Annotated in this window: 114 protein-coding genes and 3 pseudogenes (1 of these 117 running past the window's edge); 47 read left to right on the top strand and 70 right to left on the bottom strand. The window is 41.7% G+C overall.

Features of this window, described 5'->3' with window-relative positions; genetic code table 11:
- The 4 genes from P2W73_RS12945 to P2W73_RS12930 form a co-directional block, all read right to left on the bottom strand.
- Window positions 1-269, bottom strand: partial view of a DoxX family protein gene (locus P2W73_RS12945; protein ID WP_276502470.1) — the 5' portion only. Its footprint begins 175 nt before the window's first position; 269 of the gene's 444 nt are visible here — the first part of the coding sequence; the start codon lies at window positions 267-269; its stop codon lies beyond the left edge, outside the window.
- A 156-nt stretch (window positions 270-425) separates the two neighbouring features.
- The gene (locus tag P2W73_RS12940) at window positions 426-1157 is read right to left on the bottom strand and encodes a hypothetical protein (RefSeq protein WP_276502469.1); all 732 of its coding nucleotides are present in this window, start codon (window positions 1155-1157) and stop codon (window positions 426-428) included.
- Window positions 1158-1390: 233 nt separating this feature from the next.
- On the bottom strand, window positions 1391-2971 hold the full coding sequence (locus P2W73_RS12935; RefSeq protein ID WP_276502468.1) for a serine hydrolase domain-containing protein: 1581 nt from the start codon (window positions 2969-2971) through the stop codon (window positions 1391-1393).
- A gap of 402 nt (window positions 2972-3373) precedes the next feature.
- Window positions 3374-5134: an ELWxxDGT repeat protein gene (locus P2W73_RS12930; RefSeq protein WP_276502467.1), complete on the bottom strand. Its 1761-nt coding sequence runs from the start codon at window positions 5132-5134 to the stop codon at window positions 3374-3376.
- Between the two features lie 283 nt (window positions 5135-5417).
- Between P2W73_RS12930 and uvrB the strand changes: the two genes are divergently transcribed.
- From uvrB to P2W73_RS12905, 5 genes are all read left to right on the top strand, one after another.
- Window positions 5418-7457 carry an excinuclease ABC subunit UvrB gene (gene uvrB, locus P2W73_RS12925; RefSeq protein ID WP_276502466.1) on the top strand — a complete coding sequence of 680 codons (2040 nt, stop codon included), beginning with the start codon at window positions 5418-5420 and terminating at the stop codon, window positions 7455-7457.
- A 149-nt stretch (window positions 7458-7606) separates the two neighbouring features.
- On the top strand, window positions 7607-7804 hold the full coding sequence (locus tag P2W73_RS12920) for a hypothetical protein (protein ID WP_276502465.1): 198 nt from the start codon (window positions 7607-7609) through the stop codon (window positions 7802-7804).
- A gap of 156 nt (window positions 7805-7960) precedes the next feature.
- Window positions 7961-10816, top strand: a complete 2856-nt coding sequence (gene polA, locus P2W73_RS12915; RefSeq protein ID WP_276502464.1) for a DNA polymerase I — start codon at window positions 7961-7963, stop codon at window positions 10814-10816.
- Window positions 10817-10870: 54 nt separating this feature from the next.
- Window positions 10871-13069, top strand: coding sequence for a PAS domain-containing sensor histidine kinase (locus P2W73_RS12910; RefSeq protein ID WP_276502463.1), 2199 nt, complete (start codon window positions 10871-10873; stop codon window positions 13067-13069).
- Window positions 13070-13173: 104 nt separating this feature from the next.
- On the top strand, window positions 13174-13836 hold the full coding sequence (locus P2W73_RS12905) for a DUF1579 domain-containing protein (RefSeq protein WP_276502462.1): 663 nt from the start codon (window positions 13174-13176) through the stop codon (window positions 13834-13836).
- Between the two features lie 131 nt (window positions 13837-13967).
- Here the strand turns inward: P2W73_RS12905 and P2W73_RS12900 are convergent, their stop codons facing one another.
- The 8 genes from P2W73_RS12900 to P2W73_RS12865 form a co-directional block, all read right to left on the bottom strand.
- Window positions 13968-14396 (bottom strand): LIC_13387 family protein, encoded by a 429-nt coding sequence (locus P2W73_RS12900; RefSeq protein ID WP_276502461.1) that lies wholly within the window; start codon window positions 14394-14396, stop codon window positions 13968-13970.
- Between the two features lie 22 nt (window positions 14397-14418).
- Window positions 14419-14943, bottom strand: a complete 525-nt coding sequence (locus P2W73_RS12895; protein ID WP_276502460.1) for a DinB family protein — start codon at window positions 14941-14943, stop codon at window positions 14419-14421.
- Between the two features lie 6 nt (window positions 14944-14949).
- Window positions 14950-15315 (bottom strand): TfoX/Sxy family protein, encoded by a 366-nt coding sequence (locus tag P2W73_RS12890; RefSeq protein ID WP_276502459.1) that lies wholly within the window; start codon window positions 15313-15315, stop codon window positions 14950-14952.
- A 248-nt stretch (window positions 15316-15563) separates the two neighbouring features.
- Window positions 15564-16070, bottom strand: a complete 507-nt coding sequence (locus tag P2W73_RS12885; protein ID WP_276502458.1) for an SRPBCC family protein — start codon at window positions 16068-16070, stop codon at window positions 15564-15566.
- 11 nt (window positions 16071-16081) lie between these two features.
- Window positions 16082-16639, bottom strand: coding sequence for a GNAT family N-acetyltransferase (locus P2W73_RS12880; protein ID WP_276502457.1), 558 nt, complete (start codon window positions 16637-16639; stop codon window positions 16082-16084).
- Window positions 16640-16648: 9 nt separating this feature from the next.
- Window positions 16649-17035 carry a VOC family protein gene (locus P2W73_RS12875; protein WP_276502456.1) on the bottom strand — a complete coding sequence of 129 codons (387 nt, stop codon included), beginning with the start codon at window positions 17033-17035 and terminating at the stop codon, window positions 16649-16651.
- Between the two features lie 53 nt (window positions 17036-17088).
- Window positions 17089-17607, bottom strand: a complete 519-nt coding sequence (locus P2W73_RS12870) for a hypothetical protein (protein ID WP_276502455.1) — start codon at window positions 17605-17607, stop codon at window positions 17089-17091.
- A 57-nt stretch (window positions 17608-17664) separates the two neighbouring features.
- Window positions 17665-18093 (bottom strand): DUF1761 domain-containing protein, encoded by a 429-nt coding sequence (locus P2W73_RS12865; RefSeq protein ID WP_276502454.1) that lies wholly within the window; start codon window positions 18091-18093, stop codon window positions 17665-17667.
- Between the two features lie 105 nt (window positions 18094-18198).
- On the opposite strand from P2W73_RS12865, the gene P2W73_RS12860 reads away from it, so the two are divergent.
- A complete protein-coding gene (locus P2W73_RS12860) occupies window positions 18199-19257 on the top strand; it encodes a sensor histidine kinase (protein ID WP_276502453.1) in 1059 nt (352 codons plus the stop codon).
- Window positions 19258-19272: 15 nt separating this feature from the next.
- Entirely contained in the window at window positions 19273-20028 is a 756-nt protein-coding gene (locus P2W73_RS12855; RefSeq protein ID WP_276502452.1) for a LytR/AlgR family response regulator transcription factor, read from the top strand.
- Between the two features lie 69 nt (window positions 20029-20097).
- Here P2W73_RS12855 and P2W73_RS12850 read toward each other — a convergent pair whose 3' ends face one another.
- The 5 genes from P2W73_RS12850 to P2W73_RS12830 are packed head-to-tail and all read right to left on the bottom strand — an operon-like array spanning window position 20098 to window position 24911.
- On the bottom strand, window positions 20098-20493 hold the full coding sequence (locus tag P2W73_RS12850; RefSeq protein WP_276502451.1) for a DUF4890 domain-containing protein: 396 nt from the start codon (window positions 20491-20493) through the stop codon (window positions 20098-20100).
- A gap of 33 nt (window positions 20494-20526) precedes the next feature.
- The gene (locus tag P2W73_RS12845; protein WP_276502450.1) at window positions 20527-21039 is read right to left on the bottom strand and encodes a Spy/CpxP family protein refolding chaperone; all 513 of its coding nucleotides are present in this window, start codon (window positions 21037-21039) and stop codon (window positions 20527-20529) included.
- Entirely contained in the window at window positions 21036-21386 is a 351-nt protein-coding gene (locus P2W73_RS12840; RefSeq protein WP_276502449.1) for a hypothetical protein, read from the bottom strand. Before P2W73_RS12840 ends, P2W73_RS12845 begins: the two co-directional genes overlap by 4 nt.
- Window positions 21387-21431: 45 nt before the next feature.
- Window positions 21432-22004: an RNA polymerase sigma factor gene (locus P2W73_RS12835; protein WP_276502448.1), complete on the bottom strand. Its 573-nt coding sequence runs from the start codon at window positions 22002-22004 to the stop codon at window positions 21432-21434.
- Between the two features lie 30 nt (window positions 22005-22034).
- Complete coding sequence (locus P2W73_RS12830; RefSeq protein WP_276502447.1) at window positions 22035-24911, bottom strand: outer membrane beta-barrel protein; 2877 nt, start codon at window positions 24909-24911, stop codon at window positions 22035-22037.
- Between the two features lie 127 nt (window positions 24912-25038).
- Between P2W73_RS12830 and P2W73_RS12825 the strand changes: the two genes are divergently transcribed.
- Both P2W73_RS12825 and P2W73_RS12820 read left to right on the top strand, forming a co-directional pair.
- Window positions 25039-25653: a DUF5606 family protein gene (locus P2W73_RS12825; RefSeq protein ID WP_276502446.1), complete on the top strand. Its 615-nt coding sequence runs from the start codon at window positions 25039-25041 to the stop codon at window positions 25651-25653.
- A 69-nt stretch (window positions 25654-25722) separates the two neighbouring features.
- Window positions 25723-27453 carry a M3 family oligoendopeptidase gene (locus P2W73_RS12820; protein ID WP_276502445.1) on the top strand — a complete coding sequence of 577 codons (1731 nt, stop codon included), beginning with the start codon at window positions 25723-25725 and terminating at the stop codon, window positions 27451-27453.
- A gap of 533 nt (window positions 27454-27986) precedes the next feature.
- Here P2W73_RS12820 and P2W73_RS12815 read toward each other — a convergent pair.
- A complete protein-coding gene (locus P2W73_RS12815; protein ID WP_276502444.1) occupies window positions 27987-28400 on the bottom strand; it encodes a Fur family transcriptional regulator in 414 nt (137 codons plus the stop codon).
- Window positions 28401-28408: 8 nt separating this feature from the next.
- Complete coding sequence (locus P2W73_RS12810) at window positions 28409-28999, bottom strand: SCO family protein (RefSeq protein WP_276502443.1); 591 nt, start codon at window positions 28997-28999, stop codon at window positions 28409-28411.
- A gap of 146 nt (window positions 29000-29145) precedes the next feature.
- On the opposite strand from P2W73_RS12810, the gene P2W73_RS12805 reads away from it, so the two are divergent.
- From P2W73_RS12805 to P2W73_RS12795, 3 genes are all read left to right on the top strand, one after another.
- Complete coding sequence (locus tag P2W73_RS12805) at window positions 29146-29538, top strand: MerC domain-containing protein (protein ID WP_276502442.1); 393 nt, start codon at window positions 29146-29148, stop codon at window positions 29536-29538.
- 102 nt (window positions 29539-29640) lie between these two features.
- Window positions 29641-30087 carry a YybH family protein gene (locus P2W73_RS12800; RefSeq protein WP_276502441.1) on the top strand — a complete coding sequence of 149 codons (447 nt, stop codon included), beginning with the start codon at window positions 29641-29643 and terminating at the stop codon, window positions 30085-30087.
- Window positions 30088-30180: 93 nt separating this feature from the next.
- Window positions 30181-30981, top strand: coding sequence for a hypothetical protein (locus P2W73_RS12795; RefSeq protein WP_276502440.1), 801 nt, complete (start codon window positions 30181-30183; stop codon window positions 30979-30981).
- Between the two features lie 52 nt (window positions 30982-31033).
- On the opposite strand, the gene P2W73_RS12790 is transcribed toward P2W73_RS12795, so the two are convergent.
- The 5 genes from P2W73_RS12790 to P2W73_RS12770 all read right to left on the bottom strand — a co-directional run bounded on the left by P2W73_RS12790 (window position 31034) and on the right by P2W73_RS12770 (window position 34492).
- Window positions 31034-31252, bottom strand: coding sequence for a hypothetical protein (locus P2W73_RS12790; protein WP_276502439.1), 219 nt, complete (start codon window positions 31250-31252; stop codon window positions 31034-31036).
- A 65-nt stretch (window positions 31253-31317) separates the two neighbouring features.
- Window positions 31318-32088 carry a glycoside hydrolase family 25 protein gene (locus P2W73_RS12785; protein ID WP_276502438.1) on the bottom strand — a complete coding sequence of 257 codons (771 nt, stop codon included), beginning with the start codon at window positions 32086-32088 and terminating at the stop codon, window positions 31318-31320.
- Between the two features lie 89 nt (window positions 32089-32177).
- On the bottom strand, window positions 32178-33014 hold the full coding sequence (locus P2W73_RS12780) for a hypothetical protein (RefSeq protein ID WP_276502437.1): 837 nt from the start codon (window positions 33012-33014) through the stop codon (window positions 32178-32180).
- Window positions 33015-33072: 58 nt separating this feature from the next.
- The gene (locus P2W73_RS12775) at window positions 33073-33702 is read right to left on the bottom strand and encodes a hypothetical protein (RefSeq protein ID WP_276502436.1); all 630 of its coding nucleotides are present in this window, start codon (window positions 33700-33702) and stop codon (window positions 33073-33075) included.
- Between the two features lie 169 nt (window positions 33703-33871).
- Window positions 33872-34492, bottom strand: a complete 621-nt coding sequence (locus P2W73_RS12770) for a transposase (RefSeq protein WP_276502435.1) — start codon at window positions 34490-34492, stop codon at window positions 33872-33874.
- A 295-nt stretch (window positions 34493-34787) separates the two neighbouring features.
- Here P2W73_RS12770 and P2W73_RS12765 point away from each other — a divergent pair, with 295 nt between their 5' ends.
- Window positions 34788-34994: a hypothetical protein gene (locus tag P2W73_RS12765; protein WP_276502434.1), complete on the top strand. Its 207-nt coding sequence runs from the start codon at window positions 34788-34790 to the stop codon at window positions 34992-34994.
- A pseudogene (locus P2W73_RS12760) lies at window positions 34984-35369 on the top strand (LytR/AlgR family response regulator transcription factor). Before P2W73_RS12765 ends, P2W73_RS12760 begins: the two are co-directional and overlap by 11 nt.
- Before the next feature lie 64 nt (window positions 35370-35433).
- Here the strand turns inward: P2W73_RS12760 and P2W73_RS12755 are convergent.
- The 4 genes from P2W73_RS12755 to P2W73_RS12740 all read right to left on the bottom strand — a co-directional run bounded on the left by P2W73_RS12755 (window position 35434) and on the right by P2W73_RS12740 (window position 46355).
- A complete protein-coding gene (locus tag P2W73_RS12755; RefSeq protein WP_276502432.1) occupies window positions 35434-40902 on the bottom strand; it encodes an AAA domain-containing protein in 5469 nt (1822 codons plus the stop codon).
- Window positions 40903-40953: 51 nt separating this feature from the next.
- A complete protein-coding gene (locus P2W73_RS12750; RefSeq protein WP_276502431.1) occupies window positions 40954-42168 on the bottom strand; it encodes a M48 family metalloprotease in 1215 nt (404 codons plus the stop codon).
- Between the two features lie 144 nt (window positions 42169-42312).
- The gene (locus tag P2W73_RS12745; RefSeq protein WP_276502430.1) at window positions 42313-44670 is read right to left on the bottom strand and encodes an ATP-dependent helicase; all 2358 of its coding nucleotides are present in this window, start codon (window positions 44668-44670) and stop codon (window positions 42313-42315) included.
- Between the two features lie 125 nt (window positions 44671-44795).
- The gene (locus tag P2W73_RS12740) at window positions 44796-46355 is read right to left on the bottom strand and encodes a hypothetical protein (RefSeq protein WP_276502429.1); all 1560 of its coding nucleotides are present in this window, start codon (window positions 46353-46355) and stop codon (window positions 44796-44798) included.
- A 445-nt stretch (window positions 46356-46800) separates the two neighbouring features.
- Between P2W73_RS12740 and P2W73_RS12735 the strand changes: the two genes are divergently transcribed.
- Complete coding sequence (locus tag P2W73_RS12735; RefSeq protein WP_276502428.1) at window positions 46801-47679, top strand: helix-turn-helix domain-containing protein; 879 nt, start codon at window positions 46801-46803, stop codon at window positions 47677-47679.
- 71 nt (window positions 47680-47750) lie between these two features.
- Here P2W73_RS12735 and P2W73_RS12730 read toward each other — a convergent pair whose 3' ends face one another.
- The 3 genes from P2W73_RS12730 to P2W73_RS12720 all read right to left on the bottom strand — a co-directional run bounded on the left by P2W73_RS12730 (window position 47751) and on the right by P2W73_RS12720 (window position 53011).
- Complete coding sequence (locus tag P2W73_RS12730; protein WP_276502427.1) at window positions 47751-50207, bottom strand: outer membrane beta-barrel protein; 2457 nt, start codon at window positions 50205-50207, stop codon at window positions 47751-47753.
- A 150-nt stretch (window positions 50208-50357) separates the two neighbouring features.
- Entirely contained in the window at window positions 50358-52010 is a 1653-nt protein-coding gene (locus P2W73_RS12725; protein WP_276502426.1) for a M28 family metallopeptidase, read from the bottom strand.
- Between the two features lie 128 nt (window positions 52011-52138).
- On the bottom strand, window positions 52139-53011 hold the full coding sequence (locus tag P2W73_RS12720) for an OmpA family protein (protein ID WP_276502425.1): 873 nt from the start codon (window positions 53009-53011) through the stop codon (window positions 52139-52141).
- A 325-nt stretch (window positions 53012-53336) separates the two neighbouring features.
- Here P2W73_RS12720 and P2W73_RS12715 point away from each other — a divergent pair, with 325 nt between their 5' ends.
- The gene (locus tag P2W73_RS12715) at window positions 53337-54572 is read left to right on the top strand and encodes a TCR/Tet family MFS transporter (protein WP_276502424.1); all 1236 of its coding nucleotides are present in this window, start codon (window positions 53337-53339) and stop codon (window positions 54570-54572) included.
- Window positions 54573-54575: 3 nt separating this feature from the next.
- Here the strand turns inward: P2W73_RS12715 and P2W73_RS12710 are convergent, their stop codons facing one another.
- Entirely contained in the window at window positions 54576-54929 is a 354-nt protein-coding gene (locus P2W73_RS12710) for an arsenate reductase family protein (RefSeq protein ID WP_276502423.1), read from the bottom strand.
- A 138-nt stretch (window positions 54930-55067) separates the two neighbouring features.
- Between P2W73_RS12710 and P2W73_RS12705 the strand changes: the two genes are divergently transcribed.
- On the top strand, window positions 55068-55667 hold the full coding sequence (locus tag P2W73_RS12705; protein WP_276502422.1) for a NifU family protein: 600 nt from the start codon (window positions 55068-55070) through the stop codon (window positions 55665-55667).
- 79 nt (window positions 55668-55746) lie between these two features.
- On the opposite strand, the gene P2W73_RS12700 is transcribed toward P2W73_RS12705, so the two are convergent.
- From P2W73_RS12700 to allB, 7 genes are all read right to left on the bottom strand, one after another.
- On the bottom strand, window positions 55747-56874 hold the full coding sequence (locus tag P2W73_RS12700) for a saccharopine dehydrogenase family protein (RefSeq protein WP_276502421.1): 1128 nt from the start codon (window positions 56872-56874) through the stop codon (window positions 55747-55749).
- A gap of 109 nt (window positions 56875-56983) precedes the next feature.
- Window positions 56984-58432 (bottom strand): DUF6986 family protein, encoded by a 1449-nt coding sequence (locus P2W73_RS12695; RefSeq protein ID WP_276502420.1) that lies wholly within the window; start codon window positions 58430-58432, stop codon window positions 56984-56986.
- Window positions 58433-58666: 234 nt separating this feature from the next.
- Window positions 58667-59005, bottom strand: a complete 339-nt coding sequence (gene uraH / locus P2W73_RS12690) for a hydroxyisourate hydrolase (protein ID WP_276502419.1) — start codon at window positions 59003-59005, stop codon at window positions 58667-58669.
- The gene (gene uraD, locus P2W73_RS12685; RefSeq protein ID WP_276502418.1) at window positions 59002-59505 is read right to left on the bottom strand and encodes a 2-oxo-4-hydroxy-4-carboxy-5-ureidoimidazoline decarboxylase; all 504 of its coding nucleotides are present in this window, start codon (window positions 59503-59505) and stop codon (window positions 59002-59004) included. Before uraD ends, uraH begins: the two co-directional genes overlap by 4 nt.
- Window positions 59506-59583: 78 nt before the next feature.
- Window positions 59584-60330 carry a (S)-ureidoglycine aminohydrolase gene (allE, locus tag P2W73_RS12680; RefSeq protein ID WP_276502417.1) on the bottom strand — a complete coding sequence of 249 codons (747 nt, stop codon included), beginning with the start codon at window positions 60328-60330 and terminating at the stop codon, window positions 59584-59586.
- A 14-nt stretch (window positions 60331-60344) separates the two neighbouring features.
- Complete coding sequence (locus P2W73_RS12675) at window positions 60345-61586, bottom strand: M20 family metallo-hydrolase (RefSeq protein WP_276502416.1); 1242 nt, start codon at window positions 61584-61586, stop codon at window positions 60345-60347.
- A gap of 90 nt (window positions 61587-61676) precedes the next feature.
- On the bottom strand, window positions 61677-63083 hold the full coding sequence (gene allB, locus P2W73_RS12670; RefSeq protein WP_276502415.1) for an allantoinase AllB: 1407 nt from the start codon (window positions 63081-63083) through the stop codon (window positions 61677-61679).
- Window positions 63084-63258: 175 nt separating this feature from the next.
- Between allB and P2W73_RS12665 the strand changes: the two genes are divergently transcribed.
- The 4 genes from P2W73_RS12665 to P2W73_RS12650 all read left to right on the top strand — a co-directional run bounded on the left by P2W73_RS12665 (window position 63259) and on the right by P2W73_RS12650 (window position 67878).
- A complete protein-coding gene (locus tag P2W73_RS12665) occupies window positions 63259-64650 on the top strand; it encodes a urate hydroxylase PuuD (protein WP_276502414.1) in 1392 nt (463 codons plus the stop codon).
- Window positions 64651-64843: 193 nt separating this feature from the next.
- Window positions 64844-66736 carry a gamma-glutamyltransferase family protein gene (locus tag P2W73_RS12660; RefSeq protein WP_276502413.1) on the top strand — a complete coding sequence of 631 codons (1893 nt, stop codon included), beginning with the start codon at window positions 64844-64846 and terminating at the stop codon, window positions 66734-66736.
- 87 nt (window positions 66737-66823) lie between these two features.
- Window positions 66824-67291 carry a mobile mystery protein A gene (locus P2W73_RS12655; protein WP_276502412.1) on the top strand — a complete coding sequence of 156 codons (468 nt, stop codon included), beginning with the start codon at window positions 66824-66826 and terminating at the stop codon, window positions 67289-67291.
- Complete coding sequence (locus P2W73_RS12650) at window positions 67282-67878, top strand: mobile mystery protein B (protein WP_276502411.1); 597 nt, start codon at window positions 67282-67284, stop codon at window positions 67876-67878. The genes P2W73_RS12655 and P2W73_RS12650 overlap by 10 nt, the downstream gene beginning before the upstream one ends.
- A gap of 327 nt (window positions 67879-68205) precedes the next feature.
- Here the strand turns inward: P2W73_RS12650 and P2W73_RS12645 are convergent, their stop codons facing one another.
- Complete coding sequence (locus P2W73_RS12645) at window positions 68206-68847, bottom strand: 3-keto-disaccharide hydrolase (RefSeq protein ID WP_276502410.1); 642 nt, start codon at window positions 68845-68847, stop codon at window positions 68206-68208.
- Window positions 68848-69029: 182 nt separating this feature from the next.
- On the opposite strand from P2W73_RS12645, the gene P2W73_RS12640 reads away from it, so the two are divergent.
- Window positions 69030-69797 (top strand): rhomboid family intramembrane serine protease, encoded by a 768-nt coding sequence (locus P2W73_RS12640; protein WP_276502409.1) that lies wholly within the window; start codon window positions 69030-69032, stop codon window positions 69795-69797.
- 266 nt (window positions 69798-70063) lie between these two features.
- Here P2W73_RS12640 and P2W73_RS12635 read toward each other — a convergent pair whose 3' ends face one another.
- The 3 genes from P2W73_RS12635 to P2W73_RS12625 all read right to left on the bottom strand — a co-directional run bounded on the left by P2W73_RS12635 (window position 70064) and on the right by P2W73_RS12625 (window position 72439).
- The gene (locus P2W73_RS12635; RefSeq protein ID WP_276502408.1) at window positions 70064-70453 is read right to left on the bottom strand and encodes a hypothetical protein; all 390 of its coding nucleotides are present in this window, start codon (window positions 70451-70453) and stop codon (window positions 70064-70066) included.
- A 373-nt stretch (window positions 70454-70826) separates the two neighbouring features.
- Window positions 70827-71996: a hypothetical protein gene (locus P2W73_RS12630; protein WP_276502407.1), complete on the bottom strand. Its 1170-nt coding sequence runs from the start codon at window positions 71994-71996 to the stop codon at window positions 70827-70829.
- 122 nt (window positions 71997-72118) lie between these two features.
- The gene (locus P2W73_RS12625; RefSeq protein ID WP_276502406.1) at window positions 72119-72439 is read right to left on the bottom strand and encodes a hypothetical protein; all 321 of its coding nucleotides are present in this window, start codon (window positions 72437-72439) and stop codon (window positions 72119-72121) included.
- A gap of 67 nt (window positions 72440-72506) precedes the next feature.
- Between P2W73_RS12625 and P2W73_RS12620 the strand changes: the two genes are divergently transcribed.
- Together P2W73_RS12620 and P2W73_RS12615 are read left to right on the top strand one after the other, a co-directional pair.
- Window positions 72507-72728 (top strand): helix-turn-helix domain-containing protein, encoded by a 222-nt coding sequence (locus tag P2W73_RS12620; RefSeq protein WP_276502405.1) that lies wholly within the window; start codon window positions 72507-72509, stop codon window positions 72726-72728.
- Window positions 72725-74761: a DUF2075 domain-containing protein gene (locus tag P2W73_RS12615; RefSeq protein ID WP_276502404.1), complete on the top strand. Its 2037-nt coding sequence runs from the start codon at window positions 72725-72727 to the stop codon at window positions 74759-74761. Before P2W73_RS12620 ends, P2W73_RS12615 begins: the two co-directional genes overlap by 4 nt.
- Window positions 74762-75290: 529 nt before the next feature.
- Here the strand turns inward: P2W73_RS12615 and P2W73_RS12610 are convergent.
- Window positions 75291-75659: an ORF6N domain-containing protein gene (locus P2W73_RS12610; protein ID WP_439145492.1), complete on the bottom strand. Its 369-nt coding sequence runs from the start codon at window positions 75657-75659 to the stop codon at window positions 75291-75293.
- Window positions 75660-75663: 4 nt separating this feature from the next.
- Window positions 75664-75756 (bottom strand): annotated as a pseudogene (locus tag P2W73_RS26645) (hypothetical protein); the annotation flags it as partial.
- 132 nt (window positions 75757-75888) lie between these two features.
- On the opposite strand from P2W73_RS26645, the gene P2W73_RS12605 reads away from it, so the two are divergent.
- Window positions 75889-76341, top strand: coding sequence for a c-type cytochrome (locus tag P2W73_RS12605; protein WP_276502402.1), 453 nt, complete (start codon window positions 75889-75891; stop codon window positions 76339-76341).
- Window positions 76342-76514: 173 nt separating this feature from the next.
- Here the strand turns inward: P2W73_RS12605 and P2W73_RS12600 are convergent, their stop codons facing one another.
- Window positions 76515-76703, bottom strand: coding sequence for a hypothetical protein (locus P2W73_RS12600; RefSeq protein WP_276502401.1), 189 nt, complete (start codon window positions 76701-76703; stop codon window positions 76515-76517).
- Between the two features lie 69 nt (window positions 76704-76772).
- Window positions 76773-77078: an ORF6N domain-containing protein gene (locus tag P2W73_RS12595; RefSeq protein ID WP_276502400.1), complete on the bottom strand. Its 306-nt coding sequence runs from the start codon at window positions 77076-77078 to the stop codon at window positions 76773-76775.
- A 455-nt stretch (window positions 77079-77533) separates the two neighbouring features.
- On the opposite strand from P2W73_RS12595, the gene P2W73_RS12590 reads away from it, so the two are divergent.
- Together P2W73_RS12590 and P2W73_RS12585 are read left to right on the top strand one after the other, a co-directional pair.
- Complete coding sequence (locus P2W73_RS12590) at window positions 77534-77749, top strand: hypothetical protein (RefSeq protein WP_276502399.1); 216 nt, start codon at window positions 77534-77536, stop codon at window positions 77747-77749.
- Entirely contained in the window at window positions 77743-78033 is a 291-nt protein-coding gene (locus P2W73_RS12585; protein ID WP_276502398.1) for a type II toxin-antitoxin system RelE/ParE family toxin, read from the top strand. The genes P2W73_RS12590 and P2W73_RS12585 overlap by 7 nt, the downstream gene beginning before the upstream one ends.
- A gap of 36 nt (window positions 78034-78069) precedes the next feature.
- Here the strand turns inward: P2W73_RS12585 and P2W73_RS12580 are convergent, their stop codons facing one another.
- The 10 genes and pseudogenes from P2W73_RS12580 to P2W73_RS12535 form a co-directional block, all read right to left on the bottom strand.
- Complete coding sequence (locus P2W73_RS12580) at window positions 78070-78225, bottom strand: hypothetical protein (protein ID WP_276502397.1); 156 nt, start codon at window positions 78223-78225, stop codon at window positions 78070-78072.
- Window positions 78226-78258: 33 nt separating this feature from the next.
- Window positions 78259-78513: a very short patch repair endonuclease gene (locus P2W73_RS12575; protein ID WP_276502396.1), complete on the bottom strand. Its 255-nt coding sequence runs from the start codon at window positions 78511-78513 to the stop codon at window positions 78259-78261.
- A gap of 52 nt (window positions 78514-78565) precedes the next feature.
- On the bottom strand, window positions 78566-78949 hold the full coding sequence (locus tag P2W73_RS12570) for an ORF6N domain-containing protein (protein WP_276502582.1): 384 nt from the start codon (window positions 78947-78949) through the stop codon (window positions 78566-78568).
- 45 nt (window positions 78950-78994) lie between these two features.
- The gene (locus P2W73_RS12565; RefSeq protein ID WP_276502395.1) at window positions 78995-79477 is read right to left on the bottom strand and encodes a DUF6169 family protein; all 483 of its coding nucleotides are present in this window, start codon (window positions 79475-79477) and stop codon (window positions 78995-78997) included.
- Window positions 79446-79619: a hypothetical protein gene (locus tag P2W73_RS12560; RefSeq protein ID WP_276502394.1), complete on the bottom strand. Its 174-nt coding sequence runs from the start codon at window positions 79617-79619 to the stop codon at window positions 79446-79448. The genes P2W73_RS12565 and P2W73_RS12560 overlap by 32 nt, the downstream gene beginning before the upstream one ends.
- Before the next feature lie 24 nt (window positions 79620-79643).
- A pseudogene (locus P2W73_RS12555) lies at window positions 79644-80072 on the bottom strand (very short patch repair endonuclease).
- A 52-nt stretch (window positions 80073-80124) separates the two neighbouring features.
- Window positions 80125-80664 (bottom strand): ORF6N domain-containing protein, encoded by a 540-nt coding sequence (locus tag P2W73_RS12550; RefSeq protein WP_276502393.1) that lies wholly within the window; start codon window positions 80662-80664, stop codon window positions 80125-80127.
- 102 nt (window positions 80665-80766) lie between these two features.
- The gene (locus tag P2W73_RS12545) at window positions 80767-81183 is read right to left on the bottom strand and encodes a very short patch repair endonuclease (RefSeq protein ID WP_276502392.1); all 417 of its coding nucleotides are present in this window, start codon (window positions 81181-81183) and stop codon (window positions 80767-80769) included.
- Window positions 81184-81333: 150 nt separating this feature from the next.
- Window positions 81334-82473, bottom strand: coding sequence for a YncE family protein (locus tag P2W73_RS12540; protein WP_276502391.1), 1140 nt, complete (start codon window positions 82471-82473; stop codon window positions 81334-81336).
- Window positions 82474-82604: 131 nt separating this feature from the next.
- Window positions 82605-83144 carry a nuclear transport factor 2-like protein gene (locus P2W73_RS12535; protein WP_276502390.1) on the bottom strand — a complete coding sequence of 180 codons (540 nt, stop codon included), beginning with the start codon at window positions 83142-83144 and terminating at the stop codon, window positions 82605-82607.
- A 339-nt stretch (window positions 83145-83483) separates the two neighbouring features.
- Between P2W73_RS12535 and P2W73_RS12530 the strand changes: the two genes are divergently transcribed.
- Together P2W73_RS12530 and P2W73_RS12525 are read left to right on the top strand one after the other, a co-directional pair.
- Window positions 83484-83774, top strand: a complete 291-nt coding sequence (locus P2W73_RS12530; protein ID WP_276502389.1) for a nucleotidyltransferase family protein — start codon at window positions 83484-83486, stop codon at window positions 83772-83774.
- Window positions 83767-84123 carry a HepT-like ribonuclease domain-containing protein gene (locus P2W73_RS12525; RefSeq protein ID WP_276502388.1) on the top strand — a complete coding sequence of 119 codons (357 nt, stop codon included), beginning with the start codon at window positions 83767-83769 and terminating at the stop codon, window positions 84121-84123. Before P2W73_RS12530 ends, P2W73_RS12525 begins: the two co-directional genes overlap by 8 nt.
- A 135-nt stretch (window positions 84124-84258) precedes the next feature.
- Here P2W73_RS12525 and P2W73_RS12520 read toward each other — a convergent pair whose 3' ends face one another.
- Window positions 84259-84696, bottom strand: a complete 438-nt coding sequence (locus tag P2W73_RS12520) for an SRPBCC family protein (protein WP_276502387.1) — start codon at window positions 84694-84696, stop codon at window positions 84259-84261.
- A 291-nt stretch (window positions 84697-84987) separates the two neighbouring features.
- On the opposite strand from P2W73_RS12520, the gene P2W73_RS12515 reads away from it, so the two are divergent.
- Genes P2W73_RS12515 through P2W73_RS12505 form a run of 3 tightly spaced genes read left to right on the top strand, consistent with a single transcriptional unit; the run spans window position 84988 to window position 89568 of the window.
- A complete protein-coding gene (locus P2W73_RS12515; protein ID WP_276502386.1) occupies window positions 84988-86523 on the top strand; it encodes an FAD binding domain-containing protein in 1536 nt (511 codons plus the stop codon).
- A 60-nt stretch (window positions 86524-86583) separates the two neighbouring features.
- Window positions 86584-88992 carry a xanthine dehydrogenase molybdopterin binding subunit gene (locus P2W73_RS12510; protein WP_276502385.1) on the top strand — a complete coding sequence of 803 codons (2409 nt, stop codon included), beginning with the start codon at window positions 86584-86586 and terminating at the stop codon, window positions 88990-88992.
- A gap of 3 nt (window positions 88993-88995) precedes the next feature.
- Window positions 88996-89568, top strand: coding sequence for a hypothetical protein (locus P2W73_RS12505; RefSeq protein WP_276502384.1), 573 nt, complete (start codon window positions 88996-88998; stop codon window positions 89566-89568).
- A 56-nt stretch (window positions 89569-89624) separates the two neighbouring features.
- On the opposite strand, the gene P2W73_RS12500 is transcribed toward P2W73_RS12505, so the two are convergent.
- Window positions 89625-90569 carry an NADP-dependent oxidoreductase gene (locus P2W73_RS12500; RefSeq protein ID WP_276502383.1) on the bottom strand — a complete coding sequence of 315 codons (945 nt, stop codon included), beginning with the start codon at window positions 90567-90569 and terminating at the stop codon, window positions 89625-89627.
- Window positions 90570-90798: 229 nt separating this feature from the next.
- Here P2W73_RS12500 and P2W73_RS12495 point away from each other — a divergent pair, with 229 nt between their 5' ends.
- On the top strand, window positions 90799-91800 hold the full coding sequence (locus P2W73_RS12495) for an XdhC family protein (RefSeq protein WP_276502382.1): 1002 nt from the start codon (window positions 90799-90801) through the stop codon (window positions 91798-91800).
- 64 nt (window positions 91801-91864) lie between these two features.
- On the opposite strand, the gene P2W73_RS12490 is transcribed toward P2W73_RS12495, so the two are convergent.
- Both P2W73_RS12490 and P2W73_RS12485 read right to left on the bottom strand, forming a co-directional pair.
- A complete protein-coding gene (locus P2W73_RS12490; protein WP_276502381.1) occupies window positions 91865-92221 on the bottom strand; it encodes a helix-turn-helix domain-containing protein in 357 nt (118 codons plus the stop codon).
- 30 nt (window positions 92222-92251) lie between these two features.
- Window positions 92252-92479, bottom strand: a complete 228-nt coding sequence (locus P2W73_RS12485) for a type II toxin-antitoxin system HigB family toxin (protein ID WP_276502581.1) — start codon at window positions 92477-92479, stop codon at window positions 92252-92254.
- A gap of 328 nt (window positions 92480-92807) precedes the next feature.
- Between P2W73_RS12485 and P2W73_RS12480 the strand changes: the two genes are divergently transcribed.
- The 3 genes from P2W73_RS12480 to pnuC all read left to right on the top strand — a co-directional run bounded on the left by P2W73_RS12480 (window position 92808) and on the right by pnuC (window position 94911).
- Window positions 92808-93323 (top strand): SRPBCC family protein, encoded by a 516-nt coding sequence (locus P2W73_RS12480; protein WP_276502380.1) that lies wholly within the window; start codon window positions 92808-92810, stop codon window positions 93321-93323.
- A gap of 99 nt (window positions 93324-93422) precedes the next feature.
- Entirely contained in the window at window positions 93423-94025 is a 603-nt protein-coding gene (locus P2W73_RS12475) for a M23 family metallopeptidase (RefSeq protein ID WP_276502379.1), read from the top strand.
- 229 nt (window positions 94026-94254) lie between these two features.
- Entirely contained in the window at window positions 94255-94911 is a 657-nt protein-coding gene (pnuC, locus tag P2W73_RS12470; RefSeq protein WP_276502378.1) for a nicotinamide riboside transporter PnuC, read from the top strand.
- 126 nt (window positions 94912-95037) lie between these two features.
- On the opposite strand, the gene P2W73_RS12465 is transcribed toward pnuC, so the two are convergent.
- Entirely contained in the window at window positions 95038-95436 is a 399-nt protein-coding gene (locus P2W73_RS12465) for an Hsp20/alpha crystallin family protein (RefSeq protein ID WP_276502377.1), read from the bottom strand.
- A 109-nt stretch (window positions 95437-95545) separates the two neighbouring features.
- Here P2W73_RS12465 and P2W73_RS12460 point away from each other — a divergent pair, with 109 nt between their 5' ends.
- Window positions 95546-96178, top strand: a complete 633-nt coding sequence (locus P2W73_RS12460; RefSeq protein ID WP_276502376.1) for an AAA family ATPase — start codon at window positions 95546-95548, stop codon at window positions 96176-96178.
- Window positions 96179-96213: 35 nt separating this feature from the next.
- On the opposite strand, the gene mtgA is transcribed toward P2W73_RS12460, so the two are convergent.
- From mtgA to P2W73_RS12435, 5 genes are all read right to left on the bottom strand, one after another.
- Window positions 96214-96933, bottom strand: a complete 720-nt coding sequence (gene mtgA / locus P2W73_RS12455; RefSeq protein WP_276502375.1) for a monofunctional biosynthetic peptidoglycan transglycosylase — start codon at window positions 96931-96933, stop codon at window positions 96214-96216.
- A gap of 43 nt (window positions 96934-96976) precedes the next feature.
- The gene (locus tag P2W73_RS12450) at window positions 96977-97486 is read right to left on the bottom strand and encodes a hypothetical protein (RefSeq protein ID WP_276502374.1); all 510 of its coding nucleotides are present in this window, start codon (window positions 97484-97486) and stop codon (window positions 96977-96979) included.
- A gap of 116 nt (window positions 97487-97602) precedes the next feature.
- Complete coding sequence (locus P2W73_RS12445) at window positions 97603-98235, bottom strand: LysE family translocator (protein WP_276502373.1); 633 nt, start codon at window positions 98233-98235, stop codon at window positions 97603-97605.
- Between the two features lie 135 nt (window positions 98236-98370).
- Complete coding sequence (locus tag P2W73_RS12440) at window positions 98371-99903, bottom strand: GH3 family acyl-acid amido synthetase (RefSeq protein ID WP_276502372.1); 1533 nt, start codon at window positions 99901-99903, stop codon at window positions 98371-98373.
- Between the two features lie 152 nt (window positions 99904-100055).
- Window positions 100056-102020, bottom strand: a complete 1965-nt coding sequence (locus P2W73_RS12435; RefSeq protein WP_276502371.1) for a glycosyltransferase family 2 protein — start codon at window positions 102018-102020, stop codon at window positions 100056-100058.
- Between the two features lie 125 nt (window positions 102021-102145).
- Here P2W73_RS12435 and P2W73_RS12430 point away from each other — a divergent pair, with 125 nt between their 5' ends.
- The 3 genes from P2W73_RS12430 to P2W73_RS12420 are packed head-to-tail and all read left to right on the top strand — an operon-like array spanning window position 102146 to window position 105525.
- Window positions 102146-102925, top strand: a complete 780-nt coding sequence (locus P2W73_RS12430) for an inositol monophosphatase family protein (RefSeq protein WP_276502370.1) — start codon at window positions 102146-102148, stop codon at window positions 102923-102925.
- On the top strand, window positions 102922-103953 hold the full coding sequence (gene thiL / locus P2W73_RS12425) for a thiamine-phosphate kinase (protein WP_276502369.1): 1032 nt from the start codon (window positions 102922-102924) through the stop codon (window positions 103951-103953). The genes P2W73_RS12430 and thiL overlap by 4 nt, the downstream gene beginning before the upstream one ends.
- Before the next feature lie 33 nt (window positions 103954-103986).
- Window positions 103987-105525 (top strand): S41 family peptidase, encoded by a 1539-nt coding sequence (locus P2W73_RS12420; protein WP_276502368.1) that lies wholly within the window; start codon window positions 103987-103989, stop codon window positions 105523-105525.
- Between the two features lie 306 nt (window positions 105526-105831).
- On the opposite strand, the gene P2W73_RS12415 is transcribed toward P2W73_RS12420, so the two are convergent.
- The gene (locus P2W73_RS12415; RefSeq protein WP_276502367.1) at window positions 105832-106662 is read right to left on the bottom strand and encodes an amidohydrolase; all 831 of its coding nucleotides are present in this window, start codon (window positions 106660-106662) and stop codon (window positions 105832-105834) included.
- A gap of 174 nt (window positions 106663-106836) precedes the next feature.
- On the opposite strand from P2W73_RS12415, the gene P2W73_RS12410 reads away from it, so the two are divergent.
- The gene (locus tag P2W73_RS12410) at window positions 106837-108510 is read left to right on the top strand and encodes a PQQ-dependent sugar dehydrogenase (protein ID WP_276502366.1); all 1674 of its coding nucleotides are present in this window, start codon (window positions 106837-106839) and stop codon (window positions 108508-108510) included.
- Window positions 108511-108580: 70 nt separating this feature from the next.
- Here the strand turns inward: P2W73_RS12410 and P2W73_RS12405 are convergent, their stop codons facing one another.
- Window positions 108581-109051 (bottom strand): regulatory protein RecX, encoded by a 471-nt coding sequence (locus P2W73_RS12405; protein WP_276502365.1) that lies wholly within the window; start codon window positions 109049-109051, stop codon window positions 108581-108583.
- 147 nt (window positions 109052-109198) lie between these two features.
- Between P2W73_RS12405 and dnaN the strand changes: the two genes are divergently transcribed.
- The 5 genes from dnaN to P2W73_RS12380 all read left to right on the top strand — a co-directional run bounded on the left by dnaN (window position 109199) and on the right by P2W73_RS12380 (window position 114201).
- Window positions 109199-110314, top strand: a complete 1116-nt coding sequence (gene dnaN, locus P2W73_RS12400) for a DNA polymerase III subunit beta (protein ID WP_276502364.1) — start codon at window positions 109199-109201, stop codon at window positions 110312-110314.
- Between the two features lie 83 nt (window positions 110315-110397).
- Complete coding sequence (locus P2W73_RS12395; protein ID WP_276502363.1) at window positions 110398-110637, top strand: putative signal transducing protein; 240 nt, start codon at window positions 110398-110400, stop codon at window positions 110635-110637.
- Between the two features lie 117 nt (window positions 110638-110754).
- Window positions 110755-111579 (top strand): sterol desaturase family protein, encoded by an 825-nt coding sequence (locus P2W73_RS12390; protein WP_276502362.1) that lies wholly within the window; start codon window positions 110755-110757, stop codon window positions 111577-111579.
- A gap of 28 nt (window positions 111580-111607) precedes the next feature.
- Window positions 111608-112324, top strand: coding sequence for a 3-deoxy-manno-octulosonate cytidylyltransferase (kdsB, locus tag P2W73_RS12385; RefSeq protein WP_276502361.1), 717 nt, complete (start codon window positions 111608-111610; stop codon window positions 112322-112324).
- 92 nt (window positions 112325-112416) lie between these two features.
- The gene (locus P2W73_RS12380; protein WP_276502360.1) at window positions 112417-114201 is read left to right on the top strand and encodes a chloride channel protein; all 1785 of its coding nucleotides are present in this window, start codon (window positions 112417-112419) and stop codon (window positions 114199-114201) included.
- Window positions 114202-114254: 53 nt separating this feature from the next.
- Here the strand turns inward: P2W73_RS12380 and P2W73_RS12375 are convergent, their stop codons facing one another.
- Window positions 114255-114890: a YihY/virulence factor BrkB family protein gene (locus P2W73_RS12375; RefSeq protein WP_276502580.1), complete on the bottom strand. Its 636-nt coding sequence runs from the start codon at window positions 114888-114890 to the stop codon at window positions 114255-114257.
- Window positions 114891-114994: 104 nt separating this feature from the next.
- Here P2W73_RS12375 and P2W73_RS12370 point away from each other — a divergent pair.
- Window positions 114995-115343, top strand: a 349-nt coding sequence (locus P2W73_RS12370) for a hypothetical protein (protein ID WP_276502359.1), incomplete at its 3' end; no start/stop codon positions are given.

Below are 115343 nucleotides of genomic sequence, written 5' to 3'. Positions count from 1 at the left end.
TGGATGAGACAGGCAAAACGGGTCAACACGCCCAGCACCAGGAAAATGCCTCCCAGTATGTGAGCAAAAACGATGATGTGACCAATTAAGATATAAGCGAAAGAACCAAAAGAAGTTTTGATGGACATTAAGCTAACCAGGTCGCTCATGTTGTAGAGAAAGTCGATGCCCTTATAAACAAGAAATATACCCAAAGCAATACGTATGATATCCATCCATCTCGGGTGATGCCTTTCACCCCAATATTCAAGGCGGTGCAGGAGATCCATATAGCATAGTTTTTAGGTAATGAAAAAGAACTGGTTTAAAGTTACAGCTATTCCCTGATTTCATCAATGACGGAATTTCTCTCCTTTGTTTATTACTTGTACTTTCTGCTTTCCCGCTGCTACGTCAAAAAAGGGGTCATTGCTGACCCCCTGATTTCATTTTGAACTAAGATCGGGCCGGTAGACCCTGAGATAAGTCTCTGCTTTCTCAACACAATCATAATAGGCCTTTAAGTGAATATCCCATTCATCGGCCGAATAGGCCTTGGTTAATACATCTTTTAGTGGAGTATAGAAGCCGGGCTCCATTTCTTTCCAGCCGTTTCTATACCGGGAGACCAGGATCACCTGTGCATCTGTACCTGCAAACAATTTTGTATAAATGGTGTAATTGCGCGGATCATTTGAATTGTCAAAGGCAAGTTTGAATTTTCTTAAACGGGCAAGCCATGCATCTGTTTTTCCTGGTTTGATATGCCAGATCGTAACCTGTGTTTTGGGAATGGTCCAGTCATTATCTCCATGTGAAAGTGAGTCGACTCTTCTTGAAAATATCATCCCGTCGTTTTCCTGTAGCAGGGATTGGATACTCGTTTGGACATCCTGATCGTGTGCAGGATTAGGCTTGTGATTATCCATTTCCGCCCAGGATGTGGGTGGCCAGGCAACCTGGTAATAACCCATTTTTTCGCCGGTAATAATTTGAAATACAAAAACCTTATCATTTGCACCATGAAACTTTTGATTGTGTGTTTTCATGGTATTTTCAAATTGCAAAGCCTGGCCGGCTTTAGGCTTTAACATGATTGAATGCACCAATGTTTTTTCCTGGCCTGGTGCGAAATAGTAACCTGCAATGAGCAAGCATAAAAAAATTGTCTTTCTCATGGTTTAGTGTTTAGTAGTTAAGAAAAGTAGCTCCCCGGGCAGGGTTTTCAAGTGCGGAGAAAGAAAAAAATGGTAGATGCGAAAAAGTGCAGAACGAATTTGTTTGTTAAGCTACAACAAAGTTAGAACACAGACCAAATAAAAAATAGCTTTAGCTATCACGAAAGAATGATGATCAGCCAAAGCTAGCATCCGGTCTTTATTATTACGACAGCAGATAAACAACAGGTGATTTATTTCTTTGAAACCGGTATTTCCCTCATCCGGTATTCCTGTATCAACGGTGGATTTTCCGGTGATAAGGTGAAATAGATTTCAATATTTGTTTTCTCTCCTTCGATTATAAAAGAGCCCCGTAGTTGATTCTCCGGCTTCATTTCTTTTACCGAAACGATCTTACCTGCTTTGGCAAACAATTCCTTCGATTGTTTCTTTAAACTATCAGTGGGGTAATCAGGAAAAAAATTTTCTGCAAAAATGCCGCTTTGCTCTACGTTGCTCCAATCCGGCAACAGTTTTACAAGCTCATTTTTTCTTTTTTCTAAGATGGCAGAAGGCGGAAGTTGCATGGGTTGCAGACCAGCTATTTTTATCAGCGTATCCAACACCTGAATATTCACCCCACCTATACCGGCATAGGTCCTGTTAGCAAATGCTACCACGCCAATGCCATAATCCGGCATTATCCGCCATTGGCTGCCGAAACCGGGTAAGCCCCCGCTATGCGCTATGAATACACGTCCTTCACAATCTTTCGTCCAACCCAGACCGTAGGCATAAGCGGAAACAATAGGGCATGTTCTTCCATCGGGATATTTATAATTAGCATTAAAGCCATTGAAACGCCAGGGATGATGCATTTCACGAATTGAACTTCTTTTTGCCGGACCTTTATCTGTTGAATTATTGGGTGGCCATGCTGCCAAATGCAGAGCCATATAATTGGCAAATTCATCAATCGAGCTGATCATGCTGCCCATTGCACCCCATGAACCATCAGGTGTGTCATGCAATAGCTCTTCCTCATTCCATCGTTCATTCAACCAGCGATAACCATGCGCCAGTTTATTGGGAGCAATATTTCCATATTCCCATTCGGTTGTGTTCATGCCCAAAGGCCTCCAGATATTTTCACGGATATAATCCTGGTAACGCTGGCCTGAAACTTTGGTTACAATTTTTCCCAAGAGAGCAAAACCAAGATTGCTGTATTCGTATGCAATACCCGGTGCATTGGAAAAAGAAGGTTGCTTGTTTAAAAACTCCAGCAGCTCCTTATCAGTATCTGCCAATTGCCGGTCACCCCAGGGATTGTCCTCGGGGAAGCCAGCACCGTGAGTAAGCAGGTGGCGGATAGTGATGGGTGGTGCGTCAGCGGTGAGGTATTTTAAATTTTTCAATTCCGGAATATACAGGTGAGCGGGATCGTCCAGGTTTAGCTTGCCTTCGTCACGTAGCTTGAGGATAGCCATTGCCGTAAAACTTTTACTCATCGATGCAATGCGAAACAATGAAGAGGAACTGACCGAGATTTTCTTTTTGATATCCGCGTAGCCATAACTCCCTTTGTACACCAATTTGCCATCTGCAATGATGCCAAAGGCAATACCGGGAAAATGATTGGCTATTGCATGCTTTCTATAAATGCTGTCGATAACAGTAAAAGCATTTTTTATTTTCTCCAGCCTGTTTGGATCGGCAAATACAGCCGGCTTATAAGATGCATCATATAAAATATTTTCCTGAGTAAAAGCGGGATCAATAAAATAACAAACAGCAAAAAATAAGATGATAAAGGAAGATGGTTTCCTCATAGCCTGGCAAATTTAATTCGGTTAAACTTACGTAAATAATGTTGAAGGCCGGGGGATATAAAGAGTCGGTCTAATTCATATTTTGAGATGCCCGGCTGACCAAAAACCTTATTTTATTTTTTTGTCTTACCGAGGGCAAAACCACCAACCTTAGTAGAAAAATGATTCATAAACAGCCAACCTTATTAGATTATTTTAATCTGATCTGCTCTCTAAAGGACTATGCAAATTTTAATTCTCCTCTTTCGTCCAATAAGGTAATAAGGTTCAATCATTCAAGTGGCTTTTTTCTAAGGTGTACTTGATGCAAATCGTGTGGCCCCCGGAAGCTTATCGTACATGGGCGATAAAAAAGCCCGGCGAAATTGCCAGGCTATATTTTGCAAACATTTATTTATTTTATTATTGCTTCACAAATTGAAATCTTTCTGAAAGCGAATGGCTGTTGAGTTTCAGGTAATAGACCCCGGCGGGAAGCCTCTTAATATCTAAGGACAACTGATTGCTTCCGGCATTTAATTGTTTTGAATCCATCATCACTGTTCTTCCGATATTGTCAAATACTATACAGCCCAATTTTTCCTTTCGTGGTGATGACACCAGCAAGTTTATACTATTAATGGCGGGATTGGGATAAAGTGCAATTTTACCGCTACTGCTCAAGACCAGGGAAACTACTTTTGAATAAGCAAACCTACCGTTGAGGTCCACTTGCTTTAAGCGGTAATAAAGTATTGTTGTTTGTAATGCGGCCACATTCACATCGGTAAAATGATAGGTTTGTGTACCAGCATTGTTTGCGGCTTCGGTTTTTCCTACTACGCCAAAATCGCTGCCATTAAAACTTCTTTCCACAATAAACTCCTTTGTGTTGACTTCATTAGCCGTTTTCCAATCGAGCATGGCATCGGCTTTTACAAGACTGGCTTTAAAATCAATAAACTCCAACGGAAGAACAGAAGTATAACTAATGGCCCAAAGCTCACGCCCCAGGTCTGACTGACGGATACCTGCATAGATATTGTTGTCTGTTTCGACAGACTCCTGCATATCGCCATTGCCGGGGTTACCAACACCTGTCACTATCTGTGTTCCCGCATCAGATCCATCACTCTCCCAGGTCTTATAACCGGTTACTCCATCATTGCCGGTAAAAATCAGTTTATTGATAATCTTAGAAAAATTCCCGAGTGTTCCACTTTCTGTTCCAGGCCAAACATCTTTTACTAATACAGTTCCGGCAGAGGTACCGTCGGTCTTCCACAGCTCTGCCCCCTTAGTACCATTATTCGCTGAAAAGAATAAAGTACCGTTTACATTTTTTAGTCCGAACGGATAACTTTCTGATGAGCCTGTCCAGATATCTTTTACCATTACAGTACCTGACGCAGTGCCATCACTTTTCCAAAGCTCTGTTCCCTTGGAACCATTATTGGCTGAAAAAAACAACGTACCATTCACGTCAGTGATCTCAAACGGGTAGCCACCGCCTGTTCCAGTCAAAATATCTTTCACCAATACCGTTCCTGCTGCAGTGCCATCACTTTTCCAAAGCTCCATGCCTTTGCTTCCATTGTCGGCAGCAAAATATAAGATGCCGCCTACGTTGGCTAAAGATTGCGGATAGCTGCTGGCTGAAAAAGGGTTAATATCTTTCACCATATAGGTGCCTGCCGCAGTACCATCACTTCTCCACAGCTCTACGCCATTTACACCATCATCTGCAGCAAAATATAACACTCCACCTACGCTTGCCAAAGCTGAAGGATTGCTTCCCATTGATCCGGATCTGATATCTTTTATCATCATGGTTCCATCGGTAGTGCCATCGCTTTTCCAAAGTTCAGTACCTGCGGTGCCATTATTCGCTACAAAAAAAACAAAACTATTTACCTGGGTCAGGTAGCCGATGCTGCTACTCGCCGATCCGGCGTTAATATCCTTCACGATTGTTGTGCCTGCTGATGTTCCGTTGCTCTTCCAAAGTTCCATACCATAAATACCGTCATTGGCAGCAAAGAATAAGTTATTATTGACGTCAGTCAGGTAACACACATTGCTGCTGGCAGGCCCAGGATTAATATCTTTTAGTAAGGTAAAGCCTTGCGATTTGGCAATAAATGAAATGCCTGCAAGAAAGATGGCTAGTAGTGGTTGTTTCATCTGTACTGGATATTGGATGGTGGATTTGGTCTCCGGGCAACCAAAAATCACCCTTAAAAGTGACCCTATTTTCTGGTTTTCGGAGCTATAACAAACTACTTATTTTATCAGATTAATTTCAAGAAATCAGGGACATATTTTCAAAAATTGGGTACTAACACACACCTCTTAAAAGGAAAATTATGAAGTAGATTTACTAGCAGCCCTTATTATTAATTTTTATTATAATAGAAAGGCTGCAATTCCTTTTTAAGCCGGCAATGATATTTCTTTAACTTGCAAAATGGCTTTTAAACTTCATAGTCCCTTCCCTCCGGCGGGAGACCAACCCGAAGCGATCCGACAATTAACAGAGGGAATATTAGATGGTGAGAGATATCAAACACTACTGGGTGTAACAGGAAGCGGAAAAACCTACACGGTTGCAAATGTTATTCAAAATGTTCAGCGCCCAACTTTGGTATTGACGCATAACAAAACATTGGTGGCACAATTGTATGGTGAGTTTCGCCAGTTTTTCCCGGACAATGCAGTGGAGTATTTCGTTTCGTATTACGACTACTATCAGCCCGAAGCGTATATGCCGGTAAGCGGTGTGTATATTGAAAAAGATCTGAGTATAAATGATGAGTTAGACAAACTCCGGTTAAGGGCGACATCCAGTTTGCTCAGCGGACGGAGGGATATCATTGTTGTAGCTTCTGTAAGCTGCATTTATGGTATGGGAAATCCTACTGATTATGAAAATGGCATCATCCGCATTGACAAAGGACAGGTTATTTCCAGGCAGGCTTTTCTTCATTCATTGGTTAACTCTTTATACAATCGGACAACACTGGAATTTAACCGCGGTACATTCCGGGTAAAAGGGGATACAGTGGATATTAATTTGCCTTATGTAGACTATGGTTATCGCATTACTTTTTTTGGTGACGAAATTGAAGAAATTGAAAGCATTGAAGTGGTAACAGGAAAACGCATTGCGAAACTGGAAAATGCGGCGATTTTTCCTGCCAATCTTTATGTGGCACCAAAGGATATTATGCAACAGGTGATCTATGAAATACAGGATGAACTGCAGGCACAGGTTGAGTACTTTAAAAACACCGGCAAGGTAATAGAAGCCCAACGCTTAAAAGAACGGGTGGAGTACGACCTGGAGATGATAAAAGAGCTGGGTTACTGTAGTGGGATTGAAAACTATTCCAGGTTTTTTGACCGGCGGGTACCTGGCACCCGACCATTCTGTTTACTGGATTATTTTCCAAAAGATTTCCTGATGGTAATTGACGAAAGCCATCAAACCATTCCACAGGTGAGTGGTATGTATGGCGGTGACCGAAGCAGGAAGCTGATATTGGTTGACTATGGTTTTCGTTTGCCTTCGGCATTAGATAACCGGCCGTTAAATTTCCATGAATTTGAATCGCTGATAAACCAGGCCATTTTTGTTTCAGCCACACCGGATGATTTTGAACTTGAAAAAACAGGTGGCGTTGTAGTAGAGCAGGTAGTGCGACCCACTGGCTTATTGGATCCGCCAATTGAAATACGGCCCAGTGTGAATCAAATCGATGATCTGTTAGATGAAATTGATAAACGGGTAACCAAAGGTGATAGAGTGCTTGTAACAACGCTAACCAAGCGAATGGCAGAAGAAATGGATAAGTACCTGCATCGGATCAATATCAAATCAAAATACATCCATAGTGAAGTCGATACGTTGGAAAGAGTTGAAATCCTGCGCCAGCTACGGTTGGGTGAAATAGACGTATTGGTAGGTGTCAACCTGCTTCGTGAAGGACTCGATCTGCCTGAAGTGTCATTGGTAGCCATTTTGGATGCAGACAAGGAAGGCTTTTTGCGCAATGAAAAATCATTGACCCAAACAGCTGGCCGGGCCGCCCGTAATGTAGACGGGCTTGTTATTTTCTATGCGGATAAGATGACGGAAAGCATGCAAAAGACCATTGATGAAACTATCCGGCGCAGGGAAAAACAAATTGCCTTCAATATTGAACACGATATTACACCCAGGACCGTTGTAAAATCGAAGCAGCAGGTCTTTGCTCAAACTTCTGTATTAGATATTAAAGGTTACGACCCCGCTAATCCTTATGCTATTGCCCCGGATGAAGACCTCGTTACTGTGGCAGCAGAAGACCAGCAGGAATATAAAACCATTCCACAGATGGAAAAGGCAATCAATAAGATCAAGAAAGAAATGGAAAAAGCCGCAAGGGATCTTGACTTTATGGAAGCAGCAAGGCTAAGAGATGAGATGTATTTGCTACAGAAGAAGTTGGTGGAAATGAAAAAGTAATTCGTAGAACTACGAATAGGGCCTAAGTGAATATGCTTAATTTTCATAACTAAGCCGTCCATTAGTTTGGAGATATTTTGTGTTGGTATATTTTAGCAGACAAAACCAGTCATCCAATAGAAGAACCGATTAAAATCCATCTCTTAGTTATGAAAAAACGTGTCCGTCGAATTGCAAATTTTTTTGCATTCAACCTGCTCTTTTTTGCATTGTACCTGAATTTTATTCACAAGGACAATCAAACATCTGCCAATGCAGACCTTACTGTTCAACAATCATCAGCCGCTGCTTTTAGCGGTACTGTCCTGGTAGAGCATCCCGAAAAGTATCTTGTACAAAAGCAATAATGAATAATTCATTATAAATCATTGCTACGGCAGAATTCTTTTCATTAATTAAACCCAAAAATTAGATCTGAAAGCCCGCCACTTGTTAAAGTGTAGCGGGCATTTCTGTTTTTTTGAACTTCAGGCTGCGATAGCTGAAATAATTAACTTAGCGGCATGACAAAAAAAGTTTTCCTGCTGGATGCCTATGCGTTGATTTTCCGTGCCTACTATGCGCTCATTCGCAGTCCCAGGCTTACCTCTAAAGGCAAAAACACGAATGCCCAGTTTGGCTTTACCAACACGTTGATCGAACTGATCACCAAGCAAAAGCCATCGCATTTAGCCGTATGCTTTGACACGGCGGCACCTACCGAGCGTCATACGGATTTTGTGAATTATAAGGCTAACAGGCAGGAAACACCCGAAGATATTTCTGCTGCTGTTCCCGATATCAGGAAAATTATCAAAGGCTTCAATATCCCCATTATGGAATTGGATGGATATGAAGCGGATGATGTTATCGGCACATTAAGCAAACAAGCCGCAAAGGCCGGCTATGAGGTTTTTATGGTAACCCCGGATAAAGATTATGGGCAGTTGGTGTCGGATAAGATCAAAATTTACAAGCCGGGTTATCAGGGTGGCGATGTAGAAATATTGGGGCCTGAAGAAGTTTGCACTAAATGGAATATTAAAGATGTTTCTCAGGTGATCGATATCCTTGGACTAATGGGTGATGCAGTCGATAATATCCCGGGCATCGCGGGTGTAGGAGAAAAAACAGCCGCTAAACTGTTAGGTGAATACGGCACACTGGAAAATATCTTATCTAATGCTGACACGATAAAAGGAGCATTGGGTGAAAAAATAAGAAAAGGAAAGGAAGACGCCATTCTCTCCAAAAAATTGGCTACGATTATTACTTCCGTTCCGGTAGAATTTCATGAAGAAGATTTCAAACTAAAAGACTGGGATAAAGAAAAATTAAAAGAAGTATTTGCGGAGCTGGAATTTAAAACGCTTGGCAAAAGAATTTTGGGTGAAGATTTTTCAGTGACATCTCCCGGTAAAAGCATTATTGAAAAAGAAATACCGCAGGGTGTACAAACAGACCTTTTTGGGAATGTTGTAGAAGAAGCACCCAAACAGGAAATCAATGCAAAGAAAACATCTGACGACGGAGAAGAAGCTGGTGATGGATTGGCCGATAAAAACATCAATAACACAGCTCACGTTTATGAGGCAGTTGAAGGTGATGATGCACTAAAAAAAATGGTGGCCAAACTTAGTCAGTACAATGAAATTTGTTTTGATACTGAAACCACCGGTATTGATGCAAACGATGCTGAACTGGTTGGCCTTAGTTTTTCTGTTGTTCCGGGCGAAGCCTACTATATTCCTTGTCCCGCCGACCAGCAAAGGACAAAAGAGATTCTGGCAATTTTTCAACCCCTTTTTTCGGACAAAAGCAAAACATGGATCGGCCAAAATATAAAATACGATCTGCTGGTGCTGAAATGGTATGATGCCACTCTGGAAGGCCCTTTGTTTGACACCATGCTTGCACATTATGTTATTGAACCCGATGGCAAGAGAGGCATGGATATTTTAAGTGCTAAATACCTGGGTTATGAACCGGTTCATATCGAGGAGTTGATCGGAAAAAAGGGGAAAACACAGGGCACCATGCGTGATGTGGAATTGGAAAAAATAAAAGACTACGCAGCGGAGGATGCAGACATCACCCTTCAATTAAAAAATATTTTTACGCCTTTATTAAAAGAAAAAGAAGTCGAAAAAGTTTTTAACGAGGTAGAGGGACCATTGGTAAAGGTGTTGACGGATATGGAATACGAGGGTGTAAAAATCGACACAGACTTCCTGAATGAGTATTCAAAACAACTGGAGAAGGAGGCAAAGACGGCGGAAGAAAATGTTTATAAACAGGCGGGTGTTCGTTTCAACCTCGCCTCACCAAAGCAATTAGGTGAAGTGCTGTTTGACAAATTAAAATTAGACCCTTCGGCAAAGAAGACCAAAACAGGGCAATATCAAACTGGCGAAGATGTATTGTTGAAGCTAGCTGCAAAAGGCAATCCAATCGTCGATGATATTCTTGCTTTTCGGGAATTAACCAAGTTAAAATCGACTTATGTTGACTCCTTGCCGCTGCTGATCAACAAAAAAACGGGAAGAGTCCACACTACTTACGGTCAGGCAGTTGCCGTTACCGGAAGGCTCGCCAGCAATAACCCCAATCTGCAGAATATTCCGGTGAGAACAGACAGGGGTAAGGAAATCAGGAAGGCATTTATTCCACGAGATGGTGATCACATTTTGTTATCAGCCGATTACTCGCAGATCGAATTACGGATCGTGGCAGGTATCAGCGGCGATGTAAATATGTGTGCGGCCTTCCGGAATGGAACCGATATTCATACAGCAACTGCCGCCAAAGTTTATTCGGTTGCCGAAGCTGATGTGACAAAAGAAATGCGTTATAAAGCAAAAAGCGTAAACTTTGGTATCATTTATGGGCAGGGAGCCTTTGGTTTGGCGGACAACCTTGGCATCTCCCGTACAGAAGCCAAAGAGATTATTGATAATTATAAAAAGCAATTTCCGGGAATTCAGAAGTACATGGACGACACTATCAATTTTGCCAGGGAACATGGCTATGTGCAAACGTTGATGGGAAGGAAACGATGGCTAAGGGACATCAACTCGTCTAATTTTACGGTTCGGGGGTTTGCAGAAAGAAATGCCATCAACTCGCCTATACAGGGAACTGCGGCAGACATGATCAAACTAGCTATGCGAAAAGTACACGACGCCATGAAAAAAGAAAAAATGCAAAGCCGGATGATCATGCAGGTACATGATGAGTTGGTATTCGATGCCATGAAAGATGAGGTAAAAGAACTGAAGCCCCTGATCCTGGAAAATATGCAGCAGGCTATGATTTTACCGAATGCTGTGCCCATTATTGCCGAGTGTGGCGAAGGTGAGAACTGGCTGGAAGCACATTGATAATTTATCCCGCATCCTCTATGAAAACAGCAATTTAAAAATCCCTTTTTTCCAATGAATAAATCTTCATTAGTAAAGGTTCTTGATTTTGATAATTCTGTTTTGATCAACTTGGCAGATCAGCTTTCCGATGCGATCATCGTGACCAATGATCAGTTTGCCATAGAACAATGGAATCAGGCTGCTGCCGGTCTTTTTGGTTTTTCATCATCAGAAGCATTCGGCAAGGTTTTTTTTCAGCTGCTGGAGTGCGACACTCATGAAGTAGAAGAAGTGGTCGCCGCCATCCCCGACGATGCTGGTAAATTTTCGGCACATGTAAACTGCTTTAAAAAGACAGGAGAAAAATGTTGGGTGGGTTTAACTATTTCCAGGTTGAAATATGGTGAGGGTCCAGGTAAAGTCGTCTTCATTTGCCGGGAAAAGGTAATGGCCGAAAAGGAAGGTCTATTTCTCTCCGAACAAAAATGGAGATCAGTATTAAACAACAGTAGGGGAGCTTTTTATATTCTCGATAACAATTACCGGATTCTTCTTGTCAATGAACAGGCAAAAAAATTATCATGGTTATCCCCCAATAATTCATCCTTCGGGGAAGGCGACTACTTTCCTGATATACTTCCCGAAGCAAGAAAGAAATCGGTAAAGGAAATCCTGGACCGGGTGATAAAAGGAGAAAAAATAGAGTACGAAATTTTTTATCCCAACGAAAAAAATAAGGGTATTTGGTTAGCAGTCGGGTTTACACCCATACAGAATGAGCTGGGAGCCGTTAGCCAGATTTGTGTGACTAGCTATGATATTACAGTCTTTAAAGAAAATGAAAAGGCGCTAACAAGGAGTGAACAACGATGGAAATTTGCTCTTGATGGCGCTGGCGATGGAGTGTGGGATTATAATTTTCAAACAAAAGAAATCTATTACTCGCCCCTTTACAAAAAAATGCTGGGTTACGCTGATGATGAGTTTCATGATGAGGCGTATGAGTGGCAATCAAGAGTTCACCCGGATGATTACTATAAAATTATAGATATCGATAGTCTTTACGAAGATCATAGCATACAAAATCATTCCATTGAATACCGGATAAAGAGTAAATCCGGCGACTATGTATGGGTGCTTGACCGTGGAATGTTGTTGGAGAGAACTCCGGATGGCAAGCCACTGAATTTGATCGGCACGCATACCAATATTACCGAAAGAAAGATTGCCGAGCAAAGGCTGATGCAGTCGGAACATCGCTTTAGTTCATTTATGGATAACTCTCCGACGCTTGCATGGATCGTTGATGAAAACACTGTTTTCCGTTATTTAAACAATGCCTTTTTGAAAACCTTTGGTCTAACAAAAGATGCCATTGGAAAAAAGATGGATGATATTTTTTCCAAAGAGGTCAGCGATCAATTTTTAAAAAACAATAAACAGGTTTTCGATAACCAAATAGCTATTGAAGTGACGGAAACTACAAAAAGTCCTGATGGCAAAAAGATAATATACCACTCTTATAAATTTCCACTCGATGCAGAAGATGGCATCAGGCTGTTAGGTGGTATAGCCCTGGATATTACCAAAAGGACCGAGATGGAATTGCAGCTGGCGGCTGATGAGGCATCCAAAAAGAAAGAGATCATCCAGGCAATTATCAATGCACAGGAAAAGGAAAGAAAAGAGCTGGCTTATGAACTGCATGATAATGTCAACCAGATACTTTCATCATGTAAGTTGATGTTGCAGGTAGCTACTGAAAAACCTGAATTGTGTCAACAGTTTACCATCCGTGCTATGACCTACCTGCAGGAGGCTATCAATGAGATCCGGAAGATCAGCCACAACCTGACGCCTGCTTCGCTTCGTGATATAAGCCTGGAAGCCGCAGTGGAAGAAGTCATTCAAAATATTAACGCAACGGGTATTCTCAGGATCATCTATCACAACCAGAGTGAAACCTTAAAAGATAAATTAAAACCTGAAACGCAGTTAGCCATTCTTCGCATTATCCAGGAGCAGTTTAGCAATATCCTGAAGCATGCACATGCTACTGAAGCAACTATTTCTTTGACGGAGGGTAATCATAAACTAATGCTTGAAATAGAAGATAATGGCCGGGGGTTTGATCCTGTTACAACAAAAAGAGGTTTAGGCCTGAATAATATGTTTAACAGGGTAGAATATTACCAGGGATCTATCGAAATTCATTCAACGCAGGGAAAAGGATGTAGATTATTGATTGCGATTCCGTTTGATTGCAAATAATGCGATCATTCCTTCATCGGGCTAATTTCCCGTTTCGTCTTTCGGGTGTTTTTATCGTTGGCAGGTTATTTTATTTTTCATACCTTAAAATAAAACTTGCTATTATGAAACGTATCTTCTTAACTATTTGCGCCACCGCAGGTCTCCTCTACGCCTGTAACAACGAAAAGAAAACAGAAGAAGTAAAAGACAGTAGCGCCAGCACAAGCGATACCGCTACAGCTAAAGAAAAAGAAGAAGCATGGGTGCCCGTTGACTCTGCAACGGCCATGAAAGCCTGGATGGAATACGCCACTCCTGGTGAACCACATAAACTGCTGGCCAAATCGAACGGTGTTTGGATCGGTGAAGTTACCATGTGGATGTCGCCTGATGCTCCTCCACAAACCGACAAGTCAACGATGACCAATAAAATGATAATGGATGGTCGCTACCAGCTATCGGAGTATAAAGGAGATTTTATGGGCATGCCTTTTACGGGAATGAGCACTACCGGCTACGACAATGCCAAGAAAGTTTTTACAAGTAGCTGGATTGATAATATGGGCACCGGCATCATGAAAATGGAGGGACCATGGGATGAGGCAACCAAAACAATAACGATGACAGGCAAGATGATAGATCCATCAACCGGAAGAGAATGCACTATGAGAGAAACACTAAAAATAATTGATGATGATAACCAACTAATGGAAATGTACGGGCCCGATCCTAAAACAGGAAAGGAGTTTAAGTCAATGACCATTAAGCTTACCCGGAAGAAATAATAAAATTGTCTTTGACAAAAATCCCCGGCCAAAATAACCGGGGATTTTTTATTTCGACAAATACCGGAGCTTATTCTGTTTTCCAATCGTCAGAAGCCTTCCTTCTTTTTTTCGTTTCATACTTCAGATGTTTATGGCCACTGATAAATAAAATAAGCCCCAATCAAAAAAATAAAAACCAACCCGGTCAAAATGATTGGCGGCAGGAAAGTAAATCTAACCTGTAATAAAAAAACGATCCCATAAACGATGAGTTGTATCAATAGCAATCCTTTCCACAGTTCATGATTAAGGTTCGATTTTAAAAAATACCAGTTCAGGCTTGCGCCCAAAATAAAAATGAGCGTAAAGCAAGAACTGACCCCGATAAATAAGCTGTAAAAACTTCTTTTAATACCGGCGCCCATATCCAATTTGTAATTAGTGGTTATATCCACCAATTGCTTTTCCATATCGTTCCGGGGTTTGGCCGGAGCAATAAAACTCAGGGAGTGAAAAAAAGCACTTAACAGTTGGGTAATGATAATGCCCCAAATCCAGAATGAAAAATTGGAAAGCATGCAGTTGGTTTTGGATAATTGATTAATAATTCATGATCCGGAAGAATTCAACCCATGGACCTATTTCTTCTTTATACTGTTTTGCCATCACTCTCGATATCTGGGCTATATGTGTCAGATCATGTACGACCCAGGTACTGAGTAATTGCCGGAGCGTAACAGTTCCCAATGATGGGTGAACTCCTTTTTTATCAAAATCTTCATTCGAAAGTTGCAACGATGCCAGCCACTGCAGATTCACCGATCTCAATTTATCAAATTCATCCAGCAGTTGTTGTAATGATTTGCCCCTGCTTTCTTCGAACTGTGCAAACCTGTCATAAGGTACAAACGTTTTAGATTCACCAAATTTCATTATCATCTCCGTTCTATCCCGCCAATCTGTTTTTTCACCATGTATCAGGTGACCTATTACATCATAAGGAGAAAATGTTTCCGGGCCCTCGTTATTCACTATCCAACCTTCATCCAATCCTTGCAGCAAGACTTTTAAAACTGCCGGAGTACGTTGCAGTATCTCCACTGATTTGTCAAGATCGAATTTCATGAAGTTTTATTTTTTTGTTGCCTTTTTAGTAGTTGGCTTCTTCGATGATTTGGCAATCTTATTAAATTCAAGTCCGAGCTGTACCCAATAATCCAGTTGTTTTTTTGTACTTAAAACCCTCTCTTCTACAAACACAAACCCTTTCATAGGCTTACCGGTGAAATCCATCGGACTGCAACCTTCCTTTTCAATTACCTTGTCATAAACAGCGGGATCCAACCGGACCATGATTTTATCCTCATGTACTCCGATGCACATTTTATCATTCACCATAAAACATAAACCCGAAAACATCTTTTTCTCCACCACCTGTTTATGCGTTACAGCGATGATTTCCCTTATCCGGTCGGCCAGCTTTTCGTTATAAGCCATAGAAACAGTTTTTAAAGGCCTCACCTCCCCGAGCTATGCTCCCAACTTTCGCTTCGCTCAGTTGCCTCTCCCAAAGAGAGGAGGCAGTGCTCCATTGCAAATCCAAACTGCATAACTCCCAAATCAATATCATATCTCTACTCATCATTTTCGAAGTCGCGGATTATGTACAGAGTTTGCGAAAAGCGAGGGGCTGTGTGTTGCAAGTCTTCCGCCAATTGGCGGAGAGATTTAGAGGGGGCCTTGCCTTATGAATTTAATACCTGCTGCAGTTTTTCATTTTTATTCCTGAGATCAATTCCTCCTTCATATAAGCTTTTCATGTTGGCCAGGTAAAAGGTCCAGCCCGTTTTGCATCCCAGGTGCCAGTAATGCATACCCTGTTCATCAGTTGGTATATTATCCTGCACCAGTTCTACAATGGTTTCCCGTTCTTCTTTTTTTATAGTCACAGCACAATTGCCCGCCTTTCCAAAACTGAACTTAAAAAAGTCTTTTCCATTGCAATCTAAAACAATTCCATGCTCCACTGTTTCGTCGGGCCAGCCATGCCAAAGCCATTTATAAGTATCTCCTTTTTCAACAAACTCATTGTTGCCACGCAGTGCTCCATCCGCTCTTTTATATTCCGATAAGCGAAGGAACCAGTATTCTATTCCTTTGCGGGTAGCCCATGCATGGTATAACTTATCAGCCGGCGCATTTACATTTATCCGAACTACAAACCGGCTCCAGTCATAAATGCTTGTTGACATAATAAACCGTTTTATTTTTTATAAAATCTCATAACAGGTCTTGTCTCACTTCTCCGTTCCACTTCTTTAAAACCCGCTTTTTGAAAAGTTGCGGCGATTCCCGTCCATACAAAGGCGTCCGCTATCCGGCCATTTGCCGGATCTGTTGGATATCCTTCCACTATGGCTGCTCCTTTTGCTATGGCAAAATCTACAGCCGCTTTGAGCAGCGAAACACTCAGCCCTTTTCTCCTGAATTCTTTCGCAATAAAAAAACAACTGACACTCCACACTTTCTCATCATCAACAGGTTTTAATATCCTTGAAGTTTCCAGTCTTTTATATTCTTCTCTCGGGGCTACGGCGCACCAACCCACAGCTTTGTTTTCTGCATAGGCAATGATGCCCGGTGATGTCTTTTTCAGTAATTTTTTCAATGCCAGTTTATTGCCATCACCTTTCTGCTTGTTATAATCTGCCGCCTTCAACCGCCAGTACATACACCAGCAACCGCCGCATGCGCCTTTGTCACCAAATAATTCAACAAGATCATCCCAGGTGGCAACCGTCAATGGTAGAAAAGTGAACATCAAAATATTTTATATTGCCGGAATACTATGCAATCCTATCCGGTTGCCTTCTGTATCAACGATGACAGCCATAAAGCCATACTCTGGTGATATTTCAGTTTTTGGCACCACGATGGATCCGCCTGCAGCCTCTACTTTATCCAAAACGTTTTGCACATCCGGGTTCCCATTCAGGTAGATCAACGGGCCGTCCGAAGCCGATGGCTTGTGAAACCCACCACTGTCCACGACAGCTCCGCCAATACCTGTCAAGGGATCATCTATCGGGAACATCCGCATTTTTATATTGGGCAAATCCATTGGTATGAGTGATATACTAAAAATTGCTTCATAAAATTTGGTTGCCCTCTCAAGGTTGGTTGACGGAATTTCAAACCAACTGATTGCGTTTGTCATTTGTAATTTTTTAAATGTGAAAAATTATAAGGCTTGCTGGTTGATGCTACCATTCATTCTTTCTTACGCCTGTATTCCAGGTCATACTCTGTTGTCCATGTCAGCTCATTATCCTTTGAAATTTCGCCTAATTGCCGCACAGTATTTTTTTCCTTGTCAAAAAAAGTTAACCGGCGAACAGCCATCGTATCTTTTGCAAGAGGAAATGGGTTTGTTTTAAAAATGATCTTGTTATTCTCATACCTGCCTTGTAGGTATTCAGTACTGCCGCCAACATTGTCTACCCAGGTTTGTTGCCATTGCTTAGTAACAGCATTGTAGGTATTAAAACTTTTGCCGGCATAACGAACGCCCTTACCGACTGAGGCACTTGTCCATTCTTCAAGAATAATACAACTATCCAATACCAGGCTGATCTTACTGTCGCCGGCTTTTTTCCCATTTTTTCCAAACACTTCCCATTCGCCTATCCAAAAGTCGAACTGGCGATATTGTGGAGCACTGCAAGGCATTTGTGCCGTCGCCAACAAAGCCATGCTAAAAAATATCAGTAGCGAAAGTAATTTTTTCATAATCGCTTTTACAAAAGACAGCATCGATAACTATAATGCTGATTCACTTATCCCTGTTTATCGCCACAGGCCAATGATTGCTCCCATTAATACTAACGATACAATGCTATAGAATCCGTTGATGAGAATAAGCCGCCAGGGTTTTTGCTCAAAAAGACTATGAATGGCAATAGCGCAAAATGTCCAGATACCAGCCAGGAAACCTGCAGTAGCTCCCCAGCTTATATCTGTTTTTACGACGCAATTCGCAGGACAATCCGCCGGTGCATCAGCGAGAAACATGCCCAGGTTGGCCGCCATTAACAGTGAAAAAATAAAGGTCCAACCAAATATCTTCCCTTTGTTTCCCTTCCTGATACTCTCTTCGGTAAAATTGTTATCCTTCATCCAGGCCTTACCAAATAAGCCCGGGGAATACCAGATGCCGCCAACAACAAATGATGAAATGCCGGCGACTAATACGGCCAGCCAATTAATGCTTCCCATATCCATAATACAAAAATTTAGGTGGTTGAATAAAGTGGTTTATCGAATCTATTTTCTAAATTTTACATTGCAAATGAAAACCGAACAAGGGTGGAAAAAGAGGTGATGAATATAAAAAAGCAACAGACCAATCAAAAAGGTTCATATGTAAACGATATTGGTTTCCGGCTGATATTGATCCCTGCTTTTGGTATCGTTATTCCTTTAATAACGGGAATGATCAATTCCTTCAATTTTTCAAACTGGCAGGTAAAACTCAGCTTTCTATATACGATCGGTATTGCCGCCATCGTGTGGCAGGGCAATCGTTACCTGCACTATACCCTGCGAAGCTATTTTGACTGGTACAATAAGCCGCTTCAAAAAATACTGGTACTGTTGTTTAGCATTATTTTTTATACCATTCCTGTCAGCGTATTGCTATTGGTCGGATGGTATAATTTTTTTGGCAATCGCCAAATTGACTGGAACGTAGTAGGGCAGTCAACACTGATCATCCTGATTGCCGTTGTTTTTATTACACATGTTTATGAAACTGTTTTCCTGGTAAAGGAAACAGAAAGTGAAATGATAAAAAATGAACAGCTGGAAAGAACGAAAGCTGAAGCGGAACTGGAAGCTTTAAAAAATCAAATCGACCCGCATTTTATCTTTAATTCATTGAATACGCTTAGCCACCTGATTGAAGAAAAACCTGCCAAGGCCAAATTATTCAACGATAACCTGGCCGATGTCTATCGCTATATTTTACAAAACAAAGCCCGTGATCTTGTTTTATTAAAAGAAGAGGTGCTCTTCTTACAAAATTATTTTTCATTACTAAATATCCGTTTCGACAACGCTGTTCAAATGAAACTGGGTATTGAAGAAATGGCCCTGCAACGCTATCTTGTTCCGCCGATATCGCTTCAGGTGCTGGCAGAAAATGCTATTAAGCATAACGAGTTTTCAGCAACGCAGCCATTAGTTTTTACTATTCAATTGCAAAATGATGAACTATGGGTAAGCAACCCCGTACGCAAAAAAACCTTACGAAAACCTTCCTCCAAAATTGGTTTGCAAAACCTGCTGGAAAGATATAAGCTCACAACCCGTAAAGAGATTATTGTAAGCGAAGAGGAAAACCTGTTTATTGTTATATTACCGGTATTAAAAATTTTATAACCAACTGGGTAAACAATGAAAGTCATAATCATTGAAGACGAAAAACCGGCTGCAGAAAAATTGATAAAAGCCATTCAAAAGATAGATCCTTCCATTGATGTGGTGGCTGTGTTGAATAGTGTACAGTCTTCTATAACCTGGTTGCAGCAGAACCCGCAACCCGAATTGCTTTTTATGGATATTGAGTTGGGCGATGGGTCATCCTTTAAAATATTTGACGCAGTAAACATCAAAAGCCCGGTTATTTTCTGCACTGCTTATGATGAATACTGGCAGGAGGCGTTTGAACATAACAGCATTGATTATCTCTTAAAACCTGTAAAGCAGGAAAAGCTGGAGATTGCCTTAAATAAGTATGATAAACTAAAACAGCATTTTACTACCAACTTCCAACACCTGCAGCAATGGCATCGTCACCCGGCAGATCATGGCTACAAAAAGAGATTTTTAGTAAAGCGAGGTATGGATTATGTGAGTATAAAAACAGATGATATTGCTTACTTCTACGCTACGCACAAACTAGTTTGCATGGTGGATAATAAGAACCAGAAATATATACTGGACCAATCACTGTCAGAAATAGAAAAACAGCTGGACCCCACCTTTTTTTATCGCATCAACCGGAAATATTTTGTGAATCAAAATGCGATCAAAAAAATAAAGTCATATCCAAAGAGCAAACTTCAACTGGAGCTGGAACCCGCTATCAGCGATGAAATAATTATCAGCCAGGAAAACGTAGCAGCTTTTAAAGAATGGATGGGACAGTAAAAAAACCCGGGAACTTTGTTTTACCATTGCACCCGGGCTTGAGAAACTACCATTAACCCAAAAAAACTATCATTGCCTGTTGCCACCGCCACCACCGCGACGCTGCATCATTGAAGGTTCAATTTCTTCTTTCCATTTTTTAAACTGGTCTTCCGACAGAATTGCTTTCAACTCTTTGTCCCTTGCTTCGATCATCGGCTGCATTTTTTCCCGCATTGCCTGGAAATCTGGTCTTTCACCGCCACTTCTCATTTCTTCTCTTAACTTATCCTGTTGCCTGTAATAGTTCGCAAATACGGTATCTGCTTTTGCCTGCTTGTCTGCATCCAATTTAAACACACTGTCCATCTTTTCATGCACCGCTTTTACTCTTTCTTCAACAGTACGACGAAAGCCGCCCTGGGCATTGACTGAAACAGAAGTTGTTATTATAAGAGCTAGTACAAAAACATGTTTAAATTTCATATGTCTATTTTTATTTTCAAAAAGAGTTTCGAATTACTTATCCTGTTTTTCTTTTTTATCTGTATCGCCGTGTCGTTGGGGACGACCCATTTTGCTAAACATCTTTATTACCATCGAATCATATTTCGCCTGCTGTTCGGGAGTGCATAAGGTCCGAACCCTTTTAAAATGATTAAAGGTTTGCAGATCGAGGGCTTTCTGCCTTTGCGCTATAATATCGGCGGCTTTACTCACCAAAGAGTCGCTGGTTTCAGGATAACTCAATAACCTGAACAAACTGTCTTTAGCCCTGCGCATATCATCGAACATGGGCCTGATGGTCTCCTTCTGTTTTTCCTTAAACGCTTTGTATTTCGTTATTTGCTCTTCATTAAAACCTACTTCTTTCTGCAGCATTTCCGCTACGCCCGTCCTATCCTTTGCTTGTTCTGCTGGTTTAGCCGACACCGACTTGTTATCATTTAAAAAATAAACCAGCATGGCAACATTGGTGATCAATAATACACCAATAATGATCAGTAAATTTCTATTGGTGGGTGTACTCATGGCTGTAAAAGGGTTTCGTAATCAAAACTGCTGCTACTCGCAATCAATGATTCACTGTCCATAGACTGATCAGCCTGGGCGGAAAAAAAAGTCGCTGTATTTTCTTTTTGCTGGTTATTAAAAACCAGGAAAACATTTACCATCAAAATAAAACAAAGCCCCGCAATAGCTATGGCAGGTTTCCCCAAAAAGCCGCCTACTGCACCCCAAACCGTTCTATCTTCCTCCTCCGCCAACCGTTTTTTAATTCGGGAAAAAAGCCAGGGTTGAGGCATAGCCCGCTGAATACCATCCAGGCTGTTCAGCGTCTCTTCCACTCTTTTTTCTATGTCATTTCTTTGCTTCATATCTGTATAATTTGACGTTTGTTGGTCAAAAAACTTTTGCTTTGGCTAGGTTTTGCTTTTATAATGCTCTTCCAGACCTTTTCGAAGATTGGTTTTGGCCCTGTGCATCAGGGACTCCACGGATGAAAGGGTCGTTTTCATGATGTCACTCACCTCCTGGTAACTGAGCCCTTCCAGTTTGTGAAGCGTAAAAGCAATCCGCTGGTTTTCCGGAAGACGATTAATCACTTTAAAAAGAGTGGCAGCGTCTTCTTTTTTATCCAACATCACACCGGGGTGATTAAAATCCGGCGGATTAATCACCACCTCGCTGTCTTCGCCAAACAAGCTACGGACAAATGCAAATCGCTTTTTCCTTTTTTTTCTTCTCTCATGATCCAGCGATTTGGTGACGGCGATCCGGTAAAGCCAGGTAGAAAATTTTGAATCTCCTTTAAAAGAACTGATCGATTGGTACACCTGTACAAAAACTTCCTGGGTTATATCTTCAGCGTCTTCGGCATTTTGAACGATGCCCAAAGCGGTATTATAAACCATGTTTTCCCAGGTATCAACAATAGTCTTAAAGGCAGCCTCATCCCCTTGTTTTAGCTGTTCTATAAGTGTCCACTCATTCATTACAAAGCCAAACTATGGTTTACAGCGATATTACGGAAAAAATCCTTCAGGCCTGTCGCCTCTTCTCTGCATATCCATTCGGGAGTTTCGGCCCTTACCAAAATTTTTCAGGTTGTAGGTAAAAGTGAGCATAAAATACTGCTGCAATACCCTGCTTTGCGAATCCTCAATATAGTTGGCTTCAACTGTTCTGCTGATGCTTTGATTTTGCTTTAACAGATCGAAAACGGACAGTTTCAATTCTGCCGCCCGGTTTTTCAGGAATTTCTTTCCTATACCGGCATTCCACAGCCAGTAGCTTTGATTAAAGCCATCCGACATACCTGTATAGGTTTGATTGCTGATATCATTTTGTAAAAACCACCCACTCTTTGCCAGGAAATTGGTTTGAATGCCCGCAGACTGGTTTATATATTTCGTGTTGGCAGAAACAGAACTTTTGGCGTTGTTGAAGTTAGCATTGTATGACAGGTTGAAGTCAATGTATTCGCTGATATTGCTTGATAAACCAATACCGGCTGAATAAGTATAATTATCTGTCATAGATTTTACATTATTAATCAAACCCGGGAGTTTGGAATAAGAAAAACCAGAACTCAGGTTAAGATTGGACTTGATAAATTTAACCGGCTGACTAAACGTAAAGAAAGAGCGGAAGCTTTTATACCCATCCATGTTTACAGGTTTGGTCAATTGTGCTCCTTTTTTCAGAATACTGCCAGCTTGTATTACTGAATCCTGTTGAGCTATATAAGTGGCGTTGGTGATGTAGTCTTGCTGTGCCTGTAAAAAGATATTGGCGAAAAAGCTTTGTCCTTTGATCGTATTGGTAAATGTATAACGGCCGGACAGAAAATGATTATACGATTGCTTCAGGTCAGGATTACCCATACTTTTACGAAGCTCATTTGTGTTATTCACGACGTCCTGCAATTGAGTTACGCTGGGAAAATTAGTACTGGCCCGATAGAAAACACGAACATTACTTTTCGCAGCAAGCTTTTTACTCCACATCAGGTTAGGCAAGATGGTGGTAAAAGATTGATCTACGTTTGTTACTGTTGGAAATATCCTGTCACTCTCCAGTTTGGAATATTGTAAGCTCAATCCAACGGCAAACTGGTTATCGCGGCTGTTTCCCAATCTATACGTTATTCCGCCATTGTGGGTGGTGGTAGTATTGTCAAACTTATTAGAAAGTGCTTCCTTGAAAGTCGTGTACTTACCGCCCAGTTGATCATATTCAAAAGTTTGTTGGTCGGCACTATTTTTTGAATACGAAGGTGAATAGTTGAACTGTAATTGACTTTTTGCAGTCAATGGCTCCGTGTAATTAATATTGCCCGAAAGAGTATAACCATTTGTGGGATTGTCGGTAAACTGATTTTGCAAAGAATCTCTTACCCCCGCATCTTCAAAAAACCGATAGTGAGCGGTACTGTACGTTTCACCATCGTTTTTATTAAACGTGGTATTAAAGCTGGCGGAAAAAGTTCTTCCCCTTTTTCGAAATGAGTGACGATAAAGAATATTATTCCGCAGGTTATAACCTTCCCGCTGCACACTTCTGTCACTGGTAGAAGTATTGAGAGTGTCATCCAGTCCATACAATGAATTTTCATAGGACGAGGACAAAGATCTGTTCTTCTGAAAATTTAAACTCGGCATAATCATAATAGAGTTGGCTGAATCTATTTTGTACTCCAGGCGCATATTGATACGATGGTTGTAATTTTTGCTTTGTGATAAGGAGCTTTGGTTATTAAACAAAGATCTTCCGTCATCGAGCTTCGTTTCTGTCCGGGCTAAATTATCATTTGCGTTATTGCTATTATTAAAGAAATAACTTCCGCTCACATCTACCTTTTTACCCCATTTGTCAGAATAGTTTAAGCCAATTGCATTGGTTTTACTGATACCACTTTGCTGACCCACCTGGAAGTTTTCACTCCCGCCAAAGCCGCCACCGCCCCGGCCACCGCGATTACCGCCACCACCACGGCCACCAAAGTTCCCTCCGCCACGATTACCGCCACCACTGCTGGTTATACCCAGTAAATCCTGCGAACCAAAATTTTGTTGATTAATGTTATTAAAATTGCCAACTAATGACAGCCTGCGGTCACCGGTAAATGTGCTTACATTTCCACCGCCTGCATAGCGGCCATCAGTACCAACACCTGCATACACACGGCCAAACTGACCATTTTTAATACCCGATTTAGTAACAATATTCAAAGCCTTGACAGAATTGCCATCATCAATACCGGTAAACTGTGCCTGGTCACTAAGCCTGTCAAATACCTGGATTTTGTCAACGATATCAGAAGGCAGATTACGCAGCGCTGCAGAAGCATCATCGCCAAAAAAATCTTTTCCATCGATAGTGACCTTTTTTACCTGTTCACCCTGCGCAGTGACGGTTCCGTCTTTATCAACGGTAATGCCGGGCATTTTTTTAATTAAATCTTCAGTAGTTGCATCAGGATTCACTTTGAATTGACCGGCACTGAACTGAGTTGTATCCCCTTTTTGAATAACCGGAGCAGCTTTAGCGGTTACGGTAACGCCACCCAACTGTACGGTCGACTTGGGTACAAAAATGGTTTTAAGATCAATATCACGGATAGAATCATTGATAGCGACGATTTGTTTATACTCTTCATAACCGATAAAACTCACGTTTAGGAAAAAAGAGTCTAATGAAAGTCCCTGGAAAGCAAATACACCTGTTGGATCAGAAACGGCTTTTTTCACCTGGCTGGAACCTTTTACAGGTGTCAATGTCAATGTAGCCCCTGCAAGTGGTTTATTGTCCACCAGATCCAGCAGTTTACCTTTAATGCTCTGAGAATGAGCCGATGCTGAAAAACCCAAGACAATGAATAAAAGTCGAATTTGCTTCATAAATAAATGTTACTCAACATAGGACGTTGAATCAGTCAATAACCTTCGTTTTTCCATTTTCACATTTTCAAACCCTCATGTTTTAACATTCTCAGTATATTGCGCCTCTTAAAATCATTCGAAGAATATGGAGTATAGTAAACTTGTAGCAGTAACCGGCTTGCCCGGCTTGTATGAACTTGTAAATAGTAAGTCGGACGGAGCCATTGTTCGTTCATTGGAAGATAACAGTACCAAATTTGCTTCATCACGCATTCATAATTTTTCACACCTTGAAAGCATCGAAGTTTATACAATACGTGAAAATGTAAACCTGGTAGAAATATTTCAGGCCATGGAAAAAGCAGGCGGTTCATTGCCCGACGGAAAGGATAATGCTGTAGTCAAAAAATATTTCGAGAAAACATATCCCGATCTGGATTTTGAAAGGGTATATGCCAGCGATTTGAAAAAGATGGTAAAATGGTTTGATATCCTGAAGAAAAAAAATGTTGAAATAAAACTGTCTGAAGTGCCGGAAGAAGAACCGGTGGCAGTAGAAGAAGAAGTGGAAGCAGAAAAGCCGGCTAAGAAAGCAGCAAAAAAATCGGCTCCTGCAAAAGCTGAAAAAGAAGCAACAACAGAAGCAACGGAAAAGCCCGTAAAGAAAAAAGCAGCCGCAAAAAAAACCACGGAAGATAGTTCGGCCAAGCTCACTAGTGAAGAAGCTCCCAAAAAGAAAGCTGCTCCTAAAAAGAAATAATCAATTGTTTTTTCATTGAGCTACCCTGAGCAATGATTGGGGTAGCTTTTATATTTAAAAAACCAGGCTATGACTTACAGTGCTGACATAAAAAAAGTTTCCCGCCAGTTTTTACCTGAAAATTTTGTTTTAAAAGATTGGTCATCTATCGAACCGTTTTTTAAAGAATTGTCAGAAAGAAATTTCGGGACAGCCCAAGAATTGGAACAATGGCTAAAAGATGTAAATGAAGTGGAAGCCGCAATCAGCGAAGATGCCTGCTGGCGACAAATAAAAATGACCTGCGATACAGAAAATAAAGAACTGGAACAGGCATTCACATTTTTCATGATGGAAATTCAACCAAAGATTCAGCCTTATGCGGATAAACTAAACAAAAAGCTGATTGCGTCGCCCCTAACAGCAGGGTTAGATCAGAAGAAATTTTTTACCTACCTGCGTAATGTTAAAAAGAATATCGATCTTTTTCGTGAGGCTAACATTCCCCTGCAAGCGGAAATGAATGTGGAAGCACAACGATTTGGAATGATTGCCGGTAAAATGACCGTAGAGGTAAATGGACAAGAATATACCTTGCAACAAGCCACCAAATTTTTGGAAGACCCTGACCGGCAAGTGCGTGAAGAAGTATATCGCAAAATCAGTGAAAGAAGGCTGCAGGATAAAAAAGATTTGAACGACCTTTTTTCCACGCTGGTTCAGAAAAGAAATCAAATTGCCTTAAATGCAGGTTTTCCTAATTATAGAGATTTCCGGTTTGTAGAATTGGGTCGATTTGATTATAAAAAAGAAGACTGTTACCAGTTTCATGAAGCGGTAAAACTGCATGTCATGCCGCTGGTGAACCAGATCTATGAAACCAAAAAAGAAAAATTGGGCCTTGATGTACTCAAACCCTGGGACCTTGAAGCAGAACCAGCGGGCATAGAACCCCTGCGTCCCTTTAAAACCGGTGAAGAGCTTATTCAAAAAACAATAGCTTGTTTCAACCAGCTCCGGCCGTTCTTTGGCGATTGCCTGCAAAAGATGAGAGCCATGGGTCACCTTGACCTGGAAAGCCGGAAAGGAAAAGCTCCCGGTGGTTACAATTGTCCATTAGCTGAAACCGGTGCCCCCTTTATTTTTATGAATGCGGCTGGACAGTTTGATGATGTTACTACGATGGTGCATGAAGGCGGACATGCTGTTCATTCATTTTTGTCACATGATCTGGAGCTGAATGGCTTTAAAGAATATCCTACCGAAATAGCCGAGGTAGCCAGCATGAGCATGGAGCTGTTCAGCATGAATCACTGGCAGGTGTATTTTAATAATACGGAAGAATTAAATCGTGCTAAAGAACAGCAATTGGAAAGAGTAATTACCATTTTTCCCTGGATAGCTACTATTGACAAATTCCAGCACTGGGTATATGAAAACCCCAATCACACAGACCAGGAGCGGGCCGACAACTGGCTTCGGATACTCAACGAGTTTTCGTCACCGGTGATTGATTTTTCGAGACTGGACGAATACAGAATTTACGGCTGGCAACGCCAGTTGCACCTCTTCGAGGTTCCTTTTTACTATATCGAGTATGGCATTGCCCAGTTAGGCGCTATCGGTATGTGGCAACAGTACAAACAAAATCCTGAGAAGGCCATTGACAATTACATCGCTGCTTTAGACCTGGGAGGAACCCGTACTTTACCGGAATTATTTAAGGCAGCAGGGTTGGAGTTTAATTTTTCGCCCCAATACATCAGCGGATTGATGGCCTTTGTAAAAGAGGAGTTAGATAATATTCAAGGGAAAAATTAAAAAATACCCCAAATGTGGTATGCCGTAAATTCGGAAATATCAAATACTCATACTACATTTGGATTCGAAAAAAGATAAACTCATTATAAAATAGCTACTAATCAGAGCCTTAACCTAAGTCCCCGTGTTTCTACACGGGGGCTTTTTTTAACCCCTGTCTCCGCCGCGGCGGAGAACTTAGGTCACAGTGTCTTCTTTTTGAAATTGCGGCTTGTTGATGGCTTCGCATTAATTAAAACTGCATAGAATCATTCCCAATAAATTCACTTTCGTTATCAATACCGGCACTGGCTATACAGGATCTGGCTTTCTTAAGTGCCCGGAAATATTGTTTCAACTAAATTATGATGAGAGTGATTTGAATTTCCTTTAGTACTTTCCCATACCTGTAATCTCTGAAAAATATAAAGGATCAATAAATAATAAATGTTCCTCTCAATTGAAACTTATTACATATTTCAGCTAACAAGTCTTTTACATTTTGAACAGATTCATCTGTCTAAGTTCCCCTTCAGGTGACAGGGGTATAGGTTTTAGCAATTCTTACAAATCCCTTCCACCACTACTTCAATATGCGAGGAGGTATATCCCTTCGGCAGTCTGATATCAGGCGTTACGATATCATCCAGGCAGTAAGTGTTCTTACAATTAGTACATACAAAATGAATGTGGTGATCATGATGATGACCCTCTGCACAATCATCTTTACACAAGGCGTAGCGGATAGAGTTATCAGCGGTAGGAATAGTATGGATGATTCCTTTCTCTACAAAAGTCTGCAGTGTGCGATAAACCGTTACCCGATCAAATTTTTCTCCGGCCTTTTTTTCAATATCTCCATGTGCCAAAGCTCCTTCCTGTTCCAGGAAAAGATGGAGAATCTTTTCGCGGCTGGCTGTCACACTTAACTGGCTTCGTTTTAATATTTCTTTGATGTTATGAGTCATAGGAAATATTATAGTTTCAATGTTCTTTCAATTTCTTTTATCATGGCATTGATTTCACTTTGCTTCAGCCCATCGTACACTTTCTTTACTTCGCCATCTTTTACCAAAGCCCAAAACTGTGTATGTAAAAAATCGTCATCAATATTCTTCAAGTTATTTGCCGGATCATCGATAGTATAGCTAACCCTTGCGGTCGTGTAAAGGCTGTCTTTGCGGCCCGTCAGGAAAATCCATTTCGCCGTGTTTACGCCTAAAGAATCTGCATACCTTTTTAAAACCGGCACAGAATCTCTTTCCGGGTCGGATGTATGCGAAAGGATCAGGAAATTCTTTTGATCTTTAAACTTTTCGTACACTTTTTTCATGTTGGTATTCATCTCGGGACAGATACCCGGGCAGGTTGTAAAAAAATACTCCGCTACATACACTTTTCCTTCCACGTCTTTATCGGTTACCGTTTTTCCATCCTGGTTTACAAATGCAAAAGGTTGAACAACGGAAATAGTATCATTCTTTTTGATCCAGGGCCTTACCACCAGGAAAAAAATAATGATCAATGCAACAAAGAAAATGGAATAACCCAGCGCTTTTTTCGACATATTATTTCAATAAGTGGCAAAGTTACCGATGATAAAATGATTTTAAATCAGGCTCAGAATTGGTTGAAAAGGGCAGTTAAAAATTTGGTTTTCTTTCAATAAATCAATTTTGCAACACTGTTGCTTTTCCCTACTTTTGCCCACTTATGAAACCTGGAATCAATTGGGACGCCATGGGTATCACCATGTCAGTCGCCTGTGCTATTCATTGCGCCATCCTGCCCTTATTCTTTTCTTTTTTGCCTTTGTTCGGTGTTAATATTATACATAACCTGGCATTTGAGACCGGAATGGTTTTATTAGCTTTTGCAATTGGGGCTTATTCGTTATACCATGGATTTAAGCGGCATCATCATAGCAAACTGCCATTTATATTGTTCAGCGCCGGGATAGTATTATTAGTCCTGAAACTTTTTTTTATCCATTACGAAACATGGTTGCTCATTCCTGCGGTCGTTCTCATTGTATCGGCTCATGTTTTTAATTATCGTTTTTGCCGGGTACACAATCATGCTCATGCCGATGATTGTAATCACTAACCCTGCCCCTAAAGGGGAACAATAAAAAGTCCTTTGAATTGACTTGCACCCACAAAACTTCATTCCCTTTTTTAGTTTATTTTCAATACTTATTCATTAAATATGGAAAAGTATTTACCCGTTTTTCTTATTCTTCTTCTTGCAAATTTTTGTTGCGCCCAGTCAAAACCTGCCCGACCGGCAGGCGGGGACGAAATACAGGTTCGTCAATTGTTAGCTGATCAAACCGAAACATGGAACCGCGGTGACATTGACAGTTTTATGAAAACCTATTGGGAAAGCGATTCGCTAATGTTTATTGGAAAAAACGGCGTTACCTATGGCTGGACCAATACGCTCAATAATTATAAAAAAAACTACCCTGATACCACGGCAATGGGAAAATTGTCCTTTGACATAATTTCTGTAAAACGGCTTTCTTTTCAATATTTTCATATAATTGGCAAATGGCATTTGCAACGCAGCATCGGCGACCTGAGCGGGCATTACACATTACTTTTAAAAAAGATAAAGGGCCGGTGGGTAATTATTGCCGATCATAGCAGTTAGCAACACCAATACTGCCACTATTCAAATAGTTTCTGTTTTATTGGGATTCCCGGCATCTCATTTTTACTTTTGAGCTCCACCAAACCAATTATTGTGAGAAAAACTTCTACCCTGTCAAAACTTTTTGTGTTTGCTGTTTTACTGGTAATGATCAGCTCTTGTCAAAAAGAGCCATCTGAAACCACCCGTCCGGATGCAAATTGTCAATTAGCAAGGGCTTATTATTTTACTGAAACGGGTATTCTTACAGATAGCCTGGTTTATACAAACACTAATGGTAAAGTCACAAAGGCTTCGAATGCAGACGGCCACGTTATTTTCGATTACAATAATGATAGGATTACTAAGAGAACTTTTTATGATGCAGGTTCACAGCAGCCAGATGCCTATGACGTAATCACCTATAATAGCGACGGCAATCTGAAAAACATAAAGAAATATTATAGCTTTAGTAACCAAACCATCCCCTACGAACAAGATGACTTTATTTATTCGGGGAACAGGTTGGTAAAATTTGAAGTAAGCTATTACGATGTTGTCACCAGCCAATATAAGTTGTACGAAACCACTACCTACACCTATACAGGAGATAATATCATTCAGTCGATAACTTCGTATGCGTCGGGCAGTTCTTTAGATGAAACATTTAACTATGCGTACGACGCTAATAAAAATTACCTTGCAAAATCGCATGCATTATTTTTTGACTTCATATTTATGGAAGAAGTAACGGGTGAAGTAATTCCGCTGTTTATGAGTAGTAATAATGTGGTCAATATATTGGACGATGGCGATGAATTTCCGTTAAGCTATAAACCAGATGATAAAGAAAATTTGTCTGAATGGTATTTCGATGGCAAACTTGCCAGCCGCTATCTGTATAATTGTAAATAATGTCTTTGTATACTTTGTAAGCCGAAGATCAATTGAGCTTTAATTCTAAAAACTATTTTCTCCAGGTTCGATAATAATAACGAAGCAAAAGAAAAAGACTCACCACAAAACCGATATAAAAGAGAATCGAATACAGGGCATTAGGATGATAGGCCAGGCCAAAATATAAACCTGCCGTTAAAACCGCCATCAGCCAGAAAAGTCCAAGAGCAATTGTATTCATGATTTTCTGAAAATACTTTTTTACTTCCGGGTCCCATCCTTGTTCCATACAAATAGTTTATATCAAAACGTACGCTTTGATATTTCCTCAAAGCTAATGGTAATAGCATACTATTATGGAATAAGAAGACTGCGAAATTCTACTGAGTCGCCTTTAAACACATTAAAGTCAACCTTGGAAACAATACCATTTACACTGCCGCCATCATTGTGTTGCCAAAAATTCCAGTCCCGGGTAATCCGGGGTTGTTGTTGTTCATAATAATGAGCTACCCATAAAGGGTATTTATCAAAATCACTTCCGAGGTTTTGCTTATAAAAATCCACGTTGGTATAAATCAATGGCCGCACTTTGTAGTAATTTTCGACAACATCCAGCCATTTTTTCACCTCTTTTTGAAGTTGTGCTTTCGAAACGCCGTTCCGCTGTTCTACATCCAGCACAGGCGGAAGATCGCCTGGTTGCAACTCCACCCGCTTAATAAAATTTTCGGCCTGCAGTTTTCCATCCTTACTCGCTATAAAAAAATGATAGGCGCCGCGGACAATCTCATTGCCTTTTGCTTTTCGCCAGTTCCGGTGAAATTGCGGATCAACATTGCCAACTCCTTCCGTGGCTTTTATAAAAGCAAATCCCATTTGTATATTATCAACCTTCATTTCTTTTACTTCTTCCCACGCAATTACGTTTTGATATCGTGATACATCAATTCCATGTATAGCATACTCGGTTGGTATGCTAATTCCAAATTCCGGGTAACGGGTAAACCTGGCTTTTCTATAAATAAGCCATTGAAACAATAACCAACCCCCTAAAGCAATAATGGCTAAAAAAGTAAGAGTGAGTATCCAATAAGCAAGTTTTTTTTTCTGGCGGGATGACATGAAGGTGCGATAGCTTTGCTAATAGTTAGCAAATATAAAACCTGGCAGCTTGGCAAACTGTTAATTTGTGCTACGAAACGACGCCTTTTTTAAAAACTGATTTTTGCACCAACTGTCATGTAAAACAGCTTTTCTCCCCTTTCTGAAAGGTCGGGTCTGTTTTCAACCTGGACAAGGTTTTGCGGAATAACATACGCCGGTGTGGCCAGTAACATCAACTTACCCAAGCTATAAATCACAGGGGCAGAAAATTCATAAGACAGGATCGAAAACTTTTTTACTTCTTCGGTGACAATGCGATCAGGACCGGGAAATAAAGGTGTATTATCCTTTTGCCTGTAGGTTTCTGTAAATTTTTGCGTGCCGGCATAGAGATATACCGATGGATCGACAATCAATATTCCTTTATTCAGTTCTTTTCTGAAAATATGATCGAGACCAGCTGTAGCACCAAAGTCGGTACTATTACTAAACTTAACGTCGCCTCCTAAAGTAACATTCACAATTTTATTCAGCCAGGTATAATTGAACGCCGTTTGCGCCTTTAATGCCGACTGCACTAACTGGCTATTGTCTTTATAAATTGGTTTCATTAAATAGACATGGGCGACCGATTTACCGTTGTTGTATAAAAACCCCGCAGTTGTTACAGCACCGGCATATTCGACACTGTTGCTTTTATTAGAAGTAAAAATCGGAGCGGCATTCACATAAAATTTGTTATTCAGCCATAACTCTGCCATAGGAAATACGCCGCTACTTTTAAGACTGTCTGTTCTGCCATAATAGTTGAGATTACTGTTGTAGTAAGTTCCGATTTTAAAACTCAACTTACTACCGGTAGAATCAGCCTGGGCGTTTATCGAATTAGTGTAAACGAAGAATAGAGCAACTGCTAAAGTGTTTTGAAATAGGGTACGCATCATGTTAATTGATTTTAAAGACTCATACCCGAAGGCATGAGTCTTTTGAGAGGTTTAAAGTTTATTTGTTTCCTGCAGCGGCTTTACCAGTTGCACTAGCCTGTGCACTCACTTTTGCTCCTGCCTCTGTGTTCTGCGAGGTAGCTGCTTCTTTCACCGTGTTTAATCCGGGTTTAATTTCTGAAGCAGCTTTTCCTTTAACTGATTTTACAGCATCAGCACTTGTCTTAGCTGTTTCGGCGACTGTATTGTCCGCTTTGTCAACCAGTTTGCCTCCTTGCATATTTGCATTAGTACCTGCCTTTACTGAACTATTGCTATTAATGTAATTATCACTATTACCAGCTTGTACGGCGGCAGAAGAGGAAACATTGGCTTCAGCATTAACAGAAGCTGCTTTTTTGGTTTCATTTTTTGCGCCTGTTGCTAAAGTTGCGGTCTGTTGTGTTTTATTGTTAACTGTTGAAGCAGTGTTAGCTTTCACCGTAGCGGCCTTTGTAAGACCTGCATTTGCTGTAGTAGAGGTTACCTGGCTGGCCACTGTTGTTGCTTTTGCAGCGGCCGTTGTAGATGCTGTTGCATTTGCTGCAGCCTGGGTAGTTGAATGCAGGCCAAGATTCACTTGTGCAAAAGAAAAAATAGATACGCCTGTTGCTACAAATGTTGTCAAAACTGTTTTTACTGTTTTCATGGTATGTTTCTTTTTGTTTTAAAAAATTCTCCCCTGTTCGCAGCAGTAACAATTTTTGCTGCGATCAATCTTTTGATCTTTTGATTTTCAGTGGAGGTTATTGTTGTATACAGTTAAAGACCTGTTAAGCGGCTACAGGTTTAAAAGGCGGGGAAAACAAAAAGAAAAATTAATTGCGGATATACTTTACAAAGAAATGGCTATTGAAGCTTTCTGCTGCAGCCAATTGTTGTTCTACGGTAGGAAGTTTGGTAACATTTACCAGGCCCTTCATTCCCGCATAATCTCTTGCAGAGCTATAAGGATAATCAACAGCGGTGTCGACAAAACGGTCCCTTACAGGGTTATCATGGATAAATGAAAACTGTTCAAGGAGTGTATCCATTTTCCTGCAGTCAAAAAAAACAGGGTTGCTGGAACTTTGCCATACATGGAACTTCTTCAACAGCCCCAGCATATTTCCGAAGTTTTCAAATCGCTTCAGCATCCAGTCTTTTCTTGCTGCTGGCTCAGTATCGATGGCTTCCAGGATCTTAGTGGTAGTGAAAGACTTAAATTCTTTTTCAATCTCCGCCACCACGTACCCTTCTTTGGCTTGTACCAACAGGTGAAGATGATTGGTCATGAGGCACCAGGCGTGAACCATCAGTCCCTTATTATCAATAAAATGATTGAGGGTATGCACTATCACCTGCTTGTATACCGGGCGGATAAAAACATCTACCCAATCCACGGTATTAAAAGTGATAAAATAACAGGCATGTTTGCCTTGTGAGTGCTCGGTACCCATGTTTCACATTTTATAGTTTCTCACCTGAAACTTTTCGGCTTTCATCTACCAAATGCTGTTCCAAATATTTAAAAATGTGTATAACTAGGCGATTTTAAACCTCATCCAGCTGGTTTTTACCTGATTTTTCCTTTTGTCGACGATAAAGGATATGTTTTAGGGGTTATTTTCTTTCGTCTGCTTAATTATCTATTCTACCAGCGACGAGGACAATTCAGTCTAAAATCAAAATTATCAAGCTATAGCGAGGGTAGCTTTACTATCAGGCAAACATCATTAACCTAAACCTTTTATTATGAAACAAAAAATTAAAGCCAGCGTGATTTTAATTGCCCTTATCCTGATTTCAGTTGGCTTATTTGCTCAGTTAAACACCATTAAAAAACAAAAGGGAAAACCCAAATTTCCTGCCTGGGTATCAGAAATAGGCTATTGGGTGGTGGAAACTAATATTAACTCACCAAAAAATCATGTGATAAGCTTTTACACCAATGAATCCTGAAAAAAGGGCGGTAAAAATGAAATTGAAAAAAGCGCTGGAGTCATCAGTAATCGCCTGGTATCATCAAAAAACGAAAAGTCCTTTCGACAGAGCTGATAGAAAAATGGTAAAGGTGATGTTGCAGGATATCAGCTATATAGAAAGCATGAAGGACTATGTGAAAATAGTTACTAGCAATGGAGTCATTATCACCAAACAGTCCATTAGTTCCTTAGAAGCGATGTTGTCCGAAAAAATTTCATCCGTATCCATCGCTCATTCATCCTGTCACTGCAAAAAATAAAAACTTTCACGGCTGAGTTAATTGAGATTGATAAAACAGAGATACCTATTGGTAAGCTATATAGAAATGGGGTAATGAAAGTGCTGGGCTAAAAATTAGAACACGGATCCTTCGATTAGCTCAGGACACAGATTGGAAAGATTTACACGGATACACTCAAACAATCCTATACCCCTTCCCCAATTTTTCCTTCACCATCTTTTCTTTCTCTTTTGCAGTCGTAGCGGCATCAGCAAATGTTTTTACCTGCACCTGGCCTTTGGCTCCCACTCTCCCATAGCGTACAATAAGTTTATCATCCTGTACGGCTGCTTCCCAAAACTTATTACTTGTAGCATCTGTAAATACCAATCGTTCAAATTCCACATTTTCAAAACCGGGCATACTTAAAGCCTGGGTGGTTGCTCTTTCTTCCGTTTGTCTAGTTAGTTCTTGTTCAACTTCAACAACTCCAGCCGGTTCAGTAATTTCTTCTGTGGTAATTTCTGCCACAGGTTCTTCTTTGATGCGTTTTTCAATTTGCTCCATCACTTTCTCCGGTTGCTGAAGCCAGTCTTTGCCAAATACATGCATGCTGCGCCAGCCAAATGATTGCAATATCGCCGGACGCTGATAGTATTGTTCTACAAGGTTTGCATTGTTATAATGCCTCTCATCATCTATTAATATGCTCAACGTATATTCTTCATCGCCTGGCTTTGCCTTTACAGCCAATGAACATTTAAAGTCAGACTGGCCGACCTGTTCTGTCACTTCGTAACCTTGTCTTTCTAATCGTTGTTTTATTTCTTTCAACACAACCGTTGTATTTGCCAGGCTTCCGTTTTCCTTTTTATTGACCACCAGGCTATCCAATATTGTTCTGGCCGTTTGCATATTACCGCCGCTTACATTTTCGGCATATTGCAAAAACCGACGGAAGTAATTGGCACCCTCATTATACTCGTTGGTGATATGATGATACTGAATACTGCTGATAACCGCCATATGTTTCTTTGCCCGGCTGAAGATCACATTCAATCGTTTCTCGCCACCTTTTTTATTAATGGGGCCAAAGTTCATCAGCATCTTTTTACGGGCATCAAAACCATAACACACACTCATGATGATGATATCCCGTTCATCGCCTTGTATATTTTCCAGGTTCTTGATGATAAGGCCGACAAACTGGTCTTCTTCCGTCCGGTTATAAGCTTCTTCCAACAGCTGTTCAAATTCCTTGTCCGTTTGCGCTAATGCGGTCAATGCATCTTCAATGGTATGTTGTTGCTCCTGGCTGAAAGCTACAATACCAATACTTTCTTTTACTTTTCGTTTCAACAATTCACGTACAAGGTTAGCAATGTATGCCGCTTCGTTGCTGTTATTCCTTTTTTCATACACACTGTTGGGATGAAAATGAAAACTGATGCTCCTGTCGTAGAGGCAATCGGCATAACCCTCCGCCTCCTCAGGTTTTGTGATTTCAATAATTCTTTTTTCTTTATGATGAATGGTCCGGTCCGGAATGGTTAGCAAACCCGCTTCATAAAAAGCATGATTGCTATAGCTAATCAGTGTTTCATAATGGCTGCGATAATGCCAGCTCAGCATTGTACTGCTCAGTTTGCGGGAGCCCTGCACCAATAAACTGTCAGCATCGGCGCTCAGTAGTTCGTCCTCTTCTTCATTCTGAAAACTTTCTAAATCATCCGGGTCTTCGGCTTTGGCCGTAAAAAAATTAGTGGGCGGCATTTGCTTGTCATCTCCCACGACAATGGTTTGCGGTGAACGATATAATGAAGGGATGCCTTCTTCCAATGTTATCTGGCTGGCTTCATCAAATATCACTACATCAAAATAGTTGGTATCAAGCGGCAGGCTGTCGCTCACACTTAGTGGGCTCATCAGCCAAACAGGCTTGATATCTTTTAATACAAGGCCGCTTTCTTTAGCGCTGAGCTCCCTGATGCTTTTGTAGCGCATGCTTTTACCAAATTCATTCTCCAGTATCTTCCTGCCTTCGTTATAATTTTTTTTGAATTGCTTTTGTTCAGGATTCAACTGGCTAAGAGCGGTATTACTAATTTCCACATGGCCAATAAATCGCTGACGGATAGATGCACGGATCAGCCCGGCGTTAAGTTTTAATAACTGTTTATAACAATGCTGTACCTGGTGTACGGCTTTTTCAATAGCATTCACATCAGTACCGGCGAAGGTTTTGTTTTGCTGATAAAACTGTTGCAATGTTTTGTGGGCCATTGTTGCTTCAGCCTGCAAGGGGGTGAGAGGTATATTGCGCAAAGCTTTTTTAACTGCAACTGGTAAGGCGGCGTATTGTTTCAGCGCCGGCAACAAATCTTGCAAACTATCCGCATTCATGGCGATGCTCTCCAGGTCATCCTGTATAATTCTTACAGGCTTACCGGCATAATCATGTAAACATTGTTGTAGCTGCAACTCTAACTGGTGAAGCGTATTATTGACCTTATACAAACGCTTTACAATATTGTTGGCATCGAGATGTGCCAGCAGGTAATCAATTTCTTTGTCTCCTTTTTTGCCACGTAATACTTCAATCCCAAGGTAAGTTGTATCAATATTATCTAATCGGTACTGTTGTTGCAACTGCTCCTTACTTTGTAAAGTAGTTGTTGCCGTTTCATATTCCGCCTTTAATTGTTGCAGGATACTGCTAAACGAAGGCCTTACATGATGCGCCGAAAAATCATAACTTTCTTTCAATTGCTTTTTCAGCCTTCGCCAGGACCCGTTGAGCAAACCGAGAAAAGATTTTTCATTTTTTTCCGCCAGTGCAATGGCATTCACTGTATCCTGTTCGCTGAATTTAGTTTTCCAATTGGCATTAATCTGTTTCGCCTGTTCGTGTTGTTGTTTTAATTGCTTATACCGGCTTATCTTTTCATCAAAGTCTTTTGCCGCAGGGTTATTAGTATCTACCAGTTGCAGGTTATCATGTTCAGCCAGCGGTTGCAGCAGTATGGCATCCTGCACCAGGTTCTTCACCTGTTCCAGGTGTTCACAATGTTGTGTGTCGATATTACATTCTTTAGTAATGGTGTTTATTTCATTCAGCAGGTTTTTTGTATGTTGTACTAAACTATCTAATAAGTTCAGCGGGTTATCAGCAATAAAAACTGCGTCATTTAATTTACTCAGCGAATGTTCCGCAAAGGAAGCATCGGCCCCGGTTTCTTCCAACGCATCGCTTAGTTGCTGAATGGTTTCACCAAACTGCAACCAATCATTGTAAGCCGGCAATAGCTCCTGCTGCCTGGGTTGAAGCTGTACAATATTTGGTTTGAGCTCGATTATGCGATCAATAAGTTTCCGAATCTCTATGCCCGCTTCACCCGGTTGAGATGTATTGGTCAAATGAAATCGCTGTAACAACTGAATCTGCTCATTCATTTTTTGCAGCAGTGCCGTCCGGTTGGCCTGGATGCCTTTCAGGTCCATTTTATTCCTGCTGAAATCCTCATAGGTAGCTTTAAGGTTTTTGATGAACTCCCGTTTATCGCCCTGGCTGTCGTGAATATAACAACACAACTCATCTAAGCCATTTTGTTTTAACCGATGATAAACTACATCCAATGCCGCCCTTTTTTCACATACAAACAAAATACTCTTTCCCCTTGCCACAAAGTCGGCGACCAGGTTAGTAATGGTCTGGCTCTTGCCCGTGCCCGGCGGGCCCTGTATGATATAACTATCCCCGGTTCTGCTTTGCAGGATGGCCTGTGTTTGTGTGGGGTCAGCGGTTATTACATGATGCCAGTCATCCGGCTTGTTCAGGTCAAATGAATATTCTTTTGTTTGTTTAGGCTGATTACTGAATAAGGATTCAAATACCCCATGTTGCACTTTATTATCAATTACATGATTGTAATCCCTTACGAGACTCATCTTTTTATAATTGAAGTTACCCAGCACAATACTGCACAGATCGAAGTCCCAACTGTAAGGATTGCTTTCACTATCTGTCATTTCAAACAACTCCCTTTCTTTTACATTATTACCGGTCAGTTGCTGTGATGCTATTTTAATATCCTCACTCACCAAAAATTCCAGGAAGGTGGCCCGTGGTTCGATTCGCTGCTTAAAAATCTCAAGTCCAAGCGGCTTATAATGTTCGGGCTGGTAGCTGTAGGATATGTTTTTATAACTGTCCAGCTGGCCACCGCTACGCTTCAGTCTTTTTTTATAATTGGTGACTGTCTGCTTTGCCACACTGTGCACCAATTTTATTCTTGGCCTATCAATGTATTGCAATTGTATGCCCTGGTTAGCCTCGTCTATTTGCTGCTTCAATAACTGGTAGAACTGTTCCAGGCTCATGTCATCCAGGTCAACAAAGTCGGGAAGTTTAATTCCATACAATTCTCTTAACTGATTAGCCAATACAGGATTTACCTCTGCTGCATTATCCAGCACCTTCATGGTGTAATGATCTTCCTTTAACCGCTTTGTTTTTTTCAATTCAACAGGGATCAGCAACAATGGGCTTTGAATTCTTTCCTGAGCATCTTCCTTCAGGTTGTGCCAGTTTAAAAAAGTGATCACTAATTTTAATTGGCTGAAACCATACTCCTGTACATCCCGCTGGCTTTCCACTCTTATTTTATCCAAAGCAGATGGCAGATACTGGTGGTCTTCAAAACGCAAATACTTATTCAGCACTATTTCTTTCATACCCGCCACTTTTGAAGACACATCACTGTTCCAGGTAAATAACAGATCAGGTCGGATGCTTTGATAATGCAAGACCATCGGTACACTGCTAACGGTCAGATTTACAAAACGCATATTGGGTTTGTAAAACAAAAGCCGGTTGCGGCGGCTGGTATCGAAGAGGCGATTGCGAAGTTTATTTAAAATGAACTGGCTTCTTTCTTTCAGTTCTTTATTCACCCATCCCGCCACATTGCTAAGGTCTGTTTGCTTTTCAGGATCGTAATCACGGTAATGCTGTAAGCGGTGAATTACATCATACAAGTCCGGGGTACGTTTATGCCGATCCAGCTCCGTCATTTCGGTTATCAACGAACTGATAGTAGGATGGATGCGATGGTTATACTGAACAGGGTTGCGGCGATATTCTACAAACATTTTTAAATCTTCCTCATCATTGAGGTCGAGGCCAAGGGCCATGCTTCCCAATACAAGTCCCAGGCAAAAAATATCGGTTTGCGCATCATGATGGCCAACTATTACTTCGAAACAATTATAGCCTTTGATAAAAGCGGGATACTGCAGGGTTTCATTGCTGTTAAAATGCACCAGCATATTCTCTACTCTATAAGTGCCTTCATCTACATCTGCCTCCATTTTTGTTTTGCCAACAATGTCAAATTGTTTTGATTGAAAAGAAGCGAAAAGCTCTTTTAGCTTATTCTTTGCAGTAACCGGGTTATGTGCCCATTGTTCATCAATATCCAACCGGTTATCGGAAATAAATAGAGTATGTTCTTTTTCAAAAGGCGCAACCAGGCCCGCCTCATGAAAACCCAGCACTTCTTCAAACAATGGCATTACAAAAGCGATCACATCATCGGTGGCATAGTTGCCATTGTCGAATGCTGTTTCCAAAAATTGATGAAAAACTATTCTTTGCGTTTCCATAGACGGAAATAGATAATTTGAAATTTATAATTTTCTTCCAGCCTTCTTCTTTTAGCCTTGATATATCTGTTCGCCTTCGCTTTCCTTCACTTCATAATAAGCATTCAGCATTTTTTGCTTGTGCTGCTGTAGTTTTTTATCGCTTAATTTCAGTTCTTTTTTTATTATAGCATCATAACTCTCTTTCAACTGCATGTCTTCAGCAAACTGAAAAGCCCAGCCTGAAGGAATTTCTTCAAGCGATGCATCAACCAATACAAAATCGAGCAGGATATAACCCAGGTAATCTTTTACACTCTGATGTGCGGCGGCAATAGTCTCTATCAATTTTTCATTTAATACAGCTTTTTCATCCCAGGCAAAATCAGGAAAATATTGTTTCGCCTGGCTGATGACCATAGTGCTTTGAAACCATTTTGGTTTTAAAAATAACTGGAGAAAATTCCGGGTCAGTTGCGCCAACTCCTTTTGCCGGAAAATATCCAATTGGTCCAGGTCACTGGCACCTTCGATCATTTTAATAATTTCATCTTCGGCTATCTCTCTCTTATCATTCCATAGTTGGATGGCCTTTGCACGAATAAAGTTTTCGGGATGGGAAATTGTGGCTGCTTTGGTATTCGTATCAGCGGAAAAAATTTCATCCGCCTGCTTCACATAGCTATCTGCATTTACTTTTTCCAGGCCGGTAGAAGCTTTCACCAACGAGGTAATGACGGGCGTTGTTTTTCCCAATACAGTATAGGCGCCCCTGTCGCAAAATATCTCCGTGTATAGACGAAAGAGCCTTGCCGTTTCATAGTAAGAAGCTTCGCTGTTGTAGTTGTTGGCAATAGCCGTGATAATGCGGTCGGCTACTTCCAGGTCGCCGTCAAGCATTGAGTACAATTTTATATGTGTGAGCTCATGCGCCAATACGGACAGCAATTCCTCTTCATCCAGCAATTTGGTAATGGGTCCGCTGAATACAATGTGGGCTTCATTGTTGAGATAAACAATACTGGCATTGAGCTCATCAGTATATTGCGCCTGGTAAACGGTTACGGGCAGGTTTTGCAGATCTAGTTTATGTTTGGCAATATTTACCTTATCGTAAATAAAATGTTCCGTGACAGGATCGAATTTATAGGTGTTTTTTAGCAGCTCTGTTTTAAACTGCTGCAGTTGATCTTCTTTGTTTTTGGCTATTGCGAAATAGTCCCATGTTTTGGGCTGCTGTTTAAAATGATCCTTTACTTTTTGATGATAAGACAAGGCTGCCAACATGCTGAAGGATTTGATTAAAAGGACAAATTAATAATCCTTCTTCAAAATATCATCACAAATAAGCGGAGAAAAAATAATCCCCGGTGACCTGTGACCGGGGATTATTACTATAAAACTGAATTAATATAAATTGTATTAAATCTTTTATTCAACTATCCTCAACTTCGCATAATTCAACATAATTTTTTTCTCACCATTGTGTTCAAACTTAACCGTGGCGATAGGATTATGTGCAGCACCTTCCATTTTCATTACTTCACCAAAACCAAATTTTTGATGCTCTACTTTTTGACCTACCTGCAAATTGGATGTATCACTGGCTACAAAATCTAAAGAAGGTTTGTGCTCCACCACTTTTTGATTGGCAGACTTAGGTCCCAGGTAGACCGGCGTTTCTTCTTTTCGCTTCGCAGGCGGAGCTCCATATCTTTTTTCAGCTTGTTGTGCAGGCGAAGCACCCCAACCATTATTCATGCGATCAAATCCACTGGACCGGCTCCATTGAGTGCTGCCCTGGTTCTTTACACCACCTCCTGCAAAGCTGCGGTCAAGATATTTTTCCGGTAATTCATCAATGAAACGGCTAGGCTCATTTTGTACCAATGAGCCAAACTTATATCGTGTATTGGCGTAAGTAATCCACAGCCGGCTTTTAGCCCTTGTAATTACTACATAAAATAATCGTCTTTCTTCCTCCAGCTCCTCCCTTGTATTTATACTCATGGCATTGGGAAAAAGCATTTCTTCCAGGCCAGCGGCAAATACACAACTAAACTCAAGACCTTTGGCGGCATGAATGGTCATAAGTTTCACCGTATCCGCATCCGGGTCTTTATTGTCTGCATCGGTTAATAAAGTGATTTGTTGCAAATAAGCGGCGAGACCTTTATCGACCAACTCACCTTCTTCATTATCGGGGCTTTCTGTCCATTCTTTAATACTGTTGAGCAATTCCTGTATGTGTTCGTATCGCTGTACTCCCTCGGTACTTTTATCATTGAACAGCTCTTTAACTATATTGGTCTGCTTGCCGACATGAAATGCCACTTCATAGGCATTTTTGGTCTGCAACATGCTGGCAAAACTTTTTATCATCGTCACAAACTCTTCTATGGATTCCAAAGTGCCTGATCTGAACCCAAATTTCGCCGCATTGTCCAGCACCTCCCACATGGAAATATTATTTTCATTGGCTAGCAAAATCGCCTTATCAACGGTTGTTTTGCCAATGCCTCTTGCAGGATAATTGATAATTCTCTTAAGTGCTTCTTCATCCTTTGTATTTACCAGCAACCGCAGGTAAGCCACCATATCTTTTATTTCCTTACGTTGGTAAAAACTAAGACCCCCGTAAATGGTATACGCAATACCCATGCGGCGAAGACTTTCTTCAAAAGAGCGGCTTTGGGCATTGGTACGGTAAAGCACCGCAAAGTCTTTATTGTTGTAATGATTGCGAAGCTTTTGTTCCTGGATTGTATCGGCTACAAACTTTCCCTCTTCATTATCTGTTGCGGTACGAACTAGTTTTATCTTTTCACCTTCTTTATTCTCGGTGAATAAGACCTTTTCAATCTGGCTCTTGTTATTACTGATCACTTCGTTGGCGACATGTAAAATACTTTGCGTACTTCTATAGTTCTGTTCCAATTTCACCACCTTCACCTCATCATAATCTTTTTGAAATTGAAGAATATTCTGGATTGTGGCACCCCGGAAACTATAAATGCTTTGCGCATCATCACCCACCACGCAAACATTTTCATGCATAGCGCCTAACAATTTCACTACTTCATACTGCGCCGGATTGGTATCCTGGTACTCATCAATAAGTATGTACTTGAACTTGTGTTGGTATTTACTAAGGCTGTCAGGAAAATTTTTTAGCAACTCATAAAACTTCAGCAACAGATCGTCAAAATCCATGGCGCCATTTTTAAAACAGCGTTTTACATAAGCTGCATAGATCTGAGCGATGGCAGGACGATTGCCACGCATATCTTCCTGTTGTAAATAATAATCAATAGCATATTCAGCCGGACCAACCAATGCATTTTTAGCAGCAGAGATCCGGTTATAAACTGTAGCAGGTTTATAATGTTTATCGTCGAGGTTCAGCTCATTGATTACCGTCTTTACCACACTCTTTGCATCATCTGTATCGTAGATGGTAAAACTATTGGGATAACCCAGCCGATGAGCTTCACTGCGCAATATCCGGGCAAATACGCTGTGAAAGGTGCCGATATATAAATTTCTCGCCTCGTTATTGCCAAGAATTTTTTCGACCCTTTCTTTCATTTCCTTAGCTGCCTTGTTGGTAAAGGTCAGCGCCAGAATATTGAAAGCATCTACACGGTGCTGCGCCATGAGGTGGGCAATACGGGTCGTCAATACTTTTGTTTTTCCACTGCCGGCACCCGCTATGATCATAATAGGGCCGTCTTTATGTAATACGGCTTCTTTCTGCCGCTCGTTCAATCCTTTTAAATAATCTTGCATATTGTTATAATACAACCCGGAACTCTCTTGCGAGCTGCATGGGCGCAATTTACGATGCTATGACGGGAGGGAAGGGCTTGTTTGTAAATAAATATTCTTTCTCAATTGTTGCTGAGTATAAGCCATTAGCTTTTAACCCTTCTTTTACTTTGCAGGTATTTATTGTGAATGATTTCACTCATGGGTTTCGCATACACTTTACTTTCCACCCATGAAATAATATCGAGATAAGCAAAGGCCCGGGTTTCGAAACGATTTTTTTCCAGGTGTTTGATCTTTTGTAAAAACACCTCCAGCTCCGGTTTTAATTTTTTGGCAGGTATATTATGAAATGAATGACGCAGGAAGCGGAACATTTCTTCTTCCACTACGGTGAGGTTCTGCATTTTTGCCATAAACCGATACACGGATTTCGTCAATGACTCCATGATCTCGTAGTTACCCAATTCGTAATGCGCCAATAAATGTTGAAGCCGTGCATAGCATTGTAAATCCGTACGAAGCTCACCTGTTTCGTAAATGATTTTTTGGAGATAGTCGATACAAGTGCTATAGTCACCGCTTCCGAAATATAAAGTCGCTATTTTGTAATTCAACACCATGATACGATGATGATCCAGGAAAAGCGCATTTTCTTCCAGCTTTTCTTCAATATCCGGCACCGCTTGCAGACCTTGTTTAAACGTCCCCATCATAAAGTGCTGATTGATTTTGGCAGTGCTGATATACACAAAAGCCTGTATCCTGAAGTTATCATGTTCCTTTACGCGGCTGGTTTCGGCAAAGGCTTCAAACTCTTTTAAAACAATATCAAATTGCTTGTAATTACGAAGATCAAAATGTGCATTCAATAAATAATGCAACCCCTTGATATAATGGCTCGTTTCAACCCTTATCATCAAAGGCTGTGTCCGGAAAAGATCAACCCATTTTTGTGCATAACGATAGTATTGTAAAAAATCCTGGCGGATAAATGCATACCAGCAATAGCATTGAAATAAATATAGCTTTTCATAAAATCCGTCGAGCCGTTCTATACCGGTGGGCAGGTTTTCCTGCATGAATTTTTTTACGCCGGCTTCATCTTTTTCATTACGGGCATGGCCGTGCAATGTAAACCAGCTTAAAAGTTGTAATGACAGATTACTCAGCCTTGCCATTACATCAATATGACGGCTAACTTCGTTCGCTTCCCTGGCCAGAACCTCAGCCCTGCTTTTTATACTATGCGTTATATGCAGGTTCTCTATCCTTTTTTCGAGTGCTACTGCCTGGGCAAGAAAATAGAATTTTTGATTTGTTTTAGCCAGTTCTTTAGCCTTCTCCAGGATCTTTAGGCTTTGATGAAACAAACCCTTTTTGTAGAGGATATGCGCATAATCAAACTGTTCATTGAGCTGCAAGTCAATACTATCGGCACTTTTTAATAATCGGAGGCTCGCTAATATTTCTTTATAGAGATGTGTCTTAAGATTATAGAGCTGTCGCTTCTCTGTGCCGGGGAGTTTTTTTAATAATGATTTTTCATCATACGAGTCCGATTTGTCAATGGCATCAAAAAGCCGGACTATTTTCAGGTCTTCATTTGCCGAACTGCGGGTGATATAGAGCTTAAAATGCCGTTTTTCTGCCTTTTCAAGGGACTTTATTAACTGAAATAATATATCGTGAGATCGGTTGGACATCGTGCAGAAATTTTCATGGAATAAGCCATCAGTAAGGTTTTTGCTAGTTTTTGAGCCCGTTTGACATGAGCAAAACTGGTTTAACTTGTTTTGAACGGTCGAAAAAGCCAGGCTACATTTGTGTTGTTGTTACAGGATTCATACAGCAAGCAGTCGTTAGAGAGGCAAAAGTTCGTTAGAGGTCAAATTTAGGAAGCAGAACCTGTAAAAACAAACCGCATAAAGCGGTTATAAAGATCTACTTCGAAAATTTTTCATATGGCAAGCAATCGTTAGAGGTCAGTCCGTTTCTACGGAAGGGCCTTTTTTGTTTTAAAGGCCTGCTAAAATAGGTGATTATTGGATTGCATGTTAAAATTTCTTAAACTTTTTTTGATCCTTCTGGTTTTCAGTCCATTTTGCTGCATTAATTACCGGACTTAGCCAGCTTCGTACCCCTTTATCTTTGCATTTTCTACTCCCCGTGCAGCATATCGAGTTTTTTCATATCGATCATTTTGAAGACAACTATCACCGCATTCCCCCGCCGGCTGGTTTGTCGCATTTTATTGACTTTTTTTGGGAAACCCGTTTTGATGCATTGTGGGATCGATATCCCGGGGGTTTTTCAGATGCCCAGTTTCCCAATCTTGGCTATACGTATATTATCAACCTGGGAAGTCCTTTCGTAATGCAGGTTGGCGAAAAAAAAATTCCAATGAAAACACATGGTTTTCTGCCGAGATATAATGCGATTGAATGTTTTCATAAACCGGGGAATCACCTGTTCGGCATCAAGTTTAGAATATCACCTATAATCTTTCAAAAAAAGATCGACTTTTCCGAGTACAAGGGTTATATCTTTCCCTTGAGTTATTTACTGGATCAGTCAATCATCGACCAGGTAAAAAAAGCAGGATCGTTTGACGGGCGGATTACTATTCTCTCCAAATACTTTCTTGCCTTACTGGCAGATCATGACGGCTCATTACACCCTGTTGCTATCGTAAGCAAAATCCTGGATGAGTGTTTTCAAACTAACCAGTTTACGGTCTCAATTGAAAAGCTGGCGGAGAAGCATAATATATCGACCCGTACACTTCAACGTTATTTTGAAATCTGTACCGGTATTAGTGGAAAACAGGCCTTGCAGGTGATGCGGATAAGAAAAGCAACGGCGCATTTAGCTAACACTCCTGAAACCTTTCATTATTCTTTATACGGTTATTATGACCACAGCCATTTCTTTAAACATCTGAAACAGTTTTTGCAGGAAAACACATTAGAAAATAAGGAGCCTCATATACAACTATTGGAAAACCTGCATAAAAAAGAGGGCCGGTAAGAATACCAGCCCGAACATTAACATGAGAAAACTAAAAATTTATACTCCTATTTATTTAATCTTACCGTGTATTAATTTCCTGCTCTTTGCCTTTCTTCTTCTGATCCGGTTGTTCTTCTTCGTGCAGCCTGGATTTTATTACTTCCAAAGCGATAAGTAAAACTTAGCGTCGCTACACGACTCTCACGATAAGCATGCCATTTTTCAATATATACACCCGGATAAGTAATAGTAGCCCTTGGGCGGTTGGTCCAAAAAATGTCGGTGACATTCAAACGAAGGGTGCCTTTACTTTTTAATACTGTTTTTTGGACACCGCTTGAAATGCCCCATTGTGGTTTGCTTACCATAAATCCATATTGTCCGCCTGAATTGAAGCTGCCATTGAGCTCAGCACCCCAACCTTTTTTAAATGAAAAACTGTTATTGGTACTCATATCAAAAGCCGGCTTGCCATTATTCAATGTGGTGCCTGCAAGATTTCCATTGAAATGATTGTAGTAGAGATTACCGTTGTTGATCATGTTCCACCATTTCGTGATACGCACCGGAGCCGCTATTGTTAATCCAAAATAATCAGATGATTCAAGATTGATCGGGATTTGAATGGTTACATTTTCATCGGAAGGAATGTTAGGAAATACGTCTTTAAACCTGGCAATAGCGATATTTTGGTTATTCTTTGTATGACTATAGCCCAATGTAAAGTTTAAGCTCTTCAACGTATAGTTTAATTCATACGACCAGGTAAGCTGGGGTAATAAACCCGGACTGCCGGTAGCATATGTTGTCACATCGATAAGGAATAAAAAGGGATTGAGCTGCGAATAACCCGGCCGGTCAATGCGCCGACTCACAGACACACCCACTGTTTGATCCTCTTTTATATGATAATTGATAAAGGCACTCGGAAACAATTGAAAATAACTGGAATCAAACTTTATGTTGCCTTTGACCTGGTGAGTCTTAATGTTTGTTTGTTCGCCTCGGAGCCCTACCTGCCAGTCAAATTTTTTATAGGCCTTGCTAAAATTGATATACGCTGCATTGTTGTTTTCCTCATAAAAGAAATGGTTGGTCTTATTGACATCATTTTCCGGGACGCCAGAACTTACATCAAAAAATTTAGCGTCATTATCACTCGATACAAAACTGATTTTACCACCTGTCTCTATCCTGGCTTTATTTTTTAAGGGATGCACATAATCCACTTTTCCTGTTTTCAATTTCAGCTTTCCATCCTGGTCGCCATCCAGCCGGTAATCATCTTGTAAGGCTGTTCCATCCGTTTTATAGTATTTGGTAACATTGTAAGAAAGTGAGTTGGAATTAAACTCCCCGTAATCGAGATCAGCTGTGAGTTCCCTTCCCGTGCTATCAAAGCTGTGTTTAAAGTTAACGTTGGCTACTACATTATTAAAGTGATCGTTGTTGCCTGCTCTTGTTTGGAATGTTGAAACAAGTTGTCCTGCCTGGTTAATTACTGTCGCATTATTATCGGTAGTGCGTCTGAAATGATTAAAATTTGCGTTGACTACAAAACCAATAATTGTTTTTTTGTTTGGAAAAAAATCGGCGCCCAGTCGGGTTACATTGGAGTTAAATGGAAAACGGGCAAAATTGTCTTTTAGATCCCTCCCTTTAAAATTGCCATTTTCATAAAAATTACGATCAAGGTATAAATGGTTGAGACCTTTGCGATAGCCATAATTATAATTTCCAAACAGGTTGACTTTTTTGTTGCGGTAATTGAATGTGGTTCCTGCATTAGCCTTCGGATATACACCCTGGCCATAACTAGCTGTCAATGTCCCATTGATACCGAAACGTTGATCTTTTTTCATTCGTATATCAATGATACCCGAGTTACCAGCCGCGTCATATTTTGCAGACGGGTTAGTAATGATCTCGATTCGCTCAATCGCATTGGACGGAAGCCCGCGGAGATAGTTGGCAAGATCCGCACCAGTCATAGGAGAAGGCTTTCCATCGATCATAATGATAACACCCTGCTTTCCCCTTAAGCCAAACACATCGTTTTGATCAACGCTTACGCCGGGCGAACGCTCCAGCACATCCATAGCCGAACTTCCGGCGCTCACAATGCTGTTCTCTACATTTACGATCAACCTGTCATTTAGCTTTTGAATAAATGGTTTCTTGCCGGTAACAGTAACGGCCCCAAGCTGAGTTGCCTGTGGTGAAAGAGATAGTTTTGTGAGGTTTATTTCCCTGTTCAGCTCATTTAGTTCAACCGGGGCATATTGTAAACCATAATTTACCATACTTGCTTTTACCAGGTAAGAACCAGGGACGATTTTTTCAAACTCTGCAACTCCTTTATTGTCGGTCAATGCAACTTTAACCAGCGAAGAATCTTTTGCCTTTAACAACGCCACAGTAACGTTTTCGAATGGCGATTCTTTTTCATTGAATATGGACACTTTTATTGTACCGGAATTGGTGGATTGAGCCTTTGCAGTAACAGATAAAACAAAACTTAAAATAATAAGCAGTCTCGGACTCATGTGTTGGAAATATTTGTCCAAAGATTGGCTTAAAACGAATTTTTTCGTAGTTAATTGGTACGGGGAGTAAAATGCGTAAGACGAACGGGTTTAGGGCCATATGGCCCCTGTCTGTTTTTTACATTGCCGGAAAATTGCATCCTTATAAGTTTATTTTTTCTTTTCCCGGATAGACCTAAATTCGGAACCATCTTTCCATTTTGGCCAGTCAGTACTAAAGGCCAAACGCCTGCCTACTTTGAACATCAATTGCAGATCAGCGATAGCACCATCCAGTTTCCATACTGCCGCATCGTATTCATCAGAAGGACGGTGATAATTTTTTTCAGTGTATTCATCTTCCAGTTTTTTGCCATAACCCGGCTCCTTTCCAATCACCTCAATTCCGCTGCTGGTATATAATGCAGGAATGCCCACTTTGGCAAAATTGAAATGGTCCGAACGATAATAAGAACCTGCTTCAGGGTGTATTTCGTAAGAAATAACCCTGTTATCTTTTGCCGCTTCTTCTTTCAAATAATCTTCCAGCCCGGACTGACCTTCACCTACAACAATTATATCTTTTGTTTTACCATACCAGTTCAGTCCGTCCATATTAATATTGGCTACTGTTTTATCCGCTGCATACACTGGGTTTTGAGCATAATAAGCCGAACCCCACAGTCCCTGCTCTTCTGCGGTTACCGACAGAAAAACAATAGTTCGCTCCGGCCTTGTTTTTAAACTTTTAAAAGCTCTTGCCAGTTCGATCAGGCCTGCGGTAGCACTCGCATTATCTAATGCTCCGTTATAAATAGAATCACCGGTTTCATCAGGCTTGCCAAAACCAAGATGGTCCCAATGAGCTGTGTAAATAATTGTTTCGCCGGGATTTTTCGAACCGGTAATCTTTCCGATTACATTATGTGATTTGTCGTAATTAGCTGTAACCTTCATGGTGGTGGACAGCTTAATATTCAAAGGCTGTCCTTTAAATCCGCGGACATCAGCTTTTGCTAATAATGTTGAATCGAGACCTGCCGCGTTTAATAATTTGACAGCCGCCGGACCCGATACCCAACCGATCATATCACAAAGCGTTTCATCCTTACCACGGTTATCCAATCGCAACCGGGACGTGTTCCAGTTGTTCTGAACTACGTTGAAAGGATAGCTCGCAGCTTCTGTATTATGAATGATCAAACATCCTTTAGCGCCCTGCCTGGCTGCTTCTTCAAACTTATAGGTCCATCTTCCGTAATAGGTCATCGTCTTTCCTTTGAACAATGAGCTGTCTTTTGCATTAAATCCCGGATCATTTACCAATATCAGTACCACTTTTCCTTTTACATCCAGCCCTTCATAATCATTCCAGCCATGTTCTGGTGCTACCACTCCGTAACCGGCAAAAACCAATTCATCATTGTTTAGTGAAATGGCAGAATCTGTTTTGTCGGTCCAGATCACATAATCATCAAATCCCCTCAATGTAAAATTTCCTTTAGCCGACTGTACCTGCATAGAAGGCGATGCCTGAGTAGTAATGCGAACCATTGGTACTTCCTGGAAATAACTATTACCATTGCCCGGTTCCAATCCTGCCTGCATGAATTGATCCTTCAGGTAGTTAATTGTCTTTGTTTCCCCAGCCGTAAATGGTTTTCGCCCTTCAAAAGCATCCGAAGAAAGTTCAGCAATATGTTTACCTAAGCTATCTGCGCTAAAAGCAGAAAGTCCATCCTGCTCATCAACAGCCGAACCATCATTTTTACAGGATTGAAAGAATAACAAGGCGACAAAAGCAACCAGGCAATAACGGGTCATATCATTTATTTTATAATTAGGAAAAGTAAAACAAAATTGCTACCAAACCTTTTGCGTCACGATGACCAGTATAAAAAGAAAGCTGCCACATTTAGTGGCAGCTTTCGATTATTGTCTTTTTTTATGTTTTAGCTTTTCGGAGTCTCTAGCAATTTAAAGAACTGATCAAGCATTGGAAGAATAACAATTCTTGTTCTGCGGTTAGCAGCTCTTCCTTCTTTGGTATCATTATCAGAAACAGGTTTGTATTCTCCGCGACCGGCAGCCGCCATCTTCGCAGGATCAAGACCATACTGTTTTTGCAGGATCCTTACAACAGACGTTGCACGTTTTACACTCAGATCCCAGTTGTCCAGCACATAACCACCACCCTTATATTCTACGTTGTCGGTATGTCCTTCCACCATGAATTCGATATCAGGCTGATTTTTCAAAACAGTGGCAACTTTTCCTAAAACCGTTTTCGCCTGTGGTGTTACATCAAACTTAGCGGTCTTGAAAAGAAGTTTATCCGAGATGTCGATATATACAACACCTTTATCCACCTTGATATTAATATCCTCATCAGCCATATTACCGATAGCACCCTTCAGGTTCATCACCAATGCCATGTTTAGTGAATCTTTACGGGCCATTTGTTGTTGCAGTGTTTGAATATAGCTATCCTTGGCACCTATATTGTCCATTGATTTTTTAATACTCTCCGCTTGTGAACTGGTAATAACAGAAAGATCTTCGAGTTGCTTTAATGCCTGTGTGTTGTTTTGTTTTAACAGCTCAATTTGTTTATTGAGGTTGGCAATATCATTTTCGAGTCCACTCTTCTGACGTTGCAGGTTTGCTTTTTCATCATTGCAGGCTGTAAGCGCTGTTTGAGACTCGCTGTATTGCGTTTGCAAAGTGGCATAGTCAGCCTGAGATTTTTTAAATTTTTTACTGCTGACGCAGGAAAAAAGAAATACAGCAGCAAAGGCTGGAAGTACAACTTGTTTTAAATTCATAATGGACTTGTTTTAAATGAATAAAAATTTATTTAATTCCGAATTCAAGGATATGTTCAATGTCGTTTTCAAAGGAGAGCAAAGATAACCGAACAAGAAAGTTCATTTATTGAAACTTTGTTAATATCGCATTCCAAAAACATGCCTGTTTCGTTGCAAAAGTAATGATCCTTAAAAATCTACGTCGACCATATGTTGAATCATCAGCTTTCAAACGAAAACATACGTAGTTGTCAGTTCACATGATAAATTTTGCTTTTCACCGAAAATTAGTCGCTGCATAAAAATTTTCTTTCAACTTTGCGGCTTCACAAGTAAAAAATATATGGCAAAAGATCGTAAAGCAGCTGTGGGATTTATATTCATTACTCTTTTGATTGATGTAATGGGATGGGGTTTGATCATTCCCGTGATGCCTGATCTTATTGCCCAGTTAAAAAATATTTCCATCAATGAAGCCAGCCCATATGGGGCCTGGTTATTATCTGTGTATGCCATTACACAGTTTTTATTTGCGCCGGTAATCGGCAACTTAAGTGATAAATATGGCAGGCGACCTGTTTTATTATCGTCTTTATTAGGCTTTGGCATCGATTATCTTTTCCTGGCACTGGCACCTACTTATGGATGGTTGTTTGTCGGTCGCATTATTGCCGGCATCACAGGCGCCAGCTTTACTACGGCATCTGCTTATATCGCTGATGTAAGCACAGAAGAAACAAGAGCTAAAAATTTTGGAATGATCGGCGCTGCTTTCGGTTTAGGTTTTGTTATCGGTCCTGCATTGGGTGGGCTGCTTGCGGGCCTTGGTATCCGGGCTCCTTTTTATGCAGCCGCTGTTCTTTGCTTGTTAAATGCATTGTATGGCTATTTTGTGTTACCTGAATCATTAAGTAAGGAACACCGCCGCGAGTTTCATTGGAAGAGAGCCAACCCGCTTGGCTCTTTGCAGTTATTAAAAAGATATCCTGCTATTGGCGGATTAGCCCTCTCATTTTTCCTGCTCTATCTCGCTGCACAGTCTGTTCAGGGTAATTGGAGTTTTTTTACCATCTATCGTTTTCACTGGAGCGAAAAAATGGTCGGCATTTCATTAGCTGTAGTAGGTTTATTGGTAGGTGGCGTGCAGGGTGGACTTAACAGGGTCATCAATCCCAGGCTGGGCAATGAAAAAAGCATTTACCTGGGCCTGCTTTTGTATACGCTGGGACTTGTATTGTTTGCTTTTGCCACCGAAGGGTGGATGATGTTTGCATTCTTAGTGCCCTATTGCCTGGGCGGTATTGCAGGGCCTGCATTGCAATCCATACTGGCTGGTCACGTACCACCGAACGAACAGGGTGAGCTGCAGGGAACGTTGACAAGTTTAATGAGTCTTACTACTATTATCGGCCCTCCTATCATGAATAACATATTCAAATACTTCACTACTAAAAATGCACCGGTTCATTTTCCGGGGGCATTTTTCCTATTGGCCGCCGTATTTATGCTTGTCAGCGTGCTGATCGCATACTCTGTTTTGCAAAAAGAGAAAACTGAAATGACAGCGAAAGCAGCCTGATCCTCAAACGGACTTTTTTAGCAATTCCACATTTTTCTTTTCACTGCCGATAAAGATTTTGTCGCTAATGATAACCACGGGACGTTTAAGAAAGGTATACTCGTCGAGGATATAATTACGATAGTCTTTTTCAGTAAGCTGTTTGTCCTTCAACCCAAGTTCTTTGTACTTTAAAGCCCGCCGGCTGAAAAGGGCTTCATAACTACCAGCCATTTTTTTCATTTCTTCCAATTGCTTTGCCGTAATCTTTTGCGTTTTGATGTCCTGCATTTCAAAACCGCTTGCTGAATTAATGCCTGTTTCTTTCATGATACCTGCACAGGTGCTGCAGGTGCCGAGATAATAGATTTTTTTCATCCGGGTAAATCTTTAAAAAAATTTGGCAAATATGCGCTTTTGGCTCAAATAATGACTTGTTAAGGAGCCGATGTTTCGCAGCTTTTTAAACAAGGGCGAAGAATTATTGTTATTTTTGCATCTCAAATTGTGAGTTTTATGATTAAGACAGGCAGCCCCATTATCAGCATTTATACTGAAATGACCCCTAACCCGGAAACCATGAAGTTTGTAGCCAACAAACTTTTGTACCCGGGCAAAAGCATTGATTTTCCGGATATTGAAAGTGCAAAACCATCTCCGCTGGCAACAGAGCTGTTTGGCTTTCCTTTCGTTAAAGCGGTATTTATCGCCAGCAATTTCGTGACGCTGACTAAAACCAGCGATACGGAAGATTGGCAGGATGTGATTCCCTCTATCCGCCAGTTCCTGAAAGAATACCTGGAGGAAGGAAAACCCGTGGTGAATGAGGAAGAAGTGGCTGCAATGAAAACAGAAAGCACCAATGCGGTAACCGCCGATGATGATGATGTGGTTAAGCGTATCAAAGAATTATTAGATAATTATGTTCGCCCCGCTGTAGAAATGGATGGTGGTGCTATCCAATTCAAAAGTTACGAAGATGGTACGGTAAACCTGGCCATGCAGGGAAGTTGCAGTGGTTGCCCCTCTTCCATGATCACACTGAAAGCCGGTATTGAGGGTATGATGAAGAGAATGATACCAGAAGTAAAAGAAGTAGTGGCAGAGTCAGAATAAGTCTGAACGAAGATTATTAAGATAGAAAAGCGGCTTGTGCCGCTTTTTCATTTGTCATTTATCCCAAACATCTCACACATTACAGTTCAGACATCTTCCAATTTACATTTCTTTCCGCCAGGTAGTTGATCACAAAATCAAAACAGTCCCTGTGTTTACCAATCAACTCAGGAGGAAAGACACCTTTTTCTGTAAACAAATTCCTGGTGATAAGATTGACTGCGGCCGTGCAGGTATAGCCCGTTGTTCTTGCCATGGATGAAGTTTTGCTCGCCGGATCGTATTCATCAAAGAGGTTGTACTCAATTGTTTTTTCCATTCCATCTTTTTCTGCCTTTACAATCACTTTCATAATCGTGAATTCTTCCTCTTCGGGTCCCAGCTTCCATTCGTTGATCAGCAGCTTTGAGGTAAACTCAAGCGGGGAGATTGCTGTATTTTTTATAGAAATAGGAGTCGTATCAAAAAGGCCCGCCTGTTGCAGCGCCATGATCAGATCGATATGTCCCGGATAACGTAATGTTTTTTCTTTCATATCGGGAACATCTTTCATCGTGTAGATCAGGGAACGAAGCCCGTCAGTATTGAATGCTTCCAATTGGCCCACTTCTTCAAACCATATCAGTTCCCGTTCGCTGAGTGCAGGTTTAATAACAATATTGCCAGCTTCTACCAATCTTGCCGGCCGGGTATATTCTTCAATTACATCAATGGGAGAGAAAGGAGCTTTGTATTGGAAAGGTGGCTTTTTTTCTTTGGGCAATCCGCCCACGTAGCATTCAAAATGAGTGACCGTCATCTCTTCATTATACCTGCCGATAATAAAATTGCTCATACCGGGGGCTACACCGCAATCGGTAATAACTGTTACATTTTTCTTCTTCGCCAATTTATCCAGCTGCAAAACATCCTCGGGAAAGAATGAAATATCGACAACATTTTTTCCGGCATTGATTACAGCTTCCAATGTTTTATAACCCATAAATCCCGGAACAGCCGTGACGACCAAATCAAACGACTGTAGAAGATTCGGGTAAGTCTTATAGTCCGAAAGATCAGCGATGAAAGTTTTTATTTTATCATTCCTGCTTCTTAGCTGCGAAAGGTTTTCAGTACTAAAATCAAAGGAAGTCACCTCATAATCATTAACTAAATCCAGTGCGATGGCCCGGCCAACCATACCTGCTCCTAATACAGCAATCGTCATGGGAGAAAAGTTTTGTGGATCAAATTTAAACGAAGAAAAGCTATGAGCCGTGAGCTGTGAGCCACGAGCAAGGTTCTATTAGTTTCCGATGGTGTCTCGCAGCTCGTAGCTAAAAGCTCGCAGCTTCTTTCTTACCTCTCCTGCCTTGCAATATTTTGTAAAAGGAGCGGCTTCTGATTTCGTCAATGGTCAGACCGGTAGCAGTTGCCTCCCGTTCTGAAATCGCACCGCAATTCATGGCCTTTAAGAAAAAGTTCAGCAAACCCTGCCCGGTGGCGGCATCATCAAAAATATCACCGGTGAGGGTAGAGATGGCGGCTCGTTCCATAAATGTCTTTAACCGGAAAACTGCATCGTTATAACTGCTCAGGAAAAAATTATAGGTAGCTGCATAGCGCATGGGAAGTTGTGCGGGGTTCAGATCCCAACCCTGGTAAAAACCATTGATGAGTGAGTGCATGGTGTGACTATAACCGATTCGCCAGGCATTGTGCACCGAGTCAACATTTTCTTTGATCTTTTCTTTGGATAATTTTTCGCCCCGGTTCGGGGCAACGGGCATCACATTCGTTGCGCCATCTGATAAAAATATCCCGGTACCTGCCAGCGCCACTTTGGTCATGTGATGGGCAAAGTCGCAAACAGGATGTGCCATGGTTTGGTATTTGGCCGTAATACCACAGGAGGCTGTATAATCATAAGTGCCAAAATGTGCGGCGATACATCTTCCTTCACTGGCTTTGATGATTCTCATCAGCGGATTTCTTCCTTCCTCATCCATGATGATCTGGGTGGCTTCCACCATTGTTTCCATTTTCAGTGAACCGGGTGGCAAATGATTTTTTGTCTCGATGATCTCAAAAAGTTTTACCAATGTCATCACCTGTTCGGGAATCGTCACTTTGGGAAGCATGACGACGAAATTATCCGGTAGTTTCCCGTTTGTTTTTTCCAAAAGCGTTGCCAGGAAAATATCCAGCGTTCTTACACCCCGGTACTTCAGATCTTCGGTAAAAGGCTTTATCCGGATGCCAATAAATGGCGAGATTGTTTTCTTTTTCATGCCTGCTGCCAGTTCATTGGCGGCGGCTACCGCCGTGGCGTCCTCTTCTTCATCGGGCCGGTTGCCAAATCCATCTTCAAAGTCGATGCGAAAATCTTCAACCGCTTCTGTTTGTAACTTATGGATGATCTTTTTATAAACGGAATAGGGAAGCCAGGCGGGATGATTTTTTCTTTTCTTTTCACTCATCTTATCAAGGTCTTTCACCAGTCGTTCAATCTTCTTATCCGAAGACGGCAGGTTAATAAAACCCTCCAAATGCAACACATCGGCCAATACCACGAAGTTTGGCGCATAGGTTTGCAAACTTTTCAGGGCAATCTCACCCATTTTGATGCAGGTGTCCGATTTGAAAAGGTTGGCGCCTCCATAAACAGTGTGTACGGGCTGACGGTCAGGCTTATCGCCGGGATAGGTTTGCTGAAACCTGAGATTGGCAACTTTCAAACTGCCAAGGATGCTTTCTATGTCTGCTTCGTTGATGGAAAGATTCATGCCATTAATTTAAGGATTCAGCCGTGTTACTTATACTCGGGATATGACTTTTGTGTTAAATATTTTTGAACCACCGGGACACAAGGACACGGAGATACATAAAGTTTAGTTACTCCGTGCCACTTTGTGCCGTCGTGTCTTCGTGGTTCAATTATTCTGCGTATTAGATTTCAACCGACACTTTGTGCCTCTACCAAGACAAAGAACGCACGACGTCTATTATCTCTTGTGCTCCTAAGAACCTCTGTATGTACTGTACCCAAATGGATTTAATAATAATGGAATATGATAATGATCATCTGTAGTAATATCAAAGATGATCTCCACATAAGGATAGAGTGTTGCTACCTGGTTTTTGTCAAAATAATCCTTCGTTTCAAATCTTAGCTTATAAATTTCATGTTGTAACAAAATGGCTTTTTCCAAAAGACCGGTAACTCTTCCATCGGCGTTGGAAATGCCCCGGGCTATTTCATCCCATTCGTCATTTTGACCAATATAAAGGATAACAGTGATCCCCTGTGCAGGCCTGCCCTTACTGGTATCCAAGATATGTGTGGTAACCTGGCTCATTCAAGTAATTTTTCGATCCGAAGTATAGTGATCTTGTTTTGCTCATCCGCTGCTATTTCAATTTCTACTTCAGGACTATTTTGTAAGCGGGTTTGCAACATCCCCAGCATTTCATTTGCAGACTTTCCTGAAGCACACACGATAAAAATATAACCGAACTTTTCTTCATACTGCTGATTCGCCTCTTTTAATTGCTGCAGCGTTTCCGATGAAGCGGTTTTTATTGCTTCCTGTTCACCGGAAGCCCATGTGGCAGTGGAAGCAAATTTTTTTTCCAGTGATTCCATATCCCCGATCTTCGGATGTTGTGCAAAAGCTTCTTTCCAATCCTGCTCACAGCATTTGAACCACTGTTCTTCGGCGTCTTCCAACAGTTCTACCATATCATCTGCGGGGAAAAAAGGTAACATCCGGTCTACCCATGCCTGCGAGCCGCAGCATTTCATCAGCTCGTCGCGGAGTTGTTGTTTGGGTAGGCTATTTAATTCGTGTAAGGTCATAGCACAATCAATTTACTGAACGTTGAAGAGTGCGACGCAACCGAAGCTGATAGTAGTACTGCTGCTGGCTACATCACATTACACTTTCGCCGGAAACCGGTTCACATTCTTATAATAAATATACACGGCCGGTTCTTTACCCATGGCTGTAAACCACTGCTGGCAATAGGGAGCCATCCAGATCGAGTCTCCTTTTTTCACCGGGTACCATTGATGATCCAGCATATAAATACCCTGTCCACGGAGATACATCAAACCATGTTCCATAATATGCGTTTCTACCATTGGCAAATGACCGCCGGGATCATAAGTAAAAATGTTAACCGCCATGTCGAACGAAAGATTATCCGGCAATAATACCTGTAAGCGCAGAGCTTTATCACCCAAATAAGCCGGGGCGGATACATCGGCAGCGTTACCAAAAATGATTCCGGGCACATCATAGCCTTCCAGCTTTTCATACACTTTATGAAAACTTAATAGCTGCGTTCCCTCTTTTATATTTTCCAGTTTATACGCTTTGCCAATGGGTATGTAAATAAACTGACCGGCGCTCATCATTTTTATTTTTCCACTGACCGTTGCCTTTAACTTGCCGCTGATGATATAAAAAAACAATTGTGATTCTTTGGTAGCACCAATAAGCTTACAGTCCTTCCCCGCTGTTACCAGCGTTTGACAAAGATTGGCTCCCATTGCTTCATTTATGATCACATTTACCGTACAACCAGTCCAGCCCGGCACGGTGCTATTAATATATCCATCGGGTGCGATGATCGCATGATTTGGTTTAACGACGGTGCGGGTTAATGCAGATATTTCCATGCAAAAAAATAATGTTACAAGTTATTGCTCCTTATTAATTGTTGTATAAAGTTATCGGAAACTTCAATGGCTGCCGCTATATCTTCCGGCTCTACATTTTCAAGCGGGTTATGACTGATGCCTTTAAAACATTTGACAAATAGCATAGATACCGGCGCTACGGTAGAAATGGTTACGGCGTCATGACCGGCGCCACTTACCAATGTCACCAGCTCGTGGCCTGATTTATTAATTGACTGCGCTAACGTCCGACTCATCGATGTATCGCAGATCACCGGCTTGTTGTATTGGATCAGGTTCCACTCCAGAACACAGTTTCTTTTTTGACAAATTTCCTCTGCCAACTTTTGGATAGCAGCGTAAGAAGATACCAGCAGTTCTTCATTATCGCTGCGAAGATCAAGACTCGCTATCACTTCGCCAGGTATAACATTACTGGCCGGATGAATGATGTGAAGCTTGCCAACGGTAGCCACCAGGTTGGCATACTGCTTTGCAACACTTTCCACTGCCAGCACAAATTCGGCAGCACAGGCAAGCCCATCTTTTCGCATGGTCATTGGTACGGTACCTGCATGACCGTTTTCACCATTGAAAATGATACCGGCCCTGTACTGACCGGCGATACCAGCCACTACGGCAACAGGAATATTTTTTTCATACAAAACAGGCCCCTGTTCGATATGTATTTCGTAATAACCCAGCCATTGCTCTTTTGGAATAGCGTCGTTAGCCAGCTCATTGACATGCCCACCATTTGCTTCAATGACATCCGCTAATTGTTGTCCTGCTTCATCTTTTATTTGCAAAAGATGATTATCGAAACAACCGGCGACGGCTTTACTGCCCAGGTAGGTTGTATGAAATCGACAGCCTTCTTCATCACAAAAACCGATCAGTTCAATATGAAAGGGAAGTGTTGTTTTTGATTGAACAAGTTTTTCAAGAATATCAAGACCCGCTATTACACCGAGCGGACCATCGAATTTGCCGGCATTGATCACGGTATCTATGTGCGAGGCGATCACAAAAGTTTTGGCATTGGGGTCATTGGATAAAAGTTTGCCGCGGATATTACCGATACTATCTACTCTTGTTGATAACCCGGACTCCTTCATCCATTGTTCAACTTTATTTCTTGCTTCCAAAAAAGCAGGCGTGCCATAGGTGCGGGCAATAAAGCCTTCATCCTCGCTGATAGCAGCCAGTTCATCGATTCGCTGTAAAATTTTTTTTGCTCTTTGTGAATAATTCATGAGCCAAATTCTTTTTTTGGAGCACAAAGGACATGACGAAACACGAACGACACGACGTTGTGTTCCCTGCCTGCCGCAGGCAAGTTTGTGTTAATCTTTGTGGCCGTTGTGTTCCTTATCTTTTAATAGCATGCTCCCTTTACCAAAAACAAATTCGCCTTTATCAAAAACTTTTTCACCGGCTAACCAGGTTTGTTCTACCACTCCAAACAACTTCTCTCCAACATAAGGTGTGATCTTATGGCGATGATGGATCATTTCTTCTTTTACAATAAAACTTTTCCCGGGGTTCCAGGCAACCAGGTCGGCATCGTAACCTTTTTCAATTTTTCCTTTGCGTTGCTGCAGACCCGGTAGTACAGCTGGTTTTTCGCAAAGCCATTTTGCAAGATCAGTGATATTGCAGTCGTGTTTTCTAGCTGCTGTCCACAGGGACGGCAATGCAAACTGTATGGAAGAAATGCCACCCCATGCTTTCATAAAATCCCCGGTTGTTAATTCTTTCATGCCAGGCGGTGCCGGTGAATGATCGGTTGCTACAAAATCAATGATGCCTTCCTTCAATGCCTGCCATAGCTTTTTATTATTCTCTTTCTCTCTTATGGGCGGTGCACATTTGAAAGCTGTTTGTCCATCTTTAATTTCTTCGGCACTGAAGTATAAATAATGCTGGCCCGTTTCAACTGTTAACGGCAATCCCTGCCTACCGGCAGGCAGGCTCTTTTCTTTTGCTTTAACGATTTGCTCAATAGAATCGGCCGATGACAGGTGAACAATATGAGTGCGGCAGTTAAACTCTGCACACAGCCGGATCATTAATGCAATGGCGTCGTCTTCCCATTTTTTAGGTCGGGATGATAGATAGTTTTGATAAACCTCACCCCCAACCCCTCTCCAAAGGAGAGGGGAGCTTAGTTCGCAGTGAACTAATAATGGCAAACCATATTTTGCGATGATGGGCATTGCCTTTCTTAGCTCACCCTCAGTTACATTGGGAAATTCATCAATACCCGAATGAGTAAGAAATGCTTTAAATCCCAGAACGCCTTTTTCAATTAATGGTTCTATCTCCTTTTCATTGCCGGGAATGATGCCACCCCAAAAGCCACAATTGCAATGTAGCTTACCTGGTCTGACCGTTTCGGTCTGACCATTTCCGGTTGTAGCTTTTATCTTTTCATCAAATGCTTTTGCAGTAGTAGTTACTGGTGATGAATTCAACGGCATATCAACTACTGTTGTAATACCACCTGCAATCGCCGCCTTAGTGGCCGTATCAAAACCCTCCCAATCCGTTCTTCCCGGTTCATTGATATGGACATGCGGATCAATGATGCCGGGCATCAAAACTTTATCGCCGACATCAATAATATTTAGATCATTGGCTGGAAACTGATCCACTAGCTCTTCAATCTTTCCATTGTTGATAACAACAAATGCCCTTTTCATCCCGTCAGGGGTAATGACACGATTACTTACTATTGCGCATCGAAGCATATTGGAAAATTTATGGAACACTAAGTTCACGAAGGATACAACGTTGTGTCCTTTGTGCTCCTGCTTTCCTAAAAATAATCAAAACAATGTTTTACTTTAGGATGAGTTTCACGCAAAGCCGCAAAGGAACAAAAGACGCCATTCATATTACATTGCGCCTTCGTGAAAAAATTCAATGGCAACTATACTGCTCATATTATTTTCCCTTATCCTGGTGATGCTCATCATCATGACTTATCATATCCGTGTTGTATTAAAAAAAAATGAAGCACTGGAAAATGAACATGAGCAAACAAGTTGGATTCAGGGCTGGATCTATGCCGCCATCGTATTGACCATCGCCGCAATAATTACCAGTATCTATTTTATGGTAAAAGGAACTCCATGGGAAGCTCATTTGATGGAATGGCTGAACATTGTTGTGCGGGTAATGCATATCACTTTCGGTATCGCCTGGATCGGCGCCTCTTTTTATTTTGTGTTTTTAGAAAATGCATTGAACCGTACCGAAAACATCCGGGACGAACTAGCCGGTAATCTCTGGGCCGTACATGGCGGCGGGTTTTATTATTTGGAAAAATATAAGGTAGCGCCGAAGACTATTCCCAAACATTTGCACTGGTTCAAGTATGAAGCGTACTTCACCTGGCTCTCCGGTATCGGGCTGCTTTTCATCGTTTACTATTTCAATGCATCGGCCATGCTGATCGATCCGGCGGTAATGAAGTTGACTACCGTGGAAGGTATTGCTATCGGCATAGGTTCATTTATCGCGGCCTGGTGCATGTATGACCTGCTTTGCAAATCGCCGCTGCGCAAAAAGCCAATTTTGTTTGCCATTATCGGTACACTCGTATTAATTGCTTTTGCCTGGTTCTACAGCCAGGTTTTTAGCGGCCGGGCGGCTTTTATGCATTTTGGCGCCATGATCGGCAGCATCATGGTGGCGAATGTTTTTTTTGTGATCATCCCGGCACAAAAAGCCATGGTCAATGCTGCTAAAAGAGGTCAGCTGCCTGATGCACAAAAGGGAAAGAATGCGTTGTTCCGGTCTATTCACAACAATTACTTTACGCTGCCGGTCTTATTTGTGATGGTCAGCAATCATTTTCCCGGCACTTTCAGCCACGCCTATCAATGGATCGTGTTAGCAGCAATATCATTGGGAAGTGCCGGCATCAAGCATTGGCTCAATCTGCGGGAACAGGGTCAATTAAGTGTGTGGGTAATGCCTGCCTCCGTATTGATATTGCTGGCCGTTGTCTTTGCCACGGCACCAAAAGCTTCCACGACGAAATGCAGCGAGATCAGTTTTGCCACTGCGAATGCCATCATCCAGCAGCGTTGTGTGAGTTGTCATTCCTCCATGCCGACTGATGATGTATACAAAGTAGCACCCAACGGAGTTAAATATGATACCCCCCAGGAAATCGTCGCCAAAAAAGAATTAATCATCCAACGGGTGGTGCTTACCAAATCAATGCCTCAAAACAATAAAACCAATATGACACCGGAGGAGCGGGAAATGATCAGGTGTTGGATTGAGGGCGGAGCCAACCTGAAATGATTCGTCTGAGTAAATTAATTATCCGGTTCAACCTAATCTACGCATCGGATCATAATCTACGCAAAATGTGCGTCGAATAAGCTCATTATTCGACGCACAAGATTCCGACCTTACAACCTTTGTTTTCTAACTATTTGCACCTCTCCATTTAATCCGTCCTCTTGTTGCTAACTTTAATCAACAAACTCCTCTCATGAAATACGCCTCACTCCTCCTTTTTCTTCTTGGATTTTTTATCATTAGCAAAGCCCAACCCACCCAAAAGCCACCTTTGCATGGCAAAAACTGGATGGCCATAACCGGCAAACCTTTGGCTGCACAAGCCGGGGCGATGATTTTTCAACAAGGGGGAAATGCGGTGGATGCCGCCTGTGCTATGCTGGCGGCCACCTGCACCATGTGGGATGTGCTGAGCTGGGGTGGTGAAACCCAGGCCCTGATCTATAATCCCAAAACAAAAAAAGTCATTGCGATAAATGCCCTGGGTTTTGCGCCTTCGGGAGCTACGGCTGAATTTTTTAAGGGCAAGGGATACTATTTCCCGCCTGAGTACGGTCCGCTGGCAGCTGTCACTCCCGGCACACCCGGTGGTCTTTGTTATATGCTGGCCGAATATGGAACCATGAGCCTGCAACAGGTACTGGCACCCGCCATGCAACTGGCAACCGGCTACCCCATCGATGCACAGACAGCCAATAGCATTGAAAGAGGAAAAGAAAGGATCAAAGAATGGCCGTATAGCAAAAAGGTATTGCTGACGCATCTTGGTGAAAAAAGAGAAGCGCCGGAAGCAGGGGAGATCTTTGTGCAAAAAGAGCTGCTACAGACACTCACTAAAATGGTGGAAGCCGAGCAACAGGCACTGAAACAAAAGAAAAGCCGCAAGCAAGCTATTATGGCGGCCTATGATCGGTTTTACAAAGGCGATATAGCCAAAGAACTGGTAAGGGGTTGTCGGGAACAGGGCGGATTGTTCACGATGGAAGACTTGGCCAAATGGAAGCCTATTGAAGAGGAGCCCATGAAAGTAAATTATCGCGGCATTGAGGTATACAAACTGCAGCAGTGGACACAGGGTCCTTCGATGTTACAGGCACTGAACATCCTGGAAAACTTTGATCTCAAAAAAATGGGTTACAACAGCACCCAGTATATCCATACCATTTACCAGGCGATGAACCTGGCATTTGCTGACCGTGATTTTTATTATGGCGATCCCTATTTTCCACCGGCAGAACCGATACAAGGGTTATTGAGTAAAGACTATGCGAAACAAAGGGCAGGCCTTATCAACCCGGAAAAGAATGACGCTGCTACCGGCCCCGGAGATCCCTATCCGTTTGAAGGAAAGAGCAATCCTTACCTCGACCTGCTAAAGAAAAGAGGTTTTGATATGACGCCACCCACTCGCAAAAATTTTATGCCGGCCCATGATACAACTGATCATGCTGCTATAAATATTACCGAAGAATATATGGATCGCCTCTGGCGGGGTACTACCAGCGTGGAAGCAGCCGATAAAGAGGGTTGGGTAGTATCAATTACGCCAAGCGGTGGATGGTTACCCGCCTGTATCGCTGGCAATACCGGTGTAGGTCTAAGTCAACGGATGCAAAGTTTTGTTTTAGATGCAGAGCTAAACCCATTCAATGTCGTGGAGCCAGGCAAAAGGCCGAGGGTAACCCTGACACCTTCGATGGCACTGAAGGATGGCAAACCCTTCTTATCCTTTGCCGTGCAGGGTGGTGACACACAGGATCAAAATCTCCTGCAGTTTTTCCTGAACATGGTTGAGTTTGGGATGACGGTACAGCAATCCGTTGAAGCAGCTAATATCAACAGCAACCAGCTTTGGCTATCCCTGGGCGGTACCAAAACCGAAGACCGCAAGCCCCAGCCCGGCAGCATACTGATCAATAATAACACAGCTGAAAAAGTGCGGGAAGAATTAAAGAAGATGGGTTATACACTCAGCTTTGGAAACCGCACCAGTGGGCCGATCAATGCCATTTACTTCGACTGGAAACACGGAACGCTTTGGGGTGGTTCCAGTAATCATGGAGAAGATTATGGGATAGGATGGTAAAAATATTAAGGCTATAGCCTTAAATCAGTATTATTTTTTTAAGGTTATAGCCTTATATTTGTAATAAAATTTTAAGGTTATAGCCTTATGAAAAGCGAAAAAAAACATAAACTCTTAATTGAGCAGCTTGATAAAAAAATTCAAGTTTTAAAACATGTTGGGGACATAGCAAAGCCTCCATCTGGGTGGATATATGCTATCAGAACCGCCTTAAAAATGTCGTTACGCCAAATGGGCAACCGGCTATCGATTACGCCTCAAAGTATGAGGGAAATCGAGCAGCGGGAGAAAGATGGGTCGATTACATTAAAAAATTTACGGGAAGCAGGTAAAGCGTTGAACATGCAACTGGTCTACGGTTTTATTCCTGAAGAAGGATCGCTGGAACAAATGATTGAAAAGAAGGCTCGCATCATAGCAAAAGAAATAGTGATGCGGACCTCGCAAAGCATGATGCTGGAAGACCAGGAAAACTCTAAACAGAGGATCGAAAAAGCCATCAAAGAAAGAGCTGAAGAAATCAAAAATGAAATGCCTGGCTATCTATGGGATTAGACCTGGATTATACAAACGGACAAACTCCTTTGGATGACGATGAAAAAGAAGGCCTGCTTATTAAAAACATCACCACACGGGGTGAATTAGATGAGTTTGAGCAACAGAATATTGAGAAGGCAATGCTATGGCTCAGGACAAAAAAATTCAGACAAGAAGAAATTCTTTCAGAAAAATTCGTGCGGGAATTGCATCGCCGTATGTATGCAAGCGTATGGAAATGGGCAGGAGAGTTTCGCAAAACGGATAAGAATATTGGCATTGATAAACACCAGATTGCTGTCGCGGTAAAACAATTGCTTGATGATGGCCTGTATTGGATACATCACCATAGTTTCACACCGGAGGAAATAGCCATTCGTTCGAAGCATCGTATTGTTCAGATACATTGTTTTGCCAATGGCAATGGCCGGCATTCACGTTTGCTGGCAGATACAATGATGGAAAAAATTTTTCACCTGCCTCCTTTTACATGGGGCGCTGCCAATCTTGTAAAACAGGGTGATCCACGCAATACTTATTTAAAAGCATTGAAAAAGGCTGATAATGGAGATTATAAGGAGTTGGTGGCTTTTGCAAAATCCTGATTGGAATAAAACCTGGTCATTTTCATTCCCGATAATTCGGGAGCAAAAAGTAAAACTAAGCACCCTTATTGTTCGTCTGGCACTCATCAATTTGCAATTAAGTAGATTTTCTACTACACAAACATTACAGGGAATTCTATTTTTTAGGTTCACCAGCCGACTCATCTTTGCCCTGCAATCAAAACAAATACCCGGTGCGAACCCGGTTTTCATATTCTTGATTAAGGTTTAAAGGTTGATGATAACAACGGGGCTGTATAGGCCCCGTTCGTTATTATAATGACTGTCACACTTCCTATAACCCGGTGGGGACCTGGTTTGATGCAATCAATCCGGTAGTCGTCTTACCATGATGTTTTTGAAATACACTTTGCTGTTAGGATCGTGGCCCTGCAGGGCAAAAGTGCCACTGGATAATATCCTCTCTTCGCTTCCCTTCTCTCTTTTTACACCGGCCGGTTCCGTATAATCCACCACCGTTTTATCATTGAGCTTCACGATCACTCTTTTACCCTCCACTTTGATGTATTCGGTGTACCACTCATTGTCTTTCATCCATACTTCCCTTACGTCCTGGATACCATAGAGGCTGCCGCTACGGCGCCAATCACTTTGTGAATTATTTACCTGCACTTCATAGCCTTTCTTTGGCCAGCCTTCTTCCTGGTAGGCTGTATGAAAATAGATGCCGGAATTGGAACCCGGCGTGGTCATCACGTCGGCTTTGAATTCAAAATTTTTAAAGTTGGCATTGCCGGCATCACCCACATAAAATAAGTGGGCTACATCGCCGTGGGCTATAATGGCGCCGTTCCCGACGGAAAAAGTAGCCGCATTGCTACCCACTTTCCAGTTGCTAAGACTTTTGCCATCGAAGAGCTGGATCCATTCATCAGCAGTGGGATGGCCCGGCGCTGTAAAGGATAAGAAAACGAGGCCTATGACTGCGGCGTATATCCTGTTTCGCATGATCCAATGATTTAGGTAATGAAGCTACAGTATTTTGCCACAATAGTCGCCGGTTGTCAACATCAGCTTTTTTCATTTATCTGGCATAATAATAGAAGATTACTCAACTGACCCGGCCGGCTTTGCCGCGGGTGCAAATCCTATTCATTCACCGGGCTTTTTGCTCCACCAAATTTACCAGTATGCTTTTTCCTATCGGCGATGACAACACGGATCGACACAGAACTCCCTATATCACCTGGCTGTTAATTGCACTCAACGTATTTGTGTTTGTGTACTGGCAGGGTCTGGGCAGCAATATCGGCTTCACCTTTGCTTATTCAACCGTGCCGGCAGAAATCCTGAGGGGTGAGGATATTGTGACCGGTGCCAAAATTATCGAGGACCCGATCACCGGTGAGCCTATCAGCATGCCTGGCCTGCGGCCTACACCGATCCCGGTTTATTTAACCCTGCTCACATCTATGTTTATGCATGGTGGCATTGCCCATATTGCCGGCAATATGCTTTTCCTGTGGATTTTTGGCGACAACCTGGAAAATGTGATGGGGCATAAAAAATATCTATTCTTTTATCTTCTCTGTGGTGTGCTGGCCGGCCTGGCGCATGTGTTTAGCTCCGCCTGGCTTAACCAAAGCATTTTGGTTCCCAGCCTTGGCGCTTCCGGTGCTATTTCGGGGGTATTGGCTGGCTATATGTTATCGTTTCCCCGTCGCCAGGTGCATGTATGGTTTTTGTTCAGCATCCTGTCGCTACCCGCTTTTGTAGTAGTGGGTCTTTGGTTTGTTTTCCAGCTGATCAATGGTATGGGCATGCTGGGTGGTGAGGAAGCGGCTGGTGGTGTAGCTTATGCAGCGCATATCGGTGGATTTATTGCAGGACTGTTGCTGGTTAAATTTTTTGCCGGGAAACCGCAGCCGGTTTCGCCTAAAAGAAGATCGGTTTGGTGAGTCGACTGGTTTTGAATTCCCGCTGGCGCAGTGTTATCCTGGTTAAGAATTTTTTGAACCACGGGGGCACGGAGGCACGGAGACACAAAGATTATCTGCTTTGAGGCTCTTTGCGCCGCTGCCCCTTTGCGTTCTTTGCGTGAAACCTACGCCGAACTGCTTTCATGGTCTGATGTTTCCCACAAAGACACGAGGGAACAGGGAGCAACTCTTCCGTGTATCTCTTTACCCGTTTGTTTCCCGCCGCATTTTCACTAACAAACCCTTTACTGCCCTTGTACCTGTTTGCCTTGTGCTTCATTTTCCGGTGGAAGAGAAGGCCTTAAAGCCGCGAACAATCTCTTTTTACCCAGCCACTGTAAAACTGATGCTTTGAATTTCGGCCACTGCGCATCCATTTTCTTAGTCACCCATTTGGAAATGATTTCAAAAACAATAAAACCAATCACCAGGGACACGATCCATTCCAAGTTGCTATAGGTTTTTTTATCCAGCATGGTTTTATGCGAAGTAAGTCCCCATAAATTTTTGATGCTGCGGGTTGCAAAATAATGCGACACCAGCCGGGTAGAAGCCATACCGATGGCAAAGCCTAAAAAGTTGCCGAGAAAATTGTTGTAGAGGTATTGTACAAACTTTTGCAAAAGGGTTTTCATAAACGGATTTTAAGTAACTGAATAGCGTGACTACTGTTTAATAGTTATTTGCCAGATCCTTTCAGGGTTTAAGATACCACATTAGCAAGATAGGGTGCAATAGTAAAAACACATAGGGTGTATTGCAAATGCTGGCTTATTGGTATGCTTTGCGTCTTAGATTCTTCGCGGTTAAAATTGTTGAACCACAAAGTCACGGAGACACAAAGACACAGTGATACACGAAGATTAATTGCTTCGTGCCCCGGTGCCTTTGTGCCCCGGTGGTTCAATTATTCCTGGCGCTGGATTTTGCCACAGATACTTTGCATTACTTCGTGTCCCTTCACCGTTAAGCTTTTTGTACTACAGTGTTCACAGCGTTAATCAAAGTTTACATACTTCCCTCGGGGATCTTTCCCAGCCTTAGTGCTTCCACCTGTGCCGGGCTGAAAGGAGCATCGAATAATTCGGGTGAAACATGACAGCAACGAAACAGCTCGCCGATAAAATGCATCCGCTCCGGCAGGCTGGCCCAATCCTCGGCACCACTTTCCAGCAGGCTACCGGGGGTGGGATCGGTTTGTTGCAACAGTGCCAGCAGGTCTGTATTACAAAGTTGTTTTAGTATGTCGGGATAAGAAAGCGAAAGGTCATGTCCCAGTCTTAACCGCCTGTCCGGTGGAATGGTCAGTGTCATCAGGTGCAGGGTCAATGCACGGCGGAGATGGAATTGCACCCGCTGCAGCAATGATTCGACGGCCTTGTCGAGCAGACCGGTTTGTCCTACCAGCTGTTTCATCCACCCCATGAAACGGGAGCGGAAGCTGATGCCGGCCCGCAACTCTTCCAGCAATTGGGTTTTTAGTTCCTGCGCATCAAAGCTGGCATTGAGAGCTTCGGCAATTTCCGGTTGCAGGCGGGTTTGTTCATGAAAACCGATTTGCAGGTTGGCCAGCAGGTTGAGTTCTGTTTTTTGCTGCGGGTCGGTTTCAAACAGGGCAAGATAATAGCCCCGGAAAGCCTGGCGCAAATAATCCTGTCCTCCGGGTGCTGGTCCCGGCAATAGCGATTCGCAAAAGCGATCGATATACTCCGGATCATAACTGGTATCATTAAAACATTCACTCATAAAGCGGGCAAATTCCCGGGCTATTTCTTCAAATACTTTTTTATTGCCGCGGCTCACGGCCTCGCCGGCCTGGTTGGCAGCCGAGGATAACATGATTCCAAAAGCCGATTGACGAAGCTGGTCCAGCCGCTGTTTGGCACCGGCTTGTTTTGCCAGTTCCGCCACCAGTGAAAGAGCGACTTCAATCTCCGGTTCTTTTTGCAGCAGTGCTGCCAGTGATTGTTGCAAATCTTGTTTACGGATGGTTTGCCCTGCCTGTTTGGATGCCCAGGTTGCGAAACTGCACCAGTTGGCCATTGATCCCATCTGCTTTGCAAACGCTACCGATAATTCAGAATAGCATTGGGTAATTTGCAGGTTGCGCAATACCGGCTCCGGCGTTGCTGCAATGCGATCTATGGCTGTTGTTTTAACGGTGATGGGAAAAGACATGAGGGATAAGGCAATTGGTCAATGTCTAAGTTAGCTATAATGTTAGGAACAGTGGTGATGATAAAACAAAAATGAATTAGTACCCATTTATAAAACATCTGCCAACACTTGAGCAGATCAAATCACCAAGGAAGCTTTGTTTGATTAACTAAAAGTAAAAACTCTTCAATACTGTTTTCTTCTGTTATGAGATCGGTTGTTTCTTCCACTGTTTCGAACTCATGCCAATCAACATCAATTTCAGGATCGTACCCAAACTCCTTAAAATGCAGATTCGGAATTTTCCATTCACTGCAATAAAACCATTTCCCATCAATTAAATTCTCTCTGATCGCTTTTTCAATTTCTTGAAGGCTTCTTGAATTAGGATTTGAAAAAATGATTTCATTGAGGTTTTTGTAATTGGCTCCATCGCGGTAGAGATAACTAAATTTTATATTCATAGTTCAAGTTACGATATGACCCTTAAAGTCCGTTGACTTAAAGGCCACAATAGCTGACCTTCCTGGCATGGATATTAAACAAAAGGTTGGTCAACGAATAAAAGAACTCCGCAAACAACTCGAACTCTCCCAAGAGGGCTTAGCCTACAAAGCCGAAGTAGATAGAACATATGTTACAGACGTTGAAAATGGTCGCCGGAATGTTTCGCTAGAAATTCTAGAACGGCTGATTAAGGCACTTAATGTTTCATTCACTGAATTCTTCAATTCAAAAGAATTTAAAAAATGAAACAAGCATATTACCGCAGCTCTATAGAGGCATTTTTACAAACAAATGATGAAGAAATAATTGGAAGGCTAAATTTGGCAGGAACCACCTTTGCAAGCCAATGGACAATAACAACAAATTCGTGGCATAGCAGTATCCAAATATTTAAAAAATCATTCCATGAAATTATTCAGCAAACACCAGCTTCCTCGAAATGGCATATTTTTTTTGAATATGAAATACCTCGCCTCTCAAGCAGAATAGATGTTGTTATTATTGCTGACGATCTGATTTTTGTTATAGAGTTTAAACTTGATAGAGAAAATTATGAAATAGCTGATGTCCGTCAAGTCGAGGACTATGCTCTTGACTTAACTGATTTTCATTTAAAAAGTAGAGGAAAAATTATAATTCCGATTCTGCTAGCTCCATTAGCAAGCCCCGTTTTTGTCAATTTGCTATCTACAAAAAAAGTTTTTCCTACTCTTAAAGCCAATTCTGAAACTCTTTCTCAAATAATTAATGACACATATAAAAGCCTCCACAATGATTTAGAAGAAAGAATTAATCCCCTTGAATGGGAACAAAGCGAGTATGAACCCACACCAACAATTGTTCAAGCGGCAAAAGCTTTGTTCGCAGGTCAACAAGTTGAAAATATAACTAGGAAAGGAGCAGAAAATCTTACTGTTACAAGTAATTCTGTTATAAATATCATTAATAAAGCAAGAGAAAGAAATAAGAAGGTAGTTTGTTTTGTAACAGGAGTACCTGGTGCAGGAAAAACTCTGGTTGGATTAAAGGTTGTGCATGAAAAAGAGCTCCAAGGTGAAGAATTTAATTCAGCTTATTTTTCTGGGAATGGCCCGCTCATAAATGTTTTAAAAGAGGCATTGAGCAGAGATAATTTTCAAAGAGAGGATTTTTTGTTCAAATCAAAAAAAATTACAAAAAGGCCAACAAAGAAGGATTCCTATTCGAAAATAAAATCAAAAATTCAAAACTTACATCAATTTATTAAAGATGGAATAAGGATGGATCGACAATTGACTGAAAAAGTAGTTGTTTTTGATGAAGCCCAACGTTGTTGGAATGCAAAACATTTCAGTAATAAAGCGAAGCAAAACAAGAATAGAGAAAATAAACCATTTCACATTGAAGAAAAATCAGAAGCAGAATTGTTATTTGAATTTATGAATAGGCATGACGGTTGGTCGGCCATTATTGCTTTAGTAGGAGGCGGGCAAGAAATTAATACGGGAGAAGGAGGAATAAGTGAATGGGGAAAGGCCATTAAAGAAAAATACTCTAATTGGGAGGTATATATTTCACCAGAATTGCTTTCAGGAGATTCCTCTACATCCGATCAAAAGTTGTTTGAAACCATTCCTGATAATGTAACTATTAAGACGAATAAAGATTTACATTTAAACGTAAGTCAACGTTCTTTTAGAGCAACCCATTTAAATTCATGGGTAAATGCTGTTATTAATAACAATGAAACAGAAGCTTTCAAAATAAGTTCAACAATTAAAAATGTATATCCTCTCTTTATTACAAGAAATATAAATACTGCAAAAAAATGGTTAAGAGAACAAGAAAAGGGCACTAAGAGGTTTGGCTTAATTGCAAGTTCAGGAGCTCTTAGACTTAAACCATATGGCATCAATGTAAAAGAAGAAGTGGATGAAGCAATGTGGTTCCTAAATGATGAAACAGATATTAGATCATCCTACTATTTAGAAATTGTTGCGACAGAATATAAAATCCAAGGGCTTGAACTTGATTGGACATGTGTTTGTTGGGATGCAGATTTGAGACGAACTAAAAACGAATGGGATTTTAAGAATTTTTCTGGGACTGAATGGAATCAGACAAAAAATATAGCCGAACAGCAATTCCTTTTAAATACTTATCGAGTATTATTAACAAGAGCAAGAGAGGGCATTATAATCTTTTTACCTTCTGGGGATGAAAAAGATGGAACTAGATTACCAGAATTTTATGACCCAATTTTTGAATATTTAAAATCTTGTGGAATGGAAGAAATCTAAATTTAGCGAGATCAGGAAATTTTGCAGATTCTGTAAACAGGCTAAATCATTCCCCACAATTTAAGACAATATTCATCCTCTTCTTCAAAACAGATAAAACCACATTCACTATTTAAACATTGCTCAACCAGCATCTTTGCATTTGTATGATAGAAATTACCTATCTCTTCACATCGTGAACCACAATGAGGACAAGTAAATGGTTGATCATTCATAAGAAATGTTTCAAGTGACCCAATTAATTTTTGATTATGATAATTCATTGTTCAAGCTTTTTTAAGTTCTAAAGTATTTTACGTCCAAACCGATTTTGGCTTTCATGTCCATCAGGCAATAGTATTTGATGTGACTTAAAGTATATTGGCCTTTAAGTCACCTTTGGTAAATAGGTAATAAATGGTGAAAAGGTGAGTCAGAATTTTGGCGGTGATTCATTGCAAACAGCAATGCTGCTGGCTGTGGTGTAAAGTGTACCGGGATTACGTTCGTCTATTTTTTGATAACAGCAAACAAAAAAGGAACAGCCCTGCTATTCCTCCTCTTTTCTTTTAAAACCAATCTTTGGCCGTGACGGCTGCGGGGGATTCAGCAATTGTTTCAGGTATTTAAAGATGAGGGCAATGTCCTCATCATGGCCGGTCAATTTCTTTTCCATTTTTTCTAACTGCAGCAATATGTCTTTATGGGTAAGAAGCATTTCACGGATCTTTACAAAAATTTCAATGATACGGATGCTTACCTGGATGGCTCTTTCACTTTTCAATACATTTGCCAGCATCAGTACGCCATGTTCTGTAAATGCATAGGGTTGATAACCTCCCAGGTGTTTTCGGGATGGTATCGCATTTTGCGATACCATAGTATCCACTTCTTTTTTCGCCCAGTTGAAACATAAAATTCTCCGGAAAACGGCTGAGGTTTCTTTTCACCTGTTCTCTAAGCCTTATGGGCTTGATTCCATATAACTCACTCCCGCACGAATTAGCCCGAAAAATATTTGTATACCTCTCTCTGAAACCTCTGATGGATAAGAATGTTATTTACTAGCGGAATCGCTGGCAGTTATTATACCAACTCTTCGTTTATAGATAAACCTGTATATTGCTATTTTCAAAAGCTAAGTAGCCATGGCGCCTGTTCGTTTGTTCCGTTTTGTGTATGCAGGTTCGAAGAAGGCCGCCTTATTCTGCCCGATATTCCTTACCGCTGCCGCATTGCTATTGTTGGCCTGTAATCAGCCAGTAAAAGAACCAGCACACAAAAAGATGGATTATATCCGGAAGATTGAAGGCAAGAGTGATAGCATACCTGTTGCCTTGGCTCAACGTGGTGAAACGCTGATCGCTTATTCGGACTGCCATGATTGCCACACCAAGACCAAAAGAGCTAAAGGACCTTCGTTCCAGGATATCGCTGAAAAATACCCCGCCAACAGCGTTTTTGTTGAAATGCTTGCAAACCGGATCATTCTCGGCGGCTATGGCACCTGGGGCAAACCGGTGATGGCTCCCCACCCACATCTATCACGGGAAGATGCAAAAATGATGGTGATGTATATTCTTTCGTTGAAAAAACGGTGATTCGTTACCGGCTTATTGTGACTATAACAATGTCGACCCGATGGGGCTTTTTAACCCTGTTATCATGCTGATGCAGATCCCTTCAGTGTTTTTTCACCACCCGGGCAGTCCCATCGGGGCGCCAACCTGGTAGAATCAAAATTGTAGATGGCGATAAGGCGCAATAGCCGCTGCTATTCCTCCTCTTTTCTTCTAAAACCAATCTTTGGCCGGGGTGGCTGCGGGGGATTCAGCAATTGTTTCAGGTATTTAAAGATGAGGGCAATGTCCTCATCATGGCCGGTCAATTTCTTTTCCATTTTTTCTAACTGCAGCAATATGTCTTTATGGGTAAGCAGCAGTTCCCGCATTTTGGTAAACACTCTTATGATCCTGATGTTTACTCTAATGGCAGTTTCACTGTTTAATACGCTGGAGAGCCTGCCTACCGGTCAGGCAGGCATGGCTACTCCCTGTTCGGTGAAAGCCATGGGCAAATGGCTTGCACCTCCTCTGCCGGTTTTTAAGGTCGCAATTTGCGTCCTTAAAGATTCCCACTCTTCGCCGGTTAGTTCAAACATAAAATCATCGGGGAAACGGTCAATATTCCTGCGTACGGCTTCTTTTAACCTTTTGGTCTCAACGCCATACAATTCCGCCAGATCCTTGTCCAACATTACTTTTTGTCCGCGGATGAGATAAATTTTGTTTATCACCAACTCATCCGGAATCATTAATTCTTTGGTTGTTTTTGGCATCCTTTAAGTTTTGATGTTTCAAATGCAATATTAAACGTACCAGATATCACAAATGGTGATTTCCAATTTCAGGTCACGACTTATGACCCACTTATGCAATTAATCAGGGGAAACAATGCTGTAACAACACATTTACAAATTCATCCTTAACGCAGAAAATTAAGATACAATTTTTTTTAACAAAGAAACGAGGGTCTTTTCAACCTTAAGCGGTTTTAACCGGCATTCCCAAACCATAATGATCTTCCAGCCCTCTTTCTTCAATGCTTTGATGGCTTTGGCATCATTGGCTTTGTTACCGGTTATTTTATTCAGCCACCAGTCTGTTCTTTGGGGGCTATAACTGTGACAGGCGTAAAATTTTTAGTAACTTTATTTAGTTTATAAATGAGCTGGTTCAACGAGAAAATTGGGGGCGTGGTGTAGTAATTAATAAATCTAAAAAAATAATTGTCATGCAATTGATAATAGATTTTGACAGTATTAAAGATTCTTCAAAAAGGGAATGGCTGTTAAGCACTTTAAAGTTAATGGGGATTAATTTTTATAGTTCGGAAAAACCTCAAAGCGTAGAAGAATATAATAAGGATTTGGAAGAAGGTAATGCAGAAATAGAAAAGGGTGATTTTATAACTGCAAGCGATCTTAAAAAAGAAGCCGGGAAGTGGTAACGGTTTGGAGTAAGAGAGCCAAACCAGACTTGCAAAAGGCCTATGAATATATTGCACAAGATTCTCTTGAAAGCGCAGTTAAGGTACGGGATGAATTAATTGACATTTCAATTGAGCTTTCCCGTCACCCGGAAATGTTTCCACCGGATAAATACAAAACAAATAATGACGGAAACTGGAGGGCTTTCGAAAAATACCACTATAGAATTTCCTATAGAGTTATGCCAACTGAAATTCGCGTTGCACGGATGCGTCATACCAGCAGGTCGCCGCGGAAATATTAAAAAAGTTGATAGGAAACTCATCCTTAACGCAGAAAATTAAGGTACAATTTTTTTCAGCAAAGAAACCAGGGTCTTCTCAATCTTAAGCGGTTTCAACCGGCATTCCCAAATCATAATGATCTTCCATCCCTCTTTCTTCAATGCTTTGATGGCTTTGGCATCATTGGCTTTGTTACCGGTTATTTTATTCAACCACCAGTCTGTTCTTGTTTTTGGAACTACATACTACATAATACCGGCAGTTGTCATGGCCATGCCAGAAACAGCCCTGCCTACCGGCAGGCAGGCATGAATAAAGATGACGGTTTTGTATCTGGGTAATACAAGATCGGGTTTGCCGGGTAATGTTTTATCATGGAGTTTGTAACGGAAACCTTGTGCATGTAAAAATTTCCGTACCAGCATCTCAGGCTTTGTATTGCCGCTTCGGATACGGCTCATGTTATAGCTGCGGGTAATCTTATCATGCACATCGGCCATGAGGCGAAGTTAGCACTGGACAGGAATAATGGAAGATATATCGCCGCCACTGCTATTCCTCCTCTTTTCTTTTAAAACCAATCTTTGGCCGCGGCTGCTGCAGGGGATTCAGCAATTGTTTCAGGTATTTAAAGATGAGGGTAATGTCTTCATCATGGCCAGTCAGTTTTTTCTCCATTTTTTCTAACTGCAGCAATATGTCTTTATGGGTTAGCAACAGTTCCCGCATTTTGGTAAATACACGGATGATTTGTATATGAACCCGGATAGCTGTTTCGCTGTTTAATACACCGGAGAGCATGGACACACCTTGTTCGGTAAAAGCCAGGGGTAGCTTACGGCCCCCTCCCCATCTTGAAGTCGCAAATTGTGACTTCAAGTTTTCAAACTCTTCTTTGGTCAGCCTGAACATAAAATCTTTGGGAAACCGGCCGATATTTCAATGAAGCAAAAGCTTTGCGGGCATGACACAGATTTAATGTTATTTATCCCCGGCTCTTGCATTCAGGTCTTTAAACGCAAAAATAATTTCGGCGCATTTGGGGTTGTTCCGGTGGAGAAGCAGGGAGTTCAGTATTTCTTTTCCTTCCACCATTGCCACACCATCTTCTTTAATGATAGTGCCATCATTGTATTTCCAGAACCAGAAATCAAATTTCCTTTTGCGGGCCAAATGACGTTCGTCGGCAATATCACAAACATATACACTTACATTTTCCATCCGACTGAAGAAAAGCCGGAATACTTCCACCACCGTCAACCCGATTCTTTCATCTGCAACAGCCGTGTCGGCATCACCATCCATCACTTCTATATTAAAAGAATAAACATTATTTGAAATCCCCGGATAATCCGCAAACATATAGCTATAATCGAGGAAGTAAACGTGATACGTTATTCCTTTATCTGTAATGAAGAGATAAGAAAACTGATCAGCTTCCTGGAGCAGGTATGGGCTTAACAAAGGGGTATTTATTTTTTAAATCGGCCAGCCTTCCGCCTTTTTGCAGATGCTGGTGAATAGCGTTTTTATCCTCCAGCATTTTTTTAAAAATGGAAGCACCTTTGGAATTAAGAGGTTTTTTTATGGTTTTATTTTTTTCCATGCATTACGAATTTACAAAAAACTATCAGGCAGTGCGATGCTGAGATATCAGACTTTTTAAAATCCCGGCAAGCGTTCTATCCAGCCTTACTGTTCTTAAGCCACATTCCCAGACCGTTATCACTCTCCATCCGCTCTTTTTCAACTCCTTTACGGCTTTGGCATCATTGGCTTTGTTACCGGTTATTTTATTCAGCCACCAGTCTGTTCTTGTTTTTGGAACAACGAAATATTTGCAGCTATCATGCCCATGCCAGAAACAGCCATGAATAAAGATGACGGTTTTGTATCTGGGTAATACAAGATCGGGCTTGCCGGGTAATGTTTTATCATGGAGTTAACGGAAACCTTGTGCATGTAAAAATTTCCGTACCAATAATTCCGGTTTGGTATTGGTCGCTCTTATCTGCGACATATTATAGCTGCGGGTAACCTTATCATGCACATCGGCCATGAGGCGAAGTTAGCACTGGACAGGAATAATGGAAGATATATCGCCGCCACTGCTATTCCTCCTCTTTTCTTTTAAAACCAATCTTTGGCCGTGGCGGCTGTGGGGGATTCAGCAATTGTTTCAGGTATTTAAAGATGAGGGCAATGTCCTCATCATGGCCGGTCAATTTCTTTTCCATTTTTTCTAACTGCAGCAATATGTCTTTATGGGTTAGCAACAGTTCCCGCATTTTGGTAAACACTCTTATGATTTGGATGTTTGCTTCGATAGCTCTTTCGCTGTTTAAAACACTGGCCAGCATTACTGCGCCATGTTCCGTAAAGGCAAAAGGGAGATTGGGAGAAAACCTCAGGCTCTTAAGGTGGTCACAAATTGTGACCACCTCATTTTTCTCTTCTTCGTTAAGCTGAAACATAAAATCTCCAGGAAATCTTTTACTATTTCGCTTTACCTGTTGATTCAATTGTTTGGTTGTAACTCCATACAATTCTGCCAGGTCCCGGTCAATCATTACCCTTTGATTACGAACCATGATTATTTTATTCATCACTGTTTCATCAGGAATAATTCTTTTCTTTCTGATATCTGCCATACAGGAATTTTAAAGGTGGTCACAATTTGCGACCACCTCTAAAATAATTAAATTCTGTTGCAGGTTTCGCTTTTTAGCAATCGGACAACGCTATTTGGTATATCAGAAGGATAGCTTTTGCAATAATACAGAGAGTGTCCTTTCAAGTTTTACAGGCCTCAAATTACACTCCCATAGTGTAATAATTTTCCACCCCTCTTTCTTCAATGCTTTGATAGCTTTGGCATCATTGGCTTTGTTACCGGTTATTTTATTCAGCCACCAGTCTGTTCTTGTTTTAGGAACAACGAAATATTTGCAGCTATCATGCCCGTGCCAAAAGCAGCCATGAATAAAGATGACGGTTTTGTATCTGGGTAATACAAGATCGGGTTTGCCGGGTAATGTTTTATCGTGAAGTTTATAACGGAAACCTTGTGCATGTAAAAATTTCCGTACTAACATTTCGGGCTTGGTATTGGTCGCTCTTATCTGCGACATATTATAGCTGCGGGTAGCCTTGTTATGAACGTCAGTCATATTTATCATGCATCCACCTGAGGCGGACAGGCATAGGCCATGCTGCAAAAATAAAAGATCATTCAACTTTGCTGAGCAGAATTACGGAACGACGAACGGAGCGCAACTGCCGATGCCACCTGCACTGGAGCCGGCTAAATAAAATCTTACTTACCTTATCCCTCCAATCCCAAACTGGTCACCCGCCTTCGCGGCTTTGCTTCCGGCCATGTGGATCTCGACCATTTTTTCACTGGCTACATTGTTATGCATTTCATCCTGCAAAACGCCGATGATCTTACGGGTTTTGGTGTCGATGACTTCGCCACTGGAAGGATACACATATTTACCATCGACGCTGAAGCTGATCCAGCCGGGCATATCCTGCACGGGGATGGTGGTGAGTTGCTGGTAAGGTTTCATTGCACTGAACACATGCACCCGCATATTGTAACCATCGGCCAGCCAGATCTCGGTTTCGTCGGGTGTGAGGCCAATGCCATGGCTGGGATTACCATGGCGCCGCACCGGGCCGGGGTTCCAGCCTTTCACTTCGATATGCGCCAGCTTGGTACCACTGCGGATATCACCTACTTCAAAACCCAGCAGGCTGTCGACGGTGACAAAGGCCAGGGTCTCCCTGCCATTGATGGTAAAGGGCCGCACGAAATTGGCGAAGGGGCCAACCTTATGTACCAGCTCATGCTTGCCGGGATCAGCAATCCATAACCAGGGTGAAGCAATATCACCCATATACACCTGCCTGCCCGATGGACCATAAATGGTATTGTGGGCCCGCTTGTGTACGGGAATTTTTTTGATGATGTCGCCGGTGGCGCAGTCCACCACGTTCCAGAATGTTTTTTCCAGCGAAGGAAGGTACATGGTTTTACCATCGGGCGAAATGGCCATGCGGTCGCAACCCCCTTCAAATGGTTTTTCCCACACCAGTTTATCTGTGGCCAGGTCGATGCGTTGCAATGATTCGAGGGTGCTGATAAAAATACTGTTGAGCGCCACGCTGACAGCAATGCCTTTTACATTGGAAGGGGTACCATCGGGATGGAGGCCCTTTGTGGGAATGCGCCGGACAAAGCGATGATTGTTGCCAATATCAAAAACAAGAATGCCATGACCGCCATAGCCGAGATAATCACGGATACCGGGAACGGCTACGTATAAATATTTTTTGATGGTATCCTGACCCGGTGCAACAGAGCCCGGTACAGGCCGTGCAGCTACCGTGAATGAACCGATAAGCACTACAAGAGCGGTAAGCAAAAGTTTTACTGTGATGAATTTTATCTTCATGACGATTTCGTTAGTTCTTAAAGATAAAGTAAGATACCGGCGGAGAAAAAAGATGTGCATTGTTTGGCCGGTAAAGGCTAATAAAAAAAAGCCCCTGCAGGCAGAGGCTTCTTTAGCAAATAACTGGTGAGTCATTTTTTAAACCCTCTTTTCATCGAGCTATACCACACTATTTTTCCATCCTTCACCCGGTTGATATCATGGTAGGTGGCTGAATCTACTTTGCCATTTTTATAGGTGTCGATTTCCTTATACCAGGTGACGACATGTCCTTCCTTTTTATCAGGTGCATACATTTTTTGCCAGGCATACATATCAATGGTTACGGAACTCAGGCTGTCGCGGTAGGTGGTCCACATTTTCAGCAGGTCAGCTTTTTTTAAATGATGCGAACTGCCATCGCTGGCATCATAGTCCACCGAATCACCCAGTACGGCTTCGAGGCCGGAAAGATTAGCAGACTCCCAGTCTTTGTAAGAATTCAGTACCATTTTCAAATCTGCATCCGAAACATCGGTGGTAAAGTTGCTGGCATAGGAAGCTTTGTAAGGCAGGTCCACTGTTGGTTCTGCGGCCTTTGCTGTGGTTTCAGTTTCCGAAGTTTTTTCTTTCGGGCTGTTGCAGGACAATAAAACAGATAGTACGCCCAGGCATAGCAAGATCTTTTTCATACATGAAGTTTTGGTTAATTGAAAAATGTGAAGCAATCAAAAGGAGGGATAAGCGCAGCGAAGTATAGGGTGGTACAGCGTTGGTCATAGAAAGGTAATCATTACCGATAAAAAGAAGAATTTATTTTAAGAGGTGGGTTTTCCGTATGAACTAATAATCTTTAAACAGAGGGAGAATAGAACTTGCCTGTCGGCAGGCAGGCGCAGATATATTAAGATGATGATGATCCTCGCTGATTTTATCTTAATAAATCATAATAATCCGTGTTATCAGCGTTCTGCCTTTTACATTTTTTAACAGCCGCTGAGAGTTATAAAATTTGTACTTATTTTGTAGTGATGTATACATTGCAAAATATATTGCAAAAGCTGAGGCAGCATAAACCTGAGCTCCAGCGCAAATACCCGGTATCACGGCTAGGTGTATTCGGCTCCTATGCAAGGGGTGAGGCTGTTGAATCCAGTGATATTGATATTGCGGTAGAGATTACGGGGTCAATGGGATTGAATTTTGTAGCTATGGCTGATGAAATTGAAGGCTTATTCGGTGTTAAAACAGATGTGGTACCGCTTCGCTCCATCAAACCACAATATCTGTCTTCCATAGAAAAAGATATTGTATATGTCTGAAAGGAAACCGTCCATTATTATCAGAGACATTCTGAACTGCATTGATCATATTCAGCTTTATACGGCAAATGTTTCATTCGACGAGTTTTCAAATCATTTTATGACAATTGAGGCCTGCCTGTACAATATCCAGGTAATTGGCGAAGCAGTTTCCCGCCTTCCTGAAACTGTTAAGCAAAGTGAACCGAACATACCGTGGGCTTTGATAAAGGGCATGAGAAACAGGCTTATTCATGAATATTTTGGAACAGACCTTCAGTTGGTTTGGAATGTTATTACAAATGAATTGCCTTCTCTAAAAACCGGGTTAAATAAAATTTTTTCTTCTCTACACGAATCAGGTCAATAATCTTCTCTATCAGGTCTTGCTTTTTTTTAACTATTGATTTTCCAGGCAGATATGAACTCCCGTCAAAACTTAATTTTCACATTCGAGGTAAAGAAAAGCCCCGGTTATTTTGCCAGGGCTTAAAAAGAAGTAACCTTAATTTTCCGATAGTTTTTTTACATTCTCCAGCGCCTTCGGCCATATTTGTGCAAACATATCTTTGAACTCGTCGGTGATATCCATATCGATAGTCAGTTCTGTTTTACCGTTTACTTTTTTCAGTGTATAGTTTTCATGTGCACCGGCCCATTGTTTTACCCGGTCGCTGGTAGTGTCTTCGACGCCATCCTTTACTTCGCCCAGGTGTTCGATCGACATGTATTCATTGGGCCTGTTTTCAGCAATGCGGCTGACCATGCCCTGGCCGTTGCCATCGAGGAACAATACTTTGCTGCCCTGTTTCCAGTCCGTTTGTGCGAAGGAGCCTTCGGCAAAAGCTGATGTCCATTTGCGATAGGTATCATCATCCCACAGCACATGCCATATTTTTTCAGGCGCGGCGTTGATAACAGTTTTGAAATTCAGTTTTTCCATGACAAAATAATTTTACAATGAATGATTAGGTTTCAGTTTGGCACTACAAATCTGGCAATAAAAGATAATAACCAAGCGGTATGAATGCGACTATTATAACGGTCATTTGCGACGCCAGGAGGAGCACAAAGGCCACTAAGTATACACAACGGACACGACGAATTTATGCTTGTTATTTGGTCGTCTTCTTTCACAGAATAGCCTCCTGTTCTTATACACTTCTTTGTGTACGTCGTGGTTCGCCGTGTTCATTGTGATCCATCCTTATCCAGGTTTTCAGCACCATAAATTATGCTAACTTTAAGCATACCCAATTCACTTATTTTGATCCGCTTCATACTCAACGATAAAAATATTGAAACAAACCAGCCGCCGGGAATGGTGTTGCTGGATTTTATCCGCTATCACCGCCACCTGATGGGCACCAAGATCGGCTGCCGCGAAGGGGATTGCGGCGCCTGCACCGTATTGGTGGGTGAGCTCAAAAACGGAACCGTGGTTTACCAGTCCATGACGAGTTGCCTCTTGCCGCTGGGGAACGTGCAGGGGAAACATATCGTGACGATTGAAGGGATCAATTTTCCCGATCATCTCAATCCCATTCAACAGGCCATGGCGGAGCAAGGGGCTACACAATGCGGATTTTGTACGCCGGGTTTTGTCGTGTCACTGGCAGGTTTTTGTTTGAGTGATGAAAGAGCAACGCAGGAAAATGCGATTGCCGCCGTGGATGGAAATATTTGCCGCTGCACCGGTTATAAATCTATTGAAAGAGCCGCAGGAAAAGTTGCTGATCTCATGAAAGAAAAAAACGGGGAGCAGGCAACCAGTTTTGTTGCGAATAAAAAAATACTTCCCGAATATTTTGCTTCAATAAAAATAAAACTGCAAAACGTGGAGAATGGTGTTCTTCCCACTAGCCATCCTCCAAACCCTACTTGCCTTGTCGGCGGTGGAACCGATCTCTATGTACAAAAGCACGAAGAACTGGTGCATGCGGATAACCAGTTTTTGTTTGATCATACACAATTAAAAGGCATTTATAAAGAAGGTAACCGTTGTACTATCGGTGCATCGGCAACAGTAACAGACCTGTTGCATTCTTCCATCATACAGCAGGCATTCCCGGATTTTCCTAAATATGCCAAACTGGTTTCATCCACGCCTATCCGGAATATGGCCACCATTGCGGGTAATTTTATCAATGCTTCACCGATTGGCGACTTTACGATTTTCTTTTTGGCACTGGATTCGCAGGTAGACCTCTCCCAAACCTCCGGCCTCATCCGTCCCGATGTTACCGGGACACCTTCTCCAAAGGAGAAGGGAAAAGGAAATGATCATTTATTTGAGGAGAGCGGCTTTAGAACCGTACCATTGAGAAAACTATACAAGGGGTATAAGCAATTGGATAAACAACCAGATGAGATAATCAGTAAAATAAGATTTGAATTACCGGGTAAGAACTCCTATTTCAATTTTGAAAAAGTAAGCAAGCGAACTAACCTTGACATAGCCAGTGTGAATTCGGCAATACATCTGATCATAAAAAATAACAGGATTGAAAACGCCGGCCTTTCTGCCGGTGGCGTGGGACCGGTACCGATGTACCTGCAAAAGACATCTGAATTTCTAACGGGAAAAACGATTACAGCATACCTGGTGGATGAAGCAATTGACATTATGCAAAAAGAAATTTCACCAATCAGTGATGCAAGAGGAAGTAAAGAATATAAAACATTATTGCTTGGGCAGTTGATAAGGGCACATTTACGGCCCCTCCTAAATCCTCCCCCAAAGGGAGGACTTGTCAGCCCACAAACCTAAAAATCGAAGACACTATTTTTTTTATGCATTAGAATAATTTTCACATTAAACCACTATGGAATGAGCAAAGATTTTTCGAAAGGTGAGGTTAGTGATAGAGTGGTCCCGACGTTTCGTCGGGGTCGGGAGGAGGCCGTGGGGTTCAACATTGACTCATATACCCATCTCCGCGGCGAGTCCGTCTATCTCGATGATATACCCGTCATCAGTGGCACTTTGTATGCAGCAGTTTTTGACTCTCCTATAGCGCATGGAAAAATAAAATCGCTTGATACCAGCGAAGCAGAAAAGATAAGCGGCGTGGTAAGAGTTTTTACCGCAAATGATATCCCGGGTGAAAATCAAATAGGCGGCATTGTTCCTGATGAAGAATTATTGGCTAGCACCCATGTTCATTTTTGTGGCATGCCCATCGCCCTGGTAGTAGCCGAAACGGAAGAAATAGCCAAAGCGGCAGTAAAAAAGATTAGAGTTGAGATTGAGCCATTGCCTGTTATTACCGATCCAAGAGAAGCGAAGGAAAAAGGTGAATTAATCATTCCACCACGTACATTCAGCATCGGCGACAGCAGCCATGCGTGGTCACAATGCGATCATATTTTTGAAGGTCGTACAGAAACCAATGGCCAGGAACATTTATATATCGAAACACAGGGAGCTTATGCGCTGCCGCTGGAAAACGGCGCCATGAAGATTTATTCTTCTACGCAAGGACCCACAGTGGTACAGCGAACAGCAGCCAGGGTACTGGGCATACCAATGAATAAAATTGAAGTGGATACCACAAGACTTGGCGGCGGCTTTGGTGGTAAAGAAGACCAGGCCACCACCTGGGGTGTCATGTGTGCTTTGGCCAGCTTTCATTTAAATCGGCCGGTGAAGTATTCATTGCATCGCATGGAAGATATGCGGATGACGGGCAAACGCCATCCTTATTCGGCCGATTTTAAAATTGGGTTGAACAGCGATTTAAAGATTATTGCCTACGAAGTAACTTTTTTTCAAAACGCCGGCGCTGCTGCTGATCTTTCACCAGCCGTAATGGAGCGGACCTTGTTTCACTGCACCAATTCTTATTTTGTGCCGCATGTAAAAGCAACTGCGTATAGTTGTCGTACTCATCTGCCACCTAATACGGCTTTCCGCGGTTTTGGCGGTCCGCAGGGAATGTTTGTGATAGAAGCCGCTATTGCGAAAGCGGCGGAACAACTAGGTATTCCTGCCTCTGCTATTCAACAAAAAAACCTGATCAACAATGGTGATGAATTTCCTTATGGACAAAAAGCCGAAAGCGAAGCGAATGAATGCTGGAACAAGGCCGATGACCTGTTTAATATAAAAGCCTTGCAACAGGAGGTTGAACAATTCAATGCAGCGAACAAGTGGCATAAAAAGGGAATGGCCCTGATGCCCATTTGCTTTGGCATTTCCTTTACCAAAACGCTGATGAACCAGGGGCGATCATTGGTGCATGTCTATACCGATGGCAGTGTGGGCATCAGTACCGGCGCCGTGGAAATGGGTCAGGGCGTGAATACAAAGATTGCACAGGTAGCTGCTAAAATATTCTCGTTAGACATTTCAAAAATAAAGATCAACAGCACTAACACCTGGCGCATTGCTAATACATCCCCATCGGCTGCCAGCGCCACAGCCGATCTCAATGGAAAAGCCACGGAGATTGCCTGCAAAGCCATCCTGAAACGGCTGATGCAGGTTGCCATGGATGAACATCTTGCTACTGCCAATATTGAAGATACCGAATTGCCACCTTTTGAAATAAAGGAAGAATGGATCTATATCAACGGAAAGAAAACCGAGTGGAGCTGGAGCAAACTGGTAATGGCTACTTATATCAAACGTATCAGCTTGTCCGAGCACAGCCACTACACTCCACCGGGTATTCATTTTGACCCGTCGAAAGAAAAAGGACATCCTTTTGCCTATCATGTATATGGCACTGCGATCATCACTGCGACTATCGATTGCCTGCGGGGTATCTATGAAATGGACTCGGTAAAAGTGGTACATGATTTTGGCCAGAGCATGAATACGATGATCGATATTGGCCAGTGTGAAGGCGGTATTGTGCAGGGTATCGGCTGGATGACGATGGAAGAGATCGTATATGACAAAGAAGGAAAGCTCAGATCGAATGCATTGAGTACTTATAAGGTGCCGGATATTTATTTCGTACCTAAAGAAATTATTATTCATTCGCTGGAAACAAAAAAAGATAACCTTGCTGTTTTTCGGAGCAAGGCCGTGGGCGAGCCACCGCTGCTTTATGGTATTGGTGCTTATTTTGCTTTGCGCAATGCAGTGAAAGCATTTAATCCTTTGGCTGATATTCCTTTTGATGCACCGATGACGCCGGAGAAAGTGTTGATGAGTTTATATTCGCAATCCAACTCCCAACTCCTGAAGGGTAGTAAAGAAGCCATTTTATTAAAAGAAGCTAAGAAATAACGCATGCTGAGTTTAAATATGTTTTTTCCCGCTAAAAACAATAGGGTTAACGGCAAATACATATTTTTTTCAGGCATTGCGGTTCTTGTGTCCTGGGTATTACATGAAATGGCACACTGGGTGGCAGGAAAACTCCTTGGATATGATATGACCGTGGGACTTAACAAAGCATCCGTTGTAAATGGAGCCTTTAAAAGCGATTGTCATTACCAGGTGATGAGTGCAGCAGGACCCATATTAACATTGATTGAAGCTGTCATCATATTCATGTTAATGGGGCAACGAAGAATTTTTTATTTGTATCCCTTTTTATTTACGTGTTTTTATATGCGACTTTTTGCTACCATGATCAGTTTTCGAAATCCAAATGACGAAGCAAGGATCAGTAAGTCGCTTGGCATAGGAACGTTTACATTACCTTTAATAGTAACTGCGATTCTTTTCTTTCTTGTTTACAAGACATCAAACCGATACCAATTCAGTATGAAGCTAAACCTGATAACATTGGTACTGATTATATTTTTTAGTTCTTTATTAATTGGAGCTGACCAGCTTTTTCATATCTGCATATTGTAAATGAAAAGGTTTCTACATGCAGGTTTATATCAGAGATCTAACAGTCTCTATTGTATTTAGATAGCCAACACAATCTTCCCTTTTGTCTTTCCCGTTTCTATTTGTTCGTGTGCTTCTTTCATTTTTTCAAAAGGGAATACTTGTGATACATGCGAACGGATAATTCCTTTTTCCAGCAGTTGCGCCAACTGCTTCATATCATCACCATTGGATTGCACCGAAAAGTAATAACCATTTACTCCTTTGGCTTTGGCTTTTTCGGCAATCAGGTCTTTGTATAAACTCGGCAACATGATCACCGTCCCGCCTTTCTTTACTGCATTCAATGATGCGTCGATATTATCACCGCCCATCGGGTCCAGGACAAAATCAGCATCTTTTACAATTTCATCAATGCTGTGTTTTTTATAATCGACATGTTCATCCGCGCCAAGGCTCAATACAAATTCTTTATTCGCGGCTGATGAAGTAGCGATCACATAAGCGCCGAGCCATTTAGCAATCTGTACCGCATAATGGCCCACGCCACCGGCTGCAGCCTGTATCACTACTTTTTGTCCTTTATTAACCTTACCATTTGTTACCAATGCCTGCCTGGCTGTTAAGGCGGCCAGGGTAGCTGCCGCCGCTTCTTCATGTGAAATATTGGCTGGCTTGTGTGTAAGATGAGCAGCCGGGGCCGCTACATACTCCGCATATGCCTGACCATGACCCGGGAAGTTGACCATTCCAAATACTTCGTCGCCTTTTTTATAGCCGGTCACATTTTTGCCTGCTTCTTCCACCACACCTGACAGATCCCAGCCCAGGACGATAGCCGGATTTTCCGCCTTTAATTCATTGTATAAACTTTTCCCGATCCGCGTCTTCATATCCACGGGATTGACACTTATCGCTTTTGTTTTGATTAATACTTCATCATTCTTTATGGATGGCTTGGGTAATTCGGTAAGTTTGAGCTGGCTGGCATCACCGGCTTCTTCCAAAATAATGGCTTTCATTTGTTTATTTTTTATTGTTTTTTGGCCAAATGGAATCTTGCCTGTCGGCAGACAGGTTCGCCAAATAATCATCCCGGTTGGTGATAAGCATTATCATGGCTCATTTCATAATTGTCTTATTTTTTATAAAAATTAATCAATAGACTATGCTTAAGCAGGCTGCTTTGAAGAATGCTATGAAGGGTAAAGTATTTTTGTATAACAGCCATTCATAAAAAAAGTTTATAGCATGAAGGCAATTGCTACCTGGGAGCTGATTGAACAAAGCCTGGAAAAAAATATTCCGGTCATGCTGCTTTATGTGCTGGAAAGCAAGGGCAGCAGCCCGGGACGGCAGGGATTTTTTATGGCAGTAACGGATAACGACCCTTCGGCTTCGTCCAACATGGAAGGGTCTATCGGTGGCGGTATCATGGAACATAAGTTCGTGGAAATGGCAAAGGAAAAGCTGCGAGCGGTGAGCAGTGAGCTGCGAGCCGGTTCTATCAAAAAGCAATATCATGATAAAACCGCGGCAAAAAATCAAAGCGGTATGATCTGCTCGGGCGAACAAACCATTTTTTTATATCCTGTTCAGCAAAAAGACAAAACAACAATACAGGCCATTATCAGCTCACTGGCACAAAATAAAAATGGAACATTGGTGCTTTCTCCCGCCGGTATTGTCTTTACTGATTCTATTCCTGGAAAAGATTTTCATTTTGTCATGCAAGCGGAAGATGACTGGGAATACCGGGAGAAAACGGGTTATAAAAATAAGCTCTCGGTGATTGGAGGTGGTCATTGTTCGCTGGCATTTTGCAGGCTGATGCGAAGCCTGGATTTTCATATCCGGGTATACGATGACCGGTCAGCACTAAAAACGATGCTGGAAAATGAAGCTGCACATGAAAAACATTTCGTCAATAGTTATTCCGAATTGAGCGATTTGATTGAAAGCGGGCCAGATCATTATGTAGTCATCATGACAATGGGTTATCGCAGTGACGATATTGCCTTAAAGGCATTGCTCAACAAACAATTCCGTTTCCTGGGTGTACTCGGCAGCCAGTCAAAAATCAAAAAGATGATGGAGGAGTATGAAAAAGATGGAACAAAAAAGGAGTTTATTCAAACCATTCATGCACCGGCAGGTCTTGCCATCAAAAGCCAGACCCCGGAAGAAATTGCCATAAGTATTGCAGCACAGATCATTCAAATAAAAAATCAGGATTTCCATCACATCACGTAAACCCGTACTTTTTTATACAAGTACTGACAATGTATAGGAGCTAAGTTGACGACTTCTTGTTTATTCAATACGCCTGGATTAACACGTCTGTCGGAATGTTTAGACTATCATGTAACTGACGAATCATTTCAAGTGATAACTTTCGTTTCCGGTTTAGAATTTCGCTTGCTCTGCTTTTTAAGCCTACAACCCTTGCCAGGTCATTTTGTGTATATCCCAATTGATCCATCCTGAATTTTATTGCTTCGATTGGATCAGGAAGGTCTATAGGGAAATTTTGAATTTCATAATTATCAATAAGTATTCCTAAAACCTCAAGCTCATCTCCTTCAATTGTACCTTTTTTGGCATCAAAAATTATTTCAAGTCGCTCTAAAGCCTGTTTATAGTCTTTTTTTGTTTTTATCGGTTTAATTTTCATCTGTATATTTTTTTATGGTTCATTTCATAATCAAATCTTATTTGCATCAATTTTATCATATTCCGAATGTGTTCCAATGAATCGAATCCAGACCATTTGATAGTCATAATTAATTTTAATGATTAACCTATAACTGTTTCCTTTTATATTGAAAACAATACGGTTATTTGCTAAGAAACTGGCAGTTGGGTAGTCTGATTTTATATCAGCGGGTCTCTTCCAATGACTTTTAGAAGCCTCCTGGAACCAGGCTTTCAACTGTTGTTCGCAATCGGGATGCTTTGACCAAAAATCCCGAAGTGTTTTCTTAGCTATTACTCTCAATAATTTGCCCTTTTCCTAAAAGTAAGATAAAGTTCCCAAATTGGGAAATTCAAGATCCAAAACCTGATTGTCTCCCTCAATCGCTTACAATATTTTGTTTTTCCTCATTAAGTGAATCCATTTTTGGGCAGGGGTTAGCGATAGTCCGCTTCTTTTTGTTAAACATAAGACCACACTCCATTAGTGATCCGAAAATATATTGATCACCGGCTTGCCAGCAAGCATTGTATTCTGTAACTTGAATTTCCTAAAACCACCTGTTATGATCTTCGTTTACATTTTTGCATTACTTATCATCGGCGTACTGGTAGCGGCCGCCCTGATGCCCAAAGTTTACAATATAGAAAAAACAATAGTGATCAATAAACCGGTAAGAGAGGTAATGAACCGTATCGGCAACCTGAATGAATATGCTCTTTGGAACCCCTGGCAACAAACAGATCCCAAGGCGCAAAAAACAATTACCGGCGAGCCAAACACTCCCGGGCATAAATATGCGTGGGAGGGGAAAAAAGTAGGCATGGGCAGCCTGACTCTTCGGGATATTGATGAAAAACATATTCATTTTGACCTGGAGTTTTTAAAACCCTGGAAATCGAAAGCAAAAGATAACTGGCTGTTTGAACATTGGGGAAATAGTGAAACCAAAGTAACCTGGCAAAACAGTGGTGACCTGCCCTGGCCAATGGCCCGGTTGATGGGACCAATGCTGAATAAAAACTTGAATCACCAGTTTGGCATCGGTTTGAATAACCTGAAAAAACTATGCGAAAGCTAAATTTTGATAAACTATTGCAGACGGGAACGGTTCTTGATTGAACCGTTTTATTTTTATAGCCCGAATGGTCCTGCCGACCGAAAACAAAAAAATATGGGGATGAAGCTGTGTTGGTTTTTATTGAGTGCTTTTGTCGTATCCGGTTGCTATGTCAGCAAAAACCCTATGCGCAATGAAGTAAAACGTTTGCAGAGAGGTATTACCAAAGACGATACAAGCTATGTATATGCCCTGCCTTTTGAAGAAGGCAAATCTTACTATATGGTGCAGGGTTATTTTGGTTCTTTTACACACAAAGAAAGAGCGGCGCTGGACTTTAAAATGAAAAGAGGGTCTGTGATCTGTGCCGCAAGAGATGGAGTAGTGGTAAGAGTAAAAGAAGATGGTGACCGGGGCGGATTAAAAAGACGACTCAGGGCCTATGGTAATTATGTCATTATTCAACATGCGGATAGTTCCCGGGCGGGTTATTGGCACATAAAAAAAGATGGCGCACTGGTAAATCTAGGAGACACGGTGAACAGAGGACAACCTATTGCCTTAAGCGGTAAAACCGGTTACTCCGCCATTCCCCATCTTCATTTTTTAGTGTGGTCGACAGATAACAGGCGTCAATGGAGGCAAGTAGCTACCCGTTTTAAGACATCAAAAGGCATTCAATACCTGCGCCCATTAAGAAAGTATAAAAACAATGGTAACTGATGTTGCGGTCATTTCAATGGGAAAACATTCTGTATACAAGAATAATGCTTTGCCGGCTCTTCTTCTGGCAATAGGCTGGCATCATCCATAATGCAAATTAATTGCAACTCATAAAGCAATAGCTTTTTCTTTTCTAATATTTCGATGTCACATTGAGTAACGGATGATGGTGATAAGCAAGTCTCTGCAGGTTTTGCTTTTTTAATTATGTTTACAGCAAACTAAGGCTTTGTCAATACAGGAGATTTATCAACAATTTATTACAGGAATAAAGAACACCACGGCGCTTGAATTTATTGCCGTATTTGCCGGAATTGCCAGTGTATGGTTTAGCAGAATTGAAAATATTTTGGTTTACCCTATTGGGTTGATCAGTACTATTATTTATAGTTATATCAGTTTTAAATATCATCTTATCGGCGAAGCGACCGTTAATTTTTATTATACCGTCATGAGCATTTATGGCTGGGTATTGTGGGCTAAAAAAGACGAGCAGCAACATCACGTAGTGGTGGTATCTTATTCCAGCCGAAAGGAATGGTTGCAGCAACTTAGTTTCTTTTTTGTTTTATATCTCGCCTTCTTCTTTTCACTAACTTATTTAAAGGATGCTTTTTTCAGCGGTGTAATTCCCTGGGGTGATTCCTTTGCTACTGCCACAGCCTTTACCGGTATGTGGTTGATGGCAAAGAAAAAAGTAGAGAGCTGGTATTGGTGGATCGCAACGAATATTGCTTCTATCCCATTGTATTTTTTCAAGCAGCTGGTTTTTACCAGTGTATTGTACGCCGTGTTATTATTTATGGCTTTCTGGGGATTGATAGAGTGGCAGCGAAGAGCAAAAAAAGAGGCTGCCTCAAAAGCAATTTCTCGCAACGGCCGCTAAGAAAGCAAAGAACGCAACGATTTGAAAACTATTGATTCGTCTTTGCGTCGCTTTTCGCTTTGCGTTCGCTGCCTGAAACTTTTAAGTTTTTGAGACGACCTCTTTCGCTTTTACAAACTCACTCCATTAGTTCACTTTGATTTCCTGGCTTTTTGTTTCTTTCCCGGGAATGATTGGCAGGCTTACCTGTAGTACACCATCTTCATACTTTGCGGTGATAGCTGTAGTGTCAACGGTATCATCCAGTGTAAAGGTTCTCTCAAAACCGCCCCGACTGTATTCCCGTTGTACCCAATCGAACTTAGGAAAACCTTCAGGTGGTGTGTAAGAAATAGTGAGTTCATTTCCTTTTACACCCAGGCTAAAGTTTTCTTTGATACGACCTGGTGCAAACACAAGCATTTCAAAACTTGTATCTGTTTTGTACACATTCACGGCAGCTCTTTGCATAGATCGGATGAACAGGTGCCGGTTCCTGCTTCCGGGATAATTGCCTTTTGCGGCACAAGACTGATTGTAGTTCATGTCTGTTTTGTTTAAGTGAAAAATTTAATTACTTAATAATAACAAGCGACGAATAAAAAATGTTTTGACTGGTACTATACTGAAAGATCAACGCCTTAAATTGCAGGGTATGTTGAAAAAAGTAGTTGTCATTGGACCAGAAAGCACCGGAAAAAGTACCTTATGTGAATTGCTGGCAAAACATTATCAAACAAAATGGTGCCCCGAATATGCGAGGGAGTTTTTGTTGAAAAACGGAACCAACTACAGCTATGAAGATCTGCTGACTGTAGCAAAAGGACAACTGGCAGGTGAAGACAAATATGTTTTGAATATGAAAAGTCAAAACCCGATAGCTATCGGGTCAAAAGTTGAGACCAATGCTGACTTTCATTCACCACTGACCACTCAGCATGCTGACGCTTTCAATCAACATTCAGATGGCCATCGGCCGGATTCACTTCTTTTCATCGACACCGAGATGTATGTAATGAAAGTATGGTGTGAATTTGTATTTGGCAACTGCCATCGCTTTATCCTGGACCAGATCGTTCAAAGAAAATATGATCTATACCTGCTTTGCAATGTAGACATGCCCTGGATAAAAGATGAGCTGCGGGAATACCCGGACCTGGAGACAAGACGTAAGTTATATTTTATCTATAAAGACATCATGATAAACCAGTCCACACCGTGGGTAGATATTAGTGGCGGTTACGAGGAAAGATTACAGAAAGCAATAGAAGCCGTTGATAAATTGTAAAGTGAGATCATGAGTCGCCTTATAGATTCTCTCTGTTATTTTAATTTACTATTTTTTATCAGTATCACTTCCTGGATATCGCGGTCAGGATATAAAAAATTCATTTGCTGAACGATTTTTCTTGACCGGGCCATTACGTAATTCGAAGCCGGTTTTACTTTCAATCGCTTGGGGTTAGGAAGGCAAGCGGCCACCAAAGCAGCTTCCTGGCGACTAAGATTACCCGCAGATTTATTAAAATAAATATTTGCTGCCCGTTCGATACCAAAAACGCCTTCTCCCATTTCACTTACATTCAAATACATTTCCAATATTCTTTTCTTACCCCATATTAGTTCAATCATAAAAGTGAAATAAGCTTCCAGCCCTTTGCGGATAAAACTTTTTCCCTGCCACAGGAATACATTTTTGGCTACCTGCTGACTGATCGTACTGGCTCCCCTGACACGGCCTGGTTTTCGCTCATTATACTTCATGGCTTTTTGGATGCTTTTCCAATCAAAGCCACCATGATCAACAAAAAGCTGGTCTTCAGAAGCAATAACGGCCAGCTTTGCATTGTACGACATGGATGAATAGCTCACATAATCCCGCTTCAGTCCATGACCAGTTATCCAACTCATCAACTGCGTGAGGGTCACGGGCGGGTTTACCCATTTTAATAAAATGATATAAACGAATTGAGCAATGAAAAGAATAATGAAAATCCTTTTAATCCATCGCCATAGCTTCGGGAAAAATCCTTTTGTTTTCATTTTGCGCTGCAATATTAAAAAATTAAATCCTTGCAGTAGGGCTTTAAAAAGCCCGTTGACGGGGAATATAAAAATCAAGTACCTGCAGCCTGAATTTTTTGCCAATCCGGTATTTTTTTCGCTTCAGCGAAATTTTACTTTTCAGATAACCAACAGCAAGCGGGCCATAGCCCATCACAAGACCGGCTGTCAACGCTTCTTTGAAACTCGCCTGGTCGCTTAGTGTAAGTCCACCCGTCACCAGGCCAACACCGCCGGTGATCAGCAATAGATCTTTTACCGGCACATGAAACCGTTTCTTTTCCCGGCTTCGAATAATTACTTCTTTGACAGTTACACGGGGAATCGGCCGGCCGCTTAAAAAGATGGTATCATTCATCAATCTTGTGATCATGCCATACCGTAAACTATCATTTTGCAAGCGCAGATAAATATTATCGCCTTCTGTGTACGTCTTTTTTTTCTTTATCCCTTTTTTTACAAACAAATATCCCGTTTGAGAATAAGAATACACAGAAGTTAAAAGAAATATGATTAGCAGCAGCCGGTTCATCCATCAAACTTACTATTCAATGTGGACCCCGAATTGTTAAAAGATAAACGTTGGTGCAGAAGGTGGTTGTTTCCGGTTGCCAGTTACCGGTAACTGGCAACCGGAAACAGGTATTTTTATTTATTGGAATAAACCAGCAGTCCCCAGATTAAGGCAATGCCAAAGCCGATGAGGACAATTCCGTTTAGCCGGTTGATGTTATGAATATTATGTGGCGTAAGCCGGTTACGGATCTTGCCGGCAAGCATCACCTTGGCAATATCCGCCGCCAAGACGAATAGCAGGCAAGTAATAAAAATAATTAATCGTTGTTTTACGGTATGACTGACAAACGTGGTAGATGTAGTGATCCAGAAAAGAAAAATAGCGGGGTTGAGCGTATTCATCAAAAAACCGGAAGCGAATATTTTTGCATAATCCCGTTTTCGAAAGCGGCTTAATACCTGCTGACCCCGGTCATCTACGTTTACTTTTTTGAAAAACAAAAAGTATATGCCCATTACAATCAGGAAAATGCTTCCGGCAATGCCGATCGGTGTGCGGTGGCTGCTGATGCTGCTAAATAATTCGGTAAATACATTGCTGATCAGCACTAAGGCAATATCACTTGCTGATACGCCAACAACAAAAGCCATTCCACCCTTGTGACCGTTATTGAGGCTTTGCTTGATAATAGAAAATATTACCGGGCCCACCGCAATGCTGAGCAAAAAACCAACCGTTATTCCTTTGAGGAAAGCTTCCAGCATAGAAAAGCAAAAGAAATTTGAAGTGCGAAGTACGGCAAACCTATTTAAAGTACGAAGTGTGAATCAGTATCTGTGATTATTACAGAAGTTTTAATTTGTCAGGCTCTATTACTAATACGCACGGCTGCCCGTTGATCATACTTTGCCGGTTTCGAGATACCGGTTCCAATCTTCCAACATCTTTCCTTTCATCACCCTTGGAAATTTATGCTGGCTTCCCAACTTTCCTTTTAGCTTCATAAAGTCCAGAAATTTTTCTTCCGGTAAAACTTCCAGGAAAACTTCTTTCAAAGCACTGTCTCTTTCGGTAGCATAGTCATCATTCAGCATGCGCAGGTTTTCATCGATACGCTTTCTCAATTTTTCTGCATCTACTTTGTCATTGGTTGCTACATACCACCGATGCGCAAAGAAATTTTGATAGGGAAACCCAATCACCGTGTATTCGGGCATGCTGATATTAAATTCTTCACTCACCAGTTGAATAGCCTGGTTCATATTCTCTACACTAAGATGCTCACCCACCAGGCTCAAAAAATGTTTGGTACGACCCGTGATAGCTACTTCATGCCTCTCCAGGTCCACAAACTTGATGGTATCGCCAATAAGATAACGCCAGGAGCCGGCATTGGTGCTCATGAGCAGTGCATATTCTTTACCCTCTTCTACTTCATGAATCATTTTTGTTTCGGGCTTGTCCACTATCTTTCCTTCACTGTCGAAGTTCTTATCATCAAAGGGAACAAACTCAAAAAAGATATTGTTATTCAATATCAGTTCCATCCCTTTTGCATGCTCTCTTGTTTTATAACCAATAAACCCTTCGCTGGATAAATAATTTTCGATGTAGACGATGGGTTTACCCAATAACTTTTCAAATCCCTTTTTATACGGTGCAAAAGAAACACCACCATGTACAAACACCCCAAAGTTTGGCCATATCTCATGTATGTTTTGCAGTTTATAATGCTCGATCACCATTTCCATACACATCTGGCACCACGCAGGTACCCCCACTATATAGCCAATATCCCAGTCTTTAGCATGTTCAACAATCTCGTTCAATTTTTGATTCCAGTCTTTCATCGCTGCAATGCGACCACCGGGCTTATAGAATGTCTGAAACCAAAAAGGTCTTTTTTTCGCCAGTATTCCACTCAGGTCTCCCGCATACCAACCCGCTTTTCCTTTTTGCAGATCGGTGGCCCCGCCCAACATCAGGAAGCCTTTTGTCAATGCTTTTCGATTGGCATCTTCATAGCCAAAAACACTGATGAGCTGCCGGATATAGTTCACACTATTACTCCGCAAGAGGTCTTTTGTAACAGGAATATATTTACTGGCGGCTTCGGAAGTACCGGAGCTGAGGGCATAATATTTAATCTTACCTGGCCACGTCACATCCGGTACCCCATCCAGGGTTTTCTTCCACCATTCCTCGTATATTTTGTTGTAATCATGCACCGGCACCAGTTCCTGGAATTTCCTGGCGACGTTTTTACTCAATAATGCGTCATCGAAATGGAATTGCTGGCCAAACTCCGTAAATCTTGCTTTTTTCAGTAGCTTTTTCAATACTCTTACCTGCTGACGACGTGCATCGTTAGGAGGAATACGCAATGCGGTGGCAATTGCTTTCGGAAGTTTTATATCAATAATATTTGCCATGTTTGCAAGATTCTAACCCTTTGTTTAAAGTTACATAATGTATTTTTTAAACGGCTGCGAATATAACAGGCAATGGGCAATAGACAATAGGCAAATCGAAGTATAAGCCACGATAAGACATAATTAATCGCATGTTATCTTGTTTATTGTTTTTACCCACCTAGCCTTTTGTACATCTTCCATACCAGTTTCAGATCCTGCATTGGTTCATAGTCCCGGGCATACCAATAATCGATCATATGCAGGCTGTCCGCGGATAATTCCTGTTTGATCGTTTTCGGAATGCCATTACAGGCAAGTACTGCAGGCCGCAGGTTGGGAAGGTTTTTCCCATCCGCCGCATATCCTACCCATGTTTTTTGACCAAACAATATTCTAAAGCAATTTGTAAAAAACTGCAGCGGCTTTTTTACCCAAATAAAGTGCAATGGAAAACTAATGATTGCTGTAAAAGAAATAAACAGGTCCTGCAATCTTTTTATTCGCCGGTTATAGGGATCTGCCAGGTTAAGACCATTTTCCCTTGATACATACTCACCCAAACTGTCTTTTGACTCGCTCCCCACAATGCTATGGCTGCCGGTAGCATGAATTTTTATCTTTTTTTCGCCAGCTGATTGCTCCAGGGCCTCTATAATATTTTTAAACGAAAGCGTTCCCTCACAAAAAATGACTTCTTTAAACGGAACCGCCTGGTACAGCAAATTTAGTTTTGACCAATAGCCAATAGCCGACTGATCATTTTCCGTAACGGCTACCCGTCCCAATACTTTTTCTTTCATGCCGGCTTCCTGCATCAAGTGAAGCACCGTTTCGTATTCTGACGACGAAGCAACAATCAAGGTGCTGGCATGTTCTTCCTGCTGTTTGGCGGCTGCCAGTACTTTTGAAGCTACCAATATCCTGCGGAGCAAACCAATAACAATAAAAGATAAAATGGCTCCAAATAAAATAATGGCCCTTGAAAACCGGTATTGTTCGGGCAACAATGAATAACAGGCCAGCAAAACAATTGTGGCAATGAGTGTAGAGCGAACCAGTTCCGATCGTTTATACCAGCGGTCGTAGAGCCCTGCATAGTAAGCCGTCAATAAATATAAAATGGTAAAAGCCGGAATGGCTATCCATAGCAGGCGGTCATCATATTGCACTTCGGGCCGTACATAGCTGCCCCAGATCTTCCTGATGGTCCAAAAGCTAAGCATGATCAGGCCCGCATCAATCAATGGCAATCCTACCAGGCGAATAAACCGGCCAATGCCTGCCAGCACGGCCCTGATCCAAATACCCAAATGAATTAACAGGTTAAAAAAACCAGCCCGGTTGCCGCCATAATGTTTGCGGACAAAAATGCTCATGGCTTTGTAAAACATCCGCACATAGTTCATGCTGCCCCGCTTGGTACTTTCACCTTTGAAATGTATGATACTGCTGCCTGAAAAATAATAGTTCTTATAGTTTTCGCCGGTGGCATCACAGGGTGTTTTTTGGATGCGATAGCTCAGATCCACATCCTCGCCATACATAAAAAATATTTCATCAAAGCCGCCGGTCTTTTCCAACACTTCTTTTCTTATCATCATAAATGCTCCGGCCAATACATCTATTTCATGATCGTTGTCTTTATCCAGGTGCCCGAGGTGATAACGGGAAAATAACCTGGAGTGCGGAAACAACCTTGACAAACCAAACAATTTAAACAACGAGGTAAGTGGTGATGGAAAGGATCGCTTGGATTCTTTTAAAAACCGACCGCTTCCGTCGATCATTTTAATGCCCAATGCTCCTGCACCAGGATGCGTTTCAAAAAAAGCCAAACATTTTTGGAAGCAGTCTTCCGGGACTATCGTGTCAGGATTTAAAAATAAAATGTACTTACCGGTTGCCAATTGCAATCCCTGGTTGCAGGCTTTTGCAAATCCAAAATTTTCGGTGTTCGCTATGAAGCGGGTAGCGGGGAACGATGGCCGAAGGTAGTTAATGCTGTTATCAGAGGAATTATTGTCAATTACAACAATCTCCGTCTTCAGTCCGCGGCTTGCTTTTTGAACAGCATACAAACACTGTTCTAAAAAATGTTTTACATTATAGTTAACTATTATAACCGAAATATCCATGCCCTGTTCCGCCCGCTGCGGAAAAATTTGATGATTTGTTCCAAAAATAGGAGTTCTATCATAGCATAGAATAATTTCTTATTTTTTCTCCGCCGCAGGCGGACAGGCGTTTATTATCTTTGCCCATGCTTAAAAATACCCTTATAGAAGCGGCCAAAGCCGGCGCTGCTGAAATAGTCCGGTTTTTCAACAAAGAATTTAAGATAACCAACAAAGAAGGCATTAATAATCCTGTAACGGAAGCTGATCATGCGTCTGAAAAGGCAATCATGGCTGTCATAAAAGCCAACTTTCCTGATCATTATATTCTGAGTGAAGAGGCTGGTAAGATTGTGCAGGACTCCAATTATAAATGGATCATTGACCCGATTGATGGTACTATCAATTTTGCGCATGGTATTCCACTGAACTGTGTATCAATCGCAGTAGAGCATAAAGGAGAGGTGATCATGGGCGCCGTATATAATCCGCACCTGAATGAGTTGTTTTTTGCAGAAAAAGGAAAGGGCTCTACCTTAAATGACAACCCGATCAGTGTAAGTACTGAAGCAGATGCAGTAAAAGCCTGCCTTGTAACTGGCTTTCCCTACACTTATTTGGACATGCCTAATGGACCATTGGAAGTTTTTGAACGCTTTATCCGCAAAGGTGTGCCGGTAAGAAGATTAGGGTCCGCTGCTATTGATCTTTGTTGGGTAGCTGCCGGCCGTTTTGATGGATTTTATGAACACAAGCTGGAAGCGTGGGACAGTGCTGCCGGTTTTTTAATTGTGGAAGAAGCGGGTGGTAAGGTCACCGATTTTACTGGAAATAAATTTTCACCCTATCAACACCGGATTTTGGCTACGAATGGAAAAATTCACGATGATCTTCTTGCAGTAATCAATAACCAAAAAAGTTTATGAGCAACGAACGAACAGAAATATCTTCTTTAGGTGAGTTTGGTCTCATCGATCACTTGACGAAGAACATTGAGCTGCAAAATGCTTCTTCCCTGCTGGGAGTGGGTGATGATGCAGCGGTGATCGATCATTTTGGCAAACAGACGGTGATCACCACCGACCTGTTGGTAGAGGGTGTTCATTTTGATCTTATGTACACCCCACTTAAGCATTTGGGTTATAAAAGCGTGGTGGTTAACCTCAGTGATATCTATGCCATGAATGCGATGCCAACGCAGATAATCATTGGGCTTGGTATCAGCAACCGTTTCAGTGTAGAAGCGCTGGATGAATTTTATGAAGGCGTATACGCCGCTTGTGCCGCTTATGATGTAGATCTTGTTGGTGGTGATACCACCTCATCCCAAAAAGGCTTTATTATATCCGTTACGGCGGTAGGTGAAGTAGCCCCTGACAAATATGTAAAAAGAAGTACCGCAAAAAAAGGTGACCTGCTTTGTGTAACCGGTAATCTCGGCGCCGCTTATGTAGGATTGCTTTTTATGGAACGGGAAAAAAAGATCTTTGTGGAGAGCCCGGGAGTACAGCCTGATCTGGAAGGGGAATCTTATGTGATTGGCAAGCTGTTAAAGCCCGAGGCAAGAAAAGATATCATTGAATTTTTTGCGCAGTCCGGTATTATGCCCACGGCTATGATGGATGTAAGCGATGGGCTTAGTTCCGAAATATTGCATATCTGCCAGCAAAGCAATTTGGGCTGCGTGTTGTATGAAGACAAAATACCAATAGCTGAAGAGATGAAAACAGCGGCTTATAAGTTTGAGATCGATCCTACAGCCTGTGCACTGAGTGGAGGTGAAGATTATGAATTATTATTTACGCTGCCGCAGGCTGATTATGATAAATTGGTATTGAATGAACAGATTAGTGTAATAGGATATATGACGGAGCCGGAGCAAAAGCCAACCATTATTACCAAAGGGGGAAGCAAACACCCGATCACGGCGCAAGGCTGGAATCATTTAAAATAAGCAGAACCTGGATTTATAAGATATTAAAGGATTATGAGGAGATTATTGGTTTTAGCGGTGGTAATAGCGTTATTAAGTGGATGTGCTGCAAACAAGAATGCTTTTTCTCCTGCAAAAAAATATGCTCCTGCAAAACTGCAAAAGGATTATGCTATCTACCAGGAAATCCTGGAGGAAGTGCATCCCGGCTTGTATTGGTACACCAGTAAGGATAGCATGACTCAATATTTTAACTGGGGCCGGCAACAATTAAAAGATTCCCTCACCGAAACAGATTTTAGAAAAGTACTGAGTTATGTTACCGCCAAGATCAATTGCGGCCATACTTCAGTTCGTTCCTCCAAAAAATTTTCCCGCTACCTTGATACACTTCGTTTGTCGAGACTTTTTCCGCTTAGTTTAAAACTTTGGAATGATACCGCGGTTGTAGCCGCCAATCTGAACCGCCGCGATAGTTTGTTACAACGGGGAGTGATGATCAAAAAAATTAATGGTCATACGATCAAACAAATAACAGATACCTTATTCAATTATATTTCTACCGACGGGTATAACACCACTCATAAATATCAGTCACTTAGCAACAGGGGATTTTTTGGCTCCCTGTATTCTTCTATTTATGGTTATACCCCGACATACAAAATAGAATATGAAGACAGCACCGGAACAACCAGGCAAACCAGCATTACGCCATATCGTCCCGTGTCAGATACATCAAGAACTGCTGTAGTTTCACAGCCCAATATTCCACAGCCTTCCCGCCGGGAAAGAAAAAGAATGCAACAAAATTCGGTGCGGCTTTTAAAAATTGATTCGGCCGATCGTGTTGCCATGATGGATCTGAATTCATTTGGCAGGGGATATGGGTTGAAAGGATTTTTTCGCCGCTCATTTAAAGTGCTGCGAAAGACAAAGGTGGAATATTTAATGATCGATGTTCGGGGAAATGGTGGCGGAAGCGTAAACAACTCTACTTTTATAACCCGCTATATTGCCAACCAACCGTTTAAGGTGGCTGATTCTTTATTTGCGATTACTAAACGCAAAAAATACAGCCGTTATATTAAAGATGATTTCTTCAATCGTCTTTTCACGACCTTTTTTACCCGCCGAAAATCGGATGGGTATTATCATTTCCGTTATTTTGAAAGGCATTGGTTCAAGCCCAAAAAGAAAAATCACTTTGACGGAAAGGTTTATATTCTTACCGGCGGCAATTCTTTTTCGGCAACCACATTATTTGCAAGCTCACTGATCAAACAGGAAAATGTAATTGTAGTAGGCGAAGAAACAGGTGGCGGCGCCTATGGTAATTCAGCATGGCTTATCCCGGATGTGACTTTACCCGAAACAAAAGTTCGCTTTCGGTTACCGCTGTTTCGCCTTGTAATTGATAAAAATTATCCTAAGACCGGACGGGGCGTTCAGCCTGAAGTGGTATCAACACCAACCATTCAGGCCATTAAAAAAGGAGTAGACTACAAAGTGGAAAAGGCTATGGAGCTGATAAAAAAAGATAAGGAAAGCCGCAGACCACCAGGGCTTATTCAAACCCCACCCAACCTCCCCTAAAGGTGAGGAGCCCAATGCACAGCCCTCGCGGCCTCCTCCCGACCTCCTCCGAAGGAGGAGGCCAGCAGAACACAGCCCTCGCTTTTCGAAAACTTCGTATTGAAGCGGAGTCTTCGATGGTGACGAGTAGAGATATGAAGATGATTTGGTAGTTATATGGCTTGGATTTGCAATGCAGTACCGCTCTTTCCCTTTCGGGGAAAGAGAAGGAGATAGAGGCCGGAAAGAGGATAAGGTTTCATCAACGCACAGCCCTTATCTTTTTGGAATAATCTCACGGCTACGAAAGTTATTTCTTGAAGGAGGCTATTCACTATTCGGCATTATTTGGAAATCATCGGCGTCTTTCCAAAATGGAAATTTTTCCCTTATGTTTTGCAGATGCTCTTTATTTAAGGATGTGGTGAATGTATCTTCTTCATCTTTTTTGTGATAAAGAATTTCACCCAACGGGTCAACGATCATGCTGTCGCCGCTATGATAAATATCGTTACCATCTTTGCCCACACGGTTTACTCCCACCACATAGCATTGGTTTTCGATGGCTCTTGCCTGCAATAATGTCTTCCAGGCAGTGTTTCTCCTTTCGGGCCAATTGGCCACGTATATCAGTACATCGTATTCGGGAGTTGTTATTTCTCCCTCTCCGGAGAGGGAGTGGGAGGGTGAGGTCTGTCTTGCCCATACGGGAAACCTCAGATCATAACAGACCTGCAGGTTTATTTTCCAGCCTTTAACAGAAGCGATCAATCTTTTATTACCTGCCGTATAATGCTGATCTTCTCCTGCAAATGCGAAGCGATGACGTTTGTCATAGTAGCCATATTTTCCATTTGGTAACATCCAGATAAGCCGGTTGAAATAATTTTCATTTTCCTCAATGATAATGCTGCCGGTAAGAATTATTTTTTTTTCCGCGGCTACCTTTTTCATCCACTGCAGCGTTTCTCCGTCCATTGTTTCCGCCAGCGCAGCGGGCTTCATGCTGAAGCCAGTACTAAACATTTCTGGCAAAATAACTATCTCTGTTTTGTCCTTGATGCTGCTAATCTTCTGCTCCAGCATTTGCCGGTTAGCCGCTTTATTTTCCCAATGAAGTGTTGTTTGAATAATGGTTATGGTGAGTTGCTGATTCATTCTTTGTTGATTTTATTCCCCAAACGGAAATAAGGAAGTTTCGTAAATGTAATCTTCCCACCCAAAAATCAGGGAAATCTTTTCTAAATCATTAATATTTAGTGTAAAAATATATTGCCAAAAGAATTAATTCAGGGCATTGGTTTTGTTGCTGAAACTTTAAAATCAGGCAGTGTGAAAACGAAATTACCAATCCTTGTAAAGGCCGCTTTTATTGTCTTCCTGTTGTTCAATACGCTCCAATCTTTCTCTCAGCCTGATATAAATTACCAACCCATGATCGGAGCATCAGAAGGACTTGTCTCCCCCATTGAATTACTAAGTGCTCCCGGCGACGCATCCGGAAGATTATTTATTGTTGAAAAAAGAGGCATAGTCCGAATCTGGAATGGGAGTAGTTTGATGCCAAACCCCTTCCTGGATATAACATCCAGGGTAAAAAATGATGGAGAGCAGGGATTGTTAAGTATGGCCTTTCACCCGCAATATCAAAGCAATGGATTTTTCTTTGTGTATTATAACAATACTGACGGCGACATTACCATAGAACGTTACAAAGTATCTCCCAACCCTAATATCACAGATTATGTTGCGAACCCGGCCACTACACTGATGAGTATTTCAAAAAACTATGGCAATCATAATGGGGGACACCTGCAGTTTCGTAGTGAGGGAGGGGTTAATTATTTATACTTTGCCACTGGTGATGGTGGTGGCAGCAATGATCCGGATAATAATGCACAAAACCCTAATTCTTACCTTGGAAAAATGATCCGGATAAATGTAGATGCAACCCCATTTACACCACAAATATGGGCAACCGGACTCAGAAATCCATTCCGGTGGAGCTTCGATAAAAGCAGCGGAGATATTTGGATCGGCGATGTGGGACAGGATGCCAAAGAAGAAATTAATTACAGGGCACTTGGAACCGCCGGCGCCAACTATGGATGGGCCTGTGTCGAAGGAACGATCGACAATGCTGCCGCCCCTGACGATGCAGATTGTGATGAGGTAAAAGAAAATGATATATTACCTATAATGGATTATGATAACCCCGCTGATGGCCGATCAGTAATCGGTGGCTATGTATACAGGGGCAATGAGTTCCCCGCATTAAAAGGCTATTATCTGGCTACTGATTTTTACACGGGAAAGCTTTGGTTGATTCGCAGGAATGGTTCTGAGTGGGATATTATCGAAAAAACGGGATTTGCAACTGGCATTGCATCTATCAGTGAGTCCGGGAATGGCTCTTTATATGCGGTTTCGTTTACCGGAAACGCCATCCTTAAGATCGTTGATCCAACCGTAATTCCATTAACTCTTTTAAATTTTTCCGGAACACCCCAGGCTGGTTACAATGAATTAAAATGGGTAACTGAATCAGAGCAGAACATGGATAAATATATTGTTGAATACAGCAGTGATGGTAATAATTATTCATCCGTTGGAGAGGTTGTATCGGAAAACGACGTTAACAGGCACAACTACGCTTTTCGGCATACAATCACCAGCAGCGACCCGGTTGTTTATTACAGGCTTAAAATGATTGAGCTCAGTGGTACTCACCAGTTTTCTGCCGTGATAAGAATAGGAACCCAATTAGATACAGGCATAAAAGTATATCCCACTTCCGTTAGCAATAATTTATTGAATGTTATTGCTGATAAACCTGTTGAAAAAATAATGATCATCAATACAAACGGGATTGAGCTTTTTGCTAAAAATGTAAATGGCATTACCGGTTATTTTAGTGTAAGACTACCTGTTTTACAAAAGGGAATTTATATCGTAAGGATAGCGGGTAAATCATTCCAACACACAGAAAAAATTGTGGTGCAGTAAGCAATTAAATATTGGGAGAGACCTTCTATTTGTTTTGCAAAACAGGACCTCTCTAAACCAGGGTGGTGAGTTATTCGGTTCCGATTATTTTGTTCACCAATTCCCCTTCAAAGCCTTTCTGTAGTAAGTAATCCATTGTTTTCTTTCTGCGCACCAACCATTGTTCATCTTTTAGCGAATCATATTTTTCATCGGCCAGCTTTTTTAACAGGGCCAGGTATTCTTTTTCATTGATCTGCTTCAGGGCTTTTTTGACACTGTATTCGCTGATTTGTTTTTGTCTAAGAGCATATTTGATTTTATTTCGGCCCCATTGATTTTGGCGAAATTTTCCTCCGGCAAATGCAATGGCAAATCTTTCTTCATTCAGGTAGCCTTCTTCGATCAGGGCCGACAGGATGCCATCATGTTCATTTTTTCTTACGCCGAGGTTGTACAGTTTTTCCCTGACCTCACTATGGCAACGTTCCTGGTAGCCGCAATAATGCCTTAGCTTTTGCAGAGCCTGTTCGGGTGTTAATTGCTTTCTGTAAATGGTCATTATATTGATCTTTGCCCGGGTACTAATATTCGCAGCAAGATAATAAAACAAGGGCTGGAAATCCGTAGGATAAGAACATCAACACGTTCTCCCCACCTATTGGCAGTAAACTAAAAATCAGTAGTTTCGCCACATTCAATTTTACATATGAAGTTTATCGTAAGCTCCTCTTCTTTATTAAAACAGTTGCAGCACATCGCAGGTGTCATTAATTCAAATACGGTGTTGCCCATCCTGGAAGATTTTTTATTTGAAGTAGAAAAAAATAAGCTGACCGTAGTGGCTACCGACCTGGAAACTGTGATGCGGGTGCAACTCGATATCGAGGCAAAGGACAGTGGCAAAGTTTGTGTCCCGGCCAAGATCCTGTTGGATTCATTAAAAAATATTGCTGACCAGCCGCTGACATTCAATATTGATAAAAATTTTGGCGTAGAAATTACCAGCGACAATGGTAAGTATAAGGTGATGGGCGAAAATCCTGACAATTTCCCCAAAGAACCAGGAGCAGATGATACTACATCCTTCAATGTAACAGCTTCCTCACTGATCACAGCGATCAACAAGACACTGTTCGCTACCAGCAACGACGATCTCAGACCCGCCATGACCGGTGTATTTTTTGAGCTGGATAAAAAAGGTATGCAATGTGTGGCCACCGATGCTCATCGCCTCGTTCGCTATAAGAGAAAAGATGTAAGCTGCCCCAAAAGCGATTCGTTCATCGTTCCCCGCAAGCCGCTGAACTTATTGAAGGCTGCGATCCCATCCAGCGGGGATGAGCTCACCGTAAGTTATAACAGTAATCATCTTTTTGTAAAGCATGGCACCACACAAATGAGTTGCCGCCTGATCGATGCCCGCTTCCCGGATTACAAAGTTGTAATACCTGCAGATAATCCCTATCGGTTGACGGTAAACAAAAGTGATTTTCAAAGTGCCTTACGCCGGGTAAGCATTTTTAGTAATAAAAGTACCAACCAGGTGGCTTTGAGTATAAGCGGCAGCGAATTGCAACTGGCTGCCCAGGATGTTGACTTTAGTTTTGAAGGAACGGAGAGGATGAAGTGCCAGTACAATGGCGAGGATATTGTGATTGCCTTTAACGCTAAGTTTTTGATTGAGATGCTTTCTGCATCTGACGGGGACGAAGTAAATATTGAATTGTCAACACCCACTAAAGCGGGTTTGATCAAACCAAGCGACCAGGATGAGGAGGAAGAATTGCTGATGTTGGTGATGCCGCTGATGCTGAATCAATAGTCTGAAACTGGATTTGTAAGATTTTGTGGATTATTAGATACTAGAAGCTCTCTCCAAAGGGAGCTTTTTATTTAAATGGAGATATGAAATATGTCCTGTTATACTCCTTTGATAATTACATCCCCGCTTATATTGCATTGGGCAGGTTGAAGGAAGAGTGTATTAATTGTTATTTGCAAGATGAATATAGCGTTACCATTGATCCTTTTCTGTCTAATGCGATCGGTGGTATCAAATTGATGGTAGCAGAAGCTCAGCTTGAAAGAGCAAGGGAGATATTACAGAACCACGATCCATACGATTTATCCGGATCAGGAGGATAAGGGTTTTTATTTCCCTATAATCCTTTATAATCCAGCAAAATCGTGGTTCTTTTTGGGTAGCTTCTTTTTTTATAGGAACTTTTCATTCCTGTTAATCCCGTTCAAATCTTATAAATCGTGGTGCTGAATATTATCGATTACTTCTCAACTCTCGAGCAGAGACCTATGGAAAGGATGGCGATCCTTGTAGGGGGGTTACTGTTATTCTGGATCATTGAAGGAGCCATCCCTTTACTGCCGATGCAGTATAAAAAAAATAAGCTCAATCATGCGGCTGTAAACTTTGGCTTCACCATTATTCATCTTATCATTCACACCCTGCTGGCGATATTAATCGTCAAACTATCCGATTGGTGCCTGCATGCCGGTTTTGGCCTTGTCTATTGGTTTAATGCAAATGTTTTCATGACAATCGTCATTGGTGTATTAGCATTGGATTTTAGCAGCTGGCTGGTGCATTTTGTCATGCATAAAACGCCGGTGCTCTGGCGTTTTCACCTTATCCATCACAGCGATAATAATGTGGATGTCACTACCGGGCTCCGCCATCATCCGGGTGATAGTTTATTAAGGGGCATTTTTTTTCTTTTACTCATTTTCGTTTCGGGTGCGCCTATGTACAGCGTTATGATCTATCAAACATTGGTAGTGCTTTCCACTGCCTTCACGCATGCCAATATCAGTCTTCCAAAAAATGTGGACAAGGCATTAAGTTTTATATTGGTTTCACCCAACATGCATAAAGTGCATCATCACTGGAAGCTGCCCTATACAGATAGTAACTACGGGGCTGTTTTCTCAATTTGGGATCGCTTGCTGGGAACATTTATGAAGCTTGATACAAAAGATATCCGTTATGGCCTGGACCGCTATTATCCTAATGAAAAGGATGAAGATTTTATTTCTCTTCTCAAAAAACCTTTCCAGAAGTTAGACGCCTGAATTATTCCTTCCTACCTATTTTTGTTGGATGAAGTATGTTGCCTTAATTCCAGCACGATATGCGGCTACAAGATTTCCTGCTAAACTAATGCAGCTACTTGGCAATAAAACTGTGATCCGTCATACGCATGACGCTACCGTTGCCACCGGCTTGTTTGATGAGGTGATCGTGGTGACTGACAGTGATATTATTTTCAACGAGATTGTTGCGAACGGAGGAAAGGCGGTGATGAGTAAAAAATCCCATGAAAGTGGCAGCGACCGGATAGCAGAAGCTATTGAAGAGAAGGATGTAGATGTGATTGTAAATGTTCAGGGAGACGAGCCGTTTATTCAAAAAGAACCGCTTGAAAAACTAGTTCGTTTATTTGACGATCCCAGTGTCCAGGTGGCATCGCTGATGCGAAAAATTTCTTCTGCCGGGGAACTAACAGCAAGCAGTTGTGTAAAAGTGGTAGTAAATAAAAACAACGATGCCTTATACTTCAGCCGGAGTGTGATACCTTTTGCAGCTAATACCAGTATTGATGCTCCTTACTACCTGCACATTGGTGTGTATGGTTTTCGGAAAGAAGCTTTATTACAATTTACACAGTGGCCCGCCGCCAAACTGGAACAAATTGAAAAACTGGAACAGCTCCGGTATCTTGAAAATGGCATCCCGATCCGAATGGCCGAAGTCGATTTTAAAAGTGTGGCCATTGATACACCGGAAGATTTGCAAAGAGCTGAACAGTTGTTATAATAATTCGCAATTGCTATCGCCATCTGATTAAAAAAGATAAACTCTGGTCGCTTGCTATCTTTGCCCATTCTTTTTTGACCAAACCACTGCGAATGCATTTACTTAAAAAGCTGTATCAATATGTCCTGCTTTACCTGCGCACAAAGATCAGCCGGGTGCAATACATTATGATCGTTGCCACGCTGACGGGCTTGGCATCAGGACTTACAGCTGTATTACTCAAAACATTGGTTCATTACCTGCAACACTGGATAAAAGAAATTACTATCAACAAGTACGCTTACCTCGCTTTTCCGGTTCTCGGCTTGTTGGTCACGGTAATGATAGTGAAACTATTTTTTGGCGGCTATATTGAAAAAGGAATAGCAATGGTATTAAGGGCTATTGCGGGTAAATCGTCTTTTATCCCTTTGCGCCATACTTACCAGCATGTTGTTACCAGCTCATTCTCGGTCGGGCTAGGCGGTTCTGCAGGGCTGGAATCACCAATCGTATCCACGGGTTCGGCGATAGGATCCAATATGGCCCGAATCAGCGACCTGAATTACAGGGAAAGAACATTATTAATTGGTTGCGGTGCTTCGGCAGGCATCGCCGCGGCTTTTAATGCCCCGGTTGCCGGAGTGATTTTCGCCATAGAAGTGTTATTGACCGATGCCGTTGTGGTTAGTTATTTTATTCCGCTTATCATTTCCTCTGTAGTAGGTGCTTTATGTTCCAAGATCATATTACAGGAGTCTTCATTATTTAATTTTTTATTGAAAGAAAATTTTGACTACCACAATACACCTTTTTATGTTTTGCTCGGAGTACTGGCCGGCTTTACATCCCTTTATTATGCCCGTGTGTTCAAAGGATCTGAGAGAAAACTGCATCACTGGAAAATCAATCTTTATGGAAAAGCCGTTATCGGTGGTTTGATGCTGGTATGTCTTTATTTCTTTTTTCCACCCTTGTTTGGAGAAGGATATGATGTAGTAAAACTGGTTGCCGGCGGCAATGCAGAACAACTTAATGATAACAACAAATTTTTTGCCCTGTTCACTGAAAACTGGTCGCTGGTAATCTTTGCGGGGTTAATCGTTTTATTAAAACCCATAGCGGCGGCCATCACCATTGGCAGTGGGGGTAATGGCGGCAACTTCGCCCCATCTTTGTTTTCCGGCGCCTTCCTGGGCTATTCTTTTTCAAAGCTTTTAAACAGTACGGGCTGGATCAAAATACCGGAGGGAAATTTCAGCCTCGTGGGTATGGCCGGTGTATTGAGTGGCGTGATGTATTGCCCTTTGTCGGCCATCTTTTTAATTGCAGAAATTACCAACGGATATGAACTATTTATCCCCCTGATGCTGGTATCATCTATTTCTTTTTTTATCGTCAAATCCTATGAGCCTTTCTCGATGGAAATAAAACAACTGGCATTGGAAGGGCAGGTCTTTACGCATAAAAAAGAAAAAAATATTCTAACCGCTATCAGCCTGGATGAAATGCTACAGGACCGGTTTGACATGATACCTGTCGACAAAAAACTACGGGACCTGGTTGAGCTGATCAAAAGAAGCGAGAAAAATATTTTCGCCGTATCGGATAGCAAAGGACGGTTTGCCGGTATCATTGAGTTAAACGATATCAAACAAAAACTGTTTCAACCCGATTTGTTTGACAAAACTTCTATCCGTTCGCTGGTAAAAAAACCTGCGGCCACCCTTTCAAATAAACAAAATATGAACGAAGTGATGGAAAAGTTTGACATCACGCAAAGTTGGTACCTCCCCGTGTTGAATACTGAAAAAAAATTCATTGGCTTTATTTCCAAGACAAAAGTGTTTAACAAATACCGGGAGATACTCGCCTCGCAGGGGGATTTGTATGAATAGAGCGAATCCGGAGTTGGCAGTAGAGAGCAATAACAATCGCCCTGATTTCCTTTTTAACTGATCTTCTTCAACTGGTAGCGATAAGCTTTATGCACCAGCCTGATCGGTTGTCCAATAGCCTCCGCATATACCTTGATAAAGCTGGCGCCGAAATAAAGAATAAAAGAAGAATAGAAAACAAACAGGAGTATTAGTACAATAGAGCCGGATGCACCATATAATGTACTGATATTACTATTGCGCATAAAATAAGACAAAAGCGATTTTCCAAAAGAGAAAAACACACCTGTTAGCAGTCCGCCGACAGCACAAACTTTCCATGAAGGACGTCCATCTGCCAGGTACCGAAACAAAATAATAAACCAGAAAGTAATAACGACCGTGCTTACGATCTCATTCAAAGCACTTTTAAAATAAGGGCCGGCAGCCGGCCATATTTTTGACAGGTATTGACCCGAAAGAATTTGAAAGCCATCCAAAAAAATACTGGCCAGGAATAATAAACCGGCTACGATGATAATTAACAATGATCTTGCCCGGAGCTTCAGTTTAAACAAGATACCTGGTTTATCTTTTACACCAATGTCCCAGATATCATTGAGGGAGTTTTTGATAACCGAGAAAAGAGTTGTAGCAACGAATATCAGAAATAAAAAACCTCCAACCGTTAAGAACCAATTACTGGCCAGTGTACGAAAGCCCCTTGTTGTACTAAACCTTCGGTAGTTTGTGAAGCCTCTGATAAAGTCAGAGGCTTTTGTTTTGCAAGATTATTCATTGTAAAAATATTCAAATGCAAAACAAACAAACTACCGGCCTGCGTTGCAAGGCCAAAGATTATGTAACTATTGTACAACAAGCCAGTAGCAAAGTAACCGGTTTTGAACAACTGTACAAAGATCTTGAACGGGCCATTAATGTAAGCGGCAAAAGCAAAAGTACCCTCACCAATTATGGCCGGCAGCTTGCTCATCTTGCACTGCATTACAACACACTGCCTACAGAGCTTGACCATGAACAGGTGCTCGATTACCTGCATCTTGTTAAGTCCAATGGTTCGCCATCTGCCACCTTCTTTAAATTTACCGTATATGGTATGCGCTATGCCTGCAAGTTGCGCGGCTTGCCCTATCAACAGTTCA

The organism is Terrimonas pollutisoli, assembly GCF_029360765.1.
Taxonomy (GTDB): Bacteria; Bacteroidota; Bacteroidia; order Chitinophagales; family Chitinophagaceae; genus Terrimonas_B; species Terrimonas_B pollutisoli.
The sequence above is the reverse complement of the archived record's forward strand: the minus strand, read 5'-3'. Positions and strand labels throughout refer to the sequence as shown.

Coding starts and splice junctions, on each gene's coding strand:
- P2W73_RS12940 (WP_276502469.1), bottom strand. CDS start 1,157: ATGAGAAAGACAATTTTTTTATGCTTGCTCATTGCAGGTTACTATTTC.
- P2W73_RS12935 (WP_276502468.1), bottom strand. CDS start 2,971: ATGAGGAAACCATCTTCCTTTATCATCTTATTTTTTGCTGTTTGTTAT.
- P2W73_RS12930 (WP_276502467.1), bottom strand. CDS start 5,134: ATGAAACAACCACTACTAGCCATCTTTCTTGCAGGCATTTCATTTATT.
- uvrB (WP_276502466.1), top strand. CDS start 5,418: ATGGCTTTTAAACTTCATAGTCCCTTCCCTCCGGCGGGAGACCAACCC.
- P2W73_RS12920 (WP_276502465.1), top strand. CDS start 7,607: ATGAAAAAACGTGTCCGTCGAATTGCAAATTTTTTTGCATTCAACCTG.
- polA (WP_276502464.1), top strand. CDS start 7,961: ATGACAAAAAAAGTTTTCCTGCTGGATGCCTATGCGTTGATTTTCCGT.
- P2W73_RS12910 (WP_276502463.1), top strand. CDS start 10,871: ATGAATAAATCTTCATTAGTAAAGGTTCTTGATTTTGATAATTCTGTT.
- P2W73_RS12905 (WP_276502462.1), top strand. CDS start 13,174: ATGAAACGTATCTTCTTAACTATTTGCGCCACCGCAGGTCTCCTCTAC.
- P2W73_RS12900 (WP_276502461.1), bottom strand. CDS start 14,396: ATGCTTTCCAATTTTTCATTCTGGATTTGGGGCATTATCATTACCCAA.
- P2W73_RS12895 (WP_276502460.1), bottom strand. CDS start 14,943: ATGAAATTCGATCTTGACAAATCAGTGGAGATACTGCAACGTACTCCG.
- P2W73_RS12890 (WP_276502459.1), bottom strand. CDS start 15,315: ATGGCTTATAACGAAAAGCTGGCCGACCGGATAAGGGAAATCATCGCT.
- P2W73_RS12885 (WP_276502458.1), bottom strand. CDS start 16,070: ATGTCAACAAGCATTTATGACTGGAGCCGGTTTGTAGTTCGGATAAAT.
- P2W73_RS12880 (WP_276502457.1), bottom strand. CDS start 16,639: ATGTTCACTTTTCTACCATTGACGGTTGCCACCTGGGATGATCTTGTT.
- P2W73_RS12875 (WP_276502456.1), bottom strand. CDS start 17,035: ATGACAAACGCAATCAGTTGGTTTGAAATTCCGTCAACCAACCTTGAG.
- P2W73_RS12870 (WP_276502455.1), bottom strand. CDS start 17,607: ATGAAAAAATTACTTTCGCTACTGATATTTTTTAGCATGGCTTTGTTG.
- P2W73_RS12865 (WP_276502454.1), bottom strand. CDS start 18,093: ATGGGAAGCATTAATTGGCTGGCCGTATTAGTCGCCGGCATTTCATCA.
- P2W73_RS12860 (WP_276502453.1), top strand. CDS start 18,199: ATGAATATAAAAAAGCAACAGACCAATCAAAAAGGTTCATATGTAAAC.
- P2W73_RS12855 (WP_276502452.1), top strand. CDS start 19,273: ATGAAAGTCATAATCATTGAAGACGAAAAACCGGCTGCAGAAAAATTG.
- P2W73_RS12850 (WP_276502451.1), bottom strand. CDS start 20,493: ATGAAATTTAAACATGTTTTTGTACTAGCTCTTATAATAACAACTTCT.
- P2W73_RS12845 (WP_276502450.1), bottom strand. CDS start 21,039: ATGAGTACACCCACCAATAGAAATTTACTGATCATTATTGGTGTATTA.
- P2W73_RS12840 (WP_276502449.1), bottom strand. CDS start 21,386: ATGAAGCAAAGAAATGACATAGAAAAAAGAGTGGAAGAGACGCTGAAC.
- P2W73_RS12835 (WP_276502448.1), bottom strand. CDS start 22,004: ATGAATGAGTGGACACTTATAGAACAGCTAAAACAAGGGGATGAGGCT.
- P2W73_RS12830 (WP_276502447.1), bottom strand. CDS start 24,911: ATGAAGCAAATTCGACTTTTATTCATTGTCTTGGGTTTTTCAGCATCG.
- P2W73_RS12825 (WP_276502446.1), top strand. CDS start 25,039: ATGGAGTATAGTAAACTTGTAGCAGTAACCGGCTTGCCCGGCTTGTAT.
- P2W73_RS12820 (WP_276502445.1), top strand. CDS start 25,723: ATGACTTACAGTGCTGACATAAAAAAAGTTTCCCGCCAGTTTTTACCT.
- P2W73_RS12815 (WP_276502444.1), bottom strand. CDS start 28,400: ATGACTCATAACATCAAAGAAATATTAAAACGAAGCCAGTTAAGTGTG.
- P2W73_RS12810 (WP_276502443.1), bottom strand. CDS start 28,999: ATGTCGAAAAAAGCGCTGGGTTATTCCATTTTCTTTGTTGCATTGATC.
- P2W73_RS12805 (WP_276502442.1), top strand. CDS start 29,146: ATGAAACCTGGAATCAATTGGGACGCCATGGGTATCACCATGTCAGTC.
- P2W73_RS12800 (WP_276502441.1), top strand. CDS start 29,641: ATGGAAAAGTATTTACCCGTTTTTCTTATTCTTCTTCTTGCAAATTTT.
- P2W73_RS12790 (WP_276502439.1), bottom strand. CDS start 31,252: ATGGAACAAGGATGGGACCCGGAAGTAAAAAAGTATTTTCAGAAAATC.
- P2W73_RS12785 (WP_276502438.1), bottom strand. CDS start 32,088: ATGTCATCCCGCCAGAAAAAAAAACTTGCTTATTGGATACTCACTCTT.
- P2W73_RS12780 (WP_276502437.1), bottom strand. CDS start 33,014: ATGATGCGTACCCTATTTCAAAACACTTTAGCAGTTGCTCTATTCTTC.
- P2W73_RS12775 (WP_276502436.1), bottom strand. CDS start 33,702: ATGAAAACAGTAAAAACAGTTTTGACAACATTTGTAGCAACAGGCGTA.
- P2W73_RS12770 (WP_276502435.1), bottom strand. CDS start 34,492: ATGGGTACCGAGCACTCACAAGGCAAACATGCCTGTTATTTTATCACT.
- P2W73_RS12765 (WP_276502434.1), top strand. CDS start 34,788: ATGAAACAAAAAATTAAAGCCAGCGTGATTTTAATTGCCCTTATCCTG.
- P2W73_RS12755 (WP_276502432.1), bottom strand. CDS start 40,902: ATGGAAACGCAAAGAATAGTTTTTCATCAATTTTTGGAAACAGCATTC.
- P2W73_RS12750 (WP_276502431.1), bottom strand. CDS start 42,168: ATGTTGGCAGCCTTGTCTTATCATCAAAAAGTAAAGGATCATTTTAAA.
- P2W73_RS12745 (WP_276502430.1), bottom strand. CDS start 44,670: ATGCAAGATTATTTAAAAGGATTGAACGAGCGGCAGAAAGAAGCCGTA.
- P2W73_RS12740 (WP_276502429.1), bottom strand. CDS start 46,355: ATGTCCAACCGATCTCACGATATATTATTTCAGTTAATAAAGTCCCTT.
- P2W73_RS12730 (WP_276502427.1), bottom strand. CDS start 50,207: ATGAGTCCGAGACTGCTTATTATTTTAAGTTTTGTTTTATCTGTTACT.
- P2W73_RS12725 (WP_276502426.1), bottom strand. CDS start 52,010: ATGACCCGTTATTGCCTGGTTGCTTTTGTCGCCTTGTTATTCTTTCAA.
- P2W73_RS12720 (WP_276502425.1), bottom strand. CDS start 53,011: ATGAATTTAAAACAAGTTGTACTTCCAGCCTTTGCTGCTGTATTTCTT.
- P2W73_RS12715 (WP_276502424.1), top strand. CDS start 53,337: ATGGCAAAAGATCGTAAAGCAGCTGTGGGATTTATATTCATTACTCTT.
- P2W73_RS12710 (WP_276502423.1), bottom strand. CDS start 54,929: ATGAAAAAAATCTATTATCTCGGCACCTGCAGCACCTGTGCAGGTATC.
- P2W73_RS12705 (WP_276502422.1), top strand. CDS start 55,068: ATGATTAAGACAGGCAGCCCCATTATCAGCATTTATACTGAAATGACC.
- P2W73_RS12700 (WP_276502421.1), bottom strand. CDS start 56,874: ATGACGATTGCTGTATTAGGAGCAGGTATGGTTGGCCGGGCCATCGCA.
- P2W73_RS12695 (WP_276502420.1), bottom strand. CDS start 58,432: ATGAATCTTTCCATCAACGAAGCAGACATAGAAAGCATCCTTGGCAGT.
- uraH (WP_276502419.1), bottom strand. CDS start 59,005: ATGAGCCAGGTTACCACACATATCTTGGATACCAGTAAGGGCAGGCCT.
- uraD (WP_276502418.1), bottom strand. CDS start 59,505: ATGACCTTACACGAATTAAATAGCCTACCCAAACAACAACTCCGCGAC.
- allE (WP_276502417.1), bottom strand. CDS start 60,330: ATGGAAATATCTGCATTAACCCGCACCGTCGTTAAACCAAATCATGCG.
- P2W73_RS12675 (WP_276502416.1), bottom strand. CDS start 61,586: ATGAATTATTCACAAAGAGCAAAAAAAATTTTACAGCGAATCGATGAA.
- allB (WP_276502415.1), bottom strand. CDS start 63,083: ATGCTTCGATGCGCAATAGTAAGTAATCGTGTCATTACCCCTGACGGG.
- P2W73_RS12665 (WP_276502414.1), top strand. CDS start 63,259: ATGGCAACTATACTGCTCATATTATTTTCCCTTATCCTGGTGATGCTC.
- P2W73_RS12660 (WP_276502413.1), top strand. CDS start 64,844: ATGAAATACGCCTCACTCCTCCTTTTTCTTCTTGGATTTTTTATCATT.
- P2W73_RS12655 (WP_276502412.1), top strand. CDS start 66,824: ATGAAAAGCGAAAAAAAACATAAACTCTTAATTGAGCAGCTTGATAAA.
- P2W73_RS12650 (WP_276502411.1), top strand. CDS start 67,282: ATGGGATTAGACCTGGATTATACAAACGGACAAACTCCTTTGGATGAC.
- P2W73_RS12645 (WP_276502410.1), bottom strand. CDS start 68,847: ATGCGAAACAGGATATACGCCGCAGTCATAGGCCTCGTTTTCTTATCC.
- P2W73_RS12640 (WP_276502409.1), top strand. CDS start 69,030: ATGCTTTTTCCTATCGGCGATGACAACACGGATCGACACAGAACTCCC.
- P2W73_RS12635 (WP_276502408.1), bottom strand. CDS start 70,453: ATGAAAACCCTTTTGCAAAAGTTTGTACAATACCTCTACAACAATTTT.
- P2W73_RS12630 (WP_276502407.1), bottom strand. CDS start 71,996: ATGTCTTTTCCCATCACCGTTAAAACAACAGCCATAGATCGCATTGCA.
- P2W73_RS12625 (WP_276502406.1), bottom strand. CDS start 72,439: ATGAATATAAAATTTAGTTATCTCTACCGCGATGGAGCCAATTACAAA.
- P2W73_RS12620 (WP_276502405.1), top strand. CDS start 72,507: ATGGATATTAAACAAAAGGTTGGTCAACGAATAAAAGAACTCCGCAAA.
- P2W73_RS12615 (WP_276502404.1), top strand. CDS start 72,725: ATGAAACAAGCATATTACCGCAGCTCTATAGAGGCATTTTTACAAACA.
- P2W73_RS12605 (WP_276502402.1), top strand. CDS start 75,889: ATGGCGCCTGTTCGTTTGTTCCGTTTTGTGTATGCAGGTTCGAAGAAG.
- P2W73_RS12595 (WP_276502400.1), bottom strand. CDS start 77,078: ATGCCAAAAACAACCAAAGAATTAATGATTCCGGATGAGTTGGTGATA.
- P2W73_RS12590 (WP_276502399.1), top strand. CDS start 77,534: ATGCAATTGATAATAGATTTTGACAGTATTAAAGATTCTTCAAAAAGG.
- P2W73_RS12575 (WP_276502396.1), bottom strand. CDS start 78,513: ATGGCCGATGTGCATGATAAGATTACCCGCAGCTATAACATGAGCCGT.
- P2W73_RS12560 (WP_276502394.1), bottom strand. CDS start 79,619: ATGGAAAAAAATAAAACCATAAAAAAACCTCTTAATTCCAAAGGTGCT.
- P2W73_RS12550 (WP_276502393.1), bottom strand. CDS start 80,664: ATGGCAGATATCAGAAAGAAAAGAATTATTCCTGATGAAACAGTGATG.
- P2W73_RS12545 (WP_276502392.1), bottom strand. CDS start 81,183: ATGACTGACGTTCATAACAAGGCTACCCGCAGCTATAATATGTCGCAG.
- P2W73_RS12540 (WP_276502391.1), bottom strand. CDS start 82,473: ATGAAGATAAAATTCATCACAGTAAAACTTTTGCTTACCGCTCTTGTA.
- P2W73_RS12535 (WP_276502390.1), bottom strand. CDS start 83,144: ATGAAAAAGATCTTGCTATGCCTGGGCGTACTATCTGTTTTATTGTCC.
- P2W73_RS12530 (WP_276502389.1), top strand. CDS start 83,484: ATGTATACATTGCAAAATATATTGCAAAAGCTGAGGCAGCATAAACCT.
- P2W73_RS12525 (WP_276502388.1), top strand. CDS start 83,767: ATGTCTGAAAGGAAACCGTCCATTATTATCAGAGACATTCTGAACTGC.
- P2W73_RS12520 (WP_276502387.1), bottom strand. CDS start 84,696: ATGGAAAAACTGAATTTCAAAACTGTTATCAACGCCGCGCCTGAAAAA.
- P2W73_RS12515 (WP_276502386.1), top strand. CDS start 84,988: ATGCTAACTTTAAGCATACCCAATTCACTTATTTTGATCCGCTTCATA.
- P2W73_RS12510 (WP_276502385.1), top strand. CDS start 86,584: ATGAGCAAAGATTTTTCGAAAGGTGAGGTTAGTGATAGAGTGGTCCCG.
- P2W73_RS12505 (WP_276502384.1), top strand. CDS start 88,996: ATGCTGAGTTTAAATATGTTTTTTCCCGCTAAAAACAATAGGGTTAAC.
- P2W73_RS12500 (WP_276502383.1), bottom strand. CDS start 90,569: ATGAAAGCCATTATTTTGGAAGAAGCCGGTGATGCCAGCCAGCTCAAA.
- P2W73_RS12495 (WP_276502382.1), top strand. CDS start 90,799: ATGAAGGCAATTGCTACCTGGGAGCTGATTGAACAAAGCCTGGAAAAA.
- P2W73_RS12490 (WP_276502381.1), bottom strand. CDS start 92,221: ATGAAAATTAAACCGATAAAAACAAAAAAAGACTATAAACAGGCTTTA.
- P2W73_RS12480 (WP_276502380.1), top strand. CDS start 92,808: ATGATCTTCGTTTACATTTTTGCATTACTTATCATCGGCGTACTGGTA.
- P2W73_RS12475 (WP_276502379.1), top strand. CDS start 93,423: ATGAAGCTGTGTTGGTTTTTATTGAGTGCTTTTGTCGTATCCGGTTGC.
- P2W73_RS12465 (WP_276502377.1), bottom strand. CDS start 95,436: ATGAACTACAATCAGTCTTGTGCCGCAAAAGGCAATTATCCCGGAAGC.
- P2W73_RS12460 (WP_276502376.1), top strand. CDS start 95,546: ATGTTGAAAAAAGTAGTTGTCATTGGACCAGAAAGCACCGGAAAAAGT.
- mtgA (WP_276502375.1), bottom strand. CDS start 96,933: ATGAAAACAAAAGGATTTTTCCCGAAGCTATGGCGATGGATTAAAAGG.
- P2W73_RS12450 (WP_276502374.1), bottom strand. CDS start 97,486: ATGAACCGGCTGCTGCTAATCATATTTCTTTTAACTTCTGTGTATTCT.
- P2W73_RS12445 (WP_276502373.1), bottom strand. CDS start 98,235: ATGCTGGAAGCTTTCCTCAAAGGAATAACGGTTGGTTTTTTGCTCAGC.
- P2W73_RS12440 (WP_276502372.1), bottom strand. CDS start 99,903: ATGGCAAATATTATTGATATAAAACTTCCGAAAGCAATTGCCACCGCA.
- P2W73_RS12435 (WP_276502371.1), bottom strand. CDS start 102,020: ATGGATATTTCGGTTATAATAGTTAACTATAATGTAAAACATTTTTTA.
- P2W73_RS12430 (WP_276502370.1), top strand. CDS start 102,146: ATGCTTAAAAATACCCTTATAGAAGCGGCCAAAGCCGGCGCTGCTGAA.
- thiL (WP_276502369.1), top strand. CDS start 102,922: ATGAGCAACGAACGAACAGAAATATCTTCTTTAGGTGAGTTTGGTCTC.
- P2W73_RS12420 (WP_276502368.1), top strand. CDS start 103,987: ATGAGGAGATTATTGGTTTTAGCGGTGGTAATAGCGTTATTAAGTGGA.
- P2W73_RS12415 (WP_276502367.1), bottom strand. CDS start 106,662: ATGAATCAGCAACTCACCATAACCATTATTCAAACAACACTTCATTGG.
- P2W73_RS12405 (WP_276502365.1), bottom strand. CDS start 109,051: ATGACCATTTACAGAAAGCAATTAACACCCGAACAGGCTCTGCAAAAG.
- dnaN (WP_276502364.1), top strand. CDS start 109,199: ATGAAGTTTATCGTAAGCTCCTCTTCTTTATTAAAACAGTTGCAGCAC.
- P2W73_RS12395 (WP_276502363.1), top strand. CDS start 110,398: ATGAAATATGTCCTGTTATACTCCTTTGATAATTACATCCCCGCTTAT.
- kdsB (WP_276502361.1), top strand. CDS start 111,608: ATGAAGTATGTTGCCTTAATTCCAGCACGATATGCGGCTACAAGATTT.
- P2W73_RS12380 (WP_276502360.1), top strand. CDS start 112,417: ATGCATTTACTTAAAAAGCTGTATCAATATGTCCTGCTTTACCTGCGC.